Source organism: Staphylococcus sp. HMSC14D10, assembly GCF_001808125.1.
GTDB lineage: Bacteria > Bacillota > Bacilli > Staphylococcales > Staphylococcaceae > Staphylococcus > Staphylococcus haemolyticus.
In genome coordinates this window covers 57,672-138,995 of the sequence record NZ_KV792249.1, presented here as the reverse complement: position 1 = coordinate 138,995, position 81,324 = coordinate 57,672, and the positions used below count along the sequence as shown (strand labels likewise).

Below are 81,324 nucleotides of genomic sequence, written 5' to 3'. Positions count from 1 at the left end.
CTCAACGCACAATAAATTTTCTCGGCATAAATGCCGTGTTATAATTAAAATACTTTTTCTGGTTTTTCTCGTATTATTTTTCCACTTTTATCATCCAAAAAGTGAGTAAGAGCTACCTAAATTTTAAATGATGGCTCTTTTTTTATATTCTAATTTATTACAAATCAGAATACCTTTATTTTTAATTTTAAGACGGTATTTTGAAAAATTAGAGTTATTTATACATTTTTATACCCAAAAACTTATATTGGCTCTTAAAACGCAAATGAGAGCCAAATAAAGGTTCTGTTGCAAACTTGAAAATCATATAATATAGATACAAAGAAATGAAAAATAATAAAATCCAACCGAATAATCTGTTGATATAATAGTATATAATTTACTGCTTTTGCATAACTTTGTATATTAATTTAACTTTGCAACAGAACCTAAAATACCTTTTATGGAGGTGTCAGAATGAAAAAACCTTCTATTTTAGCGGGAATAATAATCTTATTACTTATGATTTGCAGTATAGTATTGAATTTAATCAATATTCCTAGTGAAGCCAATATCGTATACTCAATAACAGCCATTATAATTATTATCTTATTGTTCTTCATTATTCCTAAAAACAACAAATCATAGTATTGCTTTATTCATAATTTATTTTTAAAATGACTATGTCCTTATGGACAATAAATACACTATCTTTGGTTTTACATACTTTGTGTTTAACTAACTTTAATTAAACTCGCTCAGAGCCATTTCTTAAAAAAAGAAATGGCTCATTTTATTTTGTCTGAGATATTTTAAAATACAATCATTATTGAATTTGATATTGATACTAAAAGTAGGAGTCTTAAGAGTCTTTTGTTAAAAAAATTAAGACTCTTAAGAGTCTCGACGTCGACTGAAGCCTATGAAATCAACAAAAAAAGGAGTCTTCAGACAATTCAAAATGGTCTTGTAACAATTTTAAAGAGTCTGTAATAAAGTGTTATATTACACCTTTTATTCAAATACATAAGAATGCTTATAATCACCATTATGTAAAGGTTTTAGACCATTCATAGTGAACGATTGAGCATAATGAGTAAAAGGTAAATCTTTCAGCTATGCTGAATACCACTCAAGGTGGTACTAGATTTCCTTATGCTCATGTAAAATACTCTTTGAAAAGACTCCTCAGTTTGTAATACTTCAGTATTTTAGATCGTAATTAATTCATAATTGGTAAATTGAAGAGTAGAGTCCAGAAACTTTATGTCCCAGCCTCTTCAATTTAAAATGAATTTTAATTTAACAGAAAAACGGGCCCATTAGATTAACCTTATGGGTCCGTTTCATTATAAATATTTATATAATATTTTAAACTTAATTACACATTATCATCAGTAATTTGACCAATCCAATAACTAGCTGCAAATCCAATGATTAAAGTGATGATTGAAAGTGTCCACTCAATACCAGTTTGAGGAAGACCAGGGAATACAGCATATATGGAGCCGATAACGAATCCAGTTATTAATGCGAATGTGGTATAGAAATGATGATGTAAGAAGTATTTAATAATACGACTTGATAATAAAAACCCTGCTAACACACCTAATCCTACAACAATTAATAATGGTAGGCCATCGAAATTCAATTTAACTAAATCAGCAACGGCTAACATAATTGTTCCATAAGCACCAAATACTAGTAGCATAAACGATCCGGAAATACCAGGTAATAACATTGCGCTTGAAGCACACGCACCAGCTAAGAAATATTTAATAATAAGACCGAATGATAAATCTAGTGATGTATCAGCACTTTGATTACCTGAATTCATTAATGTAATTACTACTAAAATGATAATGCCTACTACCATAATGCTATAATGTTTTGCTTTAAACGTTTTATTAAATTTCACAGTTCTTAGTAAATAAGGGATGATACCAATAATTAAACCGGTAAAGAAGAACATTGTAATTACTTGGTGATGTTCTAATAAATAATTGATTAGATTACTTAATATACCGATAGCTAAAGCCATACCTATTAAAATAGGGAGTAAAAACTTTAAACTAGGCCAAAATCGTTTTGAGAATAAGCCACTAATTGAAGAAATGAATCCATCATATATGCCTAATAGTAAGGCAATGGTTCCTCCACTTATTCCAGGAACTAAATCGCTTGTTCCCATACCGAACCCTTTTAATATATTTATCCATTTAAAATTTTGCATGAACGTCTCCTTTCAATTAGATTAAATAGCATCATAACAGAATTTTGAAGAATTATAAAATATTCAGTTGGTAAAATTATAATTTTCATAAAAATCGTGCTAAATTAATAACATTTGTGTCGGAAATATTTCTATTGAGAACAATAAGCCTTTGATTATCAGTTGTGAGAAAAAATTGAGTATCAAATAAAAATTATTTTAGATAGATAATCACTATAATTTAGAGTTTTAATAAGTTTATATTAAGGGCTATTTACGTTATAATGAAGTGTATTAAAGTACACAAAGTCTTTTTGACTACAAATTAAAATTATTATAAACTAGTTAAGAAAACTTTATATTTTACGGAGGGAATATAAATGTCATCAACATTAGAAATTAAAGACCTACATGTGTCTATTGAAGATAAAGAAATTTTAAAAGGTGTTAATTTAACTATTAATACAGGTGAAATACATGCAATTATGGGACCAAATGGTACTGGTAAATCAACATTATCATCAGCGATTATGGGACATCCATCATACGAAGTAACTCAAGGTGAAGTGTTACTAGATGGCGTTAATATTTTAGAATTAGAAGTTGATGAAAGAGCAAAAGCTGGTCTGTTCTTAGCAATGCAATATCCATCAGAAATTACTGGTGTGACAAATGCTGACTTCATGCGTTCAGCTATTAACGCGAAACGTGAAGAAGGACAAGAAATCAACTTAATGCAATTTATCAAAAAATTAGATAAAGAAATGGATTTCTTAGACATCGATAAAGATATGGCACAACGTTACTTAAATGAAGGTTTCTCTGGCGGTGAGAAAAAACGTAACGAAATCTTACAATTAATGATGTTAGAACCAAAATTTGCCATCCTAGATGAAATCGACTCAGGTTTAGACATTGACGCATTAAAAGTTGTATCTAAAGGTATCAACGAAATGCGTGGCGAAGAATTTGGTGCTTTAATGATTACACACTATCAACGTTTATTAAACTACATCACACCAGACAAAGTACATGTTATGTACGGTGGTAAAGTAGTTAAATCAGGAGGCCCTGAACTAGCTAAACGTCTTGAAGAAGAAGGTTATGAATGGGTTAAAGAAGAATTCGGTGCTAAAGAATAATCTAGCAATCGTTTATTTTAAATGATGAAACTAGAAACATGGTGTTAATGTGAAACATTGCATTAATATCAACGATTAAATATGTGAGACTTAGAAATCGTATAAATTTAATCATTGAAGTATACGAAATATCTACAGTCGCTAAAATTTTTCATCAAGTAGGAGGAAAAGAGAGTTATGACAACTGAAATTTTAAACATTTCTGAGGAACAACTTGTTGATTATTCTAAAGCGCACAATGAACCTTCTTGGATGACTCAGTTACGTCAAAAAGCGTTGAAATTAACAGAAACTTTAGAAATGCCAAAACCAGATAAAACTAAATTAAGAAAATGGGACTTTGATTCATTTAAACAACATGAAGTTAAAGGTCAATCTTTCAATAATTTATCTGAGCTTCCAGAAGCTATAAAAAAAATTATAGACGTTGAAAACACTAAAAATTTAGTTGTTCAACATAATAATGCTTTAGCTTATACTCAAGTATCAGATCAAGCACAAAAAAATGGCGTGATAATTGAAGGGTTATCAGAAGCTTTAATTAATCACGGGGAGTTAGTTCAAAAATATTTAATGACAGATGCAGTGAGTGTTGATGAACATCGTTTAACTGCATTGCATACAGCTTTAATTAATGGTGGCGTGTTTGTTTATGTGCCTAAAAATGTAGTTGTTGAAGATCCAATTCAATATGTTGTGTTACATGATGATGATAATGCTAGTTTCTTTAACCACGTGATTATTGTTACTGAGGAAAGCGCTGAAGTAACGTATGTTGAGAACTATTTATCAACTGCAAGTGGTGAAGGTAATCAATTAAATATTGTTTCAGAAGTTATTGCCGGTGCTAATTCAAATATCACTTATGGCTCAGTTGACTATTTAGATAAAGGATTTACTGGTCATATCATTCGTCGTGGTACTACTGTTGCAGATGCATCAATCAATTGGGCATTAGGTCTAATGAATGAAGGTAATCAAATCATTGATAATACAACTAATTTAGTTGGTGATCGTTCAACAAGTGAACTTAAATCAGTTGTTGTCGGTACAGGTGACCAAAAAATCAACTTAACATCTAAAATTGTTCAATACGGTAAAGAAACTAATGGTTATATCTTAAAACACGGTGTTATGCGTGAAAATGCATCATCTGTATTTAATGGTATTGGATATATTAAACATGGTGGTACAAAATCTATCGCTAACCAAGAGTCACGTGTCTTAATGCTTTCTGAGAATGCAAGAGGCGATGCCAATCCAATCTTATTAATTGATGAAGATGATGTAGAAGCAGGACACGCAGCGTCTGTTGGCCGAGTTGACCCTGAGCAACTTTACTACTTAATGAGTCGTGGTATTTCTCAAAAAGAAGCTGAACGATTAGTAATTCATGGTTTCTTAGATCCTGTAGTACGTGAATTACCAATTAAAGACGTTAAACGTCAATTAAGAGAAGTAATTGAACTTAAAGTAAATAAATAAACATATAAATATAAAAGAGATTTTTAATATTAGAAAGGTCGTGAAAAAAGTGGCCGAAACTTCATTAAATGTTGAGGAAATCATCAAAGATTTTCCAATATTAGATCAAAAAGTTAATGGAAAAAGATTAGCATACCTGGATTCTACAGCTACCAGTCAAACACCTGTTCAAGTGTTGAACGTATTGGATGATTATTATAAACGTTATAATTCAAATGTACACCGTGGTGTTCATACACTTGGTTCACTCGCTACTGACGGATACGAAGGTGCTCGTGAGACTGTAAGACGTTTCATTAACGCTAAATACTTTGAAGAAGTCATCTTTACTAGAGGAACAACTGCAGCAATCAATATTGTTGCGCGCAGTTACGGAGATGCCAATGTTGAAGAAGGCGACGAAATAGTTGTTACTGAAATGGAACACCATGCCAATATTGTTCCATGGCAACAATTAGCTAAACGTAAAAATGCCTCATTAAAATTCATTCCAATGACAGATGAGGGTGAATTAAGGCTTGAGGATGTTAAAGCGACAATAAATGATAATACTAAAATTGTAGCAATAGCACATGTATCTAATGTGTTAGGTACAATTAATGATGTCAAAGAAATTGCTAAAGTTGCCCATGAGCATGGTGCAATTATTAGTGTCGATGGTGCACAATCAGCACCTCACATGAAAATAGACGTTCAAGATTTAGACGCTGATTTCTTCAGTTTCAGTGGTCATAAAATGTTAGGACCTACTGGCATCGGTGTGTTATATGGTAAACGTGATTTATTAAAAGAAATGGAACCAGTTGAATTTGGTGGAGATATGATCGACTTTGTAAGTAAATATGACGCTACATGGGCAGATTTACCTACTAAATTTGAAGCTGGTACACCTATTATCGCTCAAGCAATTGGCTTAGGTGAAGCCATTCGCTACATTGAGAAATTAGGCTTTGATGCTATTCATGAACATGAAAAAGCATTAACAGAATACGCCTATGAACAAATGTCATCTATTGAAGGACTTGAAATTTATGGTCCTCCAAAAGAACGTCGTGCCGGTGTTATCACATTTAATTTGGCTGATATCCATCCACATGATGTTGCTACAGCAGTAGATACAGAAGGTGTTGCTGTAAGAGCTGGACACCATTGTGCACAACCGTTAATGAAATGGTTGAATGTATCATCTACTGCACGTGCAAGTTTCTATGTATACAATACTAAAGAAGATGTAGATCAACTTGTTGAAGCATTGAAACAAACGAAGGAGTTTTTCTCTTATGAATTTTAATAATTTAGATCAACTTTATCGATCTGTAATTATGGATCATTATAAGAATCCTAGAAATAAAGGCGTTTTGGACAATGGCTCAATGACTGTAGACATGAACAATCCTACTTGTGGTGACCGTATTAGATTAACGTTTGATATTGAAAATGGCATTATTAATGATGCTAAATTCGAAGGAGAAGGTTGTTCTATTTCGATGTCTAGTGCATCTATGATGACTGAAGCTGTAAAAGGTCATTCTCTAGGTGAAGCAATGCAAATGAGTCAAGAATTTACTAAGATGATGCTTGGTGAAGACTATGAAATCACTGAAGAAATGGGAGATATTGAAGCACTACAAGGTGTATCTCAATTCCCAGCACGCATCAAGTGTGCAACATTAGCCTGGAAAGCACTTGAAAAAGGAACAGTTGAAAAGGAAGGTAAAGCAGAAGGTACGACAGAAGAGTAAACTTTAGTCGTATGTGAAACTTTATAGTGATGATAGATAGCAATTTCTAAAGTCCAACTTTAACTTTTTACACTTTTGACTTTTTATGAAGGTTGCATATTGTTACAATGGCAATAGACAATAATGAATATTAAAAATCTCACGCACGTCGTTTTAAATATATTTAAGGAGTGATTGAAATGGCTAAAAAAGCACCTGATGTTGGAGATTATAAATATGGTTTCCACGATGAGGATGTTTCCATTTTCAGATCAGAACGTGGTTTAACAGAAAATATCGTTAGAGAAATTTCAAAAATGAAGGAAGAGCCTGAATGGATGCTCGACTTCAGATTAAAAGCTTTAAAATTATTCTACAAAATTCCAATGCCTCAATGGGGTGGCGATTTATCAGAATTAAACTTTGATGACATCACATACTACGTTAAACCTTCAGAGCATACTCAACGTTCATGGGACGAGGTGCCTGAAGAAATTAAACGTACATTTGATAAATTAGGTATTCCAGAAGCTGAACAAAAATATTTAGCAGGTGTTTCTGCTCAATATGAATCAGAAGTTGTATATCATAATATGGAAAAAGAATTAGAAGAAAAAGGTATCATCTTTAAAGATACTGATAGTGCTTTACGTGAAAACGAAGACCTATTTAAAGAATACTTTGCTTCTGTAGTTCCAGCAGCTGATAACAAATTCGCAGCATTAAACTCAGCAGTATGGTCAGGTGGTTCATTCATCTATGTACCTAAGAATGTTAAATTAGATACACCATTACAAGCATACTTCCGTATTAACTCTGAGAACATGGGTCAATTCGAACGTACATTAATTATTGCTGATGAAGGTGCTTCAGTAAACTACGTTGAAGGTTGTACTGCACCTGTTTATACAACAAGTTCATTACACTCAGCAGTAGTTGAAATCATCGTTCATAAAGATGCACACGTACGTTATACTACAATTCAAAACTGGGCTAACAACGTTTATAACTTAGTTACAAAACGTACGTTTGTTCATGAGAATGGTAACATGGAATGGGTTGACGGCAACTTAGGTTCTAAGTTAACGATGAAATATCCAAACTGCGTTCTTTTAGGTGAAGGTGCGAAAGGTAGTACATTATCTATCGCCTTTGCTGGTAAAGGTCAAGTACAAGATGCTGGTGCTAAAATGATTCATAAAGCACCAAACACATCTTCAACAATCGTATCTAAATCTATTTCTAAAAATGGTGGTAAAGTTATCTATCGTGGTATCGTTCACTTCGGACGTAAAGCGAAAGGTGCACGTTCTAATATTGAATGTGATACTTTAATTTTAGATAACGAATCTACTTCAGATACTATTCCTTATAATGAAGTATTCAATGACAATATTTCATTAGAACATGAAGCGAAAGTTTCTAAAGTATCAGAAGAACAATTATTCTACTTAATGAGCCGTGGTATTTCAGAAGAAGAAGCGACAGAAATGATCGTTATGGGCTTCATTGAACCATTCACTAAAGAATTACCAATGGAATATGCAGTAGAAATGAACCGTTTAATTAAATTCGAAATGGAAGGCTCTATCGGTTAATTTAACCTATATCACCAACTTTTTCTTAATAACAATAACAAGTACCAAAGTGTTCCAACTAAGTGAATGCTTTGGTGCTTTTTTATCTCTAAATAGTTAACACTTATTTATATTAAATGTTTATTTTTATTATGATATAATTTTATATAATATTTAAAAGTAATTGATTTAACAAAATACATGTTGTGAGAGGACTTTACAATGTTTGACTTTTATGCGAAATGGTATTCGTTGATTATCATTATTGAATATCTTGCTATATTTTTAGGTTCAATTGGCTTAATCTTTATAGCAATGGTCAGTCTAAGACAAATACAAAAGAAAAAGAAGATTTGGTATTTAGGAATATTCTTAATTTATTCATCATTACTTGAATTGTTAATACATTTTACAGGGGAAGATATTCATACTTACAACTTGGTTTTTGTCGTAACACTTCTTCCTTTTTTATTGATGTGTTATTTATCGAGTCATTATTTGGTAAAACGGCCATTCAAAACAAAATTAGAATTTGTGAAAACTGGTCACGGTAAAACTAACAAAGTTACCAAGCAAGAAATGAAAGATATGAAAGACGAATTGCAATCGGCTAATATAATTGCATGGTCAGGTTCAATTGGAGCCGCTTTTCTAATAGTTGCTTGGTCAGCTAAAGTAAGATTTATACATAGTAAGGAATGGATGATGGCGCAAGAATTGACCAAAACTACTGATAATTTGTTAGGGTTTGGAGGCTTTATGTTTTTAATCTCAGCGTTTTTAATTGTCATTTATTTCATTGTTGACGTAGTGTTATGGAATAAAAGAGGTAAATTTCCCGGTCTAGTATTTCGACCAATGATTTTGTGTTTATGGCAATTTTTATTTTTGATTTCGATTTAAAAATTAATAATTAGATAAGTATCAAATTTAGAAACTTTCCTAATTTTAAATATCTTTTTGAAATACATAAATATGTGATGTCTGCATAATTAAATAATTATCTTTTTAACAAGTGCACTATTGTAAAATCATTATTTTATAAGCAAGGCTAACTTTACATAAGTTCAGTCCTTGCTTTTATTTTTTCAAAAATTAGCAAAGTTTACTGAAAATGGGAGTAGGGAATACTTTGAATAATTATTTAAGTGAAATAAGCATAGTAATTACCCTAAAATAAAGAAAAGGTGATTTTAAATGTGGTATAACAATCAACTAACGCAATCTTTAAATATTCAATATCCTATTATTCAAGCAGGTATGGCTGGTAGTACAACTGCGGAACTTGTTGCAACTGTAAGTAATAAAGGTGGTTTAGGCTGTATTGGAGCGGGCTACTTTACTACAAAAAAGTTAGAGCAAGAAATTCAAAAAGTGCAAGGATTAACATCACAACCATTTGGTGTGAATTTGTTTGTACCAAGTCATCAATCATACACTAATGAACAAGTCGAACATATGAATGCTTGGCTGAAACCCTATCGTAAGGCATTAAATCTTGAAGAGCCAGTAGTCAATATTTCTGAAGAACAACAATTTAAAAGTGCAATTCAAACTGTGATTAAATATAGAGTACCAGTATGTTGTTTCACCTTTGGTATCCCGTCAAAAGAAATCATTGAACAATTAAAAGGTGCTAAAATTACTTTAATTGGTACAGCTACTACTGTAGATGAGGCAATTGCAAATGAGCATGCAGGTATGGATATTGTAGTTGCTCAAGGCAGTGAAGCAGGTGGACATAGGGGGTCATTTTTAACAACCAACAATCAGCGTGAACCGCTCATAGGAACAATGAGTTTAATACCACAGATAGTTGATCATGTATCGATACCAGTTGTTGCTGCAGGTGGTGTTATGGATGGTCGTGGTATATTAGCTAGTCAGATACTAGGTGCACAAGGTGTACAAATGGGAACCGCTTTCTTAACTACTGAAGAAAGTGGCGCAAATCAATTAGTTAAACAAGCAGTGCTTCATAGTAAAGAGACTGATACAATAGTCACTGACGTATTTAGTGGTAAATCAGCACGCGGTATCAACAATGAATTTGTAGAGACGATGAAACAATACGAAGGGAACATACCGCCATATCCTGTACAAAATCAACTAACTAATTCTATTAGAAAGACAGCCGCTTCCACAGGGCATCGTGAATGGACGCATATGTGGAGTGGTCAATCGCCACGTTTAGCTACGTCACAACATGTCAATCAATTGATGGATCGACTTGTTGAACAAGTAAAAACATTATTAACGGTTGTTCGATGATTTTTAGAAAAATAGAGTGTGCATGAGAATGCAACATTTCCGAAAATAATAAGATAATGTAAAGATGATATAGAACAAGTGATATCATAAAATTGAATATGGTATCATATAGCTGGTGATAAAAATGATAAATATAGGTCTTACTGGATGGGGAGATCACGATTCTTTATATGAGGATTTAGAACGACAATCAGATAAGTTGCAAACATACGCTAGTCACTTTCCAATCGTTGAACTTGATGCATCTTACTACGCCATCCAACCTGAAAGAAATATCATGAAATGGATTAAAGAAACACCTGATCGTTTTGAATTTATAGTGAAGATTCATCAAGCACTTACACTACATGCAGATTATAAAGATTACGCAGAAACAAGAAGTGAATTATTCGAGCAATTCAAACAAATGCTACAACCACTTATAGATCATCACAAACTAGCTATGGTCTTAGTTCAATTTCCACCTTGGTTTGATTGTACGGCACAAAATATCAAATATATCTTGTATGTTCGTCAACAATTGGATGATGTACCGATTTGTGTCGAGTTTCGACATCAATCATGGTTTAACGATCAATTTAAGGAACAAACGCTGTCATTTTTAACTGAGCACCACATTATCCATTCAGTAGTAGATGAGCCACAAGTGCGCGAAGGCTCAATACCACTAGTTAATCGTATTACTACTGAGACGGCTTTTGTACGCTATCATGGAAGAAATAGACAAGGCTGGACCAAAAAAGACATGACCGACCAAGAGTGGCGTGATGTGAGATACTTATATAACTACAACAAAGAAGAGCTTACCGATTTAGCTAATAAAGTTAGAATTATAGAACAAAAAGCTAAAAAGGTTTATGTCGTATTTAATAATAACTCGGGTGGGCATGCTGCTCAAAACGCTAAAACATATCAGGATATGTTAGATATTGAATACACAGGTTTAGCTCCGCAACAATTAAAATTATTCTAAGAGGCGAAATATAATGTTAGTGACAATTATTTTATTAGTGCTTATCGGCCTTTTCTCTGCTATTTTAGGGTCATTAGTAGGTATTGGTGGTGGGATCATTATTGTTCCAACACTGGTATACTTGGGCGTTACACACGATGTTTTACATGGTATTACACCACAAATAGCGATAGGAACATCATCGGTGATTCTAATCGTCACAGGCTTATCTTCATCCTTAGGCTACTTAAAGACGAAGCAGGTAGATATTAAAAATGGTTCTATCTTCTTGTTTGGATTATTACCAGGTTCATTGTTAGGTTCGTTTTTAAGTAGATATCTTACTTTAGAGTCTTTCAATTTATACTTCGGTATTTTTATGATTATTGTTTCAATTATTTTAATGGTGAGACATAAAATCAAACCGTTTAAGATTTTTGATAAAGAGAAATATCGTAAAACGTATGTTGATTCTGAAGGAAAGACATATCACTATAGCGTACCACCTTTATTTGCATTTGTTGCGACACTGTTCATTGGTATTTTAACAGGTCTATTCGGAATTGGTGGTGGCGCATTAATGACACCACTAATGTTAATTGTTTTCAGATTTCCACCACACGTTGCAGTTGGTACAAGCATGATGATGATTTTCTTTTCAAGTGTTATGAGTTCTATAGGTCACATTTTACAAGGACATGTTGCATGGTCATATTCTATAATTCTTATTATTTCAAGTTATATCGGCGCCCAAATTGGAGTACGTGTTAACCACTCGATTAAATCTGAAACTGTTGTAACGCTATTACGTACGGTTATGTTGATAATGGGTGTATACTTAATTATTAAATCTTTTCTTTAAATAAATATAGGGGGAATTTAAGTGAAGTTAACCATTTTTCACACGAACGATATTCATAGTCATTTAAACGAATATGCACGTATAACATCTTATATGGCAGAACATAGACCCAAACTTCAACATCCCTCACTCTATTTAGATATAGGCGACCATGTGGATTTATCAGCACCAGTGACTCAAGCAACGATAGGTCGCAAGAATATCGACTTGCTTAATGAGGCTCAGTGTGATATTGCGACGATAGGTAATAATGAAGGTATGACCATCTCTCATGAAGCATTAAATAATTTATATAATAATGCGACATTTAACGTCATTTGTACAAATGTTATCGATGAAGAAGGGAAGTTACCTCATAACATAGCCTCATCATGTATTAAAGAAATTGAAGGCGTACGTATTTTATTTGTAGCGGCAACAGCACCTTTCACACCATTTTACAGAGCTCTTGATTGGATTGTAACGGATCCTTTAGAAGCGATTAAAGATGAAATCGCTAATCAACAGGGTAATTATGATGTACTTATTGTGATGAGTCATGTAGGCATCTTTTTTGATGAAAAGTTATGCCAAGAGATTCCTGAAATTGATGTGATTTTTGGGAGTCATACACACCATCATTTTGATGAGGGTGAAATGAATAATGGCGTACTTATGGCAGCTGCTGGTAAATATGGTTATTATTTAGGTGAAGTTAATTTAACTATTGAAAATAAAAAGGTTGTTAGTAAAGAAGCGATTATTTATCCGGTTGAAACATTACCTATGGTTGAAACAGATTATGAGTCAGAAGGAAAGGCATTGATGAGTGAACCGGTGATTGATTATCCTATCAACTTAAATAGTAAAACAGATGTCATTACTAAAACGACTTATTTATTAGCTGAAAGTGTATTTGAATTTACTAATACAGATTGTACTATCATAAATGCTGGTTTAATTGTAAAAGGAATTGAAGCGGATAGACTAACGGAATATGATATTCATAAAATGTTGCCACATCCAATTAATCTAGTGCGCGTACGTTTGACAGGTAGTGAATTGAAAAAAGTAATTGAAAAAAGTCAGAAGCAAGAATATATGCATGAACATGCTCAAGGACTAGGTTTTAGAGGAGATATATTTGGAGGCTATATTTTATATAATTGCGGTTTTATCCAGTCAGAAAATAGATTCTTTGTTAATGGTGAAGCGGTAGTTGATGATAAAATATACACTTTAGGAACAGTTGATATGTATACGTTTGGTAGATATTTCCCTATATTGAAAGGGAAGTCAATTGATTATATTATGCCTCAGTTCCTTAGAGATATCTTTAAAGATAAGTTATTGAGACTGCAATAGAATAACACAAATAAATTATGTATAGAATAGAATTAAATTCAAGGTTGAAATTTGTGGTTTATTACGTTTTAATTTAATGTAAATTTCGTTATAATAGGAAAAGATATATTATACAGGAGGGTATACGTGGTTATGGCTACTAAAAATGAAGAAATCTTACGTAAACCAGATTGGTTGAAAATTAAGCTTAACACGAACGAAAACTATATTGGCCTCAAGAAGATGATGCGTGAAAAGAACTTACACACTGTTTGCGAAGAAGCAAAGTGTCCAAATATACATGAATGTTGGGGTGCTAGACGTACTGCTACATTTATGATTTTAGGTGCAGTATGTACAAGAGCATGTCGTTTCTGTGCAGTTAAAACTGGATTACCTAATGAACTAGACTTAAATGAACCAGAACGTGTTGCAGAATCAGTTGAGTTAATGAATTTAAAACACGTTGTTATCACTGCAGTTGCACGTGATGACTTAAGAGATGCAGGTTCTAACGTATATGCTGAAACAGTACGTAAAGTACGTGAACGTAATCCATTCACTACAATTGAAATCTTACCATCAGACATGGGTGGTGACTATGAAGCACTTGAAACATTAATGGCTTCTAAACCTGATATCTTAAACCATAATATCGAAACAGTACGTCGTTTAACACCAAGAGTTCGTGCACGTGCAACATATGAAAGAACATTAGAGTTCTTACGTCGTTCTAAAGAATTGCAACCAGATATTCCTACTAAATCAAGCTTAATGGTTGGTTTAGGAGAAACGATTGAAGAGATTTATGAAACAATGGATGATCTTCGTGCAAATGATGTAGACATTTTAACAATTGGTCAATATTTACAACCATCACGTAAGCATTTAAAAGTTGAAAAATACTATACACCATTAGAATTTGGTAAATTAAGAAAAGTAGCTATGGACAAAGGTTTCAAACACTGTGAAGCTGGCCCAATGGTACGTAGTTCTTATCATGCCGACGAACAAGTAAATGAAGCGGCTAAAGAAAAACACCGTTTAGGTGAAGAAAAATTACAACAAAATTAATTTGAACAATTAAACGGTTTAGATTAAGTTTTTAGAGACTTAGGTTGCACATTTTAAATTGAATTGTGTAATCTAAGTTTTTATTATACGAGTTAAAGGTGACAAATTATGATTAAGATAGGTCAACAATATTTTGAAATCATTGAAGAATATAGATCATGCTTTGATGAAGAATTATTTGCATCGAGATATTCAGATATATTAGATAAGTATGATTTTATTGTAGGGGATTTTGGATATGATCAATTACGATTAAAAGGTTTCTATAAGGATACGAATAAAAAAGCTGAAATCTCGAAACGTTTTTCGAGTATTCAAGATTATATATTAGAATATTGCAATTTCGGTTGTCCTTATTTTGTTTTACGTCATTTATCTAACAAAGAGGTACAACAATTAAATCATGATGAAGAGGATGTTATTTTGTCTGATTCTGAAGATAAATTGCATGATGTTAAAATTAAACCTACCATTCAGGAAGTTAAGCACCAAGATGAGTAACTATAGAATTAATAAAATGAGCTGTGAAGAAATCTAAGAGAAGAGATTTTTTCACAGCTTTTAAAATAGTAATTATTGAATGACTTGATTAAGATATTCAATGATTTCATCACTTTCTTCTTGACTCACACCTAGAATATGCGCGATATATCCTTCTTCTTCAATATCATCTGTCCCGATAATACCGAATTTGTTTGTTTGCATATTTAGCACAAGTGTCTTACCGTAATGACGATCTGTTTGAACGAGCATTAAATCATAACGGCTATGTTCACCTACAAAGCCTACAAACTGTACTTGGCTTTGTTCTTCATCATCATATAAGTACATATCTATCATAAGAGTAGAACTCCTTTTATCTTGTATTTTTAATTAAGTATAACGACAAATGAAGACCTATGCAAAACTGTGATATGATAGACATATTAAGAGGTGAAGGATATGTATTTTGTAGATAAAGATCAGCTTATTTTAAAATTAACTTACTTAAATCAATTAATTAAAGATTATGAATCGAATAAAGGAAATCATTATGCATTTGAACGTATCGCACAAATGTTAATTGAATCATCTGTGGATATAGGTAATATGATTATTGATGGTTTTATCTTGAGGGATCCAGGAAATTATAAAGATGTCATCGATATTCTTGAACTAGAAGGTGTTATTTCGAAATCTACTCAACGATATGTTAATGAAACAGTTGACATTAGAAAGCAGTTCGCACACCATTATACAGAACTTGATAATAGTAAGATTCAGCCATTATTTGACGAGGCTTTGCCTTATTATGAACAGTTTATTCAAGAGGTAACTCAGTTCCTTGAGAAAGAGAATGTTCCAGTTACCGCTTTTGGAAAAGGAGATAACAAGTAATGAAAAATTATAAAGGATATTTAATTGACTTAGATGGAACTATGTATATAGGTACAGATGAAATCGATGGTGCAGCACAATTTATTGACTACTTAAACAATCATCAAATCCCGCATTTATATGTTACAAACAACTCTACAAAGACGCCTGAAGAGGTAACGCAAAAATTAAAAGAAATGAATATTGATGCGAAGCCTGAGGAAGTTGTAACGTCTGCCTTAGCAACAGCAAATTATATTGCAGATGAGAAAAGTGATGCTACGGTATACATGCTTGGCGGCAGTGGCTTACGCACAGCTTTAACTGAAGCTGGATTAACTGTAAAAGATGATGAAAACGTTGATTATGTTGCGATTGGTTTAGATGAAAACGTTACTTACGAAAAATTAGCTGTGGCAACGCTTGCAGTACGTAAGGGTGCAAGATTTATTTCAACGAACCCTGATGTATCGATTCCTAAAGAACGTGGTTTCTTACCAGGTAATGGTGCGATTACAAGTGTAGTTAGTGTATCTACAGGTCAAGCACCACAATTTATTGGTAAACCGGAGCCAGTCATTATGGATATTGCTTTAGACATCTTGAAATTAGATAAATCAGACGTAGCAATGGTTGGCGATTTGTATGATACCGATATCATGTCTGGTATTAATGTTGGTGTTGACACAATTCATGTACAAACTGGTGTAACGACTTATGAAGAACTAAAAGAAAAAGACCAACAACCTACATATTCATTTAAAGACTTAAATGTAGCAATTTCAGAATTAGAAAGAAATGCCCAAAAATAAAAGAGGGGTGGCATGACATGGTTAAAATTCTAGTCACACGTCAAATTCCAGATCGTTTCATAGAGCAATTGGAACAGTTCGGCGACGTTAAAATGTGGAAAGAAGCATTTGAACCTATGCCTAGAGAGCAATTTTTGAAAGAATTAGAAGATGTTGATGCATGTTTCATCACATTAAGTGAAAAGATTGATGCCACATGTCTTGAACATGCTAAACATGTAAAGGTAATCGCAAATATGGCAGTTGGTTTTGACAACATTGATGTTAAGTTAGCTGAAGACAAAGAAATTGTCGTTACTAATACACCTCAAGTACTTACGGAAACAACAGCCGAATTAGGATTTACGTTAATGTTAACTGTGGCACGACGTATTGTTGAAGCGGAAAAATATGTACAAGATGGCCAATGGAAAAGTTGGGGACCATACTTATTGTCAGGTAAAGATGTTCATGGTTCAACTGTAGGTATTTATGGTATGGGTGATATTGGAAAGAGCTTTGCTCGTCGACTTCAAGGATTTAATACAACTATCTTGTATCATAATCGTTCAAGACATGAAGATGCAGAATCAGAACTTAATGCAAGTTATGTATCCTTTGATACATTATTAGAAGAGAGTGATTTTGTCGTTTGTACTGCGCCATTGACGCCTGAAACTGAGAATAAGTTTAATAAAGATGCATTTTCTAAAATGAAAAACGATGCAATCTTTATTAATATCGGTCGCGGTGCTATTGTAGACGAGGATGCTCTAATTGATGCATTGAACAATCATGAAATTGGTGGATGTGGTTTAGACGTCTTACGTGAGGAACCTATTAAACTTGATCACCCTCTCTTGAAAATGGAGAAAGCAGTCATATTACCGCATATAGGTAGTGCTTCTGTAGCAACTAGAGATCGAATGATTCAATTATGTGTTGATAACATTGTTGCGATATTAAAAGGTGAAAAACCGTTGACTCCTATTACTAATAAATAAATTTTAAAGAACTTCTAACGTTTAGGTAAAGATTTAACCATGAACGATAGAGGTTCTTTTATTATAACTAACAGTTTTGTTATACCGTATGTAATTGTTAAGCTAACTATTTGGTACTAATATAATTATTGTCATTTGAATTCATCATTGCCACTAATGCAGTGTTGTTGATAGTAACATTAACGCATAAAATCTTATTAATTTTTTTAAGTGTTAATTTAGTATCATTAGCACAATAGTTTGAAGTGGAAAATTTAATTTGCCTTAAAATCAAATTTTAATTATAATAAGATGAATGTATAATATATAAAAATTATATTTAGTGAATTTTGTTTTGTTTTCGGGAATTCGGTTTTAACTCAGGAGTAAGACTAATACTTCACTCCGATATTTGAAATGATAGTGAGGTGCAATAGTGCATTGAAAGAGAATAATCATAAGATGATGCAATATTATGAGAAAGCTAAACCTTATTTATTAACACTTTTATATTTAGCGATATTTATTGCGCTGTACCTAATTTATGGTTCCGGCGATACACATAATAATTTCATTTACACTGAATTTTAATAAGGAGTCTAATTATGACAGATATCATAAATTTAATAAATGACTTCGGTCAAAGTAATCCTGAACGTGTAGCAGTTAGACATAAAGATGAAGAATTAACATATCAACAATTAATGGATGAATCTAGTAAATTAGCGCATCTATTACAAGATAATCATAAGCCGTTAATCGTTTATGGACATATGTCACCTTACATGTTAGTAGGAATGATAGGTGCTATCAAAGCAGGTTGTGGCTATGTACCTATTGACACTTCAGTACCAAGTGAACGTGTGAATATGATTATAAATAAAGTACAACCGGACATTATATTTAACACATCAGATACACAATTAAATCATTCCAATATACAAGAACTTACAATTCAAAGTATCCAAGATTCTGATAATCCAACACTATTTGACAGTCAAATGGGATTAACGGATGTTGTATATACTATTTTTACATCTGGTTCAACAGGTGAGCCTAAAGGTGTTCAGATCGAATATGCAAGTTTAATAGAATTTGCAGAATGGATGGTATCACTTAATGAATCAGAAGGTTCACAAGAGTGGTTAAATCAAGCACCATTCTCGTTCGATTTATCAGTCATGGCAATTTATCCTTGTTTAACATCAGGTGGCACACTTAATTTAGTAGATAAAGAAATGATCAATAAACCTAAATTACTCAATGAAATGTTAGTTAATACACCAATCAATGCATGGGTATCTACACCATCATTTATGGAAATGTGCTTGCTATTACCTAACCTTAACGAATCAAGTTACCCAAGCTTGAATCATTTCTTCTTCTGTGGAGAAATCTTACCTCATAGAACTGCGAAAGCACTTTTAGATAGATATCCAAGTGCAGTGGTTTATAACACGTATGGACCTACGGAAGCGACAGTAGCTGTTACAGGTATTAAATTGACACCTGAAGTAATTGAAGCTTATAACCCGCTACCTGTTGGTGTTTCAAGACCTAACACATCATTGTTTACAACAGACGAAGGTGAACTTGTTATTAAAGGTAATAGTGTTAGTCTTGGGTATTTAGATAACAAAGAAAAAACCGATGCGGTATTTAACTTTGAAGATGGACTTCGTATATATCATACGGGTGATAAAGCCATCGAGAAAGATGGACAATGGTTCATTCAAGGAAGAATTGATTTCCAAATTAAACTTAACGGTTACCGAATGGAATTGGAAGAAATTGAAACGCAACTTAGACAATCAGAGTTTGTTAGAGAAACTGTTGTCGTTCCAGTATATAAAAATAATAAAGTAATACATTTAATCGGTGCTGTCGTTCCGACTGAAGAAGTTAGAGATGATTTAGAAATGACAAGACAAATTAAATCTGAACTAAAATCTCGCTTACCTGAATATATGATTCCGAGAAAATTTGTTTGGATGAAACAGTTACCATTAACGTCAAACGGAAAGCTTGATCGTAAACAAGTCGCAGAGGATATTAACGCATGATTCCATATGGCACGTTTACCTTCTTCTTAGTTGCAATTATAGTACTTTTACCAGTCATCATACTCGGATTTTTAGGTAAGCGAAGCTATATTTATAACGGTTTAAGTACTGCAATTATGATTGTCGTCATCTTTTCATCAGATAAACATAATTTATTCGGTAATAAATATTTAAGTATTCAACTCATTAGTTTTGTAATTTATCTCATATGGCAAGTGTTATTAATCATGGGATATTATAAATCAAGACAGAAGAGTAATACATTTAGCAAATTTGTCATTGTTATGATTTTATCCATTTTGCCATTAGCGATAGTTAAAGTATTACAAAGCTCATGGTTAGGTGGTCAACAAATTCATTTCCATGAACACAAGCTTATAGAATTTGTAGGTTTCCTAGGTATTTCTTATGTAACGTTTAAAAGTGTGCAATTAATTATGGAGATTCGAGATGGATCTATTAAAGAGATCAAAGTTGGGAAATTATTCCAATTCATTTCTTTCTTCCCAACGGTGTCTTCAGGGCCAATTGATCGCTATAAACGTTTTGTTAAAGACGATAAAAAGGTTCCTACAAGTGAACAATATAGGGAGATGGTTGCCAAAGCGATACATATGATTATGCTAGGATTCTTGTACAAGTATATTATCGCTTATTTAATCAATGTTTATGCCATTCTTCCATTATTAATGAATCTAGACGGATTTATGCATAAATGGCTATATATGTATGCTTACAGCTTCTATTTATTCTTTGATTTCGCTGGATATAGCTTGTTTGCTGTAGCAGTAAGTTATTTATATGGTATTAATACACCGCCTAACTTCAAGCAACCTTTCAAAGCAAAAAATATTAAAGATTTCTGGAATAGATGGCATATGTCATTATCATTCTGGTTTAGAGATTGTATTTATATGCGTACATTATTCTATATGTCACGTAAAAAAACATTTAAAAGTCAATTTGCGATGTCTAATTTCGCATTCTTCTTAAACTTCTTTATCATGGGTGTGTGGCATGGTTTAGAGTTATTCTATATCGTTTATGGTATTTACCATGGACTAATGTTTATTGGTTATGGTTACTATGAACGTTGGAGAAAGAAACATCCACCACGTTGGCAAAATGGTTTTACTAAAGCGTTGAGTATTATCATTACTTTCCATTTTGTAGCATTTGGATTTTTAATCTTTTCAGGAAAATTAATTTAAAAGGAGTCATAAATTATGGAATTTAAAGAACAAGTATTAGATTTATTAGCTGATGTGGCAGAAAATGATGTTGTAAAAGAGAACCCTGATGTCGAAATATTCGAAGAGGGTATTATTGATTCATTCCAAACGGTAGGTTTATTACTTGAGATTCAAAACAGATTAGGCATTGAAGTATCTATCATGGATTTCGATCGTGATGAGTGGGCAACTCCAAACAAAATTGTTGAAGCATTAGAAGAATTACGATGAAATTAAAACCATTTTTACCAATTATTATTAGCGGCATTTTATTTTTAGCCTTCGTATTAATGCCTGCTAGCTGGTTTACTGGATTAGTTACAAACAAGGCTGTCGCTAATAATAGAATATCTTTAACCGATCAAGTTCTTAAAGGTACGCTCATTCAAAATAAACTATTTAGTAGTGATAAATATTATCCAATATATGGGTCAAGTGAACTTAACAAGTTAGATCCATTTAACCCTGCGCTTGCGTTAAATCATAGAAAAAATACTAAACCAATTTTTCTAATTGGTACGGGTGGTAATACAGATTTAATCAATGCAATTGAATTAGCTGGTCAATATGATCAACTAAAAGGGAAAAAGATGACATTTATTATTTCACCACAATGGTTTAGTACACATGGTGTTAATGATCGTGATTTTGCAGCACGTACAACACCAAATCAAATTAATCAGTTATTTCAACAAAAAGATATGCCTTCAGAATTAAAAGAGAGATACGCCAAACGCTTATTACACTTTAAAAGTGCGTCGAATAAAGAATTCTTGAAAGACGTCGTAAATAATCACGGTGAAGTAGATGGTAACTATGTTTCTCGTTTTAAAGAGAATCAGTTATTAAAAATTGAAGCGATTAAAACTTACTTCTCATTAGATAAGTCGCCATTATCACATGTGAAACCTGTGACTGAGCCAAATGTATCATGGCAAGAAATGCAAGATAAAGCTGTGACGTTAGGTGAGAAACGCTCATCATCAAATAATTATGGAATACGTAATGAATATTGGGAAAAACTTATACATAAAAAGCCAATGAATCATCGTAAATATGAGTTTAAAATGAACTCTCCAGAATTTAATGATTTATCATTGTTAGTGGATACAATGCATAATGCAAGTGCAGACGTACAATATGTTATTTTACCGGGGAATGGTAAATGGTATGACCACTTAGGTATTGAACGCTCAACAAGAGAACCAGTCTATAAGAAAATACATCAAACTGTAGTAGCACATGGTGGTAAGGTGTATGATATGTCAGATAAAGATTATGAGAAATATGTTCTTAGTGATGTCGTTCACGTAGGTTGGAAAGGTTGGGCTCACATGAACCAACATATTGTTCAACATATGAAGGATGACAAAAACGAGCATAACAAAGATCATAACAAACAACATGAACACCAATAATTAACAAAAGCACCAACGCGTAGAGTTTAAGAACTCTACGCGTTGGTGCTTTATTAAATATATATCATATATGTTAGACGCTTAGAATACTTGTTCAACTTCAATAACGCCTGGAACTTCTTCGTGTAACGCACGTTCAATGCCGGCTTTTAATGTGATTGTTGAGCTAGGACAAGTACCACAAGCTCCGTGTAATTGTAATTTCACGATACCATCTTCTACATCTACTAATGTACAGTCTCCACCATCACGTAATAAAAATGGACGTAAACGTTCAATGACTTCAGCTACTTGATCAAACATTGTTGCATTCTCAGTAGGCATGAGATATGTCTCCTTTCAAGTAAATTACTTCATAAATTCATTATTTATTTATTATAATAGATAAAGAAAGAAAAATCTATAAAACAAAACGGGGGATTTGAGTATGACTAAAGTAAGCGTGGTAGTATATGGCGCTGATGTCGTATGTGCAAGTTGCGTTAATGCACCAACATCTATTAATACATTTGAATGGATTAAGCCTTTATTAGAAAGAAAGTATCCAGACATTCAATTTGAATACACATACATTGATTTTCAAAATCAAACAGATAATCTAAGTGATCATGACCAACAGTATATTGAACAAATTGAGGAAGATGAATTATTTTATCCTTTAATTACAATGAATGATGAGTATGTAGCAGATGGTTACATTCAAACAAAGCAAATTACAAACTTTGTAGATAAACATTTTGCAAATTAATTTAAAGTATAATTCTTGAGAAAAAAGGTCGGGGGTTGAATAGAATTCATCATGAATTCTATTCTACCCCTTATTTTAATACTAACCGTTATGATATTTATATAACCATAGGACGCCCGATTTAAGTATATGTGCAAGACGTCCGGTAACTGTACGGTCCATGATATAGGCAAAGCCTTTTTTCTCGCCGAGAGAACCAAGGAAACCTTGTACTTTTAATTCAGGCATTTTATCTGGTAATGGTTCATTATTCCACTGTTTCTTAAGTACATCAGCGATTTGATCACCTTGAACTTCAGCTAATTGTGCACTTGGTGCATGAGGTAAATCAGCACAATCTCCAACTATAAATACATTAAGGTATGTTGGCACTTGATGATATTGATTGATGATGACACGTCCACTTCGATTGATATCAATCGGTAAATGTCTTACAACTTCAACCGGTTGAATTCCAGCAGTCCAGACAACTAAATCAACATTTTCTGGTGTACCACTATTATAAATTTTTCCTGGTTCCACTTTATCAATTAAAGAATTAGGCACTACTTTAACATTGTTTTCACGGAACCATTTAGCGATATAATTACTTAACTTTTCAGGGAAATTCCTTAAAATTCGCTCACCACGGTCATATAGTATGACTTCTAAATCTTCACGACTTTCACGAAGCTCACTTGCTAACTCGATGCCGCTTAAACCAGCACCAACAATACCTACACTAGCGCCACTAGGTAATTCACTAATACTATGAAATGTTTCGCGTGCCTTGGAGAGTGTTTGAATACTATGCGTGTATTCCTCAGCACCAGGAACATTATGATATTTATCTTCACAACCTAAGCCAATAACTAATTCATCATAATCTACTTTTGTATTACCAACAGATACGATTTGAGCATCTAAATCAATATCATTAATTTCTCCATAAATTGTATTAACGCGTTCTGAATCAGGAAAATTCATACGAACATCACTATCAGACTTAGTACCCGCAGCTAAAGCATAAAATTCTGGTTTCAAGCCATGGAATGGCATACGATCAATTAACGTTAAAGTATAATTTTCTGGTAATGCATCAGGTAAGATACGCGACATGATACGCATATTACCATAGCCGCCACCAAGTAATACTAAATTTTTCATCTGTTATACCCCTTTATAAAAATTTGTTATTCCGAAATAATTTTGACTAATACCCTTTGAATTAAGCAAACTTTTGTAAATTACCTAAACTTTTATTTTAAAACTTCAAACAAGTATAGTAATTGATCAATCACATTTATTACCCCTAACAATAAAGTGTGTGATATATGTATATGATTATTATATCTTTTTTTCAAAACGACTACAATGAAATGTGTGGTAGGGAAACTAAGCTGAAGAGATATGTGTGTATTGTTGTTCTAAATAATATAAAATGATGAGCGAGGACAATGCAGTCCAAGTTAAGATTTGTTATAATAATGTAATTAAAAAATGAAGAAGAAGGTGAAGTATGTTTCCATTAGTCGAATTTTGCATTTCAAATATGGCAAAAGGCGGAGACTACGTTTACGATAAACTTGAGAATGATCCTGATGTGGATGTATTGGAATACGGATGTTTAAATAATTGTGGCGTATGTTCATGTGGGTTGTATGCATTGGTAGATGGTGATACTGTTGAAGGTGATACACCAGATGAGTTATTAAAAAATATTTATAAACATATAGAAGAGAATGACTTTACTAACTTATTATAGGAGGAATGGTTTATGTCAACTGTAACATTAACTGAAGCAGCAGCTTATGAAGTAAAAGATATGTTGAAAAGTAATGACATGGAAGGTGGATATTTAAAGATTAAAGTAAACGGTGGTGGCTGTACAGGTCTAACATATGGTATGTCAGCTGAAGAACAACCAGGAGAAAATGATGAAGTACTTGAATTTTATGGATTAAAAGTACTAGTAGACAAATATGATGTGCCTGTATTAAATGGTACGACAATTGATTTCAAACAATCTTTAATGGGTGGAGGATTCCAAATTGATAACCCTAACGCAATCGCTTCATGTGGTTGTGGTAGTTCATTTAGAACTGCTAAAGTAGCTGGGAACCCTGAGGAATGCTAATATAATTTTAAGTAGTATATGACAAAGAGTAATGCAGTAAGACAGTAATCTTCAGGATAATATGATTATTTTAATAATAGTCTTGTTGTTGCTTGAAAATGAACTATAAAAGCTATAAAATTGAAGATGGATTGAACTTTGTCTTTTTTGTGAACTAAAGTTCATAAAATCGAACTGAAAAAGAAAGTGTTGACTAAGACTATAAATGGGGATGAACAATAGGTTAAGTGCAAAGTCTTTTAAATGAATCAGATAAACATATATTAAGGTAAAATATATTGTTACATCTGAACTTTGTTATGTTCTGAAATTTGTAGCCTTTTTCTACATTTAAGAAAATAATTATGAAAGCTTAGGTGAATGAAATGGCACAAGATCGTAAAAAAGTACTTGTTTTAGGCGCAGGTTATGCTGGTTTACAAACAGTAACTAAATTACAAAAAGAACTTTCTGCTGACGAAGCGGATATTACATTAATTAACAAAAATAAATATCACTACGAAGCAACTTGGTTACATGAAGCTTCAGCTGGTACATTAAACTATGAAGATTTAATTTACCCAATTGAAAGTGTAATTAAAGAAGATAAAGTTAAATTTATCAATGCAGAAGTAACTAAAATCGACCGTAACGCTAAAAAAGTAGAAACTAATCACGGTATCTATGATTACGACATTTTAGTAGTAGCATTAGGTTTCGAAAGTGAAACATTTGGAATTAATGGTATGAAAGACTATGCATTCCAAATTGAAAATATTGAAACTGCACGTAAATTATCTCGTCACATTGAAGATAAATTTGCAAACTACGCAGCTTCTAAAGAAAAAGATGATAAAGACTTAGCTATCTTAGTTGGTGGTGCAGGCTTTACAGGTATCGAATTCTTAGGTGAATTAACTGAAAGAATTCCTGAATTATGTAATAAATACGGTGTTAATCAAAACAAAGTTAGAGTAACTTGTGTTGAAGCTGCGCCAAAAATGTTACCAATGTTCTCTGATGAATTAGTTAATTACGCAGTTAACTACCTAGAAGACCGTGGTGTTGAATTCAAAATTGCTACACCAATCGTTGCTTGTAACGAAAAAGGTTTCGTAGTTAAAATTAATGATCAAGAACAACAATTAGAAGCTGGTACAGCAATCTGGGCTGCTGGTGTTCGTGGTAGTAAATTAATGGAAGAATCATTTGAAGGTGTTAAACGTGGTCGTATCGTGACTAAACAAGATTTAACTATTGAAGGTCATGATGATATCTTTGTTATTGGTGACGTTTCAGCATTCATCCCAGCTGGTGAAGAACGTCCATTACCAACTACAGCACAAATTGCAATGCAACAAGGTGAACACGTTGCGAAAAGCATTAAAAACATCTTAAACGGTCAAGCAGCTACAGACTTTGAATATGTTGATCGTGGTACTGTATGTTCATTAGGTGCACATGATGGTGTTGGTATCGTATACGGTAGAGACATTACTGGTAAAAAAGCTGCATTCATGAAAAAAGTTATCGATACTCGTGCAGTATTCAAAATCGGTGGCGTAGGCTTAGCATTCAAAAAAGGTAAATTCTAAGTTTCTCATATAAATTATCTAATATGATTTTGAAAATAAATACTAATTTAAAGCTACAATGCCAATTCGCAGTAGCTGACTGAACTGAAAAAGCGTATAAATCAAGCTTTTCTCATTTCTAGTCATCCTTATGGGGGTGGAATAACGAATTCATTGTGAATTCTGTTCCACTCCTTCTTTTATATGATATAAAAAGGAAGTGTAGAGGTTATGGTTAATTTCAATATAAGTAATACAGTTTTAAATTCAGAAGTATTTATTATAGGGTTGCCTGATCACATCAATCAACTTGGTTATATTAATTACAATAATGAAGATATAACAAAACAAATTGATACATACCGTCATCATCATTTAATTAGCAGTCAATTAGGTAAAATATCTTCAACTTTGTTACCTTTAAAAGACTCATCAAAACGACTTATTACTGTTGGATTAGGAAATTTAAAGACGCTTGATTATGGTACGCTATTGAGAGCTTTCGGCAATTTATTTCAATTTTTAAAAGAAGAACGTGTAACTGAAGCAGATGTATTATTCGATACATTGATTTCAAAGAAAATAGAGCAAACCAAAGTCGCAGAGGTTATGGGACTACAAAGTGAACAGGCAGTTTACAGTTTTGACAACTATAAATCTGATAAATCTGCACCCTATCAATTAGAGTTAAACATAAGTACGAATAAAGAGGACTTACATCGATATTTTATCAATGGTGCTATAATCGGACAATCGGTTAATGTTGCACGTGACTATAGCAATATGCCACCTAATATACTAACGCCTAATTATTTTGCTGAACAGGTTACGCAACACTTTGATGAAACATCAGTAAAAGTTGATATTAAAGATGGAAAACAATTATTAGATGAAGGATTCGGACTTATTCATGCTGTTGGTAAAGGGTCGGAGAATCCTCCAGTTGTAATAACTATGACATATAATGGTGGTGACAGTGAAGACGCACCAATTGCATTAGTAGGAAAAGGTATTACATATGATTCAGGTGGCTATAGCATTAAATCGAAGATAGGTATGCAGACTATGAAATTTGATATGTGTGGCGCAGCTAATGTAGTTGGAATGATTGATGCGATATCACGCTTGCAAATTCCTATCAATATTGTAGGAGTTATTGCTTCTGCTGAAAATATGATAAGTAGTAATGCAATGAAACCTGATGATGTATTGACGGCATTGAGTGGTGAAACAGTTGAAATGTTAAATAGTGATGCGGAAGGGCGTTTAGTACTAGGAGATGCTGTATTCTATGCTAATCAATTTCAACCTAAGATTATTTTAGATTTCGCTACATTAACAGGAGCTGCAGTTGCAGCACTAGGTGAAGATAAAGCAGCTTTATTTAACTCTAATGCAGATAAAGAGATTGAGGAAATACGAGTTAGTGCTAAAGAAATGGATGAATATGCTTTTGAATTACCTATGACTCAAACTGAGCAACGATTAATACGTCAATCTGACGTTGCAGATTTAGTCAATCATACAAACGGTCATGGAAAAGCACTCTTTGCAGCCACATTTATTACTCATTTTAGTGGATCTACACCACATATCCATTTCGATATTGCTGGTCCTGCGACAACTAACAAGACTAGCTATAAAGGTCCAAAAGGCCCAACTGGCAGTATGATTACTACTGTATTAAATTGGTTAAGATAAATAGAAAAGTAGAAATCATTTGGTTAAGGAGTAGAAACATGTGCTATTGCGTGTTTCTACTCCTTATTTAATATGAATAATCTTATTAACTTAGAATGTAATTCTACATTGACAACGTACCAGCTACTTGGTATGATAAGGAACATATTAAATACTTTAGTTCGGTAGAGAGATAAAGGATGTGTTGTTATGTTTAATGCAGTTGTAATAGCCGTATTATTAATGATTGTTTTATGCTTATGTAGACTAAATGTAGTTATTAGTCTGTTCATTAGTGCATTAGTAGGCGGTCTCATTTCTGGAATGAGTGTTGAAAAGGTAATCAGTGTATTTGGAAAAAATATTGTAGACGGTTCCGAGGTAGCGCTAAGCTATGCATTATTGGGTGGATTTGCAGCATTGATTTCATATAGTGGTATTACAGATTATCTTGTAACTAAGATAATCCGCGCAATTCACTCTGAAAATAGCAGACTATCAAGAATAAAAGTAAAAATCATTATTATCATAGCTTTACTCGCGATGAGTATAATGAGTCAGAACCTTATACCGGTTCACATTGCTTTCATTCCAATAGTTATACCGCCACTATTAAGTCTGTTTAATGATTTAAAAATTGATAGAAGACTTATTTCTCTAGTCATCGGCTTTGGTTTGTGTTGGCCTTATGTCTTATTACCATATGGCTTTGGACAGATTTTCCACCAAATTATTCAAAGCGGTTTCCAAAAAGCACATCACCCTATCGAATTTAATATGATTTGGAAAGGCATGTTGATTCCTTCACTTGGTTATATAGTTGGTTTAATCTTGGGTATGTTTTATTATCGTAAACCACGAGAATATAAAACAGAAACTTATGTAGAAGATGAGAATACAATTAATGAAATTAAACCGTATGTACTCGTAGTTACAATAGTCGCTATATTAGCTACATTCTTAGTTCAAACTTTTACTGATTCAATGATTTTTGGTGCATTAGCAGGTGTACTCGTATTCTTTATTTCGGGTGTTTACAAATGGAGAGAATTGGATAGTCAATTTGTTGAAGGTATTAAAATCATGTCATTTATAGGTGTTGTTATTCTTTCAGCTAATGGTTTCGCAGGTGTCATGAATGCAACAGGAGATATCGAAAAATTAGTATCAAGTTTGACTGACATTTCAAATGGTCACAAGTTATTAAGTATTGTCATCATGTATATTATTGGTTTAATTGTAACTTTAGGAATTGGTTCATCATTTGCAACGATTCCTATAATTGCAACATTATTTATTCCACTTGGTGCTTCACTCGGCTTAAGTACTATGGCTCTAATCGCTTTAGTAGGAACTGCGAGTGCTTTAGGTGATTCAGGATCTCCTGCAAGTGATTCTACGCTAGGGCCAACAGCTGGGTTAGATGTGGATGGACAGCATGATCATATTCGCGATACATGTATCCCGAATTTCTTATTCTATAATATACCTTTAATGGTATTTGGTACGATTGCAGCTATGATATTATAGGTGTAATGAGGTGAACAATTAAATGACTAACTTATTGGAAACTTTCGAAATGCAGATTGAAGAAACATCAGAGGGTAAAGTAGTAATTTCAATGCCTGTTACTGATAAAGTTAAACAACCATTCGGTTATTTGCATGGTGGTGCAACAATTGCTTTAGGTGAAACAGCGTGTTCATTAGGCGCTGCTAATCTAATCGATACGAAATCGTTCATACCACTAGGTTTAGAAATGAATGCTAACCATATTCATTCGGTTAAAGAAGGTCGTGTTATTGCTACAGCAACGATTATTCATAAAGGAAGCACAACTCAAGTTTGGAATATAGAAATAAAAAGTGAACAAGGCCAATTGATAAGTGTTATGAGAGGAACAATTGGAATTAAACTTTTAAAGCAATAAAATACCAAACGCTGCTTTAGTTCGATTAAGCATTGTTTTAAATATCCTACTTATAAAAGTATTTGTTTAAGAAAAAACGCAGACGTGGGACGGTGAATTCATAAAGAATTCTATCCTACGCCTGCTTTTTTATAAGAAATATACAAGAGATCGTATTTAAAAATAGTTTATAGTTGTTACGTTGACAATTACTTCTAATGAAATTAAGCATGTTTTTGGATAGGTTGAGCCGATAAACGTTTATAAGCCTGTTTAATTCTTTGAGCGGCTTCTCTTCCACCCATGATATTTCTAGCAAAAGGACCCAGTTCTAAATCTGCTAAACCACCTGACACAAACAATTGAGGTAACCACTCTAATTCAGAACTAATGGAAGGTAATCCACAGCGTGTTAATGGAGCATCTTCATTTTTAATTAATGATTGAATCATAGGCTGTTTTAATAGTGTTGGTTCAAAACCGGTTGCTAATAAAATGAAATCATAAGGGATAGCCGCTTGTTCTGTATGAATTTGATGTTGGTCAACTGATAAAATATTCTCTTTATGAATTATAAGTCGTCCAGATTGAATATGTTTCTTAAGTCGTAAATATAACTCTCTAGGCATTGAACCTTTATGTCTTTCGTGTTGAATGATAGACTGCCGTTCTAAAGAAGATTCAATATTTAAAAAGTGATTCATATTTTTAGGACCTAACCAACCTGGATCTGCATCGAAATGTTGGATATCAATGTCTTTATTCATCCATAAATGAATAACTTTATCATGAGATTGATTTATAAGTTTTAAAGTTAAATGGGCAGCAGAAATACCACTTCCTATAACGTGAGAACTATGTCCATACATAGTTGTATTAAATGATTTATCGAAAATGTGGCACACATCATCAGCATCTTTATAAACATTAGGAATATAGGGTTTATGCGTACATCCATTTGCTAATATAACGCAATCCGTGTGTATGACTTGATTATCATTTAATTGTATTTGCCATTGACCATCTTTCTTCGCTAATGCTTCTACATAGCCTTGAATATGATTTTCGTTTAAATCATAATGATGAACTTGTTCGTGAACATGATGCATAAACATATCTGTTTGTGGACGTTGGTATTGACCATATGTACCGTGCGCATATTGTTGAACTTTAGCGAATTGTTTTAAATGGAATGGGTTAGGGTGGATGTGATGTACAATTGGTGAACGCAAATAGGGCATGCTGATACGATGAGAAAAATCATTGAATTGTTCACATAGTGTGGCATAAGGGTCTATAATTGTTAATTTATCTCTAGATAGCCCTAATTCTCTTAGTTGAATCGCAATTGTTGTACCTTGTAAACCGCCACCGATAATTGTCCAATGCATAATAACACTTCTTTCTTTTTTAAAACGTAATAATTACGATTTATATTATCATAAATATGTAGACTAGACAATAAAAAAAGGGCGGGGACAGAAATCATTTTGAATTCTGTCTCCACCCGCAATTGTGACTTGAGCTATATAAAGTTTGCTATAAGAACTTTTTCAATTTAGTAAGTTGCTGTATTAGTTAAATCATCTTATCTTTAAATTCATTTTTTAATTCATCGATCTTCGTATCTTTAGTATAAGGTGTTTTATTATTATAAGCTGCTCTCATTATTAAATGACTTGAAAGTGGGCCAGTTATAAGAATAAAAAGAATACCAAAGATTAACTGCATATTAATATATCCATCTGTAGCGATAAAGTATAAGAATGTGCCAAACAATAGGAAAATAGCACCTAAAGTTGCTGATTTGCCTGCAGCATGACCACGCGAATAAATATCTTTTAATCTTATAATACCAATAGCAGTAACGGCACTTATAATAGCTCCTAAAATGACAAAGATAACAGCTAAACTAATGATGATGTTCGTTATCACGTTCAATCACCTTACCTTTATCCATATATTTTGAGAAGACGGCTGTTCCTAAAAAGGCTAAAATACCAATTAATAAAATAGCTACGAGTAAATATTCTGAACCTATGAATATACTATATAAGGCGATACACGCCATTAGTTGTAAACCGATTGCATCAAGTGCTAAAATTCTATCGGCTAATGTGGGACCTTTGATGATACGAACAAACATCGCTAACATTGATATTGCAACAACAATTAAAGCAATAATCATGATGATTTTTAACATTAGTCTTCGCCCACCTCTCTAACTACTCTCTCTAATGAAGATTTTATACCTTCAACTTCTTCTTCTTTAGTACTAAAATCTATAGAGTGAATATATATTTTTTTTCTATCATCACTTATACCTAATACGACTGTTCCAGGCGTCAATGTTATTAAATTAGATAATAAAACGATTTGCCAATCAGTTTTTAAGTCAGTGTGATATACGAAGAATCCTGGTTCATTCTTAAGTTTAGGTTGTAGAACAATTTTTAAGACGTCGATATTAGCTTTTAATAATTCTACAAAAAATACAACCGCTAATTTTAATATCTTATAAATTTTTATGAAATAAAATCTTCCTGGTAATATTCTACTAAATAAATATACAAATCCGAGTCCTAGTATGAAACCGAGTAAGAGGTTATTTAATGTATAGCTACCACTTAAGAAAATCCAAATAAAAGCTAAGATAAAGTTTAAAATAATTTGAATAGCCATTATGATCTACCTCCTAAGACACTCTCAATATAGATGCTAGGATCGTAAAACGATTGAGCCGCCTCAGAAATTAATGGATATAATAAATCAGCAGATAATCCAAATACGACTGTGATGACGACAGCAATTATTGAAATAGTAGTTGCGTGTTTAACGTTAACACTTTGAGTAGGCTCATAACCTTTAGGTTTCCCGAAAAAGCCTTTTAAGAAAATATGAATGACTGAATATAGTACAACTAAACTTGAAAGTAAAACGATAATACCACTTACATAAAACCCTTTTTCAAAGGTTGCTTGTACAATGTAATATTTACCATAAAAACCACTTAGAGGCGGTATACCAGCGAGACTTAGTGCTGCGATGAAGAAAGTCCATCCTAGTACAGGGTAGTGTTTAATTAAACCGCCAAAGTCTTTAAGACTTGTAGATTTCGTAATTTGATACATCACACCTATAAGTAAAAATAGGGCAGTTTTGACTAACATGTCATGAATTGTGTAGTAAATCGCACCTATAATACCTGCTTCATTCATCATTGCTACGCCAACTAAGATAACTCCGACAGCAATCATGATATTATAAATAATAATCTTTTTAGTGTCATCGTATGCAATCGCACCTACTGAACCAAAAATGATCGTTAATAACGCTAAGAATAAAATTGTATAGTGCGAGAAACTCATTGTGTTGTGGAAGAACAAGCTCAAAGTTCTTAAAATCGCATATACGCCTACTTTTGTTAGTAGGGCACCAAAAAATGCAATGATTGCAAATGGTGGTGCATAATATGAACCTGGCAACCATACGTACATAGGGAAAACACCAGCTTTAGTTGCGAACACGAAGATAAATAAAATAAAGACTATACTTAAGAGTCCGCCATGTGTGTTAGACAATGTAGATAATTTTTCACTAATATCTGCCATGTTTAACGTACCAACGATGGAATATAAAATCGCTACTGCAATTACAAAGAATGTTGAGGTAACTATATTAACTAATAAGTATTTGACAGTTTCACGTAATTGAATTTGAGTGCCACCTAGTACAAGTAGTGCGTAAGATGACATTAGGAAGACTTCGAAAAATACAAATAAGTTAAATATATCTCCAGTTGTAAATGCACCTATAATTCCTACTAACATAAATGTGATAGAGAAGTGATAATAATAACGTTCTCTATCTATTCCTGCTGTGGTACTTGAAAATGCAGTAATTAAAATGGTGATAATGATACTAGTCACAATCAACATTGCACTAAAACTATCTAGTAAAAAGATAATGCCATAAGGTGCAGGCCAAGAACCCAATTCTACTTTAAGCGGACCATCGACATATACATTTCTTAAATTGATTATTGCCACAATTAGTGTCAGGACTAGACCAGTTAAAGTGACATATCGTTTCGCACGATAACGTTGTCCTAAAAAGACCAATATAATTGCTGTAAAGATAGGTACGACTAATGAAAGGACGACTAAGTTATTTTCAATCATCATCTAACACTCCTTTCATTCTTTCTACGTTGTCAGTACCTAATTCTTTATATGTTCTAAATGCTAAGACTAAGAAAAAGGCAGTTGTCGCAAACGCGATAACGATTGCCGTTAGTATTAATGCATGGGGGATAGGATCGACATATTGACTAATATTTTTTTCATAGATTGGCATTTCGCCATGTTTCAATCCACCCATAGTAATTAAAAATAAATTTGATGCATGTGTAATTAAAGTTGTCCCCATAACAATTCGTATCAAACTTTTAGATAAAACGAGATAGACACTAATTGAAGCGAGGATGCCACATACAAATATCATGATTATTTCCACTATTCGCTCTCTCCAATCGTTATAATAATTGTCATAATCGTTCCAACTACTGCGCAAAGAACTCCGAAATCAAAGAACATCGGTGTGTTCATATGAACAGGTTGAAGTAGGGGCAACGGTATATTAAATTCCGTGTGTGTGAAAAAGTTTTCACCATAGAACCAACTCGCTAATGGAGTACCAACACAGAATAATAAGCCAATTCCAATTAAAATTTTAAAATCCCACGGGAATACCTTTTCCATCGTTTTAATATCAAACGCAATTGCGATGATAGTTAGTGCACATGATAATAGTAGGCCACCTACGAAGCCACCACCAGGTGTATAATGTCCTGCAAAGAATAAAGTGACCCCAAATAAGGCGATTAGAAAGGCGATAATAACAGCGGCATATTGAAACATTAAATTATTGTTCTGTCTGTTCATCACTTTTCACCTCACTTGATTGATGTTTACGACGCAACTTAATCATTGTATACACACCTAAACCTGCAATACCTAATACAGATGATTCAAATAAAGTATCCATACCACGGAAGTCAACAAGTATGACATTTACCATGTTCTTACCGTGAGCTAAATCATAAACATGTGCTTTATAGTATTCTCCAATAGATGTAAAATGTCTGTTTCCGTACGCAATTAAACCTAAGATAATGACAACAAGTCCGACACCAATTGAAATAAGTGCGTTCGTTAATTTAAATGATCGTGTTTCATTATAACGATTTAAATTAGGTAAATGATAGAAACATAATAAGAATAACGCTGTAGAAATCGATTCTACTACGAACTGTGTTAAGGCAAGGTCTGGTGCTTTGAAAAATACAAATAACACAGATACTGAATAACCGACCACACCTAGCATGATAACGCTAAATAAACGTGATTTAGCAATAACAACCATAAATGCTGCGATAATTAATAATATTAAAATCGCTATTTCATAAATATGAATATTATTTATATCTTTAAAATTAAAGTCAAAAGGAACGCTTAGTAGCGTCACAATCGTAACGACAATAAGCATACCGAATATAATGACTAAGCTATCTCTAACATAACCATTTACATAACTATTCGTCATATTCGCTGAATAATTAGGCAAGTATTTTCCAGTAGAATCATACCAATGATTTAACGTTAAACGTGTTGGCTGAGCGTGTAAGAGTCGGATCCAATAACTAAATGTTAGTAATAAAAGAATACCTAATATCCAAATAATTAATGTTGAAATAAATGCAGGCGTAATACCATGGAATAAGTGGAATTCCGCATTAACATTACTCATACCACTAATTGCAGTTGTCGCTGGTTCTACAATAGATTGCGTTAATAATCCAGGGAATAACCCAAAGACAACAACGAGTACTGCTAAAATGATTGGAGATAATAACATTAATATTGAAGCTTCATGTGCTTTTTTAGGTAAAGCATTCGGTTGATGTTTACCAAAGAAAATATACATAATAAATTTAATTGAATAAACAAATGTAAATATACTACCCACAATAGCTAAAATAGGAAAAACAATACCTAATGTATCTAAACTGAAAACATTAGCGTGAGAAATCTCAATCATGGCTTCAAGAAATTTTTCTTTAGAAAGGAAGCCATTAAACGGTGGAATGCCTGCCATACTTAATGCTGTAATAACAGTAATTGTAAATGAAATAGGCATAATCGTTAGTAAACCACCAAGTTTTTTAACATCTCTTGTGCCTGTAACATGATCTACAGCACCTGTAATCATGAATAACGCACCTTTAAATGTGGCGTGATTCACTAGATGAAACACTGCTGCAGTAAATCCAGCAATGTACAATTGGCTTTGACTTCCCTCGAAATGATAACTTACGGCACCAATACCTAACATCGACATAATCATGCCAAGTTGAGATACTGTTGAGAAGGCAAGTATACCTTTCAAATCTTGTTGTTTTGTGGCATTTAAAGATGCCCAGAAAAGCGTGATTAGACCAACTAAAGTAATTGTCCAAATCCATCCTTGTGATATCGCAAAAAGCGGTGTAACACGAGCAACTAAATATAATCCTGCTTTCACCATTGTTGCCGAGTGTAGATATGCACTGACTGGGGTAGGTGCTTCCATAGCGTCAGGCAACCAAATATAAAATGGAACTTGTGCAGATTTAGTGAATGCACCCAACATAATAAGTACCATTGCGAAGATAAATAATGGACTATGTTGAATTTCAGATGCATTAGCAATTAGCTCGTGTAAGCTAAGTGAATCACCTGCTAGAGAAATTAAAATGAATCCCCCTAATAAACTTAATCCACCAAATACGGTAATGATTAATGACTTTTGTGCACCATAAATAGATGCCTTTTTTTCTCTCCAGAAAGAGATAAGTAAAAAACTTGAAAACGAAGTCAATTCCCAAAATAGATATAAAATAATTAAATTGTCTGAAAGGACAACGCCTAACATTGCACCCATAAATAGTAATAAATAACAATAAAAATTACCAAGTTGTTCAGATTTACTTAAGTAACCAATGGAATATAAAACCACTAACGATCCTATACCTGTTATAAGTAAACTAAATAAAATGCTTAAGCCATCAAGATATAAATCAAAATTCATACCTATATGTGGCATCCAGTTTAATGTTTTTATTACTGTATTACCTGACTGAGTAGTCGAAATAAGAGATAAGAAATAGATAAATAAGACAACAGGAATAGGTAATACAAACCAACCTAAATGAATCTTTTTAAAGAATCGATATAGAATTGGAATAATGAGTGCAAATATTAACGGTAAAATGACCGCAATATGTAACAAACTCACTATGTTATCCTCCTTAAAAAATATTTATGCAATATATTATACATGAATCATATTGTTCTGAAAAACGCCGAAAACTCATATGAGTAGTGATTTTTCAGAACTTGTTAAATAAGAAGAAACACGTTCAAATGACCTATAAAAATTTTTGTTTATATTGAATTGAATAGTCATTTTTTAAATTTTCAAGATTGTTTAAGGCTTGTTTTGCAAATTCAGTATTTTGTTGTTTTAAATCATTTTCCATTTTTGTAATAGCTTGTTGAAGTGACGCTTCATAAGTCATTTCTTCAACATTAAACTCACGCAATTGTGAACGCGTTGCATAACGTTTTTCAAAGTGACTTAGAGCACGTCTTTCATGGAAAAAGACACCTTCAGTTTGTCCTGGATTATGTAAATCACCTTGTTTTGGATGTTTAATCACTTGTTCAACTTGAACTAGAACTTGGTCGTCATTCTCTTCTTTAATAGTAACGCCGTAAGCGCCAGTCTTATGTGAGAATCGGTATAACATGCTATATTACTTCCTTTCAAATGTGTTAAGATGTATCTATATCATCATAACATGAATGGAGAATTGAAATGACTAACTATCCACAACTAAACAAAGAAATACAAGACAATGAAATTAAAGTTGCTATGCATACAAATAAAGGCGATATGACATTTAAGTTGTTCCCAGATATCGCGCCGAAAACTGTTGAAAATTTTGTGACACACGCTAAAAATGGTTATTATGACGGTATTACTTTCCACCGTGTTATTAATGACTTCATGATTCAAGGAGGAGACCCTACAGCAACTGGTATGGGTGGTGAAAGTATTTATGGAGGTTCTTTTGAAGATGAATTCTCTTTAGAGGCTTTTAACTTATATGGCGCGCTTTCAATGGCAAATGCAGGACCAAACACAAATGGTTCTCAATTCTTTGTTGTTCAAATGAAAGAAGTTCCAGAATCTATGGTTAACCAATTAGTAGATGGTGGCTGGCCTGAACCGATTGCCAAAGCATATGCGGATAATGGTGGCACGCCTTGGTTAGATCAAAAACACACTGTGTTCGGACAACTAATTGAAGGCGAAGCAACTTTAGAAGATATTGCAAATACTAAAGTAGGTGCACAAGATAAACCTGTACATGATGTAGTTATTGAATCTATTGATGTAGAAGATAAATAATAATTGATTATGAACAAATCTTTCGAATCGACGGTTGATGTCGATTCGTTTTTTTATGGTTTAACTTTCAATTCAATTGCAATTTTTAAAACGATAACCTTAAATGCGAACGTTAATTTAGTATTTGTCGAAAGGGTTATTATATTTTTGAAAAAATGTGGATTTTTATTGGTTTATAGTTAGTCCAAGTTTGTGATTTATGCTATTATAATTATGTTAAGTAAATCGAAGTAAGGGGTTATCAAGTTGAATAATCACTATAAAGAAGGTCAGCATATTAAAGTGCGTGTGACTGGAATTCAACCGTATGGCGCTTTTGTTGAGACCCCTGACCATACTGAAGGACTTATCCATATTTCTGAAATTATGGATGATTACGTCCACAACTTAAAAAAATTTCTATCAGAAGGACAAATCGTTAAAGCAAAAATTTTATCAATTGATGATGAAGGAAAACTAAATTTGTCTCTTAAAGATAATGATTACTTTAAGAATTATGAACGAAAAAAAGAAAAGCAGTCAGTATTAGATGAAATTAAAGAAACAGAAAAGTATGGGTTTCAAACACTTGAAGAACGCCTACCGGTCTGGATTAAACAGTCTAAACGTGCGATTCGTAATAATTGATTGACTGTTAACACGCTAAGCTAACGTTATATTTTAATATAACGTTAGCTTTTTTATGCGTTTGATTATAAAAAAGCGACACAAATATATGCATGTACAGTCAAGCAGAATATTGGAGGAGCTTTAATTCTGCGTGCTATAGTCTAGTCATAATTAAAAAGGAAAGGACTTACCTATGAATAAAAAATATGAAAAATTATTTGAAACCGTAACTTTGCCAAATGGGGTTGAATTAAAAAATCGTTTTGTATTGGCGCCATTAACGCATATTTCATCTAATGATGATGGTACAATTTCTGACGTGGAAATACCGTATATTGAAAAGCGCTCTAAAGATGTTGGCTTAGCTATCAATGCTGCAAGTAATGTTAACGATATTGGTAAAGCTTTTCCAGGACAACCTTCTGTTGCGCATGATTCAGATATAGAAGGACTCAAGCGTTTAGCACAAGCTATGAAGAAGAATGGTGCTAAAGCTTTAGTTCAAATTCATCATGGTGGCGCACAAGCATTAGCTAATTTAACACCGAATGGAGATGTTGTTGCACCAAGTCCTATCACTTTAAAAAGCTTCGGACAACAACATGAACATGATGCTAGAGAAATTACCCCTAAAGAAATTGAACAAACAATTAAAGATTTCGGTGAAGCAACGCGTCGAGTAATCGAAGCTGGGTTTGATGGCGTAGAGATTCATGGTGCTAATCACTATTTAATTCACCAATTTGTATCTCCATATTATAATAGAAGAAATGATGAATGGTCTGATCACATGAAGTTTCCAACTGCTGTTATAGATGAAGTATTAAAGGCCAAATCAGAATATGCGAGCGATGATTTCATAGTAGGGTATCGACTTTCTCCTGAAGAAGCTGAATCACCAGGTATTTCAATGGAAATTACCGAACAATTAATTAATACAATTACTGAAAAATCAATTGATTATGTTCATATATCTCTTGGAGATATTCATTCAACTACAAGAGAAGGTAAGTATGCAGGACAAGAGCGATTGAAATTAATTCACCAATGGGTGGATGGTCGTATCCCAGTTATTGGTGTAGGATCTGTATTTACAGCTGATGATGCATTAGACGCTATTGAATCAACAGGTGTTGAACTCGTAGCACTTGGTCGTGAAATATTATTAGACTATAATTTCATCAGCAAAATTCAAGAAGGAAAAGAAGATGAAATTTTATCAGAATTTGACCCTCATCGTGAAGATAAGCATGAATTAACACCTAATTTGTGGAAACAATTTAACCAAGGTTTTTATCCGTTACCTCGTAAAGATAAATAGTATTAATGAGTGAATAAATGTTAAACTTTGCGGTTAGTTTTAATCTAGTTAAAAAGAAGATGTTCAAAATATCTTTATAAATTTAATTTGATAAATGTAGATGAACTTAGAGTTTATAATAGATTATGGCAATCATTCTTGTCATAATCTTTTTTTTATGTAAATACCAAAGGAATCTTAATTCATTTTATTTATCGGAAAATTTTTAATATTTTGCTTGTAAAAATATTGATAGGTATGTCATTATATCTGTAAGGGCTTTCATTTAGAAACGAAGGGCATATTTGATGTAACAATGAGTCATTTAGTGCTCTTATTAATTTTGCGAATATACTTCTTTGTATATGACATCGAAAGCCGTAATCGTATGGCAATTAGTTTTAATATAAATTAAGCAAAGGGGAGATATTATGACTAAGTCAGAACAAATCATTGAATTAACAAACCATTATGGAGCTCAAAACTACGTACCACTACCAATCGTTGTTGCAGAAGCGGAAGGTATTTGGGTAACTGATCCAGAAGGTAATAAATATATGGATATGCTTTCAGCTTATTCAGCTGTTAACCAAGGACACCGTCATCCTAAAATTATTCAAGCACTTAAAGATCAAGCTGACAAAGTAACTTTGGTTTCTCGTGCTTTTCATAGTGATAATTTAGGTGAATGGTATGAAAAAGTTTGTAAATTATCAGGTAAAGATAAAGCACTACCAATGAATACTGGTGCGGAAGCAGTTGAAACTGCATTGAAAGCTGCACGTCGTTGGGCATATGATGTAAAAGGTCTTGAACCAGATAAAGCTGAAATTATCGCATTTAATGGTAACTTCCATGGTCGTACTATGGCGCCAGTATCTTTATCATCAGAAGCTGAGTACCAACGTGGTTATGGTCCGTTATTAGATGGTTTCCGCAAAGTAGATTTCGGTGATGTTGATAAATTAAAAGAAGCTATTAATGAGAATACAGCTGCTATTTTAGTTGAACCGATTCAAGGTGAAGCAGGTATTAATATCCCACCTGAAGGTTATTTAAAAGCTATCAGAGAATTATGTGATGAACATAATATTCTATTTATTGCCGATGAAATTCAAGCTGGTTTAGGACGTTCTGGTAAATTATTTGCTACTGATTGGGATAATGTTAAACCTGATGTTTATATTTTAGGAAAAGCGCTTGGTGGCGGCGTACTACCTATTTCTGTAGTCTTAGCTGATAACGAAGTACTGGATGTATTTACACCTGGTTCACACGGTTCTACGTTTGGTGGTAATCCATTAGCTTGTGCCGTTTCAATCGCTGCGTTAGATGTCATATTAGATGAAGATTTACCTGGCCGTTCACATGAATTAGGGGAATACTTTAAATCTGAATTACAAAAAATTAATCACCCAGCTATTAAAGAAGTACGTGGTCGTGGTCTATTTATTGGTGTTGAATTACATGAAAATGCTAGACCTTTCTGTGAAGCATTAAAAGAAAAAGGACTATTATGTAAAGAAACTCATGATACGGTGATTCGATTTGCTCCACCTTTAGTTATTTCTAAAGAAGAATTAGATGATGCATTAGATAGAATCAGAAGCGTATTTAATTAAGTTCAAAAAGTTGTAACATTCATTTTGAAAACCCTTTAAAAAGCAAAGACATGTGTTACAATATGTATGAAAGCGAAATCATTTGTTAAAAAGAGGCGAAAGTGATCATGACTGAGAATAATAATTTAGTGACTTCTACACAAAGTATCATTAAAGAAGCTTTACACAAATTGGGATTTGACGATGGTATGTATGATTTAATCAAAGAACCATTAAGATTTTTACAAGTTCGTATCCCAGTACGCATGGATGATGGTACTGTTAAAACATTTACAGGTTATCGTGCTCAACATAACGATGCTGTTGGTCCAACTAAAGGTGGGGTTCGTTTCCATCCTGAAGTAGATGAAGAAGAAGTTAAAGCATTATCTATGTGGATGACTTTAAAATGCGGTATTGTTAATTTACCATACGGTGGTGGTAAAGGTGGTATCGTATGTGACCCACGTCAAATGAGTATTCATGAAGTTGAACGTTTATCTCGTGGATATGTACGTGCAATTTCTCAATTCGTTGGTCCTACAAAAGATATTCCAGCACCAGACGTATTTACTAACTCTCAAATTATGGCTTGGATGATGGATGAATATAGTGCTTTAGATAAATTCAACTCACCTGGGTTTATCACAGGTAAACCTATCGTATTAGGTGGTTCACAAGGACGCGATCGTTCAACTGCATTGGGCGTAGTGATTGCTATTGAACAAGCAGCTAAACGTCGTGGTAAGGAAATCAAAGGTTCTCGCGTAGTTATCCAAGGATTTGGTAATGCAGGTAGTTTCCTAGCTAAATTCTTATATGACATGGGTGCAAAAGTCGTAGGAATTTCTGATGCTTATGGTGCATTACATGATCCAGAAGGTTTAGATATCAATTATTTATTAGATCGTCGTGATAGTTTCGGTACAGTTACAAACTTATTCGATAACACAATTTCTAACAAAGAATTGTTCGAGTTAGATTGTGACATTCTAGTACCAGCTGCGATTTCTAACCAAATCACTGAAGATAATGCGAATGATATTAAAGCCGATATTATTGTTGAAGCGGCTAACGGACCTACTACACCTGAAGCTACACGAATTTTAACTGAACGTGGTATCTTATTGGTACCAGACGTACTAGCAAGTGCTGGTGGTGTAACAGTTTCATACTTCGAATGGGTGCAAAATAACCAAGGTTATTATTGGTCTGAAGAGGAAGTTAACGATAAATTACGTGAAAAATTAGTAGATGCGTTTGATACAATCTACGAATTAGCACAAAATAGAAAAATTGACATGAGACTAGCAGCTTATATTGTAGGTATTAAACGTACTGCAGAAGCAGCTCGCTACCGTGGTTGGGCATAAACCGATATATAAACATAAATAAACGCTATAGCTTGTTATGGGAATGAAACAAGTTATAGCGTTTTTGTTTTGATTCAAGAGCCTGAGACTTACATTATATAATGATGCTATTTTGCAAATTCGCAGTAGCGGACTGTATTAAAACTTTTACTTACTTTTGTGAACTTATTGCTTTATATTGATCAGCATAGTTTGTAAAGACACCATCAACACCGTATTGGTTCAAGCGCTGCATATCGGCAGTTTCATTCACCGTAAATGGATGTACGAGAAAACCTAAGTCTTTTAAATGAGCTGTATTTTGTGCATTTAAATCGCTATATTCAGGACCGACACCAATTGCATAAGAACGAATACGTTGTAAATCTGCTTCACTTTGTTGAGCTAATTCACCTTTATCCAATAGGCGTATTAATGGCACATTTGAATTTAATTGATGCATTTTTAATAAGCTAGCTTCTGAAAATGATTGTACCAGGACATGTCCATTTTCTAGAGAATTTGAAGTAAGCATGTTATGTCGGTTTAGTGTGTCTAGCAGTTGTTGTTCCATGCCAGGATAAACATCAGGCTGCTTTGTTTCAATATAATAATTGGCATCTGTACCATAACGTGTCAAAATTTCATCTAATGTTGGAACTGTAGCACCTTTATAACTATCTTTGGCTAATTGAGGATTTTGTTCATTAAATGATGAACCTGCATCTAATTTCTTTAATTCAGCTAATGTATAATCCTCGACACGTCCTGAGCCGTTTGTTGTACGATCAACTGTTTCGTCATGCATTGCAACTAAATGACCATCTTTAGTGCGTTGTAAATCTATTTCAATATATGAGGCACCTAATTCATTATAACTTTTATCGTACGCTGCAAAAGTATGCTCTGGTGCATAGCCACTAGCACCACGATGTGCAATAGTAGTATGGCGCTCTCCTGTTAAATTTCTTGACCAATTAGTATGATTGTTTTGAGTTTTAGATGCATTAGTTAGGTTCGTAGTTGTAGTGTTTGATGATTCACCCCCACTTGCTTCAACGGGCGTATGTATAATCGCTAGACTCAAACTGGCTACTGTTAAACATGAAATGATACCTTTATTACTTGCTTTCAACAAACTCATCCTTTCATAGTTAAATGTATAATTAAAATCTATCAGTGATATTTTGTGTAAGAAAGTGAATTTGCAGAAGCTTTAAATAACTATTATATAATTAATGTTCACTCAATATATTTAACAAAAAGGTTGGGAATGGATAGAATTCATTCAGAATTCGTTGGCCCATACCCAACCTCTAAAATTAATCGTTATTTAATAATTTTTCAGCAACTTTCAGTTGATGACGTACTGCGTCTTGGCCTGTTGAACCATAACTTTTTCTTCGGCTAAGACAGTTTTCCGGTTTAAGATAATCATAAACATCTTGATCTATATTTGAATTTAATTCTTTGTAACGTTCGAGAGGTACATCTAATAAATAGATACCTTGTTGAATGCACTCAAAGACAATTTTACCAACAATTTCGTGCGCCTTTCTAAATGGTACATCTTTAGCTACTAAATAATCAGCTAATTCCGTTGCATTTGAAAAGTCTTGATGCACAGTTTCGTTTAAACGGTCTGTATTAACGGTCATTGTATCTAACATACCTTCAAAAATTCGTAGTGAACCTTTTATAGTACGTACTGAGTCAAATAAACCTTCTTTATCTTCTTGTAAGTCTTTATTATATGCAAGTGGTAACCCTTTTAATGTTACAAGCATGCTCATTAAATGTCCTGTAGCACGTCCTACTTTACCACGAATAAGTTCTGCCATATCTGGATTCTTCTTCTGAGGCATAATAGATGAACCTGTAGAGAAAGCATCAGATAGGGTAATGAATTTCGCTTCATCCGTAGACCAAAAGATAATTTCTTCAGCAAAACGTGATAAATGAATCATAGTTAATGAAATATTATGCAAAGTTTCAATAATGTAATCACGATCACTCACTGCATCTAAACTATTCTCATAAACTGAACTAAATTCTAATAATTGTTGCGTTTCGTGTCTATCGATAGGGTGTGTTGTACCACTTAATGCAGCTGCACCTAATGGTGAAATATCAATACGTTTCATACTATCAACGAAACGTGAATAGTCTCTTTCTAGCATCCAGAAATATGTCATAACATGGTGTGCAAAAGAAATCGGTTGAGCACGTTGTAAGTGTGTATATCCTGGCATGATTGTATCCACATGTGATTGAGCTAGTTTAAGAATGGATGTTTGGAATGATCGAATAAGGTCTTGAATTTCAAGTACTTCTTTTTTTACGTATAGATGCAAGTCAGTAGCCACTTGGTCATTTCTACTACGACCTGTATGCAACTTACCTCCAGCGTCACCGACACGTTGAATGAGTTCATGTTCAATGTTTAAATGAATATCTTCAAGCGATTTTTTAAACGCAAGCTTCCCATTATGAAAGTCTTGTTGAATCTCTTTTAAGCCATTAATGATTGCGTCTTTATCATCTTGTGAAATGATATTTTGATTAGCTAACATGGTAGCATGTGCAATACTACCTTGGACATCTTCATCCAACAATGTTTGGTCGAAATCTATGGAAGCATTAAATTCATCTACCCAATCTTCCGGCTGTTGTTGAAAACGGCCACCCCATGCTTTACTACTCATTACTATAACCTCCATGAAGATATGCATTTACTTGAGTAGGTAAACCATAAATATCGATGAAACCTACCGCTGCCGATTGATTAAATGCATCTTCTTTAGTGTATGTTGCTAATTTTTCATCATATAGCGTGTATAGAGATTTTCTTCCATTAACAATGGCATTACCTTTAAATAATTTAATTCTAACATCACCTTCAACATATTGTTGCGTGCTATCAATGAATAATTTTAAGCTATCAGTTAATGGTGAGAACCATAAACCATTATAAGTTTGTTCAGCAAATTGTTTTTCAATCACTGGTTTAAAATGAGCTACATCTTTAGTTAACGTTAATGTTTCAAGTGCTTTATGTGCTTTTAATATTACTTCTGCACCTGGAGTTTCATATATTTCACGAGATTTAATACCAACAAGACGATTTTCTACATGGTCGATACGTCCAATTCCGTGTTTTCCAGCTAATTCATTTAAAGTTAATATTAATTGATCTAAGTCATAATCTTGATGATTTAATTGAACTGGAACACCGTTTTTAAATGAAAGGATAATTTCATCAGGTGTATCTGGTGTATCTTCTAACTCTGCTGTTAAATCATAAGCGTCTTTTGGAGGGGCAGCATACGGATCTTCTAAAATACCACACTCATTTGCTCTACCCCATAAGTTTTGATCAATTGAATAAGGAGAATCGTGATTGATGCCAACAGGGATATTGTGTTTAATGGCATAATCAATTTCTTCTTCACGACTCCAACCCCATTCTCTTACTGGCGCAAATGCTTTTAGGTTAGGGTTTAATGCTTTAATAGCAACTTCGAAACGAACTTGGTCATTACCTTTACCAGTACAACCATGCGCGATACCGACAGAATTAGTTTGTTCAGCAATCTCAACTAATTTCTTAGCGATAAGTGGACGAGATAAAGCTGATACGAGTGGATAACTATTTTCATACATTAAGTTACCTTTGATTGCATAACTTACAAAGTCATCACTAAATTCTTTAGTAGCATCAATAATATGACACTCAACTGCACCCATATCTAGTGCTTTAGAATATACAACATCTAAATCTTTACCTTCACCAACATCTAAACATACAGCTACGACATCATAGCCTTTATCTATAAGCCATTTAACGGCTACACTTGTATCTAATCCACCTGAATATGCTAATACGATTTTCTCTTTCATTAAAATTCACCTCATAATTTTTCTGAAAATTGATATAAATTTATACTAACAGATATTAAATGAAAATAAAACCATTTTTTTACATAAATATACAAAAATTTGAAAATACTCTTATCATCAACATATCAATTGTATAAAAGGATATGTTACATATTGATATGGAAATATAAGTATTATTTTATTTAGAAATTATTCATTTTAAAATTATTAAAAAATGTCTTAAAATTGTTGAATTAATTTGAAAATATTCGAATAGTCAGTCATGTCAATTGAATAGAAGGCTTAAAGTTAGTAAAATTAAATCAACAAGGACATACAGGAGGCTTTTATAAAATGACTCATATTCAATTAGATTATGGAAAAGCATTGGAATTCTTTGGTCAACATGAAATTGATCAACAACAAGATATCGTTAAAACAATTCATAAAACGATTCACGAAGGTACTGGTGCAGGTAGTGATTTCTTAGGTTGGGTGAATCTTCCGGAAGACTATGATAAGAAAGAATTTTCAAGAATTGTGGAAGCATCAAAACGTATAAAATCTAATTCAGATGTATTAGTAGTAATTGGTATCGGAGGTTCATATTTAGGTGCGCGTGCTGCTATTGAAATGTTAACTTCATCATTCCGCAATTCAAATGAATACCCTGAAATTGTATTCGTGGGTAATCATTTATCATCAACGTACACTAAAGAATTAGTAGACTACTTATCAGATAAAGATTTTTCAGTAAATGTTATTTCTAAATCTGGTACAACTACAGAACCAGCAGTAGCATTTAGATTATTTAAACAATTAGTTGAAGATAAGTATGGTAAAGCAGAAGCTAAAAAACGTATCTTTGCTACTACAGATAAAGCAAAAGGTGCATTAAAACAATTAGCAGATAATGAAGGTTATGAAACGTTTGTAGTACCAGATGATGTTGGTGGTCGTTATTCTGTATTAACTGCTGTGGGTCTATTACCGATTGCAACAGCTGGCATAAATATTGAATCAATTATGATTGGTGCAAACAAAGCGCGTAAAGAATTATCATCAGATAAATTAGATGAAAATATTGCTTATCAATATGCGACAATCCGTAATATTTTATATAGCAAAGGATACACTACTGAAATGTTGATTAATTATGAACCGTCAATGCAATATTTCAATGAGTGGTGGAAACAATTATATGGTGAGTCTGAAGGTAAAGACTTTAAAGGTATATATCCATCTAGTGCAAACTATACAACTGACTTACATTCATTAGGTCAATATGTCCAAGAAGGACGTCGTTTCTTATTTGAAACAGTTGTAAAAGTAAACAACCCTAAACACGATATTACAATTGAAGAAGATAGTGATGATTTAGATGGATTAAATTACTTAGCAGGTAAAACAATTGATGAAGTTAATACTAAAGCATTTGAAGGTACACTATTAGCTCACACTGATGGTGGCGTTCCTAATGTTGTTGTGAATATTCCACGCTTAGACGAAGAAACATTTGGTTATGTTGTATACTTCTTTGAATTAGCGTGTGCAATGAGTGGATATCAATTAGGTGTTAATCCATTTAACCAACCTGGAGTAGAAGCATACAAACAAAACATGTTTGCATTATTAGGTAAACCTGGATTTGAAGATAAGAAGAAAGAATTAGAAGAGCGTTTATAATTCTCTAGTCATTCAATAGCGTCAATTAAATATGTCTTACAAAGTCGATATGGATTAAATTCCGTATCGACTTTTCTAATATATATCTTTATATTAAAGCTAAGGAATGAGTTCTAACTACTACCTGTGACTGATTTATTATTATATAGGTAGATTTATAAATGAAACAGTGTACAATATTTCTATGAAATAATAACTGTTAATCCAATAGGAAGGATTTGATGTAACTATGTTTCATCAAATTGAACAATGGTTTGATTTATTACAAGGTTTTGGTTATCTGGCTGGATTTATTATTTTATTTTTTAGAGCCATTGTGCCAGTACTTCCTTTAACATTGTATGTTATTTTATGTGTTCATGCGTATGGCTTTATAGCAGGTACGATTATTAGTTGGTTAGGTGTTGTAGCAGGTACTTATACAGTGTTCTTTTTCTGTAGAAAATTTGTTAATGCTAACTTTATGAAGCGGATTAAATCAAGACGATCAATTGAACGCCTTATTCATTTTATTGATAGACAGGGCTTAGTACCAATATTTATATTAATGTGTTTTCCGTTTACACCTAATACACTAGTTAATTTTGTGGCAAGTTTCTCTCATATTAGAGGCAAATATTATTTTATAATTTTACTTATATCTAAGTTAATTTCTATTACATTTTTGGCGATTATGGGAAAAAGTGTAACCTCATTTTTCACACATCCTGTTAGAGCAATAATGGTATTAATAGTTACTATAGCGTTATGGTTTGTTGGTAAGAAAGTCGAGGGCTATTTCATGGGTTCAGACAAGGAGTGACAAAGTGCGTAGAGTGACAAGTTGGATTGTAGCATTCCTATTTGCTTGTCTGTTTGTCATGTTTATACAAATGTTCTTAGTTAAAAGTGCTGTAGTTCAAACTGATGATATGTCACCAACTTTGAATAAAGGTGACCGTGTCATTATTAATAAAATTAAAGTTACCTTTAACATGTTGAAGGATGGAGATATTATCATGTATCGACATAATAATCAATTACACTTTGGTAGATTGGTCGGCAAGCCAGGTGAATCAATTGAAGTTAGAAACGGTAAATTGTATAGAGATGATAGACAAGTTAATAAATTTTATGCTAAAAATAGAGATATTAATAATTTTGCAATAAGAGATTTACATGATTCTGATGGTGATATTATTCTGCCAAATTCATATTTTATTTTAAATGATAATGGTGATAAACAAAGTGATTCAAGAACATATGGATTAATAGATAAGGACGATATCGTAGGAGATGTTAGTTTAAAGTATTATCCGTTTAAAGAATTTACCTAGTCAGTTTAATAAGTAGAGGAGGTGTTAAAATTGAAGAAAGAAATAGTTGAATGGATTGTTGCCATAGCGGTAGGTTTATTACTTGTATGGGTAATGGTTAACTTCGTAGCTAAATCATATACTATAAAAGGCGATTCAATGGATCCAACACTAAAAGATGGCGAACACGTCATGGTTAACATTCTAGGATATAAAGTTGGAGACATAAAAAAAGGTAATGTAATCGTATTTCATGCGAATCAACAAGACGATTATGTTAAACGTGTCATTGGTGTACCTGGCGATAACGTTATTTATAAAAATGATAAACTATATGTTAATGGTAAAAAGATAAATGAACCTTATCTTGATTACAATGAAAAACGTAAACAAGGTGAATATATTACGGGTTCATTTGAAACTAAAGATTTACTAAATGCAAATCCTAAATCAAATATCATACCAAAAGGTAAATACTTAGTTTTAGGTGATAACAGAGAAGTCAGTAAGGATAGTAGGGCGTTTGGTTTAATTGATAGAGATCAAATTGTTGGTAAAGTATCATTTAGATTTTGGCCATTCAGTGAATTTAAGTTTAATTTTAATCCAGATAATGAAAAATAAGGAAAATTAGTATTAATGAATTAATTTTTAACATAGCAAGACTGGTAATGGAATGTTCATAGAGGTTCCGCCAGTCTTTTTTTGTTCAATATTTCGACCTAACAAAACATTTTTAAGAACGTATGTTCTGTGTTAAAATAAGTTCAAAGGAGTGTGGGCATAATGGAGTTGAACGCATACATTGGCAGAGCAGGGACAGGCAAATCTCATCATATGATTGATAATATTAAGCAACAAATGAAAGAGGATCCTCTAGGCGATCCAATTGTTTTAATAGCACCAACACAGAGTACTTTTCAATTAGAACAAGCATTTGTTAATGATAAAGAATTGAATGGAAGTCTAAGAACTGAAGTGCTTCACTTTGAACGCTTAAGTTATAGAGTTTTTCAAGAGGTTGGAGGATTAACTGAAGAACGACTAACGCAAGCGGCTACCGAGATGATGATTTATGATTTAGTTCAACAACATAAATCGGAATTAAAACTATATCAATCACAAGTAAATTATTATGGTTTTAGTGAGAAGTTAAGTGAACAAATTCAAGATTTTAAGAAATATTCTGTTACGCCAGAACATTTACATACATTTTTGCAAGATAATGACTTGAAGACGAGAACTAGACATAAATTAGAAGATATATCGCTTATTTATCAGTATTTTGAGGAACGCATAAATGGCGAATTTATTACTTCAGAGGATAGTTTAAATCATTTTATTGATATTTTAAGTCAATCAGAATGGATTAAAAGAGCAGAGGTATACATAGATGGATTCCACAACTTCTCTACATTGGAATATCAAATTATTAAAGCACTCGTTCAAAGCGCCAAAAAAGTTACTGTTCTTTTAACAACTGATGGTAATGAAGATCCATTTAGTTTATTCAGAAAACCCTCAGAGGTATTAACACATTTAAAGGAAATTGCTAAAGATTTAAACATAGAATTACAACAACAATTCTTTAAACAACAATATCGTTTTAACAATAAAGATTTAATACAACTGGAACAACAATTTGACGCATTGCAAATTAATCCTATCGCTTACGATGGCAGTATTAATATTTTAGAATCCTCAAGTATACGTGAAGAAGTTAATGAAGTAGCTCGCCAAATTATTAAAGATACACGTGATAAGCAATATAGATATCAAGACATTGCTATCTTGTATCGTGATGAAGCTTATGCATATTTATTTGACTCTGTTCTTCCACAGTACGATATTCCATTTAATATTGACACTAAAAGATCAATGACACATCATCCGATCATGGAAATGGTACGCTCACTTTTGGAAGTTATTCAAACAAACTGGAATATTAGTCCTATGATGCGTTTAATTAAAACCAATATTCTAACTAATCACTTTAAGGATAGTGCATATTTAATTGATTTATTAGAGAACTTTGTCGTTGAACGTGGTGTTTATGGCAAACGTTGGCTTGATGAAAAACTGTTTAGTATTGATAACTTTACGAAAATGGGACGTAAAGAACATAAATTAACTACTGAAGAGCGAGAAGATTTCGAGCAAGTAGTTCATTTAAAAAATGATATTATTGATAAAATATTAACTTTTGAAAAAGCAATGAACGAAGCAGAAAATGTGAGAGGTTTTGCGACAGCTTTCTATGAGACAATGGAGGCATTTGATTTACCTAAATATTTAATGACTCACCGTGACCAATTGGACGTCGATGGTCGTCATGAAGAAGCTGAAGAAATAGATCAAATTTGGAATGGACTTATTCAAATTTTAGATGATTTAGTCACTGTATTTGATAATGAAGAAATGACTCTTAAACGCTTTTTAGAGGTATTTGATATTGGTTTAGAACAATTAGAATTTGTAATGATTCCTCAAACCCTCGATCAAGTGAGTATAGGGACAATGGACTTAGCGAAAGTAGACAATAAAAAACATATTTATATGGTTGGAATGAACGATGGTGCTATGCCGCAACCGGTTTCTTCTTCTAGTCTAATAACAGATGAAGAAAAGAAAGTGTTTGAACAACAAGCACAAGTTGAATTAAGTCCTACATCAGATATCTTACAAATGGATGAAGCGTTTGTTTGTTATATTGCAATGACACGAGGCAGTGAACAAGTTACATTTTCATATAGTTTAATGGGTGCACAAGGTGAGGATAAAGAAAAAAGTCCATTTATAGACCAAATACAAGGGTTGTTCAATGGGTTAGAAGTAATGAATATTCATTATCAACATAATGCACAACCTTTATCGTTAATGGAGCATCCACATCAAACTAAAGTCGTCTTATTCGAATCTTTAAAAGCTTGGCTAGAGGCAGAGATGGTCGCTGATGTATGGGTTGATGCTTATCAAGTCATGCGTGATAATGACAAATTGAATAACGGTTTAGAGTACCTATTAACTGCGTTGACATATGACAACGAAACAGTGAAATTAGATGAACCATTGGCTGCATCTTTATATGGTTCAACAATTAACGCAAGTGTATCTAGATTTGAAGGGTATAATGATTGTCCGTTTAAACATTATGCGAATCATGGTTTAAGGTTAAATGAGCGTACGAAATATAAGCTTGAAAATTTTGATTTAGGAAATATTTTCCATACAGCATTGAAGTATATTTCGGATAAGGTAGATGGAGACTTTAAAAATCTTGATAATAAGAAGATACATGCTTTAACTGTTGAAGCTTTAGAGAATGTTTTACCTCAAGTCCAATTTAATCTCATGGATTCAAATGCATACTATCGGTATGTGTCAAAACGAATTGGTGTCATTGTCGAAAGTACTTTGAAAGCATTACGCTATCAAAATAAAAATACAAAGTTCAAACCACAACGTTTCGAAGCAGGGTTTAGAAAGACACCGAACAACAGTGAAGAACTTATTGCACAACCATTAATTACAAAACAAGGCATTCCAGTTAATATACGAGGACAAATTGATCGTATAGATGCTTACACTAAAGATGATAAGAGCTACATTAATATTATTGATTATAAGTCATCTAATCCCAGTGCGAAATTAGATTTAAAGAAGGTTTATTATGGTAAACAAATGCAAATGATGACTTATATGGATATTGCTTTGCAAAATGCCCAACGTCTGGGATTATCTAACGAAATTAAACCAGGTGGCCTATTGTATTTCCATGTACATGATGAACGTCTCAGTTTTAAAGATTGGGGAGAATTGGAAGATGATGCTTTAACACAGGACAAACTTGAACAAGCATTTTTAAAAGAATATAAATTACGTGGCTTAGTTAATAGCGATATGGATGTAGTAGACGCATTGGATATTCGTTTAGAAGAAATTGGTAAATCCGACATTGTTCCAGTTAGCCTGAAGAAAGATGGAAGTATTGGAAGTAGGGGGAGCAGTGTTGCTGATGAAACAACAATTCATAAATTTATCAAACATAATAAAGATAACTTTATAAAGACTGCTACAAATATTATGGAAGGTCATACCGAAGTTGCACCACTTAAATTCGATGACCAATTACCATGCCAATTTTGTAATTTTAAATCAGTGTGCCATGTGGATACTATTATTGATAGTAAACATTATCGCCATGTAGATGAAACTATAGATCCTATCAAAGCAATACAAGATGTCGAGTTAGAAAGCGGTGATCATAATGAATAACATCCCCATCAAACCTAAAGATGCTCAATGGACAGATGCACAGTGGAAGAGTATATACGCTAATGGTCAAGATGTATTAGTAGCAGCAGCAGCAGGGTCTGGTAAAACTGCTGTATTAGTAGAAAGAATTATTCAAAAAATTATTAGAGATGAAATAGATGTTGATAAGTTACTCGTTGTTACATTTACTAATTTAAGTGCGAGAGAAATGAAGCATCGTGTTGATCAGCGCATTCAACAAGCGTCAATAGAAGATCCTAGAAATGAACATTTAAAGAATCAACGCATTAAAATTCATCAAGCACAAATTTCGACATTACATAGCTTCTGTTTAAAGATTATTCAACAGCATTATGATGTCATTGATTTGGATCCTAATTTCCGCACAATTAGTGATGTAGAGAATGTGCTGTTACTTGAACAGTCTATTGATGAAGTTTTAGAAAAACATTATGATACACCGGATATTGAATTTCTTACTTTAGTAGAACAATTATCAAGTGATCGCAATGATGATAATTTTAGAGATTTGTTAAAACGTTTCTATAATTTCAGTATAGCCAATCCTTCACCGTTCGAGTGGTTGGATTCTTTAGTTGAAATTTACACGGACGATAATAAACATAAATTATATCTAGACGAATTAGAAAGATTATCGAAAATTTATATCAAAGCTGCATATCATACTTTGTTAGAAGCGGAAAATAACTTTCTGAATTGTATAGAAGCGGAAAAGCATTTAGATGTTATCAAACTAGAAAAATATAAATGCGAAAAAATGATTGAGGGTAATGTGATAAATTTTGAAGAAATCATCAATTATACCTCTGAAAAATTGCCTACAATAACTAAAAAATTAAAAGATACGAATGAAGATGAAGGTATAAGTTCTCAGTTTTTAACAAACGCTAAAGATTTTTATGATGATTATAAAAAACTATTATCTGAAGTAAAAAATAAGTATCTAATGCGTTCTTATGAAGATTTAAAAGTAGATATGAAACGTTTGGCTCCTAGAATTCAATACCTTGTACAAATCGTTAAGAATATTATTAATGACTTTGCTGAAAAAAAACGTAGTCGCAATGTACTGGATTTTTCTGATTATGAACACTTCGCTCTACAAATATTAACTGACCAAGAGGGCAATGCTTCGTCAATTGCGAAAGAATATCGATCACAATTTGAAGAGATTTTAGTAGATGAATACCAAGATACTAACCAAGTACAAGAAGCAATCATATCTAAAATTAAACGTGGTGACGAATCTAGTGGAAATTTATTCATGGTAGGGGACGTTAAACAATCTATCTATAAATTTAGACAAGCTGATCCAACGCTATTTATGGATAAATATCATCGTTTCACAAAAGATGGCAATCAATCAGGGTTACGTATCGATTTATCTAAGAATTTCCGTTCACGTAATGAAATACTCGCCACAACAAATTACTTATTTGACCATATGATGGATGAAGAAGTAGGTGAAATTGAGTACGATGCTGATGCGAGACTTTATTTTGGTGCTACTAAATATTCTGATAAATCTATGCCTCTCGAACTACATGCATTAATTCAAGATAAAAGTAGCGATAATGATTTAGAAAAGTCAGAACAAGAAGCTCGCTATATTGCTGAGCAAGTTAAATATATTATTGAACATAAACAAGTTTATGATATGAAGTCAGAAACTTATAGACAAGCTACTTTCAAAGATATCGTCATACTTGAAAGAGGGTTGAAAAATGCGCGCAATTTACAACAAGTATTTAAAGACTATAATATTCCGTTCCATGTAAATAGTAAGGAAGGGTACTTTGAACAAACTGAAGTACGTCTCGTCTTATCATTTTTAAGAACCGTTGATAATCCTTTACAAGATATATATTTAGTAGGATTGATGAGATCGGTTATATACCAATTTACGGAAGATGAATTAGCAACCATTCGAGTTCAAAGTATGAACGATGATTATTTCTATCAATCCATATTGCATTATATGAAAGATCAAGAAGCGAACTCAACGTTAGTTGAGAAATTAGAACATTTTATGGATGATATAAACATGTATCAAGAATATAGTCAATCTCATCCTGTGTATCAATTAATTGATAAGTTCTATAATGATCATTACGTTATTCAATATTTTAGTGGTCTTATTGGTGGTAAAGGTAGACGCGCAAATCTATATGGATTGTTTAATAAAGCAGTAGAATTTGAAAATTCAAGTTTTAGAGGGCTGTATCAATTTATTAGATTTATTGACGAACTAATAGAACGCAACAAAGACTTTGGTGAAGAGAATGTTATAGGTCCTAATGATAATGTGGTACGTATGATGACAGTTCACAGTAGTAAAGGTCTAGAGTTCCCATATGTTATTTATTCGGGACTTTCAAAGAATTTTAATAAAGGCGACTTACGTAAACCACTCATCTTAAATCAAAAATATGGTCTAGGTATTGATTATTTTGATTTAGAGCGAAATGTAACTTATCCGTCATTATCGTCAGTTGTCATTAAATCAATTACTGAAAAAGAACTTGTTTCTGAAGAAATGCGATTAATGTATGTAGCTTTAACACGAGCGAAAGAGCAACTCATTCTTATTGGTACTATTGATAAGGAAGAAACATTAGAAAAACTTGAGCGATTGCCAATTTCAGGTAATCAAATTGAATTGCATAAACGGTTATCAGCAGATCGACCTTTTGATTTAATATATAGTATTTTGGCTAAATACCAATCTACATCTTTATTACCAAAGTATCAGTTTGAGAAATCCATTGATAATTTAGATGAGAGTCTGCGTCCTACTGTAGATATTAAAATTGCACAATTTGAAGAACTTTCGATTGAGAACAGTGAATCAGAACAAGAAAGTCGCGATGTTTCAGATTTAGAAGTAGAAGGCTCGCATGATGATACATTAAAGCAACAAATTAATGATCAATTATCATTTAAATATCCTTTTTTAAAAAATACGGAGAAACCATCTAAACAGTCTGTTTCAGAATTAAAGCGTCAATTAGAAACAGAAGAAAGTGGTACAAGTTACGAAAGGGTAAGACAATACCGTATAGGTGTATCAACTTATGAGAGACCTAAGTTTTTACGTGAAAATAAAAAACGTAAAGCAAATGAAATTGGTACTTTAATGCATACAGTTATGCAACATCTACCATTTAAAGAAACTCTTATGACTGAAACAGAATTGAATGACTATATTAATGAATTAATTGAAAAGCATATTATTGAAGAAGATGCAAAAAAAGATATTCAATTTGAAGCAGTTATGAATTTTATTAGAAGTGACTTGTATATGACTATTACAAAAGCTGACAAAGTTTATAGAGAGTTACCATTTGTCGTAAATCAAGCGCGTGTAGACGAAATGCCTGAATTAGATGAAGATGTGTCAATTATTCAAGGTATGATTGATTTAATATTTTTAAAGGACGGTCAATATTACTTTGTAGATTATAAAACAGATGCATTTAATAAGCGTAGAGGTATGACAGATGAAGAGGTAGGTATACAACTTCATGATAAGTACAAAATTCAAATGAAATATTATAAAAATACATTAGAAACGATTTTAAATTCTAAAGTATACGGTTACCTTTATTTCTTCCAATTTGGTCAAATGAGTATTGAAGAAGATGTTTAATAGGTTTTTAATCCAATGAATGAAGTGTGTATTAAATTTCTAAAATTTCAGACATATATATTTGTGGTTTAGCAAAGATTAAAGTTATAATATGTATTAAGATATAGATGAGGAGTTGATACTGAATGAAATTTCTATCATTCAATTATAAAGACGCTGAATCTTACGGCGTAAAAGTTAAGCGTGAAGACGCAGTTTGGGATCTTAAAAAGGTATTTGCGGAATTTGGAGAAGGTGACTTCCACCCTCAAACATTATTAGAGGGATTACAACAAAACCAAACATTAGATTTCCAAGAACAAGTACGTAAAGCAGTTGTAGCGGCTGAAGATAGTGGTAAAGCAGATGAATTCAAAATCGCTTTTAATGACATTGAATTCTTACCACCAGTTACACCACCAAATAATGTTATTGCATTTGGTCGTAATTACCAAGATCACGCAAGTGAATTAAATCATGAGGTACAACGATTATACGTATTTACTAAAGCAGCATCATCATTAACTGGTGATGAATCAACAATTCCAAATCATAAAGATATCACTGATCAATTAGATTACGAAGGTGAATTAGGTATCGTAATCGGTAAATCTGGAGAAAAAATTCCGAAAGCATTAGCATTAGACTACATCTACGGATATACAATTATTAATGATATTACTGATCGTAAGGCGCAAAATGAACAAGATCAGGCATTTCTATCTAAAAGTTTGACAGGTGGTTGCCCAATGGGACCTTATATTGTAACTAAGGATGAGTTACCAACACCTGAAAATGTTAATATCGTAACCAAAGTTAATAATGATATTCGCCAAGATGGTAATACAAGTCAAATGATTAATAAAATTGATGATTTAATTGAAGAAATTTCTAAATATGTAGCATTACATCCAGGAGATATCATTGCTACTGGCACACCAGCTGGTGTAGGTGCAGGTTTACAACCGCCTCAATTCTTACAACCAGGTGATGAAGTCAAAGTTACTATTGATAATATTGGTACATTAACTACTTATATTGCTAAATAATAATTAATAGTTCAAAAATGTTATAAGGATTGTCTATCATAATTAGTTCATAATAAATGATTGAATTGAGACATCTTTTATTATAAGTATTTCTTAATTGTAATCAGTTAATGCAGGTGAGCCTGGGACATAAATCAATGTCCCGGGCTCTAATTATAGATTGCCAGAAGTTGTCAGAAATAAAAACGCACTTGTTACAAGCGTTTTAATTCAGGGGCCCCAGCAGAGAGAATTTCACATGGAAATTCTACAAAACCATTATTTTAGTTTCACATCCATCTCATATAGCGTTTAACAATACGTTCAAGTGTTTATGTGATATGATAGGTAAGTAAAAAGGTAATAAATAGTATTGGGGGAATTCGGTCTTGTTACATATGCATATTGCAAGTTGGGCGTTGACAATTATTTTATATGTAATTGCATTTTTACATATTTCAAAATCACAAGGTCCTACACCTATGTTTAAACCTTTACAAATGGCATTAAGAGTCTTTATGTTACTCACTTTATTCTCAGGGTTCTGGTTGTTAATTCAAGAATTCATGGCTGCTAGCCATGGTGGTGGGGGCAACCATATGTTGTTAACACTGAAGATGCTTTGTGGTATAGCGGTAGTTGTACTAATGGAAGTATCTATTGCCAAACGCAAGAAACACGAAGCAAGTCATGGTTTATTCTGGGCAACAATTATTTTAATAATTATTACTATGGCGTTAGGTATTATCCTACCATGGGGTCCAATTAGTAGCCTTTTTGGAATTAGTTAAAATTTAAATTATTAATGATATAGGGATAGCCCTTAAATGATTGAATTTGCAGTAATCATTTAAGGGCTATTTTTTATAAATCTCTAGCTTTGTAACCAATCATATTAACTAAATCTTTTGGATGACTGTAAGGTGGTGCGTATGCCACTTCAAATTCAGTTAATTCATCAATGGTTAATTCGCTCATCATTGCCATTGATAATACGTCAATACGCTTATCAACACCTGTTTTACCTACTGCGGCAGCACGTAAAAGACGACGATTATTTGTGTCAAAGTAAACGCGTAAGTGGACATTAGTATTTCCAGGGTAATAACCAGCATGAGTGCCAGAATTTAATTCAACCATTTGATAATCAAAATGCGTTAATTCTTCGACTTTGATGCCGACGCTTGCTAATGTATAATCGAAAAATTTAACGATATTGGTACCTAAAAACCCTTTGAAAATGATATTTTTATTACCAGCTAGTTGTTCTGCAATGACGCTTGCGCCACGATGTGCTCCCCAAGCTAATGGAACTTGTGCGGGTAGATTTACATGACGGTACGAAGAGGTAATCACATCACCCAAAGCATAAATATTTGGGATGTTTGTTTCAAACTTATCGTTAACTTTAACGAAGCCTTTATCATCTAATTCTACGTTAGATGACTCGATAAATTTCGAATTTGGATGTGTACCAACGCCTTCAATAATTATATCGTAGTCTTCTTGAATGCCTGATTTAAAAGTAACCATATGATCATTAACACTTACAATTTCCTCATTTAATCGATAAGATATGTGTCGCGAATCTAGCTCGTCAAAGATAACTTGATTCATATCTTGGTCCATCAACTTGTTAATTTTATCAGAGCGGTGAATTAGAGTAACATCTAATCCTCTAGCATATAAATTCTCCAAGACTTCTAATGAAATATAACCTGCTCCTACTACTAATGCTTTCTTAGCCTGATGTTGATCTATAAATCGATCGATGGCATCAGTATCCTCCATATTGCGTAAAGTGAATATGTAATCACTATCAAAGCCTAAAGAATTAGCACCTGCACCAGGACTCAATATTAATTCGTCATAACTCGCTTCAAATTTTTCATTCGTTTGACGATTTACTACCGTCACTGTTTGATCTTTGTCATTAATAGCAATTACTTCATGATACGTTTTAACTGTAATATTTTTCTTTTCTTTAAACACGTCTGGCGTAATCGGTAAAACATCTTTACGTTCATTAACAATGTTACCTATAAAGTAGGGTAATCCACAATTTGCGAAACTCATGTCGCGGTCTTTTTCAAAAATAGTAATTTCACTGTCTTTATCTAAACGTCGTATTTGGCTAGCACAGGTAGCACCACCGGCGACAGCACCGACTACAATTATTTTACGCATCATACATTCCTCCAGAAAAATTATATTAAAAAAGTGAGACATTATAAAAGTATACATTTGTCTCACTTTAAGAATTGTTGTTTAACCTTTATAAGGTAAATTTAATTTAAAGAAATCATTTAAATAACGGCCGATACCATCATCATTATTTGAATAAGTAATATGGTTTGCAATATGTTTTAATTCATCTAGACCATTGTCCATTGCAATACCATATTTAGCATATTTAATCATTTCAATATCATTATCCTCGTCTCCGAAGGCTATAATATGTGAAGGTTCAATTCCTAAATAGTCTTTGACTTGATCAATCCCACGCGCTTTACTAATCCCGCGTTTAACGATTTCGATTACTGGGAAAGGCGCTCCCCAACGTCTGTGCTCAATATTCTCTGCATAGAAACGCGTCAACATTTGCTTGATTCTAGGTATGTAAATCTCTTCTGCTTCTACTAATAACGACGTTGGTGCTTCATCTAATTCTTCTAATAAATTACCTGTTTCAATTTTAGGATTACCCATTGAAAAACCCTCAAATAATCTAGGATCATGATTATTAATAAACACGTGATCGCGAACCTCAGCAATAATATTTGTAACTTTTGCTTTTTGAAGTGTTTCGATCATGTTTCTAGCGAGGTCCACATCTAGTACCTCGTGTGTCGTTTTAAAATCATCTGATTTAGGATGATGAACATAAGCCCCATTGAAGTTTACAATAGGTGTATCCATGTTTAATTCATGATAATAAATTTGGCTTGCACGGTATGGTCTTCCAGTCGCAATCATAATGCGATGACCTTGCTTTTTTAATGTTGTAAGTACTTGCTTAGTATAGTCGCTAATTTCTTTATTATCATTTAATAATGTCCCATCTAAGTCTAAACAAATTAAATAAGGTTTCATATATTTCTCCTTAAGCTACATATCTATAGAATAAAATACATTAACATTTCATATTAAATGTTTTTAAAATTGATACATAAATCAACTTTATAATGTTATTATAACGTCTTTATTCGCTTAGTTGTATCATAGCATTTTATTGGCGTTTTGTCGGATATTTGATATATTAGTGTAAAGATAAATAATGAGAGGTGATACTAATGGAAGAGGCATTAAAAGACAGTATCCTAGGTGCACTTGAAATGGTTATTGACCCTGAATTAGGTATTGATATCGTTAATTTAGGTTTAGTATATAAAGTGAATGTTGATGATGATGGTTTGTGTACAGTTGAAATGACTTTAACATCAATGGGTTGCCCACTTGGGCCACAAATTATCGAACAAATTAAAACAGTATTAGCTGAGATTCCAGAAATACAAGACACAGAAGTTAATATTGTTTGGAATCCACCTTGGAACAAAGATATGATGTCAAGATACGCTAAAATTGCATTAGGCGTTGGCTAATTAATCGCTTTTGAACAATAGTACACGATTAGGATGTACTATTGTTTTTTTATTTATAATAGAAACAATTTAAATGTTCATTTTCAATGCTTTTAGTGACAAAGTTAAGTTAATAAATGACATAATTGTAATATAAATTGAATTTGTTTAAGCGTTATACTACAATACATAAGAATTACAATATAAAATAATTTAAATTGTACTTGCATTTATGAAAAATAATAATAAATGCGTCAAATTTTATAAAATATTATTATAGTTCAAGCTCAGACATCTAAGTATAAAACTCGATTCAATCATATACATTAAAATATAAAAGTATATTAACTTAAATCATATTTTTTCATGTTGTTGATCATCGGCTTTCGTTTTATCCTGATTTTCAGTGCTTTAGTAATTAATGAATTTATTAAAATTTATTATTTAATAGGGAAAGAATGTGAACAATGAAACAAGATTTTGAAAAAGGGAAACAACGTAAGACTAAAATGCGTTACATGCCTGGTTTAGATGGACTAAGAGCAATTGCTGTCTTAGGTATTATCATTTACCATTTAAACAGGAAATGGCTTACAGGTGGTTTCATAGGTGTAGATACCTTCTTCGTTATTTCTGGATATTTAATCACAAGTTTACTTTTAAAGGAATACGAGGAGCGAGGTATTATTAGCCTTAAACAATTCTGGATTCGACGAGTTAAAAGGTTACTTCCAGCAGTTGTTGCGCTATTAATTGTCGTTGGGATTGCTACATTAATATTTGAACCACAACAAATCGTTCGAGTTAAACATGATATTATCGCTGCATTATTCTATGTGTCGAATTGGTGGTATATTGCCAAGGATGTTAACTACTTCGAACAATTTTCATTTATGCCATTAAAACACCTGTGGTCACTTGCAATAGAAGAACAGTTCTATTTGTTCTTCCCATTTGTGTTGGTCATTTTACTCTTAACGATTAAAAAATATCGCAATGTTACTTTGATATTATGGATTATTTCTCTAGTGTCTTTATTAGCGATGGTCATTATTTCACAACCCAATGTTGGGTATTCAAGAGTTTATTTTGGGACAGATACTCGCTTGCAAACGTTATTATTGGGTGTGATATTAGCATTTGTATGGCCACCGTTTAAATTAAAAGCCAATCCACCAAAAGTATTGCAACGTTCTATTGATTGTATAGGTGTCTTAGGTCTAATAACACTTATCTTCTTATTCTTTACAGTGAAAGATACTAGTGCATGGATTTATAATGGTGGATTTTATCTCATCTCAGGTATGACATTATTTATTATTGCTAGTGTCGTACATCCTTCTAGTATCCTAGCAAAGGTCTTAGGTCATCGTATATTTGTTTATATAGGTAAACGCTCTTATAGTTTATATTTATGGCATTTTCCTGTCATAAGTTTTATACACATTCATTTTGTTGATGGACAACTTCCTATTTATGTGTACTTTGTTGATATCATACTTACAGTTTTATTTGCTGAGTTATCATATCGTTATATTGAAACACCATTTAGACGTGAAGGTTTAAAGGCATTTTCATTCAATTATTTAAAACGACCTAAATTTATTCGGACAATAGTGTCAATTATTGCTGTGATACCAATAGTACTGTTATTCTTAGGTGTCTTCGATCGTTTTGGAAAAGATGAAATTGAAAACAAAGCAAATTCATTCAACACGAGTGATCAAGATAAATATTTAGTAAGAATGATGCCTGGAGAAAATATAAAAATCGATGGCTCAAGTAGTAATAGTAAAAGTAAAAAACAAGTTTATACTAATATTAGTCCATTACTTATTGGAGACTCAGTGATGGTAGATATTGGTGAAGAATTTAAATCTCAAGTACCTAAAGCAACCATTGATGGTAAAGTTGGTCGTCACCTACAAGAAGCGTTGTCAATAGCAGGCAATTATTCAAATTATAATAAACCATCAGATAAAATCGTTTTAGAACTAGGTACAAATGGTGATTTTACAGAGGAAGAATTAAATCAATTAATTAATAAGTTTGGTAAAGCACAAATTTACCTTGTTAATACACGTGTTCCTCGAGATTGGCAAGATAATGTTAATAAACAACTAGCTAATGCTGCTAAAAAGCATAAGAATGTAACTGTAGTGGATTGGTACCAACGTTCTGCAGGACATTCTGAATATTTTGCACCAGATGGTGTGCATCTTGAAAATAGTGGTGTAAAAGCTTTATCCGATGAAATAATCAAAGCTATAAAGAAAAATCCAAAAAACAAATAATTCATTCTAAACCAGTTTAGTGATTTTAAATCATTGAACTGGTTTTTTTATTTGCAGTTTTAACGTATATTTGATGTTTATAACAGAAAAAAGTGTGATAAAACAAGTAATAAAAGAGACTCACTAATCGCTTCAAACTAGCTTGAATAGGCAGTTTGAGAAATTTTTAAAAGTTGAGTATAAGTGTTGCGTAATCATATAAGAGAGTCTATAATGTAATTAAGGTCAAAGAAAGTCAAAGTCAAAACGAACTAATTGACCTTACTCTTATCAAATATATAGGGGTGAATAAATTTGGATATTAATCAAATGACATATGCAATTCAAGGTGCATTACAAAAAGCGGTTGAATTGAGTAAAGAAAATGAATTACAAAATATTGAAATTGAAGCTATATTAAAGGGAACTTTAGAAGAAACTGATAGTTTATTTAAAAGCATATTAGAACGAGCAAATATAGATACAGATGAATTAAATCAAGCGTATACAAATAAATTGAAAAATTATCCTTCTGTACAAGGAGATAATATTCAATATGGACAATATATAGGATCTAAAGCAAATGAATTATTAAATAAAGCTGAATCATATATGAAAGAATATGAAGATGAATATATTTCAATGGAACACGTCCTTCGTGCTGCGATGGATATTGATGATACTACTAAACAATTTGTTGGAAATAAAGAAGAAGTTGTGAAAGAAATAATAACTAAAGTAAGAGGGGGAAATCATGTGACTTCACAAAATCCAGAAGTAAATTATGAAGCTTTAGAAAAATATGGTCGTGACTTAGTAGAAGAAGTACGTCAAGGTAAAATGGACCCTGTTATTGGCAGGGATGAAGAAATTCGTAACACAATTCGAATCTTAAGTCGTAAAACTAAAAATAATCCAGTATTAATCGGGGAACCTGGTGTAGGTAAAACTGCAATTGTTGAAGGTTTAGCGCAACGAATTGTACGAAAAGATGTGCCTGAATCATTACTCGATAAAACAATTTTTGAATTAGATTTAAGCGCATTGGTTGCTGGTGCAAAATTTAGAGGTGAATTTGAAGAGCGACTTAAAGCAGTACTTAAAGAAGTAAAAGAGTCAGATGGACGCATTGTTTTATTCATTGATGAAATTCATATGCTAGTTGGTGCAGGTAAAACAGATGGTGCAATGGATGCTGGTAACATGTTGAAACCGATGTTAGCACGTGGCGAATTGCATTGTATTGGTGCAACTACTTTAAATGAATATAGAGAATATATTGAGAAAGATTCTGCATTAGAACGTCGTTTCCAAAAAGTAAGTGTAAGTGAACCAGATGTAGAAGATACAATTTCAATTTTACGTGGATTAAAAGAACGCTATGAAGTTTATCATGGTGTACGTATTCAAGACCGTGCTTTAGTTGCAGCAGCTGAATTATCAGATCGATATATTACTGATAGATTCTTACCTGACAAAGCAATCGATTTAGTTGACCAAGCATGTGCAACAATTCGAACAGAAATGGGTTCAAATCCAACTGAATTAGACCAAGTTAATCGTCGTGTTATGCAATTAGAAATTGAAGAAAGTGCTTTGAAAAATGAATTTGACAACGCAAGTAAACATCGTTTAGAAGAATTACAAGAAGAACTTTCAAATGAAAAAGAAAAACAAGCTTCCTTACAATCTCGTGTTGAACAAGAGAAAGAAAAAATTGCGAAAGTACAAGAAAAACGTGCTGAATTAGATCGTAGTCGTCAAGTTCTAGAAGATGCACAAACTGAGGGCAATCTAGAAAAAGCAGCAGAATTACAATATGGTACAATACCTCAATTAGAAAAAGAATTAAAAGAATTTGAAGAAGCCTATCAAGATGAACAAGGTGACAGCGAACGCATGATTCGTGAAGTTGTTTCTGATGAAGAAATTGGAGACATCGTAAGTCAATGGACTGGTATTCCAGTATCAAAATTAGTTGAAACTGAACGAGAAAAATTATTGAACCTAAGTGATATCTTACACGAACGTGTTGTGGGTCAAGATAAAGCAGTAGACTTAGTATCTGATGCTGTTGTAAGAGCACGTGCAGGTATTAAAGATCCTAATAGACCGATTGGTAGTTTCTTATTCTTAGGACCAACTGGTGTAGGTAAAACTGAATTAGCAAAATCATTAGCTGCATCATTGTTTGATTCTGAGAAACACATGATTCGAATCGACATGAGTGAGTATATGGAGAAACATTCAGTTTCTAGATTAATTGGTGCCCCTCCAGGTTATGTAGGTCATGATGAAGGCGGACAATTAACAGAAGCGGTTAGACGTAATCCATATTCAGTCATTTTATTAGATGAAGTTGAAAAAGCACATAGTGATGTATTCAACGTTTTACTTCAAATATTAGATGAAGGTCGTTTAACTGATTCTAAAGGACGCAGTGTTGACTTTAAAAACACTATCATTATTATGACAAGTAACATCGGTTCACAAGTATTACTTGAGAATGTTAAAGATACTGGTGACATTACTGAAGACACTGAAAAAGCTGTAATGGATAGCTTACATGCATTCTTTAAACCAGAAATCTTAAACCGTATGGATGATATAGTATTATTTAAACCATTATCTATTAATGATATGAGTATGATTGTTGATAAAATCTTAACTCAATTAAATATACGCTTAATGGATCAACGTATTTCAATTGATGTGTCTGATGACGCGAAAAAATGGTTAGGAGAAGAAGCATACGAACCACAATTTGGTGCAAGACCATTGAAACGTTTTGTTCAACGTCAAATTGAAACACCATTAGCACGTATGATGATTAAAGAAAGCATGCCTGAAGGTACTGTGGTAAAAGTTGATATAAATGATGATCATGAATTAACATTTGATGTACAAAAGCTTGAAAATGAATAATGAATGTTTAGGTAAACCTAGGGAGTGTGATGAGCACTTTCTAGGTATTTTTGTTTTTAAGTGCAGTTCAGTGTATTGTTGCATTCACTTGCCTTAGTTATAACTTAAACTAAATATTAGTAAGAATAAGTAATTCCTCACTTCAAAACCTTTTTCAAAGTCATGAAGGTTGTAATGTATCGCTATAATAGTAAGGGTTCATCTATATCTAGTTTAATAAAGAAAAACACTTGAAATTTGATTAATAAATTCAAATTCCAAGCGTTTTTAACGTATTGTATTATTATGTAGTAATAAGACTATCTGTTACCTGAACGGGTAAAATCATCTGGTTTAATCATGGCAGTTAGAATAGCAATTACAATTGTAAAGATAACTGCTAGAACTATTGGGGTGATAAAGTTTAATGTTCCACCGCCATTTAAACTATTTAATACAAAGTTAACCATTTGTAATAAGATGACTGCCCAAATAAAAGTTACGAGGTATTTCATACCGATGACCTCCATTATTTATATACATTCATTTTAAAGTAAAGTAATCTATTTGTATAGAGATAGCAGTTATCTGATAAAAATTTGTAATGAAATCTGTGTTTGTGAAAGGGTAACTACTTGAGTAGTGATAAAAAAATGTGTTAAATTAATACCTGGTATTAAAAAATGAAGTAAGAAGGTGTACGTTCATGAACGTAGGTATAAAAGGATTTGGTGCATATGCGCCAGAGAAAGTCGTTGATAACGCTTATTTCGAAAGTTTTTTAGAAACTTCAGATGAATGGATTTCTAAAATGACTGGAATTAAAGAGAGACGCTGGGCAAGTGAAGATCAAGATACATCTGACTTAGCATTCGAGGCTAGTAAAAAAGCGATTGAAGATGCAGGAATCACACCTGCTGATATAGATATGATTATTGTTGCAACTGCTACTGGAGATATGCCATTCCCATCGGTTGCCAATATGTTGCAAGAAAAATTGGGTACACGTAAAGTACCAACAATGGATCAATTAGCTGCATGTTCTGGATTTATGTATTCTATGATTACAGCAAAACAATATGTTCAATCAGGTGATTATAAAAATATCCTTGTAGTAGGTGCAGACAAATTATCTAAGATTACTGATTTAACAGATCGTTCAACAGCAGTCCTTTTTGGTGATGGTGCTGGTGCAGTAGTTATTGGAGAAGTTTCAGAAGGACGAGGTATCATTAGTTATGAAATGGGATCTGATGGTAACGGTGGAAAATACTTATACTTAAACAAAGATACTGGTAAACTAGTAATGAACGGACGAGAAGTCTTCAAGTTTGCGGTAAGAATTATGGGTGAAGCATCAACACGAGTGGTTGATAAAGCTGGTCTACAATCAGATGATATTGATATGTTTATACCTCACCAAGCAAACATTAGAATTATGGAATCAGCTCGAGAAAGACTAGGTATAGAGAGAGAAAAGATGAGTGTATCTGTTAATCGCTTTGGTAACACATCTGCTGCCTCAATACCTTTAAGTATTTCACAAGAATTAGAAAATGGAAGAATTAAAGATGATGACACACTAGTATTAGTAGGTTTTGGTGGTGGCCTAACATGGGGCGCTATGGTTATCAAATGGGGTAAATAGGAGGAAATAATGTATGACTAAGAATAAACGAGTTGTAATTACTGGTATGGGTGCATTATCACCTATTGGCAATGATGCCCAGACAAGTTGGGAAAATGCCTTGAAAGGTGTTAATGGAATCGATACTATTACTAGAATAGATACAGAGGATTATAATGTTCATTTAGCAGGTGAACTTAAAGATTTTAATATTGAAGACCATATTGAAAAGAAAGAAGCTCGACGTATGGATCGTTTCACACAATATGCGGTAGTTGCAGCACGTCAAGCAGTTGAAGATGCTAAATTGGAAATCAATGATGAAACTGCTAATCGCATAGGTGTATGGATTGGTTCAGGAATTGGTGGTATGGAAACGTTTGAAACAGCACATACAACACTTCAAAATAAGGGACCAAGAAGAGTAAGTCCATTCTTCGTACCTATGTTAATTCCTGATATGGCAACTGGCCAAGTATCAATTGATTTAGGTGCAAAAGGGCCAAATGGTTCTACAGTTACAGCATGTGCTACTGGTACAAACTCAATTGGTGAAGCATTTAAAATTATACAACGTGGCGATGCAGATGCGATGATAACAGGTGGTACAGAAGCACCAATTACACACATGGCACTTGCAGGATTCAGTGCTAGTCGTGCCTTATCTACAAATGATGATAAAGAAACAGCTTGTCGTCCATTCCAAGAAGGTCGAGATGGCTTCGTTATGGGTGAAGGTGCTGGTATTTTAGTGATTGAATCATTAGAATCGGCACAAGCGCGTGGTGCTCAAATCTATGCTGAAATAGTTGGTTATGGTTCAACTGGTGATGCATATCATATTACAGCTCCCGCTCCTGAAGGTGAAGGTGGTTCACGTGCAATGCAAGCAGCACTTGATGATGCAGGTATTGAAGCAAAAGATGTTCAATATCTTAATGCACATGGCACGAGTACACCTGTAGGTGATATGTATGAAATTAGAGCGATCAAGAATACGTTTGGAGATTCTGCTAATCAACTAAAAGTTAGCTCTACTAAATCAATGACTGGTCATTTATTAGGTGCAACTGGTGGTTTAGAGGCTATCTTCTCAGCATTATCTATTCGTGACTCTAAAGTCGCACCAACTATTCATGCGAATACACCAGATCCTGAATGTGATCTAGACATTGTTCCAAATGAAGCGCAAGATTTAGAAATTACTTATGCAATGAGTAACAGTCTAGGCTTTGGTGGTCATAATGCAGTATTAGTATTTAAGAAATTTGAAGATTAATTTTGAAAAAATGATATTAGATCAAGGACACTAATTGATAATGTCCTTGGTCTATTTTTTGTATGTAGAATGATTTAAAGTAGAAATGAAATTATTATTGTCATCACAAAGTATGCAATATTACATATTAAAGCTGGAGCAATCCATGTAGATATAAAATAATGCTCCTTTTTAACTTGTTGAGGATTTAAAAATTCATCATCTGCCATTGTTCTCTTTTTTGAACGAGACGATAGTTGATATCTTATTCTTCTAAAACCATAGCTCGTTGCATCAAAAATTCCCTCTTGAACTAATAAAATGAAAAAAATGCATATAAATATGGATAAAGATATATAAAACAAAATATTAATGTATGAAATGAATGTTTGGTTACTAATGATTAACCATATTATTAAAGAGAGTAGAGGCGTAATCATTGACCACACAACCCAACTTTTTTTATTTTTCATTACGAGACCCCCAGATGAAACTTAATACCATTTTATCTTATTAGTATAAATAATAATATCTTAAATCTAAAACCTGTAATTAAAATACAAATGACAGTAAAAAGAACTTTTATTTTACAACTCAATTTTTAAATATTGTTAAAATTATATTGCAATTATATGAAAATTGTATATATAATATTACTAAATATTTCTGAAAATTTTGAAGGGAATGTTAATTTTGAAAATTCAATAAGGGGGTTATTTAATGACGCGATATATTTTTAAACGTTTGGGGTACATGTTTTTATCGCTTTTCATTATTATTACAATTACATTTTTCTTAATGAAATTAATGCCCGGTTCACCATTTAACGATGCGAAACTAAGTGCTGAGCAAAAGGCAATCCTTAATGAAAAGTATGGTTTAAATGATCCAGTTGCCATTCAATATCTTCATTATTTAAAGAATGTCGTAACTGGAGACTTTGGGTATTCATTCCAATATCATAATCAACCGGTATGGGAGCTTATAAAACCGAGATTGATTCCTTCTATGGAAATGGGTATTACAGCTATGATTATCGGGGTTATTTTAGGGTTAATCCTTGGCGTAGCAGCAGCTACTAAACAAAATACCTGGGTAGATTATACAACAACTATAATTTCAGTAATCGCAGTATCAGTACCATCATTCGTATTAGCCGTACTTTTACAATATGTGTTTGCGGTACGTTTACGTTGGTTCCCAGTAGCTGGGTGGGAAGGATTTTCAACAGCAGTCTTACCTTCACTAGCATTGTCCGCGACAGTTTTAGCAACAGTAGCAAGGTATATTCGAGCAGAAATGATAGAAGTATTAAGTTCAGATTACATATTATTAGCACGTGCAAAAGGTAACTCTTCTATAAGAGTGCTATTTGGACATGCATTACGTAATGCATTAATTCCAATTATTACTATTATTGTACCAATGTTAGCAAGTATATTAACTGGTACATTGACTATTGAAAATATTTTTGGAGTACCAGGTCTTGGGGACCAATTCGTTAGATCGATTACAACAAATGATTTCCCAGTTATCATGGCTACAACAATATTATTTAGTACATTATTTATTGTTTCAATCTTTATTGTAGATATTCTTTACGGAATTATTGATCCTAGAATTCGTGTGCAAGGAGGTAAAAAATAATGACAAATGATAAATTTGAAAAGCCGTTGGATGATCATTCAAATGCGGCGATGACACATACCTCTGAAGGCATTGCAGCTTCTGACTTTGTTATTAGAGATATAGATTTAAATAAAGAACCTGAAATGCAACGAGAAAGTAAAAATTTCTGGGAAGATGCATGGGCACAGCTAAAACGAAATAAACTTGCTGTAATAGGGATGATTGGCCTTATACTTATAATAATTTTAGCTTTAGTTGGTCCACTAATAAGTAAACATGATTTTGCTGAACAAAATGTCGATTATCGAAATCTTCCAGCAAAAATTCCCGTATTAGACAAAGTTCATTTTTTACCATTTGATGGTACAGGTTCTGACGGTAAAGATGCTTATGCAAAAGTGGGAGCTAAAGAAAATTATTGGTTTGGAACAGATCAACTAGGTAGAGATTTATGGACACGTACATGGAAAGGCACTCAAATTTCTCTAGTTATTGGTATAGTGGCTGCCTTATTAGATATTTTTATCGGAGTAGTATATGGCGCTATTTCAGGATTTTTTGGTGGGCGAGTAGATGATGTAATGCAACGTATTTTGGAAATCATTGCTTCAATTCCAAACCTTATTGTAGTAATTTTATTCGTACTTATTTTTGAACCTTCTATTTGGACGATTATACTAGCCATGTCAATCACAGGTTGGTTAGGAATGAGTAGGGTTGTTCGTGGTGAATTTTTAAAATTAAAAAACCAAGAATTTGTAATGGCATCAAGAACTTTAGGCGCATCTAAAGTCAACTTGATTTTCAAACATATTCTCCCTAATACATTAGGGGCTATAGTAGTAACATCTATGTTTACTGTCCCAAGTGCGATTTTCTTTGAAGCATTCTTAAGTTTCATTGGTATAGGTGTCCCAGCACCACAAACATCACTAGGATCTTTAGTTAATGATGGTCGTGCAATGTTATTAATTCATCCACACGAGTTATTCATTCCAGCAACAATTTTAAGTTTATTAATTTTATTTTTCTATCTATTTAGTGATGGATTACGCGATGCATTTGACCCTAAAATGCGTAAATAATAAAGGAGGCACACGTTATGTCAGAAAGAGTATTAGAAGTCAACGACTTGCATGTTTCCTTTGATATTACTGCTGGGGAAGTGCAAGCGGTTAGAGGCGTAGATTTTTATTTGAACAAAGGGGAAACGTTAGCAATAGTGGGAGAGTCTGGTTCTGGAAAATCAGTAACCACTAAAGCAATTACAAAGTTATTCCAAGGGGATGTTGGAAGAATAAAAAAAGGTAAAATCGATTTTTTGGGAGAAGATTTAGCTACTAAATCGGAAAGTGAATTAATCAAATTACGTGGAAAAGACATTTCAATGATATTCCAAGATCCTATGACATCACTTAATCCAACGATGCAAATTGGTAAACAGGTAATGGAGCCACTTATTAAACATAAAAATTATAGTAAATCTGAAGCCAAAAAACGTGCTTTAGAAATATTAAATTTAGTAGGCTTACCAAATGCAGAGAAACGTTTTAAAGCTTTTCCACATCAGTTTTCAGGTGGACAAAGACAAAGAATTGTTATCGCAACAGCTTTAGCTTGTGAACCTAAAGTATTGATTGCAGATGAACCAACAACAGCATTGGACGTAACAATGCAAGCTCAAATTTTAGATTTAATGAAAGATTTGCAGAAAAAGATTGATACATCAATCATATTTATTACCCATGATTTAGGTGTAGTAGCTAATATTGCAGATAGAGTAGCTGTTATGTACGGAGGACAAATGATTGAAACAGGGAATGTTGAGGAAATATTTTATGACCCTAAGCATCCTTATACATGGGGATTATTATCATCAATGCCTGATTTAACTACTAGTAATGATACAGAACTAATTGCGATTCCAGGAACACCACCTGATTTATTACATCCTCCAAAAGGCGATGCTTTTGCGAGAAGAAGCCAGTATGCTTTAGATATTGACTTTAAACAAGAGCCACCTTGGTTCAAAGTGTCGCCGACTCATTTTGTTAAGTCATGGTTATTAGACGAACGTGCACCTAAAGTAGAACCGTCTGAGATGGTTAAACAGAAACAACGTCATATGCCAAATAATTATGACAAACCACGTCAAGTAGAAAGGGTGTCGTTCGATGGATAAAAATAATGAAGTATTATTAGAAATTAAAAATTTAAAACAATATTTTAATGAAGGTAAACGTAATGAAGTAAGAGCCATTGAGGACATATCTTTTGATATCTATAAAGGGGAAACATTAGGGTTAGTTGGAGAGTCAGGATGTGGTAAATCGACTACAGGTAAAGCAATTATAAAGCTAAATGATATTACAAGTGGAGAAATTTTATATGAAGGACAGGATATTCAAAAAATTTCTAAACGTAAAGATTTATTAAAGTTTAATAAAAAGATTCAAATGATTTTCCAAGATCCATATGCATCACTTAACCCTAGATTAAAGGTCATGGATATCGTTGCAGAAGGTATTGATATACATAAATTAGCAAGCAGTAAAAAAGACCGTAAACGTCGTGTTTATGACTTACTTGAAACGGTAGGTTTAAGTAAAGAACATGCGAATAGATATCCACACGAATTTTCTGGTGGACAACGTCAACGTATCGGTATCGCGCGTGCGCTAGCAGTGGAACCAGAATTTATTATTGCGGATGAGCCTATTTCAGCTCTAGATGTATCAATACAAGCTCAGGTAGTTAATTTAATGTTAAAACTTCAACGAGAAAGAGGAATTACCTTCTTATTTATTGCCCATGATTTATCAATGGTTAAATATATTTCTGACCGTATTGCGGTAATGCATTTTGGGAAAATTGTTGAATTAGGTTCAGCTGACGAAATTTATTATCACCCATTACATGATTATACGAAATCATTGTTATCAGCGATTCCTCAACCTGACCCAGATAGTGAGAGAACACGTAAACGTGTAGCATATCAAGAAGATGAATCTAAAAATTCTGAGCGAAAACTTCAAGAAATAAGACCAGATCATTATGTTTTTGTAACTGATGAAGAAGCTGCTCAATTAAAACAAGAACATCAAACGCAAAGCGTTTAAATGCAGGGGAAGGAGGATGAATTTACTATGAAATCTTTAAAATATATAGCAACTTTATTAATAGTGGTTTTAGTACTTTCAGCTTGTAGTAATAATAAAAGTTTATATTCAGATGATGGTCAAGTCTTTAGAAAAGTTATTACACAAGATATAAGTACTTTAGATACGGCATTAATTACAGATGCAGTATCAGGAGATATAGCTGGCCAAGCATTTGAAGGCCTATATTCAATTGATAAAGGCGATAAGGTTACTTTAGGTGTAGCTAAAGAAATGCCTAAAAAAAGTAACGGGGGCAAAACTTTAACAATTAATTTAAGAAAAAATGCTAAGTGGTCTAACGGTGACCCAGTAACTGCGGATGACTTTGTTTATGCATGGAGAAAAGTTGTGGACCCCAAAACAGCATCTGAATTTGCTTACATAATGAGTGATATTAAAAATGCAGATTTAGTTAATTCAGGAAAAAAACCAGTGAGTGAATTAGGAATTAAAGCACTAGATAAATATAAACTTCAAGTTGAATTAGAAAAACCTGTGCCTTATATAAATGAACTATTGGCTTTAAATACTTTTGATCCTCAAAATTCTAAAATTGCCAAAAAATATGGAGAAAAATATGGTACAAAAGCCGATAGAGCAGTATATAATGGACCTTTTAAAGTAATTAATTGGCAAGTGGAAGATAAAATTCAACTTGTAAAAAATGACAAGTATTGGGATAAAAAGAATGTTAAATTAGATAAAGTAAATTATAAAGTACTAAAAGATCAACAAGCTGGTGCATCATTATATGATACAGATTCGGTTGATGATACAATCGTAACATCTGAGCAGGTTAACAAATATAAAAATAGTAAAGCATTGAACCATCGTTTAACTGCTGCTACATTCTATATTAAAATGAACGAAAAAACTGTTCCGGAATTTAAAAATAAACACTTAAGATTAGCTATTGCGCAAGCTATTAATAAAAAAGGATATGTAAAATCTGTTTTAAATGACGGTTCTTTAGCCTCAGATAATTTCACTGGTATTGGAACTGCTAAAACACCAGACGGCAAAGATTTCGCAAGTACAGTTTCATCTCCATTAAAATATGATACCAAAGAAGCAAAACAAAATTGGGAAATTGCGCAAAAAGAATTAGGTAAAAAAGAATTTACTTTTACTATGAATACTCAAGACACCCCAGCAGCGAAGATTGCTGCTGAATATATAAAATCGCAGATTGAAACAAATTTACCTGGTGTTACTCTAAAAATTAAACAAATGCCATTTAAACAAAAAACAACTCTAGAGCTAGCAAATAATTATGAAACGTCATATTCAGGATGGAGTCCTGACTATCCAGACCCAACGGCTTTCTTGGAAATAATGACAAAAGGTAATGCTCAAAATAATACTGATTGGGGTAACGAAGAATACGATAATCTTATCAAAGAAGCTAATGGTTCTTTACTACGTGAATCTGATAAGAGAAATGAAGCTTTACAAAAAGCTGAAAGTATTTTACTTCACGACGCACCAGTTGCACCTATATATCAAAAAGGAGAAGCACATTTAACAAATCCACAAGTTAAAGGGTTACAGTATCACAAAGTAGGTCCAGATACTACACTTAAGCACGTGTATATCGATAAATCTATTGATCGTGAAACAGGTAAAAAAAAGAAAAGTGAATAATAGAAATAGCCATGGGAATGATTTCCATGGCTATTTCTATTACTAATGTATTATCTTTTACGTCCCAATCCCATGGCACGTTCCATTTTTTTCAATGTTTTGAATGACGCTTTTTGAGCTTTATCGCGACCATGATCTAGGATTTCATCTAGTTTATCTGAATTGTAAAATTCATTATATTTTTCTTGGAAGTTAATTAAGAAATCTTTGACGATTTCTGATAAGTCTGTTTTGAACTTACCGTATCCTTCATTTTCGTACTTAGCTTCTAAATCTTTAATAGATTCATTTGTTAAGCTAGAGTAAATTGTTAATAAATTTGAAATACCTGGTTTGTTATCACGATCAAATTTAATAATTCCATCTGAATCTGTTACAGCACTTTTAATTTTCTTTGCTGCCACATTAGGCTCGTCTAGTAATGAAATAAAGTTTTTATGATTATCATCACTTTTACTCATTTTCTTCGTTGGGTCTTGTAAACTCATGACGCGACCACCTACTTTAGGCATACGAATTTCTGGTTTAACCAAAATGTCATTATAACGACTATTAAAACGTTCGACTAAGTTACGTGTTAATTCCATATGTTGCTTTTGGTCTTCACCAACTGGAACAATATTAGTATTGTATATCACAATATCTGCAGCCATTAATGGTGGGTAAGTTAGTAAACCTGCTGGAATACCATCAGTACGTTTTTGAGCTTTATCTTTATATTGAGTCATACGTTCAAGTTCTCCAACACTTGAAATTGTTGTGAGCATCCAACCTGCTTGCACGTGTGCTGGTACTTCAGATTGTATAAATAAGGTAGCTTTTTCTGGGTTTATGCCAGATGCTAAATAAATAGCCGCAAGTTGACGGATTTGTTTACGTAATTTGATTTTATCTTGTGGCACAGTAATTGCATGTTGGTCGACGATGCAAAAATAACAATCATAATCATTTTGAACATCAGCAAATTGTTTTAATGCCCCAATATAATTACCAATTGTGGGTATTCCACTAGGTTGAATTCCTGAAAATAATGTCTCCATATTAGATGCCTACTTTCTTAGTTTTAATTCATATTATTTAAATTATAACAGTATTTCTTTAAAATGTAAGTTATGTTAGTATGTAGTTATACGTTAATTCTAAGCTTTTAAATTTAGGTTTTTAGAAAATTTGAGATTTCTCAGAAAAATTAGGGTTTTCTCATTTAATTTTAATGTTAGTTGGTTATACTAATATTGTAAGGTTAAGAGGACTAAATAAATTATCATTTCTTAATCAATAAATTCAAAAATAATGAATAATATTCATTCAATAGGAGAGTGAGATGTATGGTAACATTATTTACTTCACCAAGTTGCACATCTTGCCGTAAAGCGAAAGCATGGTTACAAGAACATGACATTCCATATACGGAGCGTAACATTTTTTCTGAACATTTAACAATTGATGAAATCAAACAAATTTTAAAAATGACTGAAGACGGTACTGACGAAATTATTTCTACTCGTTCTAAAACATACCAAAAATTAAACGTTGACATTGATTCTTTACCACTACAAGATCTTTATGCGATTATTCAAGATAATCCAGGACTATTACGTCGTCCAATTATTCTAGATGAAAAACGTTTACAGGTTGGCTATAACGAAGATGAAATCAGACGTTTCTTACCTAGAAAGGTTCGTACTTTCCAATTACAAGAAGCGCAACGTCTTGTTGATTAATTTTAAAATTTAATTGAAGATTATAATAATATGAAACAGCACTATTTTAGTGCTGTTTTTTTGTAACTAAAAAAGGGAATATGTTAGTATATATAACGATTGTAAAATAGTTAAATTTAATCAAACAAATAAATTGTAATTTCCACCACGCTCTAATACAATATGGTTACTATTCATCGACTGTAAGGAGTGAGATGATATGAGAATAGAACGCGTTGATGATACAACAGTCAAATTATTTATAACTTATAGTGATATTGAAGCTAGAGGATTCAGTCGAGAAGATTTATGGACTAACCGTAAGAGAGGCGAAGAATTCTTCTGGTCAATGATGGATGAAATCAATGAAGAAGAAGACTTCGTAGTTGAAGGACCTCTTTGGATACAAGTACATGCCTTTGAAAAAGGTGTGGAAGTTACGATTTCTAAATCTAAAAATGAAGAAGCTACGAATATGTCTGATGAAGATGCAAACGAGCAATTTGAAGAACAAGTTAACGAATTACTTGCAAACACATTAGAAAATGAAGAGAGCATTGAAGATTTATTCGAACAAAGAGCACAACAACAAAAGCACTCTCATAAATCTGAACAAAAACAAACGAAACAACGTCCGAACATAAGAACAGTTATCGTTAAATTTGATGATTTAGAGCAAGTTATTAGTTATGCATATCACCATAATTTATCAACTGATGAATTTGAAGATTTATTATATATGAATGACAATAAATATTACTATGCTATTCACTTTGATGAATCAGTCAGTCAAGAAACGATTAACGATAGTTATAGTCAGATGTTAGAGTTTGCATATCCAACAGATAAAACTGAAGTATACTTAAATGATTATGCTAAGATTATTATGAGTCATAATGTAACTGCTCAAGTGAGACGTTATTTCCCAGACACAGTTGAATAATGAAAGTTTTTACCGAGGCAATGAATATTGCTTCGGTTTTTTTTGTTGAAAAGTAAAATCACCATTTCATACGTTTATTCTTATGAGGTGAGTGAAATTTATGTTAATTGCTATAAATCAACAAGGCGAGCAAGTATATGCACATCGTGCAAAGAAACAAAACAGCTATTTTTGTCCGCATTGTAGCTCACAACTACTATACAAATGTGGCACAAAAAAAATCCCGCATTTCGCGCATAAGGTTGATAGCGTATGTTATTGTGCAAAACAAGAATCCGAACAACATTACTTTGTAAAGTGTTTTATTGCGAAGATGTTATCACAACTACATTATCACGTTCAAATTGAACCTTATTGTCCAACTATTCAACAATACCCAGACATACTAGTGAATTCAAAATATGTAATTGAAATTCAATTTTCTAGAATAGGTATTGAAGAGATCATAGAACGAACAAAGGGATTTAAACAGCTGAATATGGAAGTCATTTGGTTAATTCAAGATTGTCGATATCATATGGGAAGGCTATATCTCAATTCATTTCAAGCACATTTTATTCATCCAATTAACAGGTGTTTATATGTATGGAATCAAAAAAACAAGTGTGTTGTTTTATATAGTCAAATTCAGCATATTGGTGGCAGACAATTTATCGCAAAACAAACAGTAATTAAAATCAATGAATTAGTGAATCAGATTAGTATAATGCCTACGCCATATCAACACATTTTCAAGCTAACTAAATCTGAAATACATTATTACTTGAATCAATGTAGAAGGAAAAATTCTGTCCTTGAACCATCGTTAAGCGCAATGTACCAGTTAAGATTAACAGATGAGGCTATTTATCATAACTTCGGCTACATATTCCCTTATCAACTCTATATTGAGAATCATCCAGTTCAGTGGCAATTACAATTAAAATTATTTAATGAACAAGAGTGTGATGTACATCAGCGTTTAAA

Annotated in this window: 74 protein-coding genes (1 of these 74 cut by a window edge); 53 read left to right on the top strand and 21 right to left on the bottom strand. The window is 32.8% G+C overall.

Annotation, left to right across the window (positions count from 1 at the left end; translation table 11 throughout):
- Window positions 1-1,360: 1,360 nt before the first annotated feature.
- On the bottom strand, window positions 1,361-2,212 hold the full coding sequence (locus tag HMPREF3134_RS05755; protein WP_070441425.1) for a polyprenyl-phosphate transporter PopT: 852 nt from the start codon (window positions 2,210-2,212) through the stop codon (window positions 1,361-1,363).
- A gap of 359 nt (window positions 2,213-2,571) precedes the next feature.
- Between HMPREF3134_RS05755 and sufC the strand changes: the two genes are divergently transcribed.
- The 12 genes from sufC (at window position 2,572) to HMPREF3134_RS05695 (ending at window position 15,099) form a co-directional block, all read left to right on the top strand.
- Entirely contained in the window at window positions 2,572-3,333 is a 762-nt protein-coding gene (sufC, locus tag HMPREF3134_RS05750; protein ID WP_011276304.1) for a Fe-S cluster assembly ATPase SufC, read from the top strand.
- A 177-nt stretch (window positions 3,334-3,510) separates the two neighbouring features.
- Window positions 3,511-4,818 carry a Fe-S cluster assembly protein SufD gene (sufD, locus tag HMPREF3134_RS05745; RefSeq protein WP_070441422.1) on the top strand — a complete coding sequence of 436 codons (1,308 nt, stop codon included), beginning with the start codon at window positions 3,511-3,513 and terminating at the stop codon, window positions 4,816-4,818.
- A gap of 40 nt (window positions 4,819-4,858) precedes the next feature.
- Window positions 4,859-6,109: a cysteine desulfurase gene (locus tag HMPREF3134_RS05740; RefSeq protein ID WP_176744130.1), complete on the top strand. Its 1,251-nt coding sequence runs from the start codon at window positions 4,859-4,861 to the stop codon at window positions 6,107-6,109.
- Window positions 6,099-6,560 carry a Fe-S cluster assembly sulfur transfer protein SufU gene (gene sufU / locus HMPREF3134_RS05735; protein ID WP_011276301.1) on the top strand — a complete coding sequence of 154 codons (462 nt, stop codon included), beginning with the start codon at window positions 6,099-6,101 and terminating at the stop codon, window positions 6,558-6,560. Before HMPREF3134_RS05740 ends, sufU begins: the two co-directional genes overlap by 11 nt.
- A gap of 179 nt (window positions 6,561-6,739) precedes the next feature.
- Window positions 6,740-8,137: a Fe-S cluster assembly protein SufB gene (gene sufB, locus HMPREF3134_RS05730; RefSeq protein ID WP_070441419.1), complete on the top strand. Its 1,398-nt coding sequence runs from the start codon at window positions 6,740-6,742 to the stop codon at window positions 8,135-8,137.
- 201 nt (window positions 8,138-8,338) lie between these two features.
- Window positions 8,339-9,019, top strand: a complete 681-nt coding sequence (locus HMPREF3134_RS05725) for a hypothetical protein (RefSeq protein WP_070441417.1) — start codon at window positions 8,339-8,341, stop codon at window positions 9,017-9,019.
- Window positions 9,020-9,313: 294 nt separating this feature from the next.
- The gene (locus tag HMPREF3134_RS05720; RefSeq protein ID WP_011276298.1) at window positions 9,314-10,387 is read left to right on the top strand and encodes an NAD(P)H-dependent flavin oxidoreductase; all 1,074 of its coding nucleotides are present in this window, start codon (window positions 9,314-9,316) and stop codon (window positions 10,385-10,387) included.
- 124 nt (window positions 10,388-10,511) lie between these two features.
- Entirely contained in the window at window positions 10,512-11,360 is an 849-nt protein-coding gene (locus tag HMPREF3134_RS05715) for a DUF72 domain-containing protein (protein WP_011276297.1), read from the top strand.
- Window positions 11,361-11,373: 13 nt separating this feature from the next.
- Window positions 11,374-12,201, top strand: a complete 828-nt coding sequence (locus HMPREF3134_RS05710; RefSeq protein WP_011276296.1) for a sulfite exporter TauE/SafE family protein — start codon at window positions 11,374-11,376, stop codon at window positions 12,199-12,201.
- A 21-nt stretch (window positions 12,202-12,222) separates the two neighbouring features.
- Window positions 12,223-13,545 carry a bifunctional metallophosphatase/5'-nucleotidase gene (locus HMPREF3134_RS05705; RefSeq protein WP_011276295.1) on the top strand — a complete coding sequence of 441 codons (1,323 nt, stop codon included), beginning with the start codon at window positions 12,223-12,225 and terminating at the stop codon, window positions 13,543-13,545.
- Between the two features lie 132 nt (window positions 13,546-13,677).
- On the top strand, window positions 13,678-14,598 hold the full coding sequence (gene lipA, locus HMPREF3134_RS05700) for a lipoyl synthase (RefSeq protein WP_029376689.1): 921 nt from the start codon (window positions 13,678-13,680) through the stop codon (window positions 14,596-14,598).
- A 108-nt stretch (window positions 14,599-14,706) separates the two neighbouring features.
- Complete coding sequence (locus tag HMPREF3134_RS05695; protein WP_011276293.1) at window positions 14,707-15,099, top strand: YutD family protein; 393 nt, start codon at window positions 14,707-14,709, stop codon at window positions 15,097-15,099.
- A 72-nt stretch (window positions 15,100-15,171) separates the two neighbouring features.
- Here the strand turns inward: HMPREF3134_RS05695 and HMPREF3134_RS05690 are convergent, their stop codons facing one another.
- Window positions 15,172-15,438, bottom strand: a complete 267-nt coding sequence (locus tag HMPREF3134_RS05690; RefSeq protein WP_037548938.1) for a DUF3055 domain-containing protein — start codon at window positions 15,436-15,438, stop codon at window positions 15,172-15,174.
- 102 nt (window positions 15,439-15,540) lie between these two features.
- Between HMPREF3134_RS05690 and HMPREF3134_RS05685 the strand changes: the two genes are divergently transcribed.
- The 8 genes from HMPREF3134_RS05685 (at window position 15,541) to dltD (ending at window position 22,441) form a co-directional block, all read left to right on the top strand.
- Entirely contained in the window at window positions 15,541-15,975 is a 435-nt protein-coding gene (locus HMPREF3134_RS05685) for a DUF86 domain-containing protein (protein WP_037559183.1), read from the top strand.
- On the top strand, window positions 15,975-16,766 hold the full coding sequence (locus HMPREF3134_RS05680; RefSeq protein WP_037559179.1) for a TIGR01457 family HAD-type hydrolase: 792 nt from the start codon (window positions 15,975-15,977) through the stop codon (window positions 16,764-16,766). Before HMPREF3134_RS05685 ends, HMPREF3134_RS05680 begins: the two co-directional genes overlap by 1 nt.
- 17 nt (window positions 16,767-16,783) lie before the next feature.
- The gene (locus tag HMPREF3134_RS05675; protein ID WP_048667955.1) at window positions 16,784-17,749 is read left to right on the top strand and encodes a 2-hydroxyacid dehydrogenase; all 966 of its coding nucleotides are present in this window, start codon (window positions 16,784-16,786) and stop codon (window positions 17,747-17,749) included.
- A 441-nt stretch (window positions 17,750-18,190) separates the two neighbouring features.
- Entirely contained in the window at window positions 18,191-18,319 is a 129-nt protein-coding gene (locus tag HMPREF3134_RS05670) for a teichoic acid D-Ala incorporation-associated protein DltX (protein WP_176744131.1), read from the top strand.
- A gap of 14 nt (window positions 18,320-18,333) precedes the next feature.
- Window positions 18,334-19,791 carry a D-alanine--poly(phosphoribitol) ligase subunit DltA gene (dltA, locus tag HMPREF3134_RS05665; RefSeq protein WP_011276287.1) on the top strand — a complete coding sequence of 486 codons (1,458 nt, stop codon included), beginning with the start codon at window positions 18,334-18,336 and terminating at the stop codon, window positions 19,789-19,791.
- On the top strand, window positions 19,788-21,002 hold the full coding sequence (dltB, locus tag HMPREF3134_RS05660) for a D-alanyl-lipoteichoic acid biosynthesis protein DltB (protein ID WP_011276286.1): 1,215 nt from the start codon (window positions 19,788-19,790) through the stop codon (window positions 21,000-21,002). Before dltA ends, dltB begins: the two co-directional genes overlap by 4 nt.
- Window positions 21,003-21,017: 15 nt before the next feature.
- On the top strand, window positions 21,018-21,254 hold the full coding sequence (gene dltC / locus HMPREF3134_RS05655) for a D-alanine--poly(phosphoribitol) ligase subunit 2 (RefSeq protein WP_011276285.1): 237 nt from the start codon (window positions 21,018-21,020) through the stop codon (window positions 21,252-21,254).
- Entirely contained in the window at window positions 21,251-22,441 is a 1,191-nt protein-coding gene (gene dltD / locus HMPREF3134_RS05650; RefSeq protein ID WP_070441412.1) for a D-alanyl-lipoteichoic acid biosynthesis protein DltD, read from the top strand. Before dltC ends, dltD begins: the two co-directional genes overlap by 4 nt.
- Before the next feature lie 81 nt (window positions 22,442-22,522).
- Here dltD and HMPREF3134_RS05645 read toward each other — a convergent pair whose 3' ends face one another.
- A complete protein-coding gene (locus HMPREF3134_RS05645) occupies window positions 22,523-22,765 on the bottom strand; it encodes a NifU family protein (RefSeq protein WP_002433501.1) in 243 nt (80 codons plus the stop codon).
- 103 nt (window positions 22,766-22,868) lie between these two features.
- On the opposite strand from HMPREF3134_RS05645, the gene HMPREF3134_RS05640 reads away from it, so the two are divergent.
- On the top strand, window positions 22,869-23,189 hold the full coding sequence (locus HMPREF3134_RS05640) for a YuzD family protein (RefSeq protein ID WP_011276281.1): 321 nt from the start codon (window positions 22,869-22,871) through the stop codon (window positions 23,187-23,189).
- Window positions 23,190-23,270: 81 nt separating this feature from the next.
- Here HMPREF3134_RS05640 and HMPREF3134_RS05635 read toward each other — a convergent pair whose 3' ends face one another.
- On the bottom strand, window positions 23,271-24,335 hold the full coding sequence (locus tag HMPREF3134_RS05635) for an NAD(P)/FAD-dependent oxidoreductase (protein ID WP_048667954.1): 1,065 nt from the start codon (window positions 24,333-24,335) through the stop codon (window positions 23,271-23,273).
- A 352-nt stretch (window positions 24,336-24,687) separates the two neighbouring features.
- Here HMPREF3134_RS05635 and HMPREF3134_RS05630 point away from each other — a divergent pair, with 352 nt between their 5' ends.
- From HMPREF3134_RS05630 to HMPREF3134_RS05605, 6 genes are all read left to right on the top strand, one after another.
- Complete coding sequence (locus HMPREF3134_RS05630) at window positions 24,688-24,933, top strand: YuzB family protein (RefSeq protein WP_048667953.1); 246 nt, start codon at window positions 24,688-24,690, stop codon at window positions 24,931-24,933.
- A 12-nt stretch (window positions 24,934-24,945) separates the two neighbouring features.
- A complete protein-coding gene (locus HMPREF3134_RS05625) occupies window positions 24,946-25,305 on the top strand; it encodes a HesB/IscA family protein (RefSeq protein ID WP_011276278.1) in 360 nt (119 codons plus the stop codon).
- A gap of 365 nt (window positions 25,306-25,670) precedes the next feature.
- Window positions 25,671-26,879, top strand: coding sequence for an NAD(P)/FAD-dependent oxidoreductase (locus HMPREF3134_RS05620; RefSeq protein ID WP_037559155.1), 1,209 nt, complete (start codon window positions 25,671-25,673; stop codon window positions 26,877-26,879).
- Window positions 26,880-27,089: 210 nt separating this feature from the next.
- The gene (locus HMPREF3134_RS05615) at window positions 27,090-28,559 is read left to right on the top strand and encodes a M17 family metallopeptidase (protein WP_037559153.1); all 1,470 of its coding nucleotides are present in this window, start codon (window positions 27,090-27,092) and stop codon (window positions 28,557-28,559) included.
- A gap of 189 nt (window positions 28,560-28,748) precedes the next feature.
- A complete protein-coding gene (locus HMPREF3134_RS05610; protein ID WP_037559151.1) occupies window positions 28,749-30,068 on the top strand; it encodes a Na+/H+ antiporter family protein in 1,320 nt (439 codons plus the stop codon).
- Window positions 30,069-30,090: 22 nt separating this feature from the next.
- Window positions 30,091-30,468 carry a PaaI family thioesterase gene (locus tag HMPREF3134_RS05605; RefSeq protein ID WP_037559148.1) on the top strand — a complete coding sequence of 126 codons (378 nt, stop codon included), beginning with the start codon at window positions 30,091-30,093 and terminating at the stop codon, window positions 30,466-30,468.
- 203 nt (window positions 30,469-30,671) lie between these two features.
- Here HMPREF3134_RS05605 and HMPREF3134_RS05600 read toward each other — a convergent pair whose 3' ends face one another.
- The 9 genes from HMPREF3134_RS05600 to HMPREF3134_RS05560 all read right to left on the bottom strand — a co-directional run bounded on the left by HMPREF3134_RS05600 (window position 30,672) and on the right by HMPREF3134_RS05560 (window position 38,296).
- Complete coding sequence (locus HMPREF3134_RS05600) at window positions 30,672-31,838, bottom strand: NAD(P)-binding domain-containing protein (protein ID WP_048667951.1); 1,167 nt, start codon at window positions 31,836-31,838, stop codon at window positions 30,672-30,674.
- A 187-nt stretch (window positions 31,839-32,025) separates the two neighbouring features.
- Window positions 32,026-32,382, bottom strand: a complete 357-nt coding sequence (locus tag HMPREF3134_RS05595) for a Na+/H+ antiporter subunit G1 (protein ID WP_011276272.1) — start codon at window positions 32,380-32,382, stop codon at window positions 32,026-32,028.
- On the bottom strand, window positions 32,360-32,650 hold the full coding sequence (locus HMPREF3134_RS05590; protein ID WP_011276271.1) for a Na(+)/H(+) antiporter subunit F1: 291 nt from the start codon (window positions 32,648-32,650) through the stop codon (window positions 32,360-32,362). Before HMPREF3134_RS05590 ends, HMPREF3134_RS05595 begins: the two co-directional genes overlap by 23 nt.
- On the bottom strand, window positions 32,650-33,129 hold the full coding sequence (locus HMPREF3134_RS05585) for a Na+/H+ antiporter subunit E (RefSeq protein WP_037559134.1): 480 nt from the start codon (window positions 33,127-33,129) through the stop codon (window positions 32,650-32,652). The genes HMPREF3134_RS05590 and HMPREF3134_RS05585 overlap by 1 nt, the downstream gene beginning before the upstream one ends.
- Window positions 33,129-34,628 (bottom strand): Na+/H+ antiporter subunit D, encoded by a 1,500-nt coding sequence (locus HMPREF3134_RS05580; protein ID WP_016931158.1) that lies wholly within the window; start codon window positions 34,626-34,628, stop codon window positions 33,129-33,131. Before HMPREF3134_RS05580 ends, HMPREF3134_RS05585 begins: the two co-directional genes overlap by 1 nt.
- A complete protein-coding gene (gene mnhC1, locus HMPREF3134_RS05575) occupies window positions 34,621-34,962 on the bottom strand; it encodes a Na+/H+ antiporter Mnh1 subunit C (protein WP_011276268.1) in 342 nt (113 codons plus the stop codon). The genes HMPREF3134_RS05580 and mnhC1 overlap by 8 nt, the downstream gene beginning before the upstream one ends.
- Window positions 34,962-35,390, bottom strand: coding sequence for a Na(+)/H(+) antiporter subunit B (locus HMPREF3134_RS05570; RefSeq protein ID WP_016931159.1), 429 nt, complete (start codon window positions 35,388-35,390; stop codon window positions 34,962-34,964). The genes mnhC1 and HMPREF3134_RS05570 overlap by 1 nt, the downstream gene beginning before the upstream one ends.
- On the bottom strand, window positions 35,371-37,782 hold the full coding sequence (locus tag HMPREF3134_RS05565) for a Na+/H+ antiporter subunit A (protein ID WP_033079934.1): 2,412 nt from the start codon (window positions 37,780-37,782) through the stop codon (window positions 35,371-35,373). The genes HMPREF3134_RS05570 and HMPREF3134_RS05565 overlap by 20 nt, the downstream gene beginning before the upstream one ends.
- 133 nt (window positions 37,783-37,915) lie before the next feature.
- Entirely contained in the window at window positions 37,916-38,296 is a 381-nt protein-coding gene (locus HMPREF3134_RS05560; protein ID WP_011276265.1) for a kinase-associated lipoprotein B, read from the bottom strand.
- A 68-nt stretch (window positions 38,297-38,364) separates the two neighbouring features.
- On the opposite strand from HMPREF3134_RS05560, the gene HMPREF3134_RS05555 reads away from it, so the two are divergent.
- From HMPREF3134_RS05555 to HMPREF3134_RS05535, 5 genes are all read left to right on the top strand, one after another.
- Window positions 38,365-38,961 carry a peptidylprolyl isomerase gene (locus HMPREF3134_RS05555; protein WP_011276264.1) on the top strand — a complete coding sequence of 199 codons (597 nt, stop codon included), beginning with the start codon at window positions 38,365-38,367 and terminating at the stop codon, window positions 38,959-38,961.
- Between the two features lie 246 nt (window positions 38,962-39,207).
- Window positions 39,208-39,588 (top strand): S1 domain-containing post-transcriptional regulator Ygs, encoded by a 381-nt coding sequence (gene ygs / locus HMPREF3134_RS05550; RefSeq protein ID WP_011276262.1) that lies wholly within the window; start codon window positions 39,208-39,210, stop codon window positions 39,586-39,588.
- A gap of 175 nt (window positions 39,589-39,763) precedes the next feature.
- Window positions 39,764-40,891 carry an NADH-dependent flavin oxidoreductase gene (locus HMPREF3134_RS05545; protein WP_011276261.1) on the top strand — a complete coding sequence of 376 codons (1,128 nt, stop codon included), beginning with the start codon at window positions 39,764-39,766 and terminating at the stop codon, window positions 40,889-40,891.
- A 410-nt stretch (window positions 40,892-41,301) separates the two neighbouring features.
- Entirely contained in the window at window positions 41,302-42,492 is a 1,191-nt protein-coding gene (locus tag HMPREF3134_RS05540) for an ornithine--oxo-acid transaminase (RefSeq protein WP_037570620.1), read from the top strand.
- Window positions 42,493-42,599: 107 nt separating this feature from the next.
- Window positions 42,600-43,844 (top strand): Glu/Leu/Phe/Val family dehydrogenase, encoded by a 1,245-nt coding sequence (locus tag HMPREF3134_RS05535; protein ID WP_037570617.1) that lies wholly within the window; start codon window positions 42,600-42,602, stop codon window positions 43,842-43,844.
- A gap of 151 nt (window positions 43,845-43,995) precedes the next feature.
- On the opposite strand, the gene HMPREF3134_RS05530 is transcribed toward HMPREF3134_RS05535, so the two are convergent.
- From HMPREF3134_RS05530 to HMPREF3134_RS05520, 3 genes are all read right to left on the bottom strand, one after another.
- Window positions 43,996-44,958, bottom strand: a complete 963-nt coding sequence (locus HMPREF3134_RS05530) for a glycerophosphodiester phosphodiesterase (protein WP_011276258.1) — start codon at window positions 44,956-44,958, stop codon at window positions 43,996-43,998.
- A gap of 187 nt (window positions 44,959-45,145) precedes the next feature.
- Window positions 45,146-46,528: an argininosuccinate lyase gene (argH, locus tag HMPREF3134_RS05525; RefSeq protein WP_011276257.1), complete on the bottom strand. Its 1,383-nt coding sequence runs from the start codon at window positions 46,526-46,528 to the stop codon at window positions 45,146-45,148.
- A complete protein-coding gene (locus HMPREF3134_RS05520; RefSeq protein ID WP_033079774.1) occupies window positions 46,521-47,723 on the bottom strand; it encodes an argininosuccinate synthase in 1,203 nt (400 codons plus the stop codon). Before HMPREF3134_RS05520 ends, argH begins: the two co-directional genes overlap by 8 nt.
- 333 nt (window positions 47,724-48,056) lie before the next feature.
- Between HMPREF3134_RS05520 and HMPREF3134_RS05515 the strand changes: the two genes are divergently transcribed.
- The 8 genes from HMPREF3134_RS05515 to HMPREF3134_RS05480 all read left to right on the top strand — a co-directional run bounded on the left by HMPREF3134_RS05515 (window position 48,057) and on the right by HMPREF3134_RS05480 (window position 60,426).
- Window positions 48,057-49,388 (top strand): glucose-6-phosphate isomerase, encoded by a 1,332-nt coding sequence (locus tag HMPREF3134_RS05515; RefSeq protein ID WP_011276255.1) that lies wholly within the window; start codon window positions 48,057-48,059, stop codon window positions 49,386-49,388.
- 229 nt (window positions 49,389-49,617) lie between these two features.
- Entirely contained in the window at window positions 49,618-50,190 is a 573-nt protein-coding gene (locus HMPREF3134_RS05510; RefSeq protein ID WP_016931167.1) for a TVP38/TMEM64 family protein, read from the top strand.
- A gap of 4 nt (window positions 50,191-50,194) precedes the next feature.
- A complete protein-coding gene (lepB, locus tag HMPREF3134_RS05505) occupies window positions 50,195-50,704 on the top strand; it encodes a signal peptidase I (protein WP_070441409.1) in 510 nt (169 codons plus the stop codon).
- Between the two features lie 30 nt (window positions 50,705-50,734).
- Complete coding sequence (gene lepB / locus HMPREF3134_RS05500; protein ID WP_011276252.1) at window positions 50,735-51,307, top strand: signal peptidase I; 573 nt, start codon at window positions 50,735-50,737, stop codon at window positions 51,305-51,307.
- A gap of 162 nt (window positions 51,308-51,469) precedes the next feature.
- Window positions 51,470-54,958 (top strand): helicase-exonuclease AddAB subunit AddB, encoded by a 3,489-nt coding sequence (addB, locus tag HMPREF3134_RS05495; RefSeq protein WP_070441406.1) that lies wholly within the window; start codon window positions 51,470-51,472, stop codon window positions 54,956-54,958.
- The gene (gene addA, locus HMPREF3134_RS05490) at window positions 54,951-58,628 is read left to right on the top strand and encodes a helicase-exonuclease AddAB subunit AddA (protein WP_070441403.1); all 3,678 of its coding nucleotides are present in this window, start codon (window positions 54,951-54,953) and stop codon (window positions 58,626-58,628) included. Before addB ends, addA begins: the two co-directional genes overlap by 8 nt.
- A gap of 125 nt (window positions 58,629-58,753) precedes the next feature.
- Window positions 58,754-59,656 (top strand): fumarylacetoacetate hydrolase family protein, encoded by a 903-nt coding sequence (locus tag HMPREF3134_RS05485; RefSeq protein WP_070441400.1) that lies wholly within the window; start codon window positions 58,754-58,756, stop codon window positions 59,654-59,656.
- A gap of 368 nt (window positions 59,657-60,024) precedes the next feature.
- Window positions 60,025-60,426 carry a YisL family protein gene (locus tag HMPREF3134_RS05480; RefSeq protein WP_070441397.1) on the top strand — a complete coding sequence of 134 codons (402 nt, stop codon included), beginning with the start codon at window positions 60,025-60,027 and terminating at the stop codon, window positions 60,424-60,426.
- A 73-nt stretch (window positions 60,427-60,499) separates the two neighbouring features.
- Here HMPREF3134_RS05480 and HMPREF3134_RS05475 read toward each other — a convergent pair whose 3' ends face one another.
- Together HMPREF3134_RS05475 and HMPREF3134_RS05470 are read right to left on the bottom strand one after the other, a co-directional pair.
- Window positions 60,500-61,822, bottom strand: coding sequence for a CoA-disulfide reductase (locus HMPREF3134_RS05475; protein WP_070441394.1), 1,323 nt, complete (start codon window positions 61,820-61,822; stop codon window positions 60,500-60,502).
- Between the two features lie 81 nt (window positions 61,823-61,903).
- Window positions 61,904-62,728, bottom strand: a complete 825-nt coding sequence (locus HMPREF3134_RS05470; RefSeq protein WP_070441391.1) for a Cof-type HAD-IIB family hydrolase — start codon at window positions 62,726-62,728, stop codon at window positions 61,904-61,906.
- Between the two features lie 200 nt (window positions 62,729-62,928).
- On the opposite strand from HMPREF3134_RS05470, the gene HMPREF3134_RS05465 reads away from it, so the two are divergent.
- The 3 genes from HMPREF3134_RS05465 (at window position 62,929) to clpB (ending at window position 68,414) form a co-directional block, all read left to right on the top strand.
- Entirely contained in the window at window positions 62,929-63,237 is a 309-nt protein-coding gene (locus HMPREF3134_RS05465; protein WP_011276244.1) for a metal-sulfur cluster assembly factor, read from the top strand.
- A 446-nt stretch (window positions 63,238-63,683) separates the two neighbouring features.
- A complete protein-coding gene (locus HMPREF3134_RS05460) occupies window positions 63,684-65,510 on the top strand; it encodes an acyltransferase family protein (RefSeq protein WP_070441389.1) in 1,827 nt (608 codons plus the stop codon).
- A gap of 294 nt (window positions 65,511-65,804) precedes the next feature.
- Complete coding sequence (gene clpB, locus HMPREF3134_RS05455; RefSeq protein ID WP_070441386.1) at window positions 65,805-68,414, top strand: ATP-dependent chaperone ClpB; 2,610 nt, start codon at window positions 65,805-65,807, stop codon at window positions 68,412-68,414.
- A 299-nt stretch (window positions 68,415-68,713) separates the two neighbouring features.
- On the opposite strand, the gene HMPREF3134_RS05450 is transcribed toward clpB, so the two are convergent.
- On the bottom strand, window positions 68,714-68,908 hold the full coding sequence (locus HMPREF3134_RS05450) for a YjzD family protein (RefSeq protein ID WP_037549058.1): 195 nt from the start codon (window positions 68,906-68,908) through the stop codon (window positions 68,714-68,716).
- Window positions 68,909-69,099: 191 nt separating this feature from the next.
- Between HMPREF3134_RS05450 and HMPREF3134_RS05445 the strand changes: the two genes are divergently transcribed.
- On the top strand, window positions 69,100-70,041 hold the full coding sequence (locus HMPREF3134_RS05445) for a beta-ketoacyl-ACP synthase III (protein ID WP_037538680.1): 942 nt from the start codon (window positions 69,100-69,102) through the stop codon (window positions 70,039-70,041).
- A gap of 13 nt (window positions 70,042-70,054) precedes the next feature.
- Window positions 70,055-71,299, top strand: a complete 1,245-nt coding sequence (gene fabF / locus HMPREF3134_RS05440; RefSeq protein WP_070441385.1) for a beta-ketoacyl-ACP synthase II — start codon at window positions 70,055-70,057, stop codon at window positions 71,297-71,299.
- Window positions 71,300-71,373: 74 nt separating this feature from the next.
- Here fabF and HMPREF3134_RS05435 read toward each other — a convergent pair whose 3' ends face one another.
- Window positions 71,374-71,751, bottom strand: coding sequence for a DUF3899 domain-containing protein (locus tag HMPREF3134_RS05435; protein ID WP_053024304.1), 378 nt, complete (start codon window positions 71,749-71,751; stop codon window positions 71,374-71,376).
- Between the two features lie 247 nt (window positions 71,752-71,998).
- Between HMPREF3134_RS05435 and opp3b the strand changes: the two genes are divergently transcribed.
- The 5 genes from opp3b to HMPREF3134_RS05410 are packed head-to-tail and all read left to right on the top strand — an operon-like array spanning window position 71,999 to window position 77,712.
- Window positions 71,999-72,925 (top strand): oligopeptide ABC transporter permease, encoded by a 927-nt coding sequence (gene opp3b / locus HMPREF3134_RS05430; protein WP_037549066.1) that lies wholly within the window; start codon window positions 71,999-72,001, stop codon window positions 72,923-72,925.
- Window positions 72,925-73,992 (top strand): oligopeptide ABC transporter permease, encoded by a 1,068-nt coding sequence (gene opp3C / locus HMPREF3134_RS05425; protein ID WP_070441382.1) that lies wholly within the window; start codon window positions 72,925-72,927, stop codon window positions 73,990-73,992. Before opp3b ends, opp3C begins: the two co-directional genes overlap by 1 nt.
- 17 nt (window positions 73,993-74,009) lie before the next feature.
- Window positions 74,010-75,089 (top strand): ABC transporter ATP-binding protein, encoded by a 1,080-nt coding sequence (locus tag HMPREF3134_RS05420; protein ID WP_070441378.1) that lies wholly within the window; start codon window positions 74,010-74,012, stop codon window positions 75,087-75,089.
- A complete protein-coding gene (locus HMPREF3134_RS05415) occupies window positions 75,082-76,026 on the top strand; it encodes an ABC transporter ATP-binding protein (protein WP_070441375.1) in 945 nt (314 codons plus the stop codon). Before HMPREF3134_RS05420 ends, HMPREF3134_RS05415 begins: the two co-directional genes overlap by 8 nt.
- 27 nt (window positions 76,027-76,053) lie before the next feature.
- Entirely contained in the window at window positions 76,054-77,712 is a 1,659-nt protein-coding gene (locus HMPREF3134_RS05410; RefSeq protein ID WP_070441371.1) for a peptide ABC transporter substrate-binding protein, read from the top strand.
- A 50-nt stretch (window positions 77,713-77,762) separates the two neighbouring features.
- Here HMPREF3134_RS05410 and trpS read toward each other — a convergent pair whose 3' ends face one another.
- The gene (gene trpS, locus HMPREF3134_RS05405; protein ID WP_070441368.1) at window positions 77,763-78,752 is read right to left on the bottom strand and encodes a tryptophan--tRNA ligase; all 990 of its coding nucleotides are present in this window, start codon (window positions 78,750-78,752) and stop codon (window positions 77,763-77,765) included.
- Window positions 78,753-79,040: 288 nt separating this feature from the next.
- Here trpS and spxA point away from each other — a divergent pair, with 288 nt between their 5' ends.
- The 3 genes from spxA to HMPREF3134_RS05390 all read left to right on the top strand — a co-directional run.
- On the top strand, window positions 79,041-79,436 hold the full coding sequence (spxA, locus tag HMPREF3134_RS05400) for a transcriptional regulator SpxA (RefSeq protein WP_011276230.1): 396 nt from the start codon (window positions 79,041-79,043) through the stop codon (window positions 79,434-79,436).
- 199 nt (window positions 79,437-79,635) lie between these two features.
- On the top strand, window positions 79,636-80,358 hold the full coding sequence (mecA, locus tag HMPREF3134_RS05395; protein ID WP_070441365.1) for an adaptor protein MecA: 723 nt from the start codon (window positions 79,636-79,638) through the stop codon (window positions 80,356-80,358).
- A gap of 100 nt (window positions 80,359-80,458) precedes the next feature.
- Window positions 80,459-81,324: the 5' portion of a competence protein CoiA gene (locus HMPREF3134_RS05390; protein WP_070441362.1), read on the top strand. The gene runs 94 nt beyond the window's last position; the window shows 866 of its 960 coding nt (coding positions 1-866); the start codon lies at window positions 80,459-80,461; the stop codon falls past the right edge of the window.

Bases quoted from the DNA above. Each gene is read 5' to 3' on its own strand.
- HMPREF3134_RS05615 (WP_037559153.1), top strand. From the start codon at position 27,090: ATGGTTAATTTCAATATAAGTAATACAGTTTTAAATTCAGAAGTATTT.
- HMPREF3134_RS05510 (WP_016931167.1), top strand. From the start codon at position 49,618: ATGTTTCATCAAATTGAACAATGGTTTGATTTATTACAAGGTTTTGGT.
- dltD (WP_070441412.1), top strand. From the start codon at position 21,251: ATGAAATTAAAACCATTTTTACCAATTATTATTAGCGGCATTTTATTT.
- HMPREF3134_RS05620 (WP_037559155.1), top strand. From the start codon at position 25,671: ATGGCACAAGATCGTAAAAAAGTACTTGTTTTAGGCGCAGGTTATGCT.
- sufC (WP_011276304.1), top strand. From the start codon at position 2,572: ATGTCATCAACATTAGAAATTAAAGACCTACATGTGTCTATTGAAGAT.
- HMPREF3134_RS05470 (WP_070441391.1), bottom strand. From the start codon at position 62,728: ATGAAACCTTATTTAATTTGTTTAGACTTAGATGGGACATTATTAAAT.
- HMPREF3134_RS05545 (WP_011276261.1), top strand. From the start codon at position 39,764: ATGAATAAAAAATATGAAAAATTATTTGAAACCGTAACTTTGCCAAAT.
- HMPREF3134_RS05555 (WP_011276264.1), top strand. From the start codon at position 38,365: ATGACTAACTATCCACAACTAAACAAAGAAATACAAGACAATGAAATT.
- HMPREF3134_RS05600 (WP_048667951.1), bottom strand. From the start codon at position 31,838: ATGCATTGGACAATTATCGGTGGCGGTTTACAAGGTACAACAATTGCG.
- HMPREF3134_RS05460 (WP_070441389.1), top strand. From the start codon at position 63,684: ATGAAACAAGATTTTGAAAAAGGGAAACAACGTAAGACTAAAATGCGT.
- HMPREF3134_RS05410 (WP_070441371.1), top strand. From the start codon at position 76,054: ATGAAATCTTTAAAATATATAGCAACTTTATTAATAGTGGTTTTAGTA.
- HMPREF3134_RS05755 (WP_070441425.1), bottom strand. From the start codon at position 2,212: ATGCAAAATTTTAAATGGATAAATATATTAAAAGGGTTCGGTATGGGA.
- HMPREF3134_RS05625 (WP_011276278.1), top strand. From the start codon at position 24,946: ATGTCAACTGTAACATTAACTGAAGCAGCAGCTTATGAAGTAAAAGAT.
- dltB (WP_011276286.1), top strand. From the start codon at position 19,788: ATGATTCCATATGGCACGTTTACCTTCTTCTTAGTTGCAATTATAGTA.
- HMPREF3134_RS05685 (WP_037559183.1), top strand. From the start codon at position 15,541: ATGTATTTTGTAGATAAAGATCAGCTTATTTTAAAATTAACTTACTTA.
- spxA (WP_011276230.1), top strand. From the start codon at position 79,041: ATGGTAACATTATTTACTTCACCAAGTTGCACATCTTGCCGTAAAGCG.
- HMPREF3134_RS05465 (WP_011276244.1), top strand. From the start codon at position 62,929: ATGGAAGAGGCATTAAAAGACAGTATCCTAGGTGCACTTGAAATGGTT.
- HMPREF3134_RS05640 (WP_011276281.1), top strand. From the start codon at position 22,869: ATGACTAAAGTAAGCGTGGTAGTATATGGCGCTGATGTCGTATGTGCA.
- HMPREF3134_RS05435 (WP_053024304.1), bottom strand. From the start codon at position 71,751: ATGAAAAATAAAAAAAGTTGGGTTGTGTGGTCAATGATTACGCCTCTA.
- opp3b (WP_037549066.1), top strand. From the start codon at position 71,999: ATGACGCGATATATTTTTAAACGTTTGGGGTACATGTTTTTATCGCTT.
- dltA (WP_011276287.1), top strand. From the start codon at position 18,334: ATGACAGATATCATAAATTTAATAAATGACTTCGGTCAAAGTAATCCT.
- HMPREF3134_RS05610 (WP_037559151.1), top strand. From the start codon at position 28,749: ATGTTTAATGCAGTTGTAATAGCCGTATTATTAATGATTGTTTTATGC.
- HMPREF3134_RS05560 (WP_011276265.1), bottom strand. From the start codon at position 38,296: ATGTTATACCGATTCTCACATAAGACTGGCGCTTACGGCGTTACTATT.
- HMPREF3134_RS05720 (WP_011276298.1), top strand. From the start codon at position 9,314: ATGTGGTATAACAATCAACTAACGCAATCTTTAAATATTCAATATCCT.
- HMPREF3134_RS05420 (WP_070441378.1), top strand. From the start codon at position 74,010: ATGTCAGAAAGAGTATTAGAAGTCAACGACTTGCATGTTTCCTTTGAT.
- HMPREF3134_RS05590 (WP_011276271.1), bottom strand. From the start codon at position 32,650: ATGTTAAAAATCATCATGATTATTGCTTTAATTGTTGTTGCAATATCA.
- HMPREF3134_RS05415 (WP_070441375.1), top strand. From the start codon at position 75,082: ATGGATAAAAATAATGAAGTATTATTAGAAATTAAAAATTTAAAACAA.
- HMPREF3134_RS05635 (WP_048667954.1), bottom strand. From the start codon at position 24,335: ATGAAAAATTTAGTATTACTTGGTGGCGGCTATGGTAATATGCGTATC.
- HMPREF3134_RS05445 (WP_037538680.1), top strand. From the start codon at position 69,100: ATGAACGTAGGTATAAAAGGATTTGGTGCATATGCGCCAGAGAAAGTC.
- HMPREF3134_RS05450 (WP_037549058.1), bottom strand. From the start codon at position 68,908: ATGAAATACCTCGTAACTTTTATTTGGGCAGTCATCTTATTACAAATG.
- HMPREF3134_RS05585 (WP_037559134.1), bottom strand. From the start codon at position 33,129: ATGGCTATTCAAATTATTTTAAACTTTATCTTAGCTTTTATTTGGATT.
- sufB (WP_070441419.1), top strand. From the start codon at position 6,740: ATGGCTAAAAAAGCACCTGATGTTGGAGATTATAAATATGGTTTCCAC.
- HMPREF3134_RS05695 (WP_011276293.1), top strand. From the start codon at position 14,707: ATGATTAAGATAGGTCAACAATATTTTGAAATCATTGAAGAATATAGA.
- HMPREF3134_RS05580 (WP_016931158.1), bottom strand. From the start codon at position 34,628: ATGATTGAAAATAACTTAGTCGTCCTTTCATTAGTCGTACCTATCTTT.
- dltC (WP_011276285.1), top strand. From the start codon at position 21,018: ATGGAATTTAAAGAACAAGTATTAGATTTATTAGCTGATGTGGCAGAA.
- HMPREF3134_RS05725 (WP_070441417.1), top strand. From the start codon at position 8,339: ATGTTTGACTTTTATGCGAAATGGTATTCGTTGATTATCATTATTGAA.
- HMPREF3134_RS05715 (WP_011276297.1), top strand. From the start codon at position 10,512: ATGATAAATATAGGTCTTACTGGATGGGGAGATCACGATTCTTTATAT.
- sufU (WP_011276301.1), top strand. From the start codon at position 6,099: ATGAATTTTAATAATTTAGATCAACTTTATCGATCTGTAATTATGGAT.
- lipA (WP_029376689.1), top strand. From the start codon at position 13,678: ATGGCTACTAAAAATGAAGAAATCTTACGTAAACCAGATTGGTTGAAA.
- HMPREF3134_RS05645 (WP_002433501.1), bottom strand. From the start codon at position 22,765: ATGCCTACTGAGAATGCAACAATGTTTGATCAAGTAGCTGAAGTCATT.
- HMPREF3134_RS05690 (WP_037548938.1), bottom strand. From the start codon at position 15,438: ATGATAGATATGTACTTATATGATGATGAAGAACAAAGCCAAGTACAG.
- HMPREF3134_RS05630 (WP_048667953.1), top strand. From the start codon at position 24,688: ATGTTTCCATTAGTCGAATTTTGCATTTCAAATATGGCAAAAGGCGGA.
- HMPREF3134_RS05605 (WP_037559148.1), top strand. From the start codon at position 30,091: ATGACTAACTTATTGGAAACTTTCGAAATGCAGATTGAAGAAACATCA.
- opp3C (WP_070441382.1), top strand. From the start codon at position 72,925: ATGACAAATGATAAATTTGAAAAGCCGTTGGATGATCATTCAAATGCG.
- argH (WP_011276257.1), bottom strand. From the start codon at position 46,528: ATGAGTAGTAAAGCATGGGGTGGCCGTTTTCAACAACAGCCGGAAGAT.
- mecA (WP_070441365.1), top strand. From the start codon at position 79,636: ATGAGAATAGAACGCGTTGATGATACAACAGTCAAATTATTTATAACT.
- sufD (WP_070441422.1), top strand. From the start codon at position 3,511: ATGACAACTGAAATTTTAAACATTTCTGAGGAACAACTTGTTGATTAT.
- HMPREF3134_RS05570 (WP_016931159.1), bottom strand. From the start codon at position 35,390: ATGAACAGACAGAACAATAATTTAATGTTTCAATATGCCGCTGTTATT.
- HMPREF3134_RS05540 (WP_037570620.1), top strand. From the start codon at position 41,302: ATGACTAAGTCAGAACAAATCATTGAATTAACAAACCATTATGGAGCT.
- HMPREF3134_RS05670 (WP_176744131.1), top strand. From the start codon at position 18,191: ATGATGCAATATTATGAGAAAGCTAAACCTTATTTATTAACACTTTTA.
- HMPREF3134_RS05520 (WP_033079774.1), bottom strand. From the start codon at position 47,723: ATGAAAGAGAAAATCGTATTAGCATATTCAGGTGGATTAGATACAAGT.
- HMPREF3134_RS05710 (WP_011276296.1), top strand. From the start codon at position 11,374: ATGTTAGTGACAATTATTTTATTAGTGCTTATCGGCCTTTTCTCTGCT.
- addA (WP_070441403.1), top strand. From the start codon at position 54,951: ATGAATAACATCCCCATCAAACCTAAAGATGCTCAATGGACAGATGCA.
- HMPREF3134_RS05675 (WP_048667955.1), top strand. From the start codon at position 16,784: ATGGTTAAAATTCTAGTCACACGTCAAATTCCAGATCGTTTCATAGAG.
- HMPREF3134_RS05515 (WP_011276255.1), top strand. From the start codon at position 48,057: ATGACTCATATTCAATTAGATTATGGAAAAGCATTGGAATTCTTTGGT.
- HMPREF3134_RS05485 (WP_070441400.1), top strand. From the start codon at position 58,754: ATGAAATTTCTATCATTCAATTATAAAGACGCTGAATCTTACGGCGTA.
- HMPREF3134_RS05680 (WP_037559179.1), top strand. From the start codon at position 15,975: ATGAAAAATTATAAAGGATATTTAATTGACTTAGATGGAACTATGTAT.
- HMPREF3134_RS05475 (WP_070441394.1), bottom strand. From the start codon at position 61,822: ATGCGTAAAATAATTGTAGTCGGTGCTGTCGCCGGTGGTGCTACCTGT.
- fabF (WP_070441385.1), top strand. From the start codon at position 70,055: ATGACTAAGAATAAACGAGTTGTAATTACTGGTATGGGTGCATTATCA.
- addB (WP_070441406.1), top strand. From the start codon at position 51,470: ATGGAGTTGAACGCATACATTGGCAGAGCAGGGACAGGCAAATCTCAT.
- HMPREF3134_RS05535 (WP_037570617.1), top strand. From the start codon at position 42,600: ATGACTGAGAATAATAATTTAGTGACTTCTACACAAAGTATCATTAAA.
- trpS (WP_070441368.1), bottom strand. From the start codon at position 78,752: ATGGAGACATTATTTTCAGGAATTCAACCTAGTGGAATACCCACAATT.